Origin of the sequence: Lewinella sp. IMCC34183, assembly GCF_003390915.1 — a bacterium.
Lineage (GTDB): Bacteria > Bacteroidota > Bacteroidia > Chitinophagales > Saprospiraceae > Neolewinella.
This window is the reverse complement of the sequence record NZ_QMEM01000004.1, coordinates 403,362-489,726: the sequence shown is the minus strand read 5'-3', so window position 1 is coordinate 489,726 and position 86,365 is coordinate 403,362. Positions and strand designations below refer to the sequence as shown.

The following is an 86,365-nucleotide window of genomic DNA, read 5'->3' as shown; positions in this document are numbered from 1 at the left end:
AGCATTCTTGGTGTTAATCCGTAAAAGTACCTATCAAATTTACCTTGTCGGTAAGCTTTAAGAATTTTCAGCCAGTTTCTCATGATTAGGTTGCTTTGATGGTTCTGTTAGTTAGTTGCGCAGAACGTTTACGCCGGCGCAGACCGGCTCCACCCACCAGCTCTCCGGACCGCCACCAACTTCATTCCCCAATATAAATCGTCCTCGACACCCACCCCCTCAACCGCCGGTTTGACGCTGGCGTGTTGTTGGGCGATTTATCTTACAATTGTAATCTTCTTCGATTTATCAGTAATTATGTTATAAATGATTATCTGATTATTGTAGCCTTTCCCTTCCTTCAATCGATCATAATCCCATGAACATTGGCGAACGTAAAGAGATCCGTCGGCCGTAAGAAACCCACCGATGGAAAGTCGATTTTCTTGATTTTGGAATTCATATGATTTTACCGTAGTGAGGCCTGCATCAGAAATTATGCTTAGATCCATCCTATCTGGCCATTTTGATCTTAATAAAACATAAACATTATTTTGAATAATTTCACCATCAACTATTTCAACGCCAGTTGTATCGAAGATGAGTTCATTCAATCCACCTGTAGCGATGGCTTGCATAGTACTATCCATGAAAGTCCACGAATCTAGATCAAACCCGAAGTTGTGGCAAATGTCCTTTTCTGGAAGATCATCAATTGACCGTATTTTATATATTGAACTGGATCCCATGCCATGCATCATATAATTTAATATAATATTATAGCCTGGACCGGATAGAACCTTCAACAAACACGTGCTTTCTATTGAATTCACTTGTGTAGTATCAAGTTTATTTATAAAGCTTACCGTACCGCCCCATTCCCCATTACAACAATCTATTACTTTGTAATTTTCGAAGGCTTCTCCAATTTTTTCAATTTTTTCGATAGAATCGATGTTAAATGGCTCGGACACAATTAACAACTTTGGATCAGTTCGCAGTTGATTTACTTTGAACAATTCTGTACGAGATTTTACATAAGTGTCTTTTGAAACAATGAATTCTGCATTCGGCAGGCTATCCAAAAAGATTGCAGCATCTTGTCCATCATTAATATAGTATATATAGTTTCTGTCTACAATAAACAGTATTCTATCATTTCCTGGTGCTAAATCTGTGATTTGATTAAATTTCCTATTCAGGGATATGATAGCTGTTTCACTGCTTTCAACATGCTTGCATCCATTCATAGAGATCCCTAAACAAGCCACACATGCGTAAAATATCCATACGCTTTCCCACCTCATCGACATAATTATAAACCTTTGAGCTCAGGAATAACGTCGCTCAATCTTATACATTGCAATATATAGTTCAATCTGACTTTACTGGATAAAGGAAGTAGTGTTACGGCCTGCCTTTAATGGCAGGCTGTCGCCCAACGGGGGCCTACCCGACGGCCGCCTTCACCAGCAAACTCTACGGGTACCGGCATTCATTACGAGCGCTTCTAAAGCAATGCTAGCACCAAAGAACTTAACCGGCGGCTGTGCGTGGTAGGCGGTGTTCGCCGCATTTAATTATTTGTATAGACTTTCTGCAAAACTATAGTGTTTACTGCATCGCCCTCAATTTGGAAGTTTCGACCTGCGATTATTACCTGTCCATCCAACTTATCTAATAGCGCCTTAAAAGGTTCAATCATATAGTTCAATGTAGATGAATTGATTTCTTCGCTTTCAAATTGCATCGGGAAATCAAGTATAATAATCTTTGGATAGTAAAATTTTTCAAATTGGGATATGTGCAATAATCCAAAGTGATAGGCTAGTAAAAAATACGCCTTAAGAGTTGCACTAAGTGAAAGCCAACTTTTATCGCCAACATAAAAATTGAACCCTTTAGATGATATAGAAAATTGAACTCTTCCCTGATTCCAAACACCAGGAGAGAGCCGATTAATCTGACCCAAATAACTATTCATACCTTCTTCAAGGTCTTGCGCCACATTTGAATAAGCTATGTTGGATAATTTACGTTGAGCTAATTTTTCGATACGTTGAATTTCCTTCTCAACATTACCAATTGAAGTCGACAATTCGTTTTTCTCTAAAACATTTAGTCTTATTCTTCTGAGATTCTCTAGTTTTTCTACGATTTGACCTCTTCTGCTATCAATCACAGAAAGTTGTTCATTTGTAAATATTGACAAGGAATTTTTCAAAGGCGCAATTTCCTGATCTAACTGCCTGATAGATTTTTCAATATTTCTAACTCTTTCACTGCCTTCATTAATAGCCCGTTCTGTGTCTTCCCGCAAATTCTTTAGCTCTTTCTGTTCAATATTTATTTGCTTAATTTCTATTTCAAGACGATCATCATATGAATCAACATGCTCAATATATTGATGGCATAGAAAGCAGTGATCATCGTCTACTGGCTTTAGATGTTTCACTGATTGATCACAAGCTGGACAGTGAGTAATCTTTAAATTTGAAAGTATGCTAGCAAGACCAGTTCGCTTAAGTCTATTTACTTCATTTACAAGTCGTAATTCTAATTCTGAAACTTCACTAAGTTTATTTATAAAAGAGCTTAATTCTTTTTGCGCCTCAACCAGTCTTGCAACGAGTTCCTGCCGCTTATTGGATAAATCAGAAATCAATAGAGTACTATTTCTATTCGAATTTCTATTTAATTGCTCCTTTATTTCATTTTCCCTAGAAACTAACAGATTATTCAATTGGGTTTGATAACGATCAGATAGCGCATCAATCTCCATTAATGTTGCAAAACTTAGTTCTCCCTCATCATCCTCTGATGTCAAATCACGCGTAATCTTGTCCAAAATCAATTCATACTGGTCTCTTTTAGACTCCAGATTTGACATCAGCTTATAACTCTTAGTAATCTCGCTTAACTCTTGTGGAAAGAGTTGTTCAGCGAACCCGAGAAACAATGCGAGACACGCAAATTGATCCGCTTCGGGTTGCTTATCTGCCAGCTCTGTCCAAAATCTCTCTTGCCTATAAATGTGCCGGAAAACTGACCGAAAGCTAAGGCTGTTCCAAGTATTTATATACGGATTACCCTTAGGAATTTTTAGTTGTGGGATACCAAGGGCATCAAGAACAAATTCAGAAAATTCTTCTGTAGACAATCCAGCAGAATTTACAATGGTCTTAGATCTCTGACCCTTCTTTGTCCAATTCCTTTCAAATGTGTACTTCGTTTCGTTTATTAGAACATCAACTTGGACACTAACATATTTTTCTATTAGGATTAAATCGTCACCCAAAGCCTTTTCGATCGAGCCTCCATCGCCAAAACAAAAGTCGATCATTTTCAGCCAAACCGTTTTACCAGTATTAGGTTGACCTATGATTAAGTTTAGACCATTTATAAACTCTAATGATTCAACTTCTCCATCGCTGGTTACTCGGCGGGTAGCGATAATTTCTAGCTTACTCATATCCAATTGTTTCTCGAAGCTTTTTAATGGCCACCTCATCTTTGAACGTCTCGTATATGAGATCTTTGAGTTTCGTACCTGACATTGATCCAAGTACTTTTTTCACTTGCTTAAGGTCATGAACGATGCTTATAAAGCTATTGTCGGCAAAAAGTTGATCAGCGATTTCTGCTCCAAAAGCACTAAGACGAATAGTGTATTGATTGCCTAAGTTTTCGATGTAAAATATTCCTCTAGCCTCCAAATAAGGTAAAATTTGATAATATCGTTCGTCCCATGGGCCATAATGGAATCTAATCATTTTACTCTCTATATCGATGCGTTGCATTTCCGCCTGTTTTTTTAGTTTGTCGCATACGACCTTGAAGAAAGCGGGGTATCGCACGAAAAAATCTAACTTTGCAAGTTTTGTCAAACCATCAATTCTAAAGGTGTTTGAATTACGCTCTTTAACACCGCAGTAACGTACTAACAAAATTAATCTGCTAGCATGGAATTCAATTATTGAATCTGCATAAAGTGCTTTGCCACTTGGGTAATCCTTTATTTGTTGGAGTGATTTCATGCGACGTGGAATTTATGCATACACCTATTTGTGATATCATACATATATCCAACACCTACAAACTTCGCATTTTTTAGCGAAAAAGTTCCAGATATACGTTTCACCCCATCAAGACAGTAATCATAGAATTCCATACCACTTAATTGTAGTTTTCCGGACGAAAGCTTGGTTAAAGCATCATGAAGAAAAAATTCAATTTCATTTTCTAAGTCTGTGTAATTTTCCTGGCTTACATATGTGGTAGTCATTCGGTCATTCTTATATTTTACTCTCATGTAGTTAGCTGACCGAATTATATCGTCCGGAATATTTGCATCCCTCATTTTCTCCGAGAGCTTTGATAACCTCCCTAAGGAGTATAGTAAATCTGCCTCTTCTTTTAACCAATTTTGAAGTCTAATTCTATTAATTTTAAACGCATCTGGACGTTCATTTAGATCCTCTGTTGATGCGTCTCGAACTAGTCCCAAAAAATTATCATACATTTGCTTTCGCTGGTCAATATTACAGCTGTATCCCATAGAATTTAACAAATCTTCAAACCTCAATATGTTTATACTCCTTATTGATTTGACGTCTCCAGGAAACTTTTTCCAGTAGCAATTCTTAACTAAGTATTCCCAACCATTGCCTTTTGGAGAGGTCACTCCAGGCAATCTATCTTCGAGTTGATTGATAAGCTCTTTAAGGTTTTCACCTGCAAACTGCCGCTCTAAAGATTCCCTTTTAAGTGTGAGACATCCTAAATCATCTTTTTTTAAAGAATATGAAGCTGCTATTTGAAATAAGGTATCCTCAGTGCATCTGTCATTCATTAATAATTTTTCGGCAATTGATGTACCTAGCTTATCACTTTCTCGCCGACAAAAATCAGGTAGTGACCATCTAGATCCTTTCTCCGTGTTGTGCTTTACTTGAACAAACTCCACTACTACCTTATTGGATTGTTTTCTAAATAAGGTAATGTCATCTTGTTTCTCCAACCAGATTTCATCAATTTCTTCTTCCACTATCATGTCCAAGCAGTAATGTGCCCCAACATGATCTTGGTAAATAAATCCACCCCGTGCTACTCTACCACCTTGCTCCAATGGTGAAAGTTCGTGAATTGACTTCAAGGCCATTTTAGATGTAAAGTGATAATTCTTTCATAATAGGCTGTTCAGGGGTAATTTATAAATAATATCGAGAGTGTAGTAAGTGTTTTGATGTGATTGCGGCGAACGAAGGCCTACCCGACGGCCGCCTTTACGAGCAAACATGGAGGGTAGCGACCTTTATTCCGGCCAATTTAAAGCAATGCTAGCGCCCAAAAGCTAGACCGGTGGCTGTACGTGGTAGGCGGTGTTGGGCGAATTGATTATTTCAAATCTTTAACAGCTGCTTCAAACCGTGATTTATCAATTGCAATTTCGCTTTCCTTGAATATCCGCACGTACTGCTCTAGGTCCTTCCATCCGGTAAAATCGTATCGTCTTGAGCAAGTTTCTACTGGGTCAACATCCTTTAGGCATTCCCAGATAAAATTGAGCATCTGCTCCCCGCTAATATATTTATAACCTTTCCCTTCCCAATTAGGCTGGGAGGGACAAAAAAATAAAAACTTCACTTTCAACTTTGCATGGTCAAAATTTCTTTCAAGAGTTGCAAAACCTTCCGCCTCAGAAACCCTATGTTGGTTCAAATACTGCTCAAACTCGTCAATTAATGATTTATCTACTTCAGGAAAGCAGCCAAGCCAGCTGATAAGTTTACGTATACTCTCTCGATTAGATCTAAGCCCTCGATTAAATTTAATTTTCGATCTGTCCGTTTTATTTTTAACCTCACCAATTATGAATTCAATTTTTGAACCATCACAATCTAACTCATCTTCTACATCGACTTGTCGATCGGTCTGCTCATGGTAAGGAAATCTTACTGCTAAAATGTCAATCTCAGAATCATGATTTCCAGGCGTCACACTGTGAATGATCAAGTTCGAGACTAGATACCCTTTCAGCCTTAAATATAGCTTAGTCAATAACTCGTAATGTTCATCGATACTCATAGTGTGCATGTAAAATTTTGTTTATACCAATTGTATACGCTCGAGTTTAAATTTGCCAGTCTAATCGTAAATTTACAAACCTTGTTTAACAACGTTAATAAGGTTGTTTAATCCTATAAAGACAGGGTCAGTAACTCCATTTGCCAAAATACTTGTAGTCATAGATTTTAAAATATCTATTGATTGCGCAACTATATTTCTGTCGGGATTGCTCTTTTCACTTTGAATGCTTAGCCTATCTACTTCCAAAGTAACTTCTCGGCTCAATTCAATGTCATTTGTCTTCTGTATTTCGTTGAAAGTATTTATTATTTCATTCAACTGTAACTTTAAATCATGATCAGAGGCGCTAACCTGATTAATCACATTTTTCGTTTGCGCATTGTCAGATGAGTTACTGATGATATTTTCATTTCCAAAAGTCAAACTTATATTTCGTCCGCTAATTGATCCAATGGTCTTACGAAATACGTTATCAATATCATTTGACTTTGCCGATAAATTGACTTCACCATAACCCAATTCCTCGTTTAATTCCAACAAGAAAGTTAAGAGTTGACTTTTAATTTTCGACATTATTCCTACTATTTGCGAAATAGTAAATACTTTATACATTCTTTCAATTGAGTAATTTAATATTATGTTATCAAAAAAGCTGGTAAATTGATATGGTAATGCCATGATAAGATGACCACTACCACTTGAGTGATTTGTATGGGATTCTAATTCTGCTATACTTTCATGTGTGGTATGATGTGTCAGCAAGATTCGCTTTTGATCAGATAAAGATTCAGTAGGTAGCTTTTGGTCTCTTTGTTGTAATACTCTTGTGTAGGATTCCTGAATAAGATCTCCCCGCACTTCACAAACTATTTGTCTATAATTAGGGACTTCAGTTCCAATAGTGTAGCCACTGAGTTCGGCCTCAGCCCATTGCTTAAGATTTTCATTTTTCAGTTGGTATGCCAGAACTTTTGTCGATCTTAAGATATTATCCAAGCTGGAACTCTCATTGATTAAATCTTGGATGATTTGATTTATATTAGTTTCAGATACGTTCATTATTTTGAATTTACTATATGATATAACCGCAGGTCAAGGTAATTAAACTTATTTGAGAACAGGCAATATGTTTGTATATAAATATTTTAAGTCCAGTTTCTGCTAGTGTTGCCGAATAATCATTTAATACGGCATTGCTGACTGCGTCCGCCTAAGCGGGTGTCGCCCAACGATTGCGCCCACGCAGCCGGGGCATTTATTGATTCGAAGGTAGCGACTTTAACCCCACCAAAAGGGGGCGGCGCGGCGACATGGGCCGAAACCGACCAACGGGAGCTTTCGGGCCATTGACGACGCGACGAACCCGCACACCAATAGCATCCATCAAGCTCGACCCTACCCAGCCCCGGTTGACGTTGGGCGCGGTGTTGGGCGATGTTTTTACGTTTTTATTTATCCTAATCGACAATTGGCATTTTTGTATCCGCTCAAATAAGCTAGTATTGGCATCTAATCTAATGGTTTTGCAATCTGTCGTGCAATAGAGTATCCCCTTCCTTACGAATAAACTCCTTGAGATTACTGCAACCATTAATCTTGAACGAATCGTACTTTTTTTCTCGTAGCATGTATATGTTTGGAAAAGACCTAATGGTTTTTAAGTGTAAAGCGAAAAGGACGATAAAAGTAAAACTAGCTATCATACTGTAGTAGTAAACCACTAAGGCCAAAACTATAAGAACTAAAGGAATAAACCACACTATGATGTCAAATCTTCGGCTTATTTGAATTTCGAAATTCATCTTAAATCCGGGTTTCAGCAACTGACAAGTTTGAAATAAATCCCAGTTGTCATCCATGATTGGATCACTAAATGGAGTGTCTAGAGTAACATTCCTGTTCTTATATTTTATTGCCCTAAATAATGCTGCTTCTTTGCAATCACTACCAAATAATCGAATAGCATTGATGTGCTTACGTGGCGATTTTTCACTCAACAACTTGCACAGATCCTTAATTTTCTTGATGTTTCCAGGATTTAGCCGTTGCTTCCATTCCTCCTCTGAAATATTGATTTCGAACCATTCATTATAGACATCTCTTTGATGTTCTACGGGTAGCAAATCGCAAATTTCTAACCAGTCATTAATTGTAATATCACGATTAATTGCATCGTCACCGTTGACTATTGGATCCACCTCTGATCTCAGACGGAAATCAGCCTTTATTATATTTAATATATCGAATTCAGTGTAATTATCCATCACCAATTTTTAAATCTATCGCACTTAGCTATCTCGGCCGCCTAAAGCGGCTGTCGCCCAACACCAACCTATCCGCATTGCATGAAAGTACGCTATGGCGGTGAAATAAATAACGTGATTGCGCACCCCGTAGGCCTGAAATACGCACCCTTTACCATGGCGCCTTACCACAGCCGAGACAGGTTGGTAGTGACGTGATTGCCCAACCCGCCCGTCGGTATCGCGCAATAGGAGGAGCGAAGGCGAAATGGCAGGGTAGGAGTCAGGGCTTGTAGCAGGGTCCAGCCAGGTACGCGTCCCGCGTCGACGACCGGCACGGCAACTTCCAGTATACCTCCCGGCTATGGGCATCCCCCCAGCTGGTCACCCGCGCAAGTTTCCAGTAACCGGTGCACGCACTCTTTCCTAGTCCCCCCGGCACCCGCGCCCCGCCGCCCATTCCTGCCACGCTCGTATTATACGTTTGGATACGGCTTCTACCACCATCGATCTTTCCGACCTGCTCTGGCGGCAGCACGCCCGGGCGACCGCCACGGCCCGCGAACGGAAGGAGTGGGTGAAACGCAACAAGTAATCCCTCACCGGCGAGATCGGCCTGCTTTACAGCCACCTCAAGTACGTGCAACAGCACCCCGGCCGGTGCGTCACCACGGTGGGCTGTACGGCGGCAGGGAGGCAGCCCGGGGGTAGTTCCATGTACACGCTCCGGCGCGGTGGTCTCCGTACCCTAAGGAGAAAAGAACTTGCTGTTCATACCTACCCTAAATCGCGAAACAGGGCGATTCCCGAAACACTGGGGGCGCATACTCAATTGCACGAACAGCAAGACCCCTAAAATCCTACTACTATGGCTAACCAACCTCATCCAGGAGAGCCTGGCTTCCATGAAGGCCGGCGGCGAGATCGCCAAGCAGGCTACCGACGAGATCAACAACGCAGCAACGAACCCGGACCTCAAGGCGGCGCTCGAAGCGGGAAAAAAGACCTCCGAGCAGTGGCGCAAGCGCGTCGATGAAGCCCTCAAGGAATCGGGCGGCCACGCGGAACCCGGCAACCGCATCGTCGAGTCGCTCTACGACGTCAGCAAGTCGGTGATCAAGAAGTACGATAACGACTACTCCCGCGACCTCGCCATCATCGAAACCGGACAGCTGGCCCTCCACTATTGGATCGCCGCTTTCGGTACCATGGACGCCTACGCCAAGCGGGCGGGCCTTACCCAGACCTCCAAGAACATGGAGATGTGCCGGAAGGAAGCCGAAAAAGCCGACGAAAAGCACACCGATATCGCCCTCGCAATCATCGAGTCGCAGAACTAGTGGCTTAGCTCCGATAAGAACGGCCCGCTTTCTAAATGGAAGCGGGCCGTTTGTCTTTCTATTCTATGGTAAAGACTAGCTTGGTTTTGCAAGAAAGCTAGCCCAAGCATGCCCGGGTAAAATAGCTGTGCGTCCGGGGCTTCCACAGCACCGCGCCCCCGCCAAAACCCCGTGCGCCACATCCCCGTTCTCCGTAGTATGGATACGGCCCCACCCACGCAGCACTTCGACGACCTCCTCCAGCGGCAGCGCCGGTACGCGCCCACGCTGGCCCGCACCACGGCCCGGGAGCGGAAGGAACGCCTGGACCGCATCCTCACCTACCTCAGCGACGCCGGCAACCGCGACCGCCTCATCGAAGCGCTGCGGCAGGACCTCGGCAAGCCCGCCGTAGAGACCATCACCAGCGAGATCGGGGTGCTCTACAGCCACGTCGGCTACGTGAAGAAGCACCTGAAGCGGTGGATGGAACCCCGCCGCGTCGCCACGCCCGTCAACATGCTCGGCACGCGCAACTACATCTACTACGAACCGAAGGGCTGCGTGCTGATCCTCTCGCCGTGGAACTACCCCTTCAACCTGGCCATGGTGCCCCTCATCTACGCCATCGCGGCCGGCTGTACCATCGTGCTGAAGCCCTCGGAGGCGAGCCCCGCCACCACGGACTACCTCCAACGGATGATGACCGACCTCTACGACGCCAACGAGGTGACGGTGGTGAAGGGGGAGGCCGATACCGCAGCCGCCCTGACCCGGCTGCCCTTCGACCACATCTTCTTCACCGGCAGCCCCGCCGTGGGCAAGAAAGTGATGGCCGCCGCCGCGGAGAACCTGACCGCCGTGACGCTCGAACTGGGCGGTAAGTCGCCCTGCATCGTGGGGGAGGACGTGGACGTCGGCAAGTCGGCCCGCAACGTAAGCTGGGGGAAGTTTTTCAACGCCGGACAGACCTGCACCGCCCCCGACTACCTCATGGTGCACGAACGCGTCGCCGACCGCTACGTAACGGCGCTGGGGGAGACGATTGCGGAATTCTACGGCGATAACCCCCAGACGTCGGAGAGCTACGCCCGCATCGTCAACCAGAAGCAACACGACCACCTGACCGGCCTGCTCGCCGACGCGGTGGGGCAGGGGGCCACCGTCGCCCACGGCGGACAGCACGACGCCGCCGACCGCTACTTCGCGCCCACCATCCTCACCAACGTGACGCCCGATATGCGCATCATGCAGGAGGAGATCTTCGGACCCATCATCCCGGTACTGACCTACCGGGACCTCGACGAAGTGGTGCGGCAGGTCAACAGCCTGCCCAAGCCGCTGGCCTTTTATATCCAGGCCAACCAACGCCCCATCGTGAAGCGTTTACTACGGGAGACCAGCGCCGGCGGTACCCTGGTGAACGAGTTCTTCCTGGGCAACGCCAACCCGGCCCTGCCCTTCGGCGGCGTCAACAACAGCGGCCTGGGCAAGAGCTTCGGTTACCACGGCTGGGTCGACTTCTGCAACGAGCGCTCGGTGCTGGAACGGCGCTTTTTCGACCTGAGCGTGGCGTACCCGCCCTACACCGAGCAGGTGACGCAGCTGCTGAAGAAGATATACCCCTGGTTCTAAGTTTACCTTACCCTACCTTTATCCCATGTTCGATCTCCTCCTTACCATCGCCCTGATCTGGTTCGCTTACCGCGGTTACCAGTGGTACCACCGTATGCGGACCGAAGTGGGCCCCGGGCGCAAACCACACGATAAGATCGACATCACTCCTGAGGAGGAGCATGATGATTATGTGGATTATGAGGAGGTGAAATAGTCGCTGCGCTACTTGGAGGTTTACCGCTTAGGGTAGGGAGTTGTTGTCGCTGCGCGACTTTGGAGGTTTAACGCAGAGGAACGGAGGACGCTAAGGTTTCGCAGAGGGGGGAGTGATTGTCGCTGCGCGACTTCATGTTCAATACTGAGGTGCCACGGAGTAGGGTAGGGCGCTGCGCGACTTGGGGGATTTACCGCAGAGGAACAGAGGTTTCGCAGAGGGGGGGTGCTCAATCACGCTTTGCGAACCTCTGCGCATACCTCAGCGTCCTCTGCGTTTAGCCTCTTTTACCTTGACCTACTACGGGGTAAGTCCCTTTACCACCCCTACCTTCCCTTCATCTACCTACCTTCGCCCAATGGCAGATCAACCCAAGCGCTTCCCCGGCCGACCCTCCGACTGGGTCCTCTACAAGGACAACCAGCTCATCGCCTTTAATAAGCCGGCGGGACTGGCCGCGGTACCCGACGCCAAGAAAAGTGCCAATCTACTGCAGATCGGGGCCGCCTACGCCCACCATGACCTGTATCCCATCCACCGGCTTGACCGGCCGGTGTCGGGGGTGGTGCTGTTCGGGCAGAAGCCTTCGGCCCAGACGGCACTCACCGAGCAATTCAAGGACCGTACGATCGAGAAGACCTACCTGGCGATAGTGGGGGAGCGGCCCGAAAAGGATGAAGACACCCTCGTGCACTTTATCCGCGAGCGCAAGGGAAATGCCTCGGAGGTCGTCGACAGCTCCGACAAGACCGCCAAGCGGGCCGAACTGAAGTACCGCTACCTCGGCAGCAGCGACCGCTACCACCTGCTGGAAGTGAAGCTCGTCACCGGGCGCAAGCACCAGATCCGCGCGCAGCTCGGCGCCATCGGTTCTCCCCTGCGCGGCGACGAGAAGTACGGCTTCAAGCGCGGTAATCCGAGCAAGACCATCGACCTCCACGCCTTTACGCTCGCCTTCGACCACCCCGTGAGCGGGCAACGGGTGGAACTGCGGGCCCCGGTGCCGGAGGAGGCGGTTTGGGAGGCGTTCGGGGAGGTTATTGGGGGGTTGTAGGCCCGTCTCACCGCGCTGCCGGAAACAGCGTTTTACTGCGCTGTCGGAGACAGCTTCTAACTTCGCTGCCGGAAGCAGCAATTCACTATGATCATTACCGAGTACTTCCCGGACCTGACGGAGCAGCAACGCGAGCGATTCGCGGCGCTGGATGACCTCTACCGCGACTGGAACGCCAAGATCAACGTCATCAGCCGCAAGGACATCGACAACCTCTACGTGCACCACGTGCTGCACTCCCTGGCTATCGCTAAAGTGGTACAGTTTCGGGCGGGAACGCAGGTGCTGGATCTGGGTACGGGCGGCGGCTTTCCTGGCATACCACTGGCCATCATGTTCCCGGAAGCCAATTTTCACCTCATCGACGGTACCGCCAAGAAGATCCGCGTATGCCAGGAAGTGATCTCCGCCCTCGGACTGACCAACTGCCGCGCCGAGCAAAAGCGGGCCGAGGAACTGAAGCGCCCCGCCTACGACTTCGTGGTCACCCGCGCCGTCGCCAAAATCGACCAGCTGGCCGCCTGGAGCCTGCGCCTCATCGCCGATAAGCAGCGCCACGGACTGCCCAACGGAATCCTGGCCCTGAAGGGTAGGGGACTGAAAGACGAACTCGCCACGCTGCCCAAGGGTGCCTACGTGGAAGAGTACCCGATCGATAAGTGGTTCGCGGAGGAGTTCTTCGCGGAGAAGGAGGTGATGTACCTGCAGTACTGAGTTTCACCGCGGATTACGCGGAGGCGTTTCGCGGAGTTGACGCGAAGTGCCTTCACATGTGGTAAGTAAAGCTGAACCGTCTAGATCCTGGTAAAGAGCCATTCCGCGCAGGGGAAATTGCCACCGTGCGCCTTTTCCTGCTCAACCCGGAGTGGTTGTATCATCCTGTCGCAGGCGAATAATTCCGCGCTAACTCCGCGAATACCCTCTGCGTAATCCGCGGCGAATGATTACATATACCCCAAGGCCATCACCAAAAAGGTCAGCATGAACGGCATCGACACCCAGAACCACTGATTCATGAAGATCAGCATCAGGAAGAAGATCACCAGCGAAACGAGAAAGAAGAGCCAGTACCGCTTGGTGGTGGTGTGCGGCTGATCGGTGGCGGAAACGGCTTCGCGTGAGGTCATGGGGGCTAAAATTTGGATGGCAAAGGTAAGGGAAATGTACAAAACAACGCCGGCCGACGGAACGCTGGGTTCCGCCGGCCGGCGTGTAGGGTCGGGTCCGGGTTTAGCTTACTTCTTCACCTGGATCTTGCCACAGGCGACGGGCATGCTGGGCAGGTATTCGCCCATGAAGTTGCCGCCGTGCAGTACGATCTCGCGCTTCTGCAGCTGGCCGAGGTCGCTGGTGTACTCGAAGGTTTTGGTGTAGTCGATGTTACCGTTTGCGTCGGCCACGGGGAATTCCGTGAGGGGCAGCAGGATGGCACCGTAGAAGGGGGCACCCTCCGGTACGGAGATCATGCCGTCACCGTCGGTATCGGCCGAGGGGGGCGGACAGGTAGCGGCGCGGGGGCTGTCGGGGAAGCCGTGGATGTGCTGGACGTGGGCCACGTTGGGCACCATACCGGAAGCCTCGATGTGGACGGTCATCATGCCGTCTTCGAGGGTGATGGTGGCCATGCCGCTGACGCCGGACATGTTGAGCATGTCAAGGTTGGCCACGTAGCGGTCCTTGAGCTTGTGGGCGTCGCCGGTGAGGGTAGCGTCCATGGACTGGACGGATTCTTCGGCGGGCACGGAGTAGCTCTCCTTTTCGCAGGCGGTGAAGGCCAGCAGGAGGGCAATAAGGGGAAAGAATTTCAGTGTTCTGTTCATGTCGTGGTTGGTAATTGTATTCCTACCTACGTAGACACGACGTGAATTGGATTCACTAAATTTAAAATTATCCTAATTTATAACCCCTTGTTTGCTAGTATCCCACGTCGCTCGCCGCGGCATTGTCGAGGAACCAGTGCAGGTTGCCGGACGACGGGCGGATGTGGGCGGCGGGAAATTGCTCGGCCAGTGGCGTATTGTTCAGGATCTGGGAGACCCGGATGGTCTTGGAGCTGCCCGTCACCAGAAAGTCGACCTCGTCGGAGGCATTGATGACGGGGCCGGTGAGGGTCACCCGCAGTTGCCCGCTCTCGGGGTGCTTCGCCACGGCGCAGATGCGGTCGTCGTGCAGCAGGTCCATCTGGTCGGGGAAGATGGAGGCGGTGTGGCCGTCGCCCCCCATGCCCAGCATATTGATGTCGAAGATGGGCATGCCGTCCGAGTTCTGCGGCAGGAGTTCGGCTATGGTGGCCCCGTAAGCCTCGGCGGCCGCTTCCGGCGCTAAGTCCACGGGCACGGGGTGGATCTGTTCCTCGACCACGGGCACGTGATCGAACAGCAGGCTCTTCACCTCGCCGTAGTTGCTCTCGGGGTCGTCGTAGGGTACCAGGCGTTCGTCGCCCCAGAAGAAGTGAAGACGGCTCCAGTCAATCTTTTCCCGGTACTCCTCCGCCAGCAGTTTGAAGAGGAGTTTCGGGGTAGAGCCGCCCGAGAGCGCCCAGAACAGCGGGCCTTCCCCCTGCGCGTCGAGCTTTTCCACCAGGTGGTCGGCGAACGCGCGGGCGACGGCCTCGCCGGTGGCGTGTACGTGGAGTTTGGGGGGAAGGTTCGGGTTATCCATGCTTGATCAGGTCTAGTAGGTCATCGGCGCTGAGGCTGCCGCTCTGTTCGGTTCCGGCGAGCAGGCTGTCGGCCAGGTCGCGCTTTTCGGCGTGTAATTTGACGATTTTTTCCTCAATGGTGTTCTCGGACACGAGCCGGTACACCGTCACGGGGCGCTGCTGCCCGATCCGGTGGGCGCGGTCGCTGGCCTGATCCTCCACGGCGGGGTTCCACCAGGGGTCCAGGTGCAGTACGTAGTCGGCGGCGGTCAGGGTCAGTCCGGTGCCCCCGGCCTTCAGGCTGATGAGGAAGATATCGCCCTCGCCCCGCTGGAAGGCCTGTACGGCCTCGTCGCGCTTCGGACCGGGCGTGCTGCCGTCCAGGTACTGGTAGGGTACGTCGTTTTCGATCGCCCACTGCTCGACAATCTTCAGGTGGCGCACGAACTGACTGAAGATCAGGGCCTTGTGTCCTCCCTCCCGCAATTCCTGTACCGTTTCGGCCAACAACTCCAGTTTGCTGCTGGAGATGTCGACGTCCGGGTTCACGAGTTTAGGGTGGCAGGCGGCCTGCCGCAGCTTCATCAGCTCGGCCAGGATCTGGAAGCGGCGGTTCGGTCCCTCGCTGTCGTCGATACTCTCCAGGGCGTGTTGACGCAGGGCCTCGTAGAAGGCACGCTCCGGGGGCGAGAGCTCCACGGTGAGCGTGATCTCCGTCTTCGGCGGCAGTTCCTCCAGTACTTCTTCTTTCCGGCGCCGCAGGATGAACGGCTGGATCAGCCGCCGCAATTGCTGCCGGCGCTCGTTGTCGCTGTTGCGGGTGATCGGTATGGTATACTTCTCATTGAAGCGCTGGAAGGTGCCCAGAAGGCCCGGATTCAGGAAGGTGAACAGGTTCCAGAGTTCGCCCAGGTGGTTCTCGATCGGGGTACCGGTGGTCGCCACGCGGAAGTCGGCCTTCAGCTGCATCGCGATCTGACTCCGCTTGGTGCCCCGGTTCTTGATGGCCTGCGCCTCATCCAGGACGATGGTCCCGAAGTGCTTCCCGGCCAGCGCTTCCCCCTCGAAGGGCAGCAGGCCGTAGCTCACGATCAGCAGGTCGTAGGGCCCCACGTTGTCGATGATCTCCTGCCGGTCGCTGCCCACGAGCAGGATCGGATTCAGGGTAGGGGCGAAGCGGGCCGCCTCCCGCATCCAGTTGCGGGTTACGGAGGCGGGAGCGATCACGAGGGCCGGTCCGTCCTCGGCACGGGCCTGCAGCATCGCCAGGGCCTGAATGGTCTTACCCAGGCCCATATCGTCGGCCAGACACGCACCTACGCCCCATTCGGCGAGTCGCATCAGCCAGCGGAAACCGTCCAGCTGGTACGGCCGCAGCTCCGCCCGGAAGGTGGAGGGTACCCGCGCCATGGTATGGTTCACGCTTTGGATGCGCTGCAGGCTCTCCCGCCAGGCGATGTCGGCCTCGAAGGCCCCAAGCTGGTCGGCTACGTCGTCCAGGATGCCCGTCGCCAGGGGGTGCAGTTGTAGATTTCCGGATTTCTCGTTCATCAGCCCCTCCATTTCGCGGAGCTTGCGGCGCAGTTGCTCGGTCAGGGCCACGTACTGCCCCTCGCTGAGCTGGATGAAGTTGCTCTGCTCGTTCTGGCTCACCTTCTCGATGAGGTCGCGGAAGCTCAGCACCTGGTTGTCGTCGACGCTCAGGGTGCCCTCCACGTCAAACCAGCCGGCCGCTTCCTTCACGCCCAGACTGAGGTCGCCGAAGTCCACGCTGCCGATCAGCTTGATCTTCTCGCCCCGCGGGTGCTCCAGGATGATGCGGTCCAGGGCACGCAGCGGCTGCAGCTCCAGCAGGATATTGAGGCAGTCCTCCACCTCGTCGACCTGCCACTCGTAGTCGCGGTGCACGATCTTCTGCAGGGTGGGGCAGTCCAGGATCACGCCTTCGGCCCGTTCGATCTCGCGGGCGAGGTCGCGCTCGGCGAGGCGGCGGTAGCCGTCGATGTCGCTGATGACCTTGTTGCGGCCGCGGCCGGGCTTGAAATACTGGTCCTCCTCCGGCAGTGGGCGCACGAAGAACTCCACCTTGAAGGTTTCGCCAACCGGCAGCAGGTGCACGTAGGTGCGCGAGTCGGCCTTCGTTTCGTCGAGGTCGTCGATGACGCCCGTCAGGGTGTTCTGTACCTCGGTGAACTTGCTCAGGTTACGGGCCACCTCCAAGAGGCGGTGGCGGGCGCGTTTGGGAATCTCCAGTCCGTCGCCGATCTGCCGGTGGATCTGGTTGTGGCCGTCGTTCACCTCGATCACCTGGTAGCGGGTGGGGGTCTCCTTCACCACCTGCACGCCGGTACCCGTAAAGTCCTGGGCAAAGCGCAGGTGCAGGCGGTTGTTCGTTTCCTCGATCAGCAGTTGCGGATTGCGGCGCACCAGCTCCACGCCGATGGCCGAGTTCTTGCTCAGGTAGAGGTGGGGGTGCCCCACCAGTGCCAGCAAGGCCTCCTCGTAGTTGATGGTGAAGCTCCCGTTGGGGTGGTAGCGGCTGTAGTCCTCCTCGATGGCCTTGGCTACCGAGACGTCCTGGGGGGTCATCCCCTCTACATCACCCTGTTTTACCCGTTTTAGCGCCACTTTTCGGCCTTTCGACCAGTTTCCACCCTTGCTTAGGGTTTGCTCGCGGGGTTCGAGCTCGCGCTTTTCGAAGTCCACGAACCACACGAAGCGGCCCGTTTTCTTGCTGCGTTTGTCGTTGCTCCGGTCGGGGCTGCCCATGCCCACCAATACTTCCAGGGCGCGTTCCCACGGCTCAATGCGCGGCATGGCGTCGGCCAGGGAGTAGATGCGCAGCTGGTCGCTGAGTTGTTGGGCACGGCTGGCGTAGGCCTCGCGGGCCTCCTGCTCGTGGTGCCGCAGCGAGAGGACGCGGGTGATCTCCATTTCGACCCACTGGTAGCCGGTATCCTGGGCCCGTTCGCGCAGTTCCTCCAATTCCCGGATGTAGGCCGTGGACGGATCCTTGGTGCTGCTGTCGGTCCATAGCCGGAACAGGGCGTGGAAAGTCCGGGCGAAGGCGTTGGCCTCCATATGGTCCAGTCCCTGTTGCGCCACCGCCTGGGCCTCCTCGTCGTTGCGCAGGTAAGCGTGCAGGGCCTTGAAGACGAGGTAGGTCCCCCCCAGCCGGAGGTTCTGCACCGGGTCCAGGTTATCGAGGTGGTGACCGATGATCTCGGCGCTCTTCACGCCGCCGTTGCGCAGCAGGGAGAGCAGGTAGAGGTAGCCGGCCAGGTGGGCGGGATACTTGTTTTCGTACTCCCGGCGGTAGCCCTTGCGGACGTCCTCGATCAGGTCCGCCGCGATGTCGTCCTCGTCGCGCAGTACGTGGTAGATCAGGTGGTTGGCACTGCTGCGCCACTCCGTGGTTTCCAGGTCGGCCCACAGCTGCAGGCGACTCCAGGCCCCCTGTAGTACGAAGGCCTCGGCGAGCAATTCCCGCAACGGCCCGGCGTCGGGCTCGCGGATGTTCTCGTGCTGTTCCAGGAACTCGATGAGGGGGTCCAGGGGGTCCATGCGGACCAGCGCGCGGCGGAAGGCGTTGCGCAGGTTGATCTCCTGCCAGGCGGGCAGGAGGTTCTCCACCCAGCGGGGGTCGAATTCCGCGAAGAGGGGATCGATGAAGACGCCGGTACGCGCCTGGTCGGGGTAGAAATTCTCGGTTTCCCGCTGCAGGCGGTCGAAACCGGCTTCGTTCTGCAGGTAAAAGGCCATGCGGATCTCCCGCATGAGGGCGTGGGGACTGCTGGGCTGCCAGTAGGTCTTGTAGGGGAGTTCCCGGCGGATCTCGTTGATCTGCATCGTGAAGTCCGGCCGCCGGCTGGCCTGCCGCATGATGGCCTCGCTGAAGACGGGGTTGATGCGCCAGCCGTGGTCACTCTGCTTGACGAGGATGTCCTGCTCGTGCAGGCGGTGGACGATGGATTCGGTGTCGGCGTGGGTAAACCGGGACTCCCCGGGCGGGGGTGGCATACCGATCTTGTTTAGCAGGCGGGACAGGTCGAGGACGGAGCGTTCCTCATACACTATACTCATCGCCGTAGCTACGTCGCGGTCGGTGGCACTCAGGTTTTTCCAGGCGGCGCGTAAGGCTCCGTTCATTCGGGTTTCGATCAGGGTTAACTTGTTTTAAAGGCTCAACTGCATTTGTAAGTTGCCCGGTAAGAGGGTTTTTTTGAAATGGTGCGCGAACGCAGGTGCAACGTTGCGCTCCAAAGCCGGAGGACACTGGCTCCCGGGGCTTGACCCCGCACCTGCGCCCCGGCGGCCGGTAAGTTATTCGCGGGTAAGCTCCTCCACCATGTCGCCGATGAGCAGACGCAGTTTGGGCTCTACGGCCTGTACCGTGGCGATGACGTCCTCGACGGTTGTGGGCTGGATTTCGGCGATGGGGAAGCATTTGTTGCTCACCACCGACGCCACAAACACCGGCAGGCCCGCGTGGCGTGCCACGAGTACCTCGGGCACGGTCGACATGCCGATCAGGTCGGCACCCATCAGGTTGGCCATGCGGTACTCCGCGGGCGTTTCCAGGTTGGGGCCGGCAAGGGCCAGGTATACGCCCTCGTGGGCGCGCAGGCCATGCTTTTCCGCCAGCTCTATCGCCCGGGCGTTCAGCTCCCGGTTGTAGGTGTGCAGCATATCGGGGAAGCGGGGGCCCAGGCGGTCGTCGTTGTGTCCGCGCAGCGGGTTGTCGGGCTGCAGGTTGATGTGGTCGCGCAGAAAGACCACGTCCCCCGCCTCGATCTCCGGATTGACGCTGCCACTGGCGTTGGAGATCAGGAGGTGCTCGATACCGAGGGCCTTGAGCACGCGCACGGGGAAGGTCAGCTGCTGCATGCTGTACCCCTCGTAGTAGTGCAGGCGCCCGGCCATGGCCACCACGGGCACGCCACGCAGCTTGCCGAGGACCAGCTTGCCACGGTGGGTCGCCACGGTCGAAACGGAGAAGTAGGGGAGGAGGCCGTAAACGAATTCGCGCTCTACCTCGATCTCGTCGACGAGGCTGCTGAGGCCGGTACCCAGGATGATGCCGACACGCGGCTCGGTCTTGGCACGCTGCTTGATGAAGGCGACGCACTCCTGAATTTGCTGATATAGGGTCATGTATCTATGGTCTAATGGACTTTCTCGGCCCGGCCGTCGGGGTAGTAACTTCCCCAACTCCGGTTGTAGGTGTGAATGCGGTCGGTGGGGCCGTTGCGGTCCACCAGCGGCTTGCCCGCCAGGGACCACGCGTAAATGCTGCCGTACAGGTTGTACACCCGTTCGAATCCACGGCTGCGCAGTTCCTCCGCCATCCGCTCGCTCCGGTAACCTATCGTACAGTACACGACCACCGGGCGGTCCTTCTGTACACCTTCCAGCATCCCGTAGTTCGCGTCGTCGTAGCCAATGTTGCGCGCACCGGGGAGATGGCTGACATTATATTCCTCCGGTTCCCGGGCGTCGAGGAGTAAGGGGTCGTCCAGGCCGGCGACTTCCGCGGGGCTGAGGCTGAGGGAGTCGGCGGTCACCATCCGCGACAGACGATCGTCTAGGGGCGCGTAGCCGGTACGCAGGCGTTCCGGCACGTCCTGGCTACTGAGCCGACAGGCATAAACGAAGAGGAGAAGACAGGCACCGAGGGTAAGATTGAGGTAACGCATCACCCTAGGTAACGCCGGTTAGCCTCCCGTCGTTTCCTGGGGCACTAATTGTTCCGGCCCGTTGCCCACCCGGTCGGCGAGGTGGGCACGGTCTTCGCAGAAGGGGGAAAGGTGATCCCGCACGAACCGCTGAACCTCCGTGGCGATACCATCCGGATACAGCAGGTGTACGTTCGGCCCCGCATCCAGCGTGAAGCAGACCGGATGGCCGGTTTCTTTCCGAAACTGCCGCAGCGTCGTAATAATGTGCAGGGTATTCGGCTCGATGAGGGTGTACGAAGGTTGGCTACTCATCATCAGTGCATGCAACGTAAGTGACTCACTTTCAGTTACTTGCATAAATTTTTCGAGTTCCCCGCGGCGCAGAATGGCGAGCATTTCCCGGGTCCTCCGGTCCGCCTGTTCGTAGCGGGCGGGGGCATAAGGATTCTGCTCCATGAGGCCGTGACCGGCCCGGCTACTGACCGACTTCTCCGTCTTCGATACGAGGAGTATATCGTCGTGGTAAGTCTGGAATACGGGATGTAATTCGTCCGCGAAGGGAACTGCATATTCCGCGCTACTCCCTGCCAGATCCCCGACTTTCCCCCAGACCGCTGCCCCCCCGTAGACGGATCGGCAGGCGCTGCCCGAACCCAGGCGCGACAGGTAGCTGGCCTTGCGGAAAAAGGAGGCACGATCCGGCAGCGGCTTGAACAGTCGCTCCTCCAGGCTTACCAGGCACAGGGCCAACGCGCTCATGCCCGATGCCGAACTGGCGATACCGGCCGAGTGCGGAAACGTATTGTCGGTATCGATGCGAAGGGCGAGTTGCCGTAGAAAGGGGTAGACCGGCAGTAACCTTTCCAGGTACTTCCGGGTGCGATCGGTGAAGGCCGGATTGAGTTCGCCGGCGAAGTAGAGCTCGACGGCCACCCCCGATCCGCTGTCGCGGCGGGCCAGGTAGGATAGGGTAGTATCGGTAGCGGCGCCGTCCAGCGTAAGGCTCACCGAAGCGTTCTGCGGCAGCTGGTCCCCGTGCTTCCCCCAGTACTTGACGAGGGCAATGTTAGAGGGACTGCGCCAGCGCAGGGCACCCGGTGATACCTCATCGCTGATGACGGTCAGAGCGGCGTTGTGGTAGTCGGTACTTGCCACTTAGCGCCGCGAGCCCGTTTCCGACTGCTGCGCCCGCTGGTTGCGCTGCATGGGGTTTTCACCTTCACCCCGACTGCGTGACTGGTACAGATCGAAGCGGTTTACGGCCGACCTGGAGGGGTAGTAGTTATTACTGGTATCGGTATCCGCCGTTTCGAGGAAGGGATCGAGTACGATGGACTCCACCTGCTTCTCGAAGGGGAAGACCTTGGAGATCTCGTCCGTACCCATCCGCCAGATCTCGGCCGGGATACGCAGTACCTCTGTGGTTCCGTCGGTGAAGGTGAATTCCAGGATGATGGGCATTACCAGGCCACCGATGTTCTCGAAGGTGAGCTCGTAATAGTACTTACCGGCCTGCAAGACCTGACGCTCGGCGTCACTGAGTCCTTCCAGGTAGTGGTGGTACTCGTCGCGGTCGATGACGGTGGCCTCCAGCGGGTCGTACTCGGTGTAGAAGTCGCGGAGAGTAGTATCGATCTCGTCGTAGGTATTCACGATCTCCTCTTCGTTGCGGATGCTGCTGATGTTGCGGGGTGCGGCTTCCTCTTGCTGCCGCAGCTTACCGTTTTCCGCTACCGGATCCATACTGTTGATCTGGAACTCCCGTACGTTGGTGAGGGCGATGTCGACGTTGTCGGTAGTGAAGAACCAGCCGCGCCAGAACCAGTCGAGGTCGATGGCGGAAGCATCCTCCATGGTACGGAAAAGGTCGGCCGGGGCGGGATGCTTGAATTTCCAGCGGTTGGCGTAGGTCTTGAAGGCGTAGTCGAACTGCTCGCGCCCCATGATCGTCTCGCGGAGAATGTTCAGGGCGGTCGCCGGCTTACCGTAGGCGTTGTTACCGAATTGCCATATGGATTCCGAGTTGGTCATGATGGGGGAGATGTACTGCTTATCTCCCTTCATGTAGTCCACGATCTTATTGGCGGGGCCGCGGCGGCTGGGGTAGTCGCGCTCCCACTGCTGCTCGGTGAGGTACTGGAGGAAGGTATTGAGCCCCTCGTCCATCCACGTCCACTGCCGCTCGTCGCTGTTGACGATCATGGGGAAGTAGTTGTGGCCTACCTCATGAATGATTACGCCGATCATGCCGTACTTGGTGCGGTCGCTGTAGGTACCGTCGGATTCCGTGCGACCGAAATTGAAGCAGATCATCGGGTACTCCATACCGATATCGGCGGCGTTGATCGACCACGCGACGGGGTAGGGGTAGTTAAAGGTGTAGTGGGTGTACCACTTCAGGGTGTGGGCTACTGCTTTGGTCGAGAAGCGCTCCCAGAGCGGGTTACCTTCTTTGGGGTACATCGACATGGCCATTACGACGCTGCCGTCCTCCTGCTCGACGCCCATAGCGTCCCAGATGAACTTGCGCGAACTGGCGAAGGCGAAGTCCCGGACGTTTTCCGCCGAGAAGTGCCAGGTCTGTTCCTTTTTCACTTTCGTCTTTTCCCGCTCGACCGCTTCGGCCTGGGTAGCGATGATGACGGGCTGCTCACGGGCCGAGCGCGCCTCCTCAAGGCGTTGCCGCTGTTGGCGGGTGAGCACCGAGGATTCATTCTGCAGCGTACCGGTGGCCGCCACCAAGTGATCAGCGGGTACGGTGATCTTCACGTCGTAGTCGCCGAAGGTGAGGGTAAACTCTCCACGGCCCAGAAACTGCTTGTTCTGCCAGCCTACGTTATCGCTGTACAGGGCCATCCGGGGATAGAACTGGGCGATGGTGTACAGGAAGTTGTCGTCCTCTTCAAAGTACTCCGAGCCCGAGCGTCCGCCCCCGTCGGTCATCCGGTTGTTAATATTGTACCAAAATTTGATAGACATCTCGGTACTCTCACCGGGAGCCAGGGTTTCGGGTAGCTCCACCCGCATCATGGTCTTTTGGATGTGGTAGGTCATATCCTTGCCACTGTCGTCACGTACGTAGTCGATCTTGAATCCACCGTCGAAAGAGGGCTCGAGCCGCGAAAGTTGTCCGAGCGACATCTGCTCCCCCATCTGGCTGGTGGAGGTGGAGTAGGTGTCTGAATCCAGAGCCCGCACGTTCTGGTCCAATTGTACCCAGAGGTAATCCAGGGGATCGGGAGAGTTATTGTGGTAGGTGATGGTTTCGGTACCGTAGATGCGTTGGTTCTCGTCATCCAGCCGGATATCCATGTCGTAGTCCGCTTTCTGCTGCCAGTACATTTGGCCGGGGGCACCAGCCGCGTTCCGGTATACATTGGGCGTGGGGAGTTCGTTCTCTAACTGCTTGAACGGGTTCTCTCCGGGTACCTGAGCAGATACTGCCGCGCCGATGAGCACTAATGCGCTCAATAGAAGCTGTTTCATTTGGCTGAGTTTTTGTTTCGCTAAGGTATCAATATACGGCGGCACTACTTGCCCTGACAACTAGAAATACTACGAAGCCAGTTGGCAGCCAGTTAGCTTACATTTATAAGGGGCGGTAGACTGGACATACGATGTTCCACGTGGAACAATTGCCGGTTTCCGTGGATTGAAAGAGGGGGAGTGTTCCACGTGGAACATCAATAAGTATCTAGCGTGGATTTCAGTAAGTACTCCCGAAAAGTAGCGTAGTCAGTGCCCATTTTCGTAGCTACCTTTTCCTTGTCTGCAAGACTAGCGAGGCGTTCGGGAACCGTGATTTCCTCCTCTAATATGCGTTGCATATCGGGCAGAAATTTGCTGGGGTGAGCAGTTTCCAGGATAACACCGCGGGTAGCGGGGTGGGTTTGCTGCCATTCTTTCAGGGCCAGGTAACCGACCGCTCCGTGGGGGTCGATAACGTACCCGAATTTCTCCTTCACTTCCCGAACAGCTACTTCCGTAGATGCATCGTCAAAGGCGTATCCGGCGACCAACTGGCCGAGCCGGCTGTGTACCTCGGGCATCGGATGGTCCTTGCCCATCAGCTGACCGAATAGGTTGGCCATCCGGGCAAAGTTACTGGGAGAACCTACGTCCATGGCGTTGGATAGGGTAGCCACGGAGGGAGCGGTACGGTACTCCCCGTTCTCCAAGAAGCGGGGCACCACGTCGTTTGCATTCGTCGCCGCAATGAAGTGGTGTACTGGCAGACCCAGGCGGTGGGCAATCAGTCCGGCGGTGAGGTTACCAAAATTGCCACTGGGGACGCAGAATACTACCGGATCGCCGGTCGCCTGTAGTTGCTTGTAGGCCTCGAAATAGTAAAAGGTCTGCGGAATGAGGCGGGATATATTGATGCTATTGGCCGAACTCAGGCGGCGTTGCTCGCGCAGGTCGGCATCCAGAAAGGCCTGCTTGACGAGTGCCTGGCAGTCATCAAAGGTGCCATCAACTTCAATAGCATGGATATTCTTGCCCAGGGTGGTCAGTTGCTTTTCCTGCAGGTCGCTGACCTTCCCCTTCGGGTACAGGATGACCACCTGGATGCCCGGCGTATCGTAGAAGCCGGCCGCCACCGCACCGCCAGTATCCCCGGAGGTGGCTACAAGGATGGTGAGCTCCCGTGTATCGTCGTTGTAGTGGTGCATCAGGCGCGCCATAAAGCGTGCACCGAAATCCTTGAAGGCCAAAGAAGGGCCATGAAACAGCTCCAGCACGTAAGTCTGTGCGTCCAACTCGACCACCGGAGCGGGAAAATTGACGGTCTCCCGCACGATCCGACGAAGATCTTCGTCCGGGATCTCGTCTCCAAGCAATTGCCGGCTGATTACAAATCCGATCTCTTCAAAGCTCAAGTTCTGCAACTGATCGATGAAGGCATCGGGTAGGGGGACGATCCGTTCCGGCATATAGAGGCCATTATCCGCGGGAAGTCCCCGGAAGATGGCCTCCTTTACGTCCACGCGGTGATCGGGATCGTTAGTGCTGTAAAATTTCATGGCTATCGTTTGGTTTATGCCGGACCGGCTACTCGGTGACGGAAATCACCTCCACACCCCGCTGGTTGATGGGGGAGACGTAGAGTTGACTGTCGATGCCGTGGCGCTGAAAGGCGGCTTGCATACCCTGCCCGGCAGCCTGGGCCAGGTACCCGCTGTCGCAGACCGCAAACATACTGGGCCCCGCGCCGCTGATGCTGCACCCCAGTGCCCCCCGCTCCAGCGCCGCGGCCTGCACGTCGTCAAAGCCGGTGATGAGTTGTTTACGCTGTGGCTCTACCATGTGGTCGCGCAGCGAACGGCCGAGCAAAGAAATATCGTTGGTGTACAGGGCAGTGATGAAGCTGGCCAGCCCTCCCATTTGCCGGATGGCGGTGGCCAACGGCACCTGATTGCTAAGCACGGCCCGGGCGTCGCGGGTGAGTATCTCGATTTCCGGATGTACGACTGCTATGTGCAGTCCGGCCGGTACGGGTAAGTGATGTACATCGAGCGACTCATTCGACCGGATCAGGGTAATGCCACCTACCAGGCAAGGGGCCACGTTATCGGCGTGAAAGCTTCCATCGGCTACTTCCTCGCCGAGTACCGTGAAGTAGAGCAGGGCTTCGCGGGTAAGGGGAGCGCCCAATAGCTCATTGACCGCCACCGCGGCTCCCGCCGCGGAGGCGGCCGACGAACCGAGACCCGAACCGAAGGGCATCCGCTTGTGGATTTCGAGCTCGATGCCCGTATCCCCACCACGCCCCAGGTGTTCGAGCAGCCGTTGGGCGGCTACCCCGGCCGTGTTCTTTTCCGTTTCCCGGGGTAAGATCTTATCTGCCGTACCGGTAATGTCGGTAATCCGGATCCCGGTGAAGGAGGGATTGAGCCGGGCTACGATCTCGTCACCCGGACGATCGATCGCGAAGCCTAATATGTCAAACCCCACGGCTACGTTGGCCACGGTGGCCGGTGCGAATACGCGAACTTCTTTCATGGCGACTAGCTTAGGGAGGTACCGATCTGGATGATCTCGGCAAAGACGCCCGCCGCGGTCACCTCGGCTCCGGCACCCGGTCCGCGAACGACCAGGGGGCGTACGCTGTACCGGTCGGTGGTGAAGACGATCATGTTATCGCTACCGCTCAGGGTATAGAAGGGATTGTCCCCACCTACGGCCTGCATGCCCACGGTGGCGCGCTCCCCGTCCAGGGTAGCGATCATGCGCAACAGTTTACCATCGTCGGCGGCTGATTGTCGGAGGGACTCGAAGTAGTCCGCATTGGCTTCAAGTACGGTAAAGAACTCCTCCACCGAATGGGCCTCCATGGCACCGTCTGGCAGGAAACCATTTACCTCTACATCCTCCGCGTTCAGCGCGACACCGGTTTCCCGGGCCAGGATGAGGATCTTCCGGGCGACGTCCTTTCCGGACAGGTCGATGCGGGGGTCAGGTTCCGTAAACCCCTTTTGCTTGGCTTCCCGCACGATTTCGTGGAAGGGGCGCGAGCCATCGAGATTATTGAATATATAGCTGAGCGAGCCGCTGAGTACCCCCTCGATCTTGTTGATGCGATCGCCGCTATCGATCAGGTCACGCAGGGTAGAGATAACGGGCAGGCCAGCCCCCACATTGGTTTCGTAGCGGAACTGTACCCCACGCTTATCGGCTACATTCTTCAGGCGCTCGTACTGGGTGTAGTCGGAAGAAGTAGCGATCTTGTTAGGGGTGGAGATACTGATGCTCTCGTCCAGAATGGTTTCGTAAAAGGAGGCAATGCGGCTGTCGGCCGTGTTGTCCACGAAGATGCTGTTGCTCATATTGAGGTCCCGCATGCGGCCTACGAAGACGGCCAGATCGATGGCGTGCTCGGCTTCGGTCAGGGAGCGTTTCCAGTGGGTCAGGTCGATACCATCCGCGTCGAAGACCATCTTCTTAGAATTGGCCAGCCCGACCACCTTCAGTTCCATTCCCCGCCGCTCACGGAGGTACTCATTCTGCTGTTCTATCTGCCGCAGCAAGGTGCCCCCGATCAGGCCCACGCCCACCATGAAGAGGTGCAGGGTTTTGTAATCGGAAAGGAAAAAAGATTCGTGGAGGGCGTTCAGCGCCTTGGTTTCGTCTTCCCGGCTGATTACTACGGAGACGTTCAGCTCGCTGGACCCCTGGGCGATAGCCACGGCGTTGATCCCGTTCTTACCGAGGGCACGGAACAGACGACCGGAAATACCGGGCTGGTAGCGCATGTTTTCGCCGATGATGGCAACTACGCAAAGGTCACGCTCTACTTTCACCTCATTCACCACACCCCGCTCGATCTCGAAGGCAAAGGCGTCCTCCACGGCCTCCCGCGCGCGGTCCGCGGCGGTAGGTTGCACCGCGAAACTGATCGCGTGCTCGCTGGACCCCTGGGTGATCAGGATGACGTTGATGCCCGCCGAGGCAAGGGAGCCAAAGATGCGGGCGGCAATGCCCGGCACTCCGAACATGCCGGTCCCGGATACCGTACACAGCGCCACGTTGTTGATCGAACTGATGCCCCGCACGGCGGCCCCGTTGGGGTCACTTTCCTCGCTCACCCGGGTACCGGGAAAATCGGGTTGAAAGGTGTTCTTGATGAATAGGGGAATACGCCGCTGCAGCGCCGGCATGAGGGTAGGGGGGTAGATCACCTTGGCACCGAAGTGCGACATTTCCATCGCTTCGGCGTAGGTCATCTTGGGAATAGTAAACGCCTTCTTGACCCGCCGGGGATCGGCCGTAAGTACGCCGCTGACATCGGTCCAGATTTCGATCGCGTCCGCGTCGAGTCCGGCAGCCAACAGCGAGGCGGTGTAGTCGGAACCACCCCTGCCAAGGGTGGTAGTGAGGCCGCCCTTTGCCGAAGCTATAAACCCCGTAACTACCTGAACCTTAGGGTGTTCCAGGTAGTATTCCTTAATTTTTGCGTAGGTCTTGTCGAAGGATACTTTGGCATTCCCGAACGTCTTGTCGGTCTTGATCACCCGGCGGGCGTCGAGGAATTCGGCGGGCACACCGGCCTGCTGCAGGGCCTGACTGATGATGTAGGAGGAGGACCGTTCTCCAAAGCTGAGCACGTAGTCCATCGTCCGCGGGGATGCCTCCCGTACCAGGAAGACGCCGTAGAGCAGGTTCTTCAGCACTTCGTGGCTCCGCCGCATCTGATGGGCCGTTTCCTGCTGCAGTTTGCTGTCGGTAAGCAGCTCGCGAATGGCCCGCTGGTGCCGCTCGGCGAAGGCCTGGAACAGTTGCCCGTACCGGTCGTCGCCCCGTGCCGCCAACTCGCTCATCTCGATCAGTCCGTCGGTTACGCCACCGAAGGCGGAGAACACCACCGTGAAATGGTCACCGGACGCGTAGTAATCTTTGAGAATATCGACGATGCCCCGGATCCGTTCGGGTTCGGCAACGGAAGAACCTCCGAATTTGAGCACTTTCATCTGCAGTATGGCTAATTGACCCCCAAAGATGCCTCATTTCGGTGGCTTATTGCCCCCGGCCCCGGTCCTTTGCGTGGCCGTTTTACGATGGACGGGCGGCATCCTCGAGGCCGGGCGGACGCCGGCTCAGTGCCCACTGCTCGAGGGTGCGCATCGCTTCGGTCTCGGTTGCGGACTTGTCCCCCTGCCCGCACAGGTGCAGGATACCGTGAATCATGACACGGTGTAACTCATCCGTATAGGTTTCCCCGAATGCCTCGGCGTTTTCCGCTACGCGCTCCGTAGAGATGTACAGGTCACCGGAAATTTCCGGAAAGTCGGTGTAGGGAAACGTGATGATGTCGGTCAGGGTATCGTGCTGCAGGTACTCCAGGTTGATCTGGTGCAGGTAATCGTCCGAGCAGAAAATATAATTGATGTCCCCGCAGTGGCCCCCGCGGGCGGTAATGATGCCGCTGATCCAGTCGACCAGCATGGCGTGGGAAGCTCCGGGCAGGGAGCCCCCCTCCTCGTGGAATGCAATGGGCGACACGTAATTCAGAGCCGAAACTGCATCTCGACCGTGGAACCGCCGTTGAAGTAGCGCATTTTGTCGCACAGCTGGTGCATCAGGAAGACGCCCCGGCCACCGCATTCGCAGATACGCTCCGGACAGGTGGGATCGGGCAGGCTGTTGTAGTTGAATCCGCCGCCCTGGTCGGATACCCGGATCGCCAGACCGTCGGTGACCTGGTTGAGATCGATGCTGACGGTCTTCGACCGGTCCTGCTTGTTGCCGTGGATGATCGCGTTGGTCACGGCTTCCGTGAGACTGATCAGCAAATTATCGTGCTTCTCCTGGTCCAGTTTAAACCGGTTGGTTATCTGGTCGACCAGGCGTTCGATCTGCGTGATGTTACTGGGATCCGACGCGAGTGTGAGCATATACGTGTTGTTCAAGAGAGGAGGATGGGAATTAGGCAAAGCTTAATAAACACTTAAAATAACATAACATCACAGACACGGGATAAAGTTTATAACGAACTGGTAGACAGCGACCGGAAGTACTCGTCTACCAGTCCCTGGTAGTAGGGCTTCAACTCCGGGGTCACCCGGCGAAACTGCTCTACTTCCGCCCGCCGCTGCCGGATGTACTCCTCCAGACTGGGGGGGAGCTCCCGGCGTTGCTGCTCTGCCGTTTCGGATTTACGTTTTTCGTCCATTTTCTGTTCCCGCTCGGCCCGTTCGTGTTCGAGCATGCGGCTCAGGATATCCTGTTGACGCATGAGTGCCTCGTTGGTCAGCCGCTTGTTGACCATATCTTCTTCCGCGGCGTTCATTTCCTCAATGAGTTGCTCCAGCTGGCCGTCCTTTCCTTCGCCGTTTTGCTGGCGTTCCTGCTGCTTCTCCTCCAGGGCCCGGCGCAGGGCCGCCTGACGGGCCGCCATCTTGGCAAATTCCTCACTGCTGCCGCCCTGTCCCTTTTCGAGTCCTTCCTTGATTTCCCGCATCTGCTCACCGACGGCCTTTTGACCGTCACTTCCGGGGTTTTCGCTGGGCTTACCGCCCTGTTGCCCTTGCTTTCCGTCCTTGGGATTCTGGCACTGCTGCTGGCCCTGCATCTGTCCGGCCATCTGCTGCTGCATCTGCTCCATGCTCTCGCTCAGCATGAGGGCCAGGTCGTTGAGGCCGGTCATGGCCCGCTGCTGGAGGTTGCCGGCCTGGGGAGTACGCCTTTCCTCGAGCTCATCGACCGTGCCACCGAGGTTGTCCCGGATCTCGGTCACTTTTTCCGTGATGAAGGTCTCGATCTGGAAGTTCCGCTTGGCCAGGGCCTGCAGTGAATCACGCACCAGTTCGAAGTCGTTGTTGATCTTGAACTGCTCCTGCACCAGCTCCACGTAGCGGGGCGTGTTGACGGTGGTGGTACTCAGCTGGTCCATGGTTTCCTCCTGGTCGAAACTGAGGTCGACGATGTTTTCCAGCAACTGCCGGATGGCCGCCATGTCCTCCTTGTTACTCTCCATCTGCATACTCTGCATGGACTCCTGCATTTGCTGGGCCATCTTCTGCATCTTCTTGGCAGCGTCTTCCTGCTTTTTGGCGGCGCCCTTTTTCTGCTGCTGTTGCTGTTGTTGCCCAGGTTGCTGTTCCTGCTGCTCGCCAGGTTCCTGCTCGCTTTGCTCCTGCTCGCCTTCCTGGGGTTCGTTTTCCGGTTGCTCGCCTTCCTGGGGTTGCTGTTCGCCTTCCTGCGGCTGTTGTGCTTTCTCCTCCTGGGGGGACTGCTCGCCCGCTTCCTGCTCTTGCTTCAGTTGCTCCTCGGCGTCCTTCATGTCCTCCTTTACGGCCTCCTGGTCTTCCTGCTTCGTGTCGAGGTTCATGGGCTTCTCCAGTGCCTCGTTCTTTTGCTCGGCTTCCTCCAGCTTCTGCTGTAGTTCCTCGAATTTTTGGCGCAGTTCCTCCTGCTCGCGTTGCAGTTCCTCGGGTGACTTCTCGCCGTTCTCGGTCTGTTCCGACAGTTCCTGTTGTTCCTCGGCCAGCTCCTCGAGTTTCTCGATGGCGTCCTGCATTTCCTTTTCTACCTCCAGCTGCTTGAAGAGTTCCAGCATCCGGTCGAGCTCGTCTTCCATCTCCTCGTCCGACAGCTGCATGTCCTCCATCTTTTCGAGGGACTGGTCCTTGTCCAGTTCCTCCATGAGGCGCTGGATGTCCTCCATGAGCTGCTTCATCTCCTCGGAAACGGACTTCTCGAACATCTCCTGGAGTTTTTCCTCCTTTTGGCGGATCTGTTCGTTCTGCTGGGGCTGGTTCTCCAGGTTTTCCTCAAAGGCCTGCCGGGCCTCGTCGATCTGCTTTTGGACCTGTTCCTGCTGCTCGGCCAGTTTCTCGACTTCCTTGCGCAGTTTCCAGTCCACCTCCTTCTCCTGCAGCATCTTCTCGCGCAGGCTCTTGGCCTCCTTCTGTAACTGGCGGGTAGCCTCCAGGGCCTGTTGCAGCTGGTCCTTGACCTTACTGTCGTTGGCTTCGGCCCGCTCGTCCATCTCCTCGCGGCTGGGTACGCGGTAGCTCATTACGGCCGTGCGGGCGCTCTTGCGCCCGTTCACGGCATCGTTATCGAATACCTCGAAGTAGTAGGTAAGCGCGTCACCGGGGGAGAGGTCGACGTCGGAGCGCAGGTCCAGTACGTGGTCGTAACGCATTTGCTTACCGGCAGGACCGCTGACGGCAACCCGTTCCTCCCGGACTTCTCCCTCGGCCGGCTGTATGCGGTATACGAAGTCGAGGCGGGTGAGCCCGTAGTCGTCGGAGGCGTCGCCCACGAAAAAAAGCAACTGTTCATCGGTGCTGTCCTGGAACGGCTCGACGGTGATGCGGGGGTATTGGTCAGGTACTACCGAAAGGCCGTAGGTGATGGAGTCGGCCAGCGGGAGGTATTCGTTGCCCACGTAAAGCGTATACCGATCGCTGCGCAGCGCGCGCTTCTCGAAACTGTACAGGTCGCGGCCGTCGCGGCGGAGGGTGCCGAGCGTATCCTCTCCGGCGAACCGCAGGTCGATGTTTTCGGTGTTTTCGGTATCGAACGACCACTTCAAACGGGTACCGGCCGGTACGGTCAGGTCGCCCATATTAGCGACTTCCTCATCCGCGCGCCCCACGTAGGCCGGGTAGTCCAGCTCGACCGTGAACCCGGCGATGGAGGGCTTGGGCATGACCGACAGCAGGTAGTCGCGGGAAGAGACTTCGCCCGCCGAAATGCGGAAGGGGGTATCCTCCTGTACGTTATTGAAGGCGTACGAAAAGGTGGAGTTGCTCTGTCGGGTAAGGCGGTAGCGGTAGCCGTCCACCTCGATGAAGGCTTCGGCGGGAAGCACGTCGCCCTCGGCGCGTACGGTCAGGGGATAACTGCCGTACTGTACGACCTGTGGGTCGGTATCTTCCAGGACGAACCGAAAGGGCGCCGGCCGCTCGAAGGTCTCCGAGTTCCGGATCAACCGCGAGGTGCTGTCGCGGATCAGGCTGGGCGCGGCCACCAGCAGCACCAGCAGGAGCAGCAGTGGCGGCAGCGCGTACTTCAAGTAGCGCCGGTTCTGCGTCAGGTCGATGGCCGACCGGAAAGGGACGGGACTGATCTCGGATGATTTCTGGTCGATGGAGGCCAGCAGCAGCACATCGTCTCCCGTAGCCGCCTGCCGCCGCAGCTGCAGCACGTTCAGCAGCTTGTCCTTTACATTGCCGAAATGGTCGCCGACGATCTGCGCCGCCCGCTCGTGGCTGATGGTCGACCCGAGGCGAAAGTAGCGCGTCAGGGGCAGCAGCACCCATCCGCCGAGGGCCAACAAACTGAGGCCAAGAAAGCCGTACCAGAGAGTGCGCCGCGTGGTGCCCGAAAAGTAGAACTGGGATTCCAGCAAGCTGATCGCCAGGAAGAGCACCAGGATCAGCCCCGTACTGTACAGCAAACCACGAATCGCGCCGTTCACGTAGTACTTGCGAATAAATTCGTCTAGCTTAGCGATCAGCCGGTCATAATTGTTTTGGGGGACCATAGTACGGGGGCTTTCCGGCGGGCGAATTACAAGGTACGGAACGATGTTCGGCTCGCCCGTTGATACAACGCGGGGAACGAGAAATATATTAAAAGGCACGGCGAAAGGCTTAAATGTGTGAAAACATATACATTTGTGCCTTACCGGTTCTGCCTGAAAATCAAACATGTACCCGCGTCCTCCGTTTTATTTGTTACCGAATTTGGTAACCAGGAGCGGACATATGTCAACTAAAGACGTCAGGCAGACTGTATTGCATTACTTGATCTCCGCCTTATGGAACCTCTCACACCATCGCAGATTGCGGCAATAGCCCACCAGGTAGTGGGTCACGGGGCGGAGGGACTCGTCTGCCACAACCTCACCGGCCGGGTACGCTTCGCCAACAGTCACGCCTGTACCTCGCTCGGATACCCCTTCGAGGACATGGTAACAAAATCCATCGCGGACTACACCCCCGAATGGTCGGAAGAGTGGTGGGGACAGCACTGTAAACGTACCCTCGACAACGGCAACGATTCCCTGTTCACCTACCACTGCAACCAGAAGGGTACCAGTTACCCGGTAGAGATGCGCAGCATCCCCCACATAATTTCCGATACGAATGAGCAGCTGATCTGTACGCTCATCCGCCGTGCGCAGCACACCAAGCGCTACATTTCCATGCTGGAACACGCCGAAACCTCCCACCGGATCGGCAGTTTCGACCTCAACGTACTCGACCAGACCATCATCGTCAGTGCCAATCTGTTCGCTATGATGGGGACGCAGCAGGCCAACGACCTGCGGCCCAGCCGCATCACCGAACGGCTAAGCCAGGAGGATGCCGCCCGGTGGAGTGCCGAGCTGGTACGCTTTCTCGAAGGCTTTCACCGCATGGACGAAACCTTCGTCATGCGCGCCGCGGCCGGTAAAAAGGTACTGATGCAGGTCGTGATGTGGTCGCGCATGGAGGCCGGTCTCGTCACCGGCATCACCGGCCACTACCAGATGGTCGAACAGGCCGGAAAGGAAGGCATGATCAGCCTGGAAGAGAGCCAGCGGCGCCACATCATCCGGGCTCTACGGTACACCAACGGACGCGTCACCGGACCCAACGGCGCCGGCAGGCTCCTCAAGATCAACGGGAAGACCCTCTTCGCACGGATGAAAAAGCTGAAGATCAACCGGGAGGACTATACCAACCGGTAGTCGTCGCGCGACCTCACTTGCCCGGCACCCGCGGAACCGCCCCTACCACAGGCCGACCAGGTACTCCCCCGTCTTGTAAAAGAGAAACAGCAACACCGCCCCCCCGAGCACGTTCTGCCAAACCGAATTGACGTCCTCGCCCAGTAGTTCGCGCCGGTTGGCGAGGACGAGGACCACGAGCGCGATGAAGGGCAGCAGCAGGCCGTTGATCAGCTGCGCCAGCAGGATTACCCCCACAATGTCGAGTTGAAGCAGGGCCACCGCCAGGCCGCAACCGAGTACCGATAACCAGGTGAGCCGAAAGTACCTGCCACCGGTATCCCAGCGGTCGCCGCCGCCGAGCAGTCCACGCCCCGCCATGGCCGCCGCATAGGGGGCCGTGGTGGCTGAGCTGAAACCCGCGGCGAAGAGGCCCACCGCCAGGATCAGACGTCCGTAGGCTCCCAGGGCCTGTTCCAGACCGGCAGCCAGATCGTCGAAGGTGAGAAACGATATAGCCGTAGCCCCCACGGTGACGATGGAGGCGGTGATGACCAGGCCGATGGCGAAGGAAAGCAGGAGGCCGCGGCGCATGGTGATCAGGTCGCCGTCGACGCCGAGGCCCGCGGCCAGGAAAAAATTGTACGGTACGATCGTCGTGCCCAGCAGTCCGAGCAGTACCGTGGCGTCGACCGGCGCGAAGGTGCGCCCGGAAAGATCCCCGCCCGCCAGCACGGAGACGGCCCCCACGACGAACAGCAGCCCCATGAGGGCAACGACCGCGGCCATGACGCGACCGATGAGTCGCGAGTTACCGGCCCACAATAGCGCAACGATGGCCCCGCCGCCGGGCAGCAACCACAAGCGGTCCAGGGCAAACAGCAGCCGCAATCCGCCCAGGGCTCCGAGCAGGTTACCCGCCTGGTAGGCGAGGCACCCGAAGGCTACCGCGGCGAAGGTGAGGCGGGGCAACCACCGGCCCGCGCGGCCGAGTTGCTCGCCCAGCGATTGCCGGCTGACGAGGGTCACCCGCGCGGCCATCTCCATAAAGACGTAGCCGGCTACGGCCGCCAGCAGGACCGGCGCCAGGTAGGCGAGCCCTCCTTCGGTACCGGCACGCGTAGCCGTAGCCACGGTGCCCGGGCCGATAAAGGCGGCGGCGATGAGCGTCCAGACGAGGGTGCGCCCCCAGGTTGATGCGATGCTAGTTGACTTTGGTGAGCCACAGTTTACGGAGTCCGCGGCGAATGGCGCGCTCCTGGCTCAGATCGACGTAGCTGTGCAGGGGGTACTCGCAGTGACCGCAGCGGTGGTAGATCGCGAAGTCGCCCCGCCCGTTGATGTAGATGCGGTACTTGCCGTCGGCGGGTTCTTCGTTGCGGCAGCGGCTGCAGCGCGCCATCTTACGCGCGTAGTGCCAGAGAAAATCGTGGTGCTCGCGGAGGTGAATGGCAAGCTCGCGGTTGGTAATACGGATCTCCGTGGCGGCGGTGAGGGGTTTCGTTGAGTTCATTGGGAGCAGTAAAGGTGAGCCAGCGAAAAAGCAGGCAATTAAAACATTATCCGCTGCCAATAACGCAACTATATTGTTATACATTTCCCCGGTTAACCAAAATTTTATGGGGTCCCGCCAGAAATTAGCAGGAATACGACATCCCGCGCAACCCCTGGCCCCTCCCGTGTTAAGGTAGTATGATCCTCCTGCTGCACGCTTTGATCGAGGGCTTCGTAGCCTTCCTGTTCCTCTTTTACCCCGGGGCCGGTGACCTCGTGCCCGGTTTCGGTACCGCTGAAGGTCCGAGTTTCGTCCTGCTGATGAAGATGTATGGCCTCACCGCCGCCTTCCTTTCCGGACTGAGCCTCTGGGCGTACTACCGCCGCAGGGATACCGGTACCTTCTTGCTGCTGACGCTGAGCCTGAGCGTGTACCATTACCTGATGATCCTGGTACAGACGCTCTACAACCCCGATTCGCGGGCGGCCCTGCTCCACTTTTTGCTCGCTATCTTCCTCACCGGGCAGTACCTCGGTCGCCGCCGGGAGAGCTGGTCGGAGGTGAGTTGAAGAGGTAACCTACAGGGCCAAACTTTTTTTCCTATTGTTTTCCACTAGTTTTTCCACAGGGTGCAGCGGACGCCCCGGCCGGAAGAGATAATTGAGGTATACGATCGCCGCCGCCACCGCGATGGCGGTAAACTGGTGAGCCACACCCAGACCTACCGGGACCTGTCCCACGCTGTTAACTACGGTGAGGATCCCCAGTATGGCCTGGGTTATTAACAGGCTTATCAACAGGGTGTTAGCCCGCCGCAAGTTGCGATTCACGCTCGCCCGCGAGCAGCGGTAAACGAAGTATAACGCAATGATTAACAGGGAGTAAGCCGTCATCCGGTGCAAAAACTGTACCAGGGCCGGCTGAAAGAGGCTGCCTTCGTAGTAGACCAGGTTTTCCACAGTCCAGGCCGAAGCGTCGGTGAGGACCGGCGGTACGGCGCTACCGTTCATGTCGGGCCAGGTAGGGTAGGGCAGGGCCGCGCGCGCGCCACTCATCACTCCTCCGAGCAAAAGCTGCAAAATGAGCACTACGTTGACCGCCCAGAGCAGGTTTTTCACCGGTAAGTGTGGAAATCCACCGATCCGCGGGCGGACTACCTTGAGGGTCACCCACAGGAGGTAGGAGAAGAGCGTCAGGCCCAGCGCCAGGTGCAGCGTGAGCTTGTAGGCATTGACCCAGGGACGGTCCACCAGCCCGCTGGCTACCATGATCCACCCGAAGCTGGCGGCCAGGGCGGCGAGAAGCACTACGATGCCCAGGCGGCGCATGAGGGCACCGTCGAGGTAACCGCGGCGCCAGAACACGAAGAAGCCCACGGCGAACACCAGGCCCATCGCACGGGCCCACTGCCGGTGGAACCACTCCCAGAAGTAGATGAACTTGAAATCGGCCAGCGTCATGTCCCCGAAGATCTGGGCGTACTGCGGCGAGGCCTGGTACTTCACGAACTCCTCCTGCCAGTCGGTCGCGTTCAGCGGCGGTATGGCTCCGCTGACTACTTCCCATTCCGTGATGGAGAGGCCCGACTCGGTCAGGCGGGTGATCCCGCCGATGACGATCTGCCCGACGACCATCACGAGCCCCACGATCAGCCAGAGTTGGACGGAACGGGGGTAGCGGCTCGGCGATTTTCCCATCTCTTAATAGTTATTATCTTTTTTAAAATTTCAAATCCCTTTATCGTTATTAGGGATGTGGAAAGCGGGAGAACATTTGCCCCGCGGGCTTGGTAGTCTCGATCTCCACCCGCCGGCGGGAACTTTCCACAGGGAATCCACATGCTAACGCGCCGCCCCGCAAAGGGATTTCCATTTTCTACACAATCTCCCCAACCGTTCTCCCCGGAAAACTTTTATGACATTCCGGTGGGGATATCGGTCGCCCAACCGGGGAGAAGCCGTGAAAAGGCATTGTGGAAAGCTGTGGAAATGTGGATAACCCCGCCGGTTTTCGGTTTTCCGGCCCCGACCTGTGGATAACCTGCCCGTTTTCCCTGGTTATCCACCGTTTGGTGGGGAAAAGGGCCGCCGCTAATTCCCTGCTTAACAGAGGGTTTGCATATAGTTAATCTTGCCCTGTGGATTACGGCAGGAGGCTACTCGCCCACCAGCTCCATCCATTCCAGCTCCTTATCCTCGATGGCCTCGTTCACTTCCGCGAGTTCGCGACCGAGGTCGGCGATCTTCTCCGGCGTCAGGGCGGCCATGTTGTTGAACTGCTGGTTGATGGATTTTTTGCGCTCCTCCAGTTTGCCGATCTGTCCCTCTACGCGGCGGATGGCCTTGCGCTGCTCCTGCGACAGCTGATTCTCGGAGGGGGCGGGGGCCGCGGGTGCGGCGGCCGGGGTGGGGGGCGCGCTTTCCTGGCTTTCGGTCTTCAGCTGTTCCCGGTATTCGGTGTAGAGCCCGTTCCAGTCGCGGATCTTTCCCTCCCCCTCGAAGATGAAGAGGTGGTGGGCCAGCTTATCCAGGAAGAACCGGTCGTGACTCACGATGAGCACGCAGCCGGGGAAGTCGAGCAGGAAGTCCTCCAGCACGTTCAGCGTAACGATGTCCAAGTCATTGGTCGGTTCGTCCAGGATCAGGAAGTTCGGGTTCTTCATGAGGATGGTGAGCAGGTAGAGCCGCCGCCGCTCCCCGCCGCTGAGCTGGCTCACGTACACCTGCTGCTGCTTGCTGTTGAACATGAAGCGTTCGAGCAAGCCGCGGGCGGTGAGCTTCATTCCCTTTTCGAGAGGGATGAATTCGGCGATCTCGCGCACCACGTCGATCACCCGCATGTCCTGCGCCAGGTTGATGCCTTCCTGGGTGTAGTAGCCGAAATGGGTATTGCTGCCGTGGACCACCTTGCCGGTATCGGGTTCCAGCTCCTTAGTGAGCATGTGCAGGAGGGTGGATTTGCCGGCCCCGTTACGGCCTACGATCCCCACGCGTTCGCCCTTCTGGAACTTGTAACTGAAGCCCCGTACGAGCTCCTTTTCGCCGTAGGATTTGCTGATGTTGTGGGCCTCGAGGATCTTGCTGCCGAGGCGCTGCCCCTTGATCTCCAGTTGCAGCTCCTCCTCCTTGCGGAAGCCTCCCACCTTTTCCTTCAGCTCGCTGAAGGCGCTCAGGCGGCTTTTGGCCTTGGTGCCGCGGCCGCTGGGCATGCGCCGTACCCATTCCAGTTCCTGCTTCATCCGCTTGCGGTCCTTCTCGAGTTCGGCGCTGGACGTTTCCTCGCGGGTGGCCTTCTTGTCCAGGAAGTCGGAGTAGTTCCCGGTGTAGTGGTAGATCTGCCCGCCGTCGAGCTCGATGATGCGGTTGCAAACGCGCTCGAGGAAGTAACGGTCGTGGGTCACCATCAGCAGGGTCAGGTTAGTGGACTGCAGCCACTCCTCCAGCCACTCGATCATGTCAAGGTCCAGGTGGTTGGTCGGTTCGTCCATGATGATCAGATCGGGCTCGTCGATGATCAATTTGGCCAGGGCCACGCGCTTGCGCTGTCCGCCGGAGAGGGTGGCTACCTGCTGGTCCACGTCCTCGATGTTGAGTTTGCTGAGCACCTCCTTGATGCGGGCCTCGATGTCCCAGGCCTGGAGGCGGTCCATGCGGCCGAGGGCGTCCTGGAGGAGCTGGGGCTTATCGGTGCGCGACAGGGCCATTTCGTAGTCGCGCACGGCGCGCACCATTTCGTTATCGCTGTCGAAGACGGCGTCCATCACCGTGGCACCGGCCCCGAACTCGGGTTCCTGGGGGAGGTAGGCCAGGCGGGCGTCCTTGTGCACGTAGGCCCGGGAGCCCACGCCCTCGGGCTGGTCGACGCCGGCGGCTACGCGGAGGAGGGTAGACTTGCCGGTACCATTCTTGGCGACCAGGGCCACCTTGGTATTCTGCGCGACCTGCAGGTCGACTTGGTCGAAAAGTACTTTCTCTCCGTAGATCTTGGAAACGCGTTCCAGTTCGAGGTATACCATTATATATGGTTGGTTAGGGCCGCAAAGATGCGCATTAAAGGGTGTCGTACACCCAGCCGAGGACCCGCTCCATCTCCCGGTAGTAGTCCGCGGTACGCCCGATGACATTGTTGTGCAGGAAACTGAAGCTCAGCCAGCGGCCCGAGCGACAGCGGACGATCCCGCTGACGCAGGTGACGCCGCTGAGGGTGCCCGTCTTAGCCCACACGTAGGTGACCGGCCGGTTACCGAAGCGCCGCTTCAGCGTTCCACTTTCGCCGCCGGCCGGCAGGAGGGTGATGAGCCGGTCCCGGCCGACCTCCCGGTCCAGGGACATAAGGAGTTGGGTCAGCTGCCGGGGTTTGACCAGGTTGTAGCGGCTCAGTCCGCTGCCGTCGGCGTAGCGCAGGTCGCCGAGTTGTAGTTCGCGAAAGAGGGTATCCACGGCGTAGTCGAAGAAGGTTTCCTCGTCGGGCCATCCGTAGCGATCGCTGGCTGCCATGATCAACAGTTGCTCGGCGAGGTAGTTGTCGCTGTCCTGCAGCAGCTTACGGTAGAGGGTATCGGGCAGGCTGGCGCGTACCTCGTCCAGGGTGCCGCGGGCGGGTGCGGCTGCCGTACCCACCGACACGGACAGGTTGGGAAACGCCGCGGCCAGTTGTCGGCCCGCGAGGTCGGGGCTGACGGAGAGGGGCCGTTGCAGCGGGAAGTTGCCGGGGTAGTAGAAATTGCGGCCGATGGTGAATTGGTTGCTTCCTTCGGTCCGGTTGATGGCGCGTTCCTGGCTGACGTCCTGGATGAGGTCCGCCGTCACACCCGGCGGGGAACCGAACAGGCCGGCGTCTTCCAGCACGTCCAGATACAGGCGGTTGCCGTAGACCGGTAGGGACGAGCGCTCGTATACGTATCCGTAGTTGTAGTCGTCCCAGCTCCAGCCGGCCCCGTAGCGGGGCGGTGCCTGTGCGGCCGGTGCCTCGTAGACGAGTGCGCCGGCGCGGGTGGCCAACCAGGGTGCCAGGTCGTCGAAACCGTAGAAAGCGGGGTGGAGGAGAAGGGGATAGCCGGTACCCCACACGGTGGTGGTGTTGCCGGAAGTACGGTAGAAGAGGGCGGGGCCGGAATCGCCCAGCAGGTGCTGGGCGACGTAGAAGGTGAGCAGTTTGACGTTGCTGGCGGGGACGAAATAGCGCTCGGCGTTGTAGCCGTAGACTTGGTTGCCGGTATTCAGGTCGCAGAGCGAAAAGCCGGTTTGTCCTTCGGAGAAGACAGGATTCCAGCGAATCATCTCATCCAGCGACCGGGAGGCGGCACGGCGACCGGTAAGCTGGGCGCTGCCGGAAGCGGGGAGTAACAGGAAGACGAGGAGGTAGAGCAGAAAGCGCATGACATAGCAACAAAGAAAAAAAGCCGAAGCGCGAGGCTTCGGCCGATAAAATTATAATCCCAAAAACTAAATTTTGAAACGACGGAAACACGTCGTCAATTATTCCGGAGGGCGACAGATCGCCCGTCTGTTCGTTCCCTGATTGTTCGGTCCGGGGCAGATGGGTGTAAAACCGGGGATCGTACCCGGCATGTATTTCCCGGACTTGCTTTAACAGCCGTCGTACTGCCGATCAGCTTTCCTGCTCGTCGCGCACGAGTAGCTGGAAGCCGTTGCCGTGAATGTTGACAATCTCGATGGCCGGGTCGGGCTTGAGGTACTTGCGCAGCTTGGTAACGAAGACGTCCATGGAGCGGGCGGTGAAGTAGTTGTCCTCGCCCCATATCTTGGTGAGGGCTTCGCTCCGGCTCAGGATATCGTTTTTATTGATGGCAAACAGGCGGAGCAGCTGGGCTTCCTTGGGACTGAGTTTTTCCTTGCTCTTCTCTCCCTTTTCGCTGGTGAGGGTGAGAATACGCAGGGGGAAGTTGAAGTGAAAGCGGCCGAATTCGAAGTCGGTCTGCTCCTCCTTCGGGTCCAGCGGTACCTGGCTGCGGCGCAGGATCACGTTGATACGGGCCAGCAGCTCCTCGCTGTTGAAGGGTTTGGTGATGTAGTCGTCGGCACCGAGTTCGAAGCCGTTGAGTACATCGTCCTTCATGGCCTTGGCGGTAAGGAAGATGATGGGGGTTTGGGTATCGTCCTCGCGGATCTTCTTGGCGAGTTCGAAGCCGCTTAGGCGGGGCATCATGACGTCGAAGATGCAGAGGTCCCAGTTACTGCCCCGGTAGGCTTCCAGGCCGGCCACGCCGTCGGTAGCGAGCGTGACGTCATAGTCGTGGGCTTCCAGGTAGGAACGGAGGACATCGCCGAAGTTTCGGTCGTCCTCCACCAGGAGCAGTTTGGCGTCAATCGGGTTACTATCGCTCATCGGTCGGGTGTGGTTTTAAAGATAAAAAGCGTGAAGGGTCATTCGGGCTGGCGGTAAGGGAACGTAACGATGAAACTGCTGCCCTTGCCGAGCTCGCTCCTCACCTCGATGGTTCCGCTGTGCACGTCCGTGATCGTTTTAACGTAGGAAAGGCCCAATCCGAAGCCCTTAACGTCGTGTCGATCACCCGTGTGTACCCGGTAGAAACGGTCGAAAATGTTTTTTCGTGCTTCGCGGGTCATTCCTAGGCCATGATCGGTCACCGTGACCTGTACGCCCCGGGGGACGTTGGCAGTGGAAACGATGATGCGCGGTGCCTCCGGTGAGTACTTGTTGGCGTTGTCGAGCAGGTTATTTACCAGGCTGGACAAGTGGGTCAGGTCGCCCTCGACCACGGAGGGGTCGGCGTCGAGGCGGGTGTTCACGGTGCCGCCCCGGGGCTCCACCTGCAGGGAGATGTATTCCACGGCGCTCTGCACCACGTCGTTCAGGTCGACGGCCGTCAGGTTGAGGTTGAGCTTGCTCTTGTCGAGCTTGGCCATCTGCAGCACCTTCTCCACCTGGTCGTTCATCCGCTTGTTTTCCTGCTTGATGATGCGTGCGAAACGCTGCACCTTGTCGGGGTGGCCGCTGATGCGCGGGCTCACGATGCTGTCGGTGGCCAGCGAGATGGTGGCGATGGGCGTCTTGAACTCGTGCGTCATGTTGTTGATGAAGTCGGTCTTCATTTCCGACAACTTCTTCTGCATGAGGATCACGTAGATGGTGTATACGAAGCAGCCCAGGATGATGAGTACGAAGAGCAGCGTGACGGCAAAGTTGCCGTACAGGGAACTGTACACGACGCTGTCCTTGTCGGGGCTGTAAGCCCGGATCTGGCCGGGGATGTTGGCATCCTCGTCGAAGAGGCTGACGACGTAGTCGGGGTGCATCAGGTCCTCGTGGCGGCTGGTATCGGACCCGAGGGGGGACAGCTGGCGGCCGTTGCGGCTAATGAAGCGCTGGCTGCGGCTGTCGTAGATGCCGTATTCCAGGTCGTCGCTGATGCCCGCGTTGCGCAGTTCTTTTTGGAGCTGCTTGTGGATGGCGTCGCGGTCGATACGTTCCTCCAGGTTACGGCTCGCGAACTGGTAGCGCAGGCGGAGACTGCTGGGGCTGATCCGGATGGTACGGGCTCCGAGCAGGCCGGTGGTGGGCGAACCGATCAGAAATTCGCCGTAGAGGCCTTCCGGTACGCCGCCCGCGTAGCCGTTGTTGAGGGTCAGTCGGATCTCGTCCTCTTCGTTGTCCTCCACCTCGTCCGCCACCTTCTTCAGGGCACCTTGGATGGCGCGGTCGTAGCGCTCCTTGTTCACCTCCAGTCCGGTCTGAATCAACCGCAGCTGCAGGATGATGAGGCCGATGATGGCCGTGACGATCAGTCCGATAATCAGGTATATCGATTTCTTGCTCATGGCGTAAAACGGGCTTCAGCGAGCGACCGGTTGGAAAGATAGGTACGCGCGAAAGCGAAAGTTTATGCACAAGGTACTTGCCTTTAAAGGTTTAGTAACTTTGCCGCGCCCCATGCCCGCCGTAACCATCCATACCACGCAGAACGTGCGCATCGACTACGAGACCGCCCGTCTTGGCGTGCGGATCGGCGCCTTCTGTATCGATGCCGTCGTGTTCGTCATCGGGTACCTGCTGCTGGTCTTCCTGCTGGAAAGTGCGGGTGTGGTCCTCAATCCCGCCATCGTCGTTCAGTTTGGGCCCGTTTTCGGGGTACTCGCCTATTTTTTCCTTTCCGAAATGTTCAGCCGCGGGCAGACGCTGGGCAAGCGCCTGCTGCGGCTGCGGGTCATCCGCCTGGACGGGGAAGATCCTACCCCCGCCGATTTTTTGATCCGTTCCATTTTCCTGCTTCCCGACGTGCTCTTTACGGGCGGCATGCTGGCGGTGCTGCTGGTGGCCACCGGCGGACAAAATCAGCGGCTCGGTGACCTCGTGGCACGCACGGTGGTGATCCATACCGACGACCGCGGCGGGGTAAGCCTGGGCGATATCCTGACGATCCGCAACCGGACGCAGCACGTGGCCCGCTATCCGGCCGTAGAGCGACTTACGGACGCGGACATGCTTACCGTGAAGCAGTGCCTGCTGCGCCACCAGCGTTACCGCAACCGGGCGCACCGCGAAGCCCTGCAGTTGCTGGCCCGGCGGCTGGCGGAAGTTTTGGACGTACCCGACACGGAAAGCGGTGCCGATCCGGAAAAATTTCTGGAAACACTCCTGCTTGACTATATCGTGCTTACCCGGTGATGGTCGACTACCTCATCGCGCTGGTGGGTTCCCTGCTGGCGGGGGGCATCAACACCCTCTCCGGTAACGGCTCCGCCATCACCCTGACGATCCTGATGGAAGTACTCGGCCTGCCGGCGACGGTGGCCAACGCCACCAACCGGGTAGGCATCGTGACGCAGAGCCTGGCCGGGACCTGGGCCTTCAAGCAGGCGGGCCGGCTCGACCTGTCGGCCTCCCGTAGCCGGGAAATGTGGACCATCGTGGGGATCACCACCGCCGGCGCCCTGCTGGGCATCTGGCTCAGCCTGGTGGTGGACAACGCCACCTACCGCTCGATCTTCCGCTACTTGCTGGTGGTGATGCTGCTGGTCGTGCTGGTGAACCCGAAGCGGTGGCTGATCGGTACGGCCGACGAGCGGCCACTGTCTTACTGGATCCTGGTTCCGGCCTTCTTCGCGCTGGGTATTTACGGCGGCTTCATTCAGATGGGGATGGGTATCTTTTTCCTGGCCCTGACGGTGCTGGTGGCCCGCTACGAAATCATCCAGGCGAACGTGGTGAAGGGAATCGTCGTCCTGATCTATACCGGTATAGCGGTAGCCATCTACGCCTACCGCGGCCTCATCGACTGGGAGTTGGGGCTTCTCATGGCCGTGGGGCAGACCGCGGGGGGCTACCTGACCGCCAGATACGCCGCGCGCTCGCCCTCCGCCGGAATTTGGGCGTACAGATTACTTATCTTGGTGATCGTAGGTGCCATAGCCAAAGCCTTCTGGCCGTTCTGATTGGCCTCGCACCTGCGTTTCCGCCTGTAACCCCCGAAGGGACCGTCTCGATTCCCCACAACCCAACTGCTCCCCTCCGGTTATCTTTACCGGTTGTGCCAAAGACTAGCAAATGAAAAGCAATACGATCAGAAACGCGCTCAAGGCCCTGCTGGGGGTGGGCATCATCGCCATCGGCTACTTCGGTATGCAGTTTCTGGGTTCCCAGAAGGCGGAGGCGCCACGCCGCCCGCCGGAGAAACGGATACGCACCGTCGAGACCCTGACGGTGAACAACGCCGATCTGGACGCCACCCTGGACGTACAGGGTCGGCTGCAGGCCTACAACAAGATCGAGCTCTACAGCGAGGTCGGCGGGGTAGTGGAGGAAAGCAGCCGCCCCCTGAAGGAGGGCACCTACTTCCCGAAGGGCGACATCATCCTGCGCCTCAACGACGAGGAGGCCCGTCTGAACCTGCAGGCACAGAAGGCGACGCTGATGAACTCCATCGCGCAGCTTATGCCCGACCTGAAGATCGACTACCCGGAAAGCTTCATGACCTGGGAGCTCTACCTCGACGAATTCGACGTGAACGCGCCCCTGCCCGAGCTGCCGGAGGCCGTCAACCAGCGCGAAAAGCTCTTCATCGCCGGGCGCAACCTCTACACCCAGTTCTACAACATCAAGAGCCTGGAGGAACGCCTGAGCAAGTACGTCATCCGGGCACCCTTTTCGGGCGTGCTGACCACCGTATCGGTCGACCAGGGAGCCCTGGTGCGGCCCGGACAGATCATCGGCGAGCTGATGGCTACCGGCTACTACGAAATGGTGGCCACGGTGCCGCTATCGGACCTCAAGTACCTGGAGAACGGTGGCAAGGTGGACCTCTACAGCGAGGACATCGACGGGCAGTGGAGCGGTACGATCCGCCGGATCAGCGACCAGATCGACGAAGGGTCCCAGACGGTGGAGGTATACGTCGGCGTAAGCGGAAAGGATCTCCGCGAGGGAATGTACATGCGCGGCGAGGCCGACGCCCGGACCATTGAGAACGTAGTGGAGATCGACCGCAATCTGCTGATCGACGAAAATGAGGTGTACGTCATCCGCGACGACAGCATCCTGACCCTGCAACCGGTCACCGTACGCAAGTCCAACCGGCAGACCGCCATCGTAAGCGGCCTCGAAAACGGCACCCAATTGCTGACCGGTACCGTGCCGGGTGCCTTCGACGGGATGCTCGTACGCGTAGAGGAGCCCGAGGCTGCCGCCCCCGGCGCGGAGGCTTCCGCCATCCGCGACGCCAGCCCCAACAGCAGTCTACAGTAACCCCCCGCCATGAGAGGATTTATACACTACTTCATCAAGTTTCCGGTCGCGGCCAACCTGCTGATGTTTGCCCTGCTCATCATGGGCACAATCAGCCTGTTCCAGATGAAGTCCACCTTCTTTCCGGAAACGCCGAGCCGGGAGATCTTCATCCAGGTAGCCTATCCGGGGGCCAGCCCCGAGGAAGTAGAGGAGGGTATCGTGAGCAAGATCGAGGAGAACCTGAAGGGCCTCACCGGCGTAGAGCGCTACACCAGCGTCAGCTCGGAGAACAGCGGTAGCATCACCGTGGAAGTGTTCAAGGGGTACGACACGGACATCATCCTGCAGGACGTCAAGAACGAAGTGGACCGCGTCAGCAGCTTCCCTACCGGTATGGAACCGCCGGTGATCTTCAAGCAGGAGCGCCTGGGCCGGGCCATATCCTTCGCCCTGACCGGTGAAGGCGCCAACCTGCAGGCGCTGAAGACCATGGCGCGGCAGGTGGAAAATGACCTACTTGCCATCGACGGAATATCGAAGGTGGAGCTAAGCGGGTTTCCGGACGAGGAGATCGAGATCGCCTTCCGTGAGTCCGACCTGCAGGCTTACGGCCTTACTTTCCAGGAGGCCGCCGACGCGGTGCGCCGCACCAACGTGGACGTGACCGGTGGTACCGTGAAAGGACTCAATGAGGAACTGTTGCTGCGGGCCCGCAACAAAGAATACTACGCCGACGGCCTGAAGGACATCGTCATCAAGTCCACCCCCGCCGGCGGCACCGTGCGCCTGAGCCAGGTCGCTACCGTACGCGACCGCTGGGCCGACCAGCCGAACCGCGGGTGGGTGGACGACCTGCCCAGCGTGCGCATCGACGTGTCGAACACCCTGGAAGAAGACATGCTCACCATCACCGACGATGTAAAGGCCTACCTGGAGGACTTCAATGCCTCCAGCCCAACCATCCAGGGAAAGATCATCAACGACGCCAGCGTCACGTTGCGGCAGCGCATGGACACGCTGAAGACCAACGGCATCCAGGGCTTTCTGATCGTAGCGCTTTTGCTGGCGGTGTTCCTGCACTGGCGCCTCGCTTTCTGGGTCGCGCTGTCGATCCCGATCAGTTTCGCGGGTATGTTCATCGTGGCCAGCGCGCTGGACATTACGCTCAACGTTATTTCGCTGTTCGGCATGATCATCGTCATCGGTATCCTGGTCGACGACGGTATCGTGATCGGGGAAAACATCTACTCTTACCACGAGCGGGGCCTGCCCCGGGTCAAGGCCGCGCTGAACGGCACCGTCGACGTGCTGGGGGCGGTGTTCGCCGCCATCCTCACTACGGTGATCGCCTTTTCCAGTTTCTTCTTCATCGACGGCCGGCTGGGCGATATTTTCCGGGAGATGGCCATCGTGGTAATCTTTTCGCTGATCTTTTCGCTGATCGAGGGGGCAATCATCCTGCCCACCCACATCTCCCACTCCAAGGCACTGGACCCCGACGTGAAGCCGAACTGGATCCAGCGCAAGTTCGACGACCTGATGACCTTCCTGCGCGATACCCTGTACGCGCCCATCCTGGCGTGGACGATGCGCTTCAAGTTCCTGACCCTGTCGATCTGCCTGGCCGTGCTCTTCCTCAGTATCGGCATGGTGAGTGGCGGCTTCGTGCTCACGACCGTCTTTCCGACCATCGAGCGGGACGAGGTGGACATCACCCTGCAGCTGCCGGCCGGTACGCCGGAAACCAAGACCCTGGAGGTGCTGGAGCGAATCCGCGACGGTGCCAAGCGCGTCAACGAACGGATGAGCGAAGAACTCTACGACGACGGCCGCCAGCTGGTAACCCGCATCGAGGTGGCCGTAGGTCCGACGACCTACCAGGGTAGCCTGGAGGTGGCCCTGCTGCCGGGCGAAGAGCGCGGCGACCTGGAAGTGCGTGTGGTACAAAATGCCATCCGGGACGAGGTGGGCCCCGTAGAGGAAGCCGAGATTCTCAGTTACGGCGGCAACTCCTTCTTTGGTAAGCCGGTGAGCGTAAGCCTGGTCGGTAGCGACATCGACGAACTGGAGGCAGCCACCCTGGACGTGAAGGCCGAACTGGAACAGATGTCCGAACTGACCGACGTGACAGATACCAACCAAGAGGGCCTGCGCGAGATCAACATCACGCTGAAGGACAAGGCCCGTTACCTGGGACTGGACCTCCAGGACATTGTCGGTCAGGTCCGCTCCGCCTTCTTCGGGGCGGAAGCCCAGCGCTTGCAGCGCGGCGAGGATGAGGTGCGGGTATGGCTCCGCTACGGCGTCGACAGCCGCCGCAGCCTGGCCGACCTCAACAATATGCGGGTGCGCCTGCCCGACGGAACGCAATACCCCATCTCCGAGATCGTGAACCTGGAACCCCAGCGCGGCGTCATCGCCATTAACCACACCAACGGACAGCGGGAGGTGAAGGTGGAGGCCGACATTGCCACCAACGCCGTCTCGGTGACCGACGTCAACGCAACGGTAGCCGAGCAGATCATTCCCGCCGTTCTGGCCAATTACCCCGGCGTGTCGACCGTGCCCGACGGGCAGGTCCGCGACCAGATGAAGACGTCCGCCTCCCTGTGGATCGTACTGCCGGTAGTGCTGGGGATGATGTTCTTCGTCGTGGCCCTAACCTTCCGCTCCGCAGCTCAGGCCGCGGTGCTGTTCTTACTGTTGCCCTTCGGCCTGATCGGTGTGATCTTCGGCCACTGGCTGATCGACAAGCCGATCTCGCTGTTCTCCGGCCTCGGCGTCATTGCCCTGGTCGGGATCATCGTCAACGACGGACTGGTATTCATAGCCACCTTCAACGATAACATTCGCGGCGGTATGACCATGATGGATGCCCTGAACGAAGCCGGACGGAGCCGTTTCCGGCCTATTCTGCTGACGTCGCTGACCACCTTCGCCGGACTGGCACCGCTGCTGCTGGAAACCAGTCGGCAGGCGCAGTTCCTGATTCCGATGGCGGTTTCGGTGGCGTTCGGATTGCTGGCCTCAACCGCGGTCCTGCTGCTGCTGTTGCCCGCCCTGATGGTGCTCCTGAACCGCTTGCGCGTGGCGATGCGGCGCATGTCTACCGGCGAGACCGTGGCCTACCACGAGGTGGAGCCGGCCTACCAGGAGCTGGACGAATCGGGTTACGATCCCGAAAAACCCATAGGGATAACCAAAGTAGAGCATTGATGCGCATCTGTATTGACATGGACGAGGTGATGGTAGACAATTACCAGCGCTACCACGAAATATACGAGGAGTGGCAGGGGCAGCCGGTGGACCCAGAATCGTACTACGGTAAGAAAATCTATGAGTTACCGGGGATCGAGGCGATGCGCGATGAGCTGCGCAAGCCCGGCTTTTTCCGCGACCTGCCCGTCATGAAGGATGCCCGTGAGGTCGTTGAGGAGCTGTACGGAAAGTACGAGGTCTACATCGTTACGGCCGCCACGGAATTCAAGCACAGCTTCACCGACAAGTGGGAGTGGCTGGAGGAGCATATGCCCTTCGTACACTGGGAGCGCATCGTATTCTGCGGCGACAAGAGTATTGTCCACGGCGACTACATGATCGACGACAAGGTCAGTAACCTGGCCACCTTTAACGGACAGGGACTGCTGTTTACCGCTTCCCACAACGTACACGAAACCGGGTACCCGCGTATGGAAGACTGGCTGGAGGTACGCGATTACTTCCGGGAACTCTCCGCCGGGGCGTGAGGAAGACCGTACACCGGCTCTGGTCGTTTGGCAGGAAGAAGGTACCCTTCGCCCTCACCGGCCTGGTCGCTACGGGCATCAATTATGGCCTGTACCTGCTGCTGGTCGATCGGTATTTACCGCCGGTACCGGCTACGCTGATCGCTTACTCGAGCAGCGTGGTGCTCAACTTCTTCCTGCAGCGCTACTTTGTCTTCGAGCTGCGCCGCTCGCTGCGGTCCGCCTTTGCCCTTAGTATGCTGGTGAGCCTGGGAGGGCTTTTGCTGGATGCGGGCATCGTTTTCGGACTGCACTATCTACCCCTACTGGGGGACCGGGAGTGGCTGATCAAGCTGGTGGCTACCGGGGTGGTGTTCTTTTACAACTACTATGGGAAGCGTAGGGTGTTCGAAGGGCGTTAAACACGGAGGTGACACAGAGTACCGCCAAGAGTTGCCACGGAAGGTGCTTCTTCTCTGTGGCACCTATGTAATTGATTCTCTTACAGTTGCGACCGGAAGAAAGCCACAAACTCCTCCACGGACATAGCTCCCCGGTCGCCTTCGCCCTGTACGCGCACGGCTACCTGTCCGTTCTCGACTTCCTTCTCACCAACGATGAGCATGAAGGGGGTGCGCTTGAGCTCGGTGTCGCGGATCTTGCGGCCGATAGTTTCGTTGCGGTCGTCGACGGAGCCGCGGATATCGTGCTTGGCCAGTTCGACCAGGACCTCACGGCTGTAGTCGTTGAACTTCTCGCTGATGGGCAGGAGGGTGATCTGTTCGGGGGTGAGCCAGAGCGGGAACTTGCCCCCGGTGTGCTCGATCAGGATCGAAGTGAAGCGCTCCAGGGAGCCGAAGGGCGCCCGGTGGATCATTACCGGCCGGTGGGGCTGGTTATCGGTGCCGATGTACTCCAGCTCGAAGCGCTCGGGCAGGTTGTAGTCGACCTGCACGGTGCCAAGTTGCCACTGCCGGCCGAGGGCGTCGCGCACCATGAAGTCGAGTTTGGGACCATAGAAGGCCGCCTCACCGTAGGCGGTGACGGTCTTCATGTCGATTTCCTTACAGGCGTCGATGATGGCCTGCTCGGCGGTTTTCCAGTTCTTTTCCGAGCCGATGTACTTTTCGGGGGTTTCCGGATCGCGGAGGCTGATCTGGGCGGTGACGTCGTCGAAGCCGATCATGCCGAGGACTTCGCGCACGATGTCGACCACGGCCAGGAATTCACCCTTCACCTGGTCAGGCATGCAGAAGATGTGGGCATCGTCCTGGGTGAAGCCGCGTACGCGGCTGAGGCCGTGCAATTCGCCGGTTTGCTCGTAGCGGTACACGGTGCCGAACTCCGCGAAGCGCAGGGGCAGTTCCCGGTAGCTGCGGGGGCGAAACTTGTACATCTCGCAGTGGTGTGGGCAGTTCATGGGCTTGAGCAGGAACTCCTCGCCCTCCTTGGGGGTCTTGATGGGCTGGAAGCTGTCCTCGCCGTACTTGTCCCAGTGGCCGCTGGTCACGTACAGCTCTTTCTTGCCGATATGGGGGGTGGTCACCTGCTGGTAGCCGGCGTTCTCCTGCCGCTCCCTGAGGTAGTTGATGAGGCGTTCGCGCAGTTGGGTGCCCTTCGGTAGCCACATGGGCAGGCCGGCGCCCACCTTTTCGCTGAACATAAAGAGCTCGAGCTCCTGGCCGAGCTTGCGGTGGTCGCGTTTCTTGGCTTCTTCGAGCAGTTCGAGGTGCTCCTTGAGTTCCTTGGCCTTGGGGAAGGAGATGCCGTAGATGCGGGTGAGCTGCTTGCGCTTCTCGTCGCCAAGCCAGTAGGCACCGGCCACCTTCATCAGTTTGATGGCCTTGATGGCACCGGTGTTGGCAATGTGGGGGCCACGGCAGAGGTCGGTGAAATTGCCCTGGGTGTAGAAGGTGATGTTGCCGTCCTGGAGACGGTCGAGGAGCTCTAGCTTGTACGGGTCCTGCTTCTCCTTGAAGTAGGCCACGGCGTCGGCTTTGCTGACGTCCTTGCGGACGTAGTCTACCTTGCGGCGGGCCAGTTCAAGCATCTTCTCTTCGATCTTCGGCAGGTCTTCGCTGCTAATACTGCGGTCGTCGCCGGTATCGATATCGTAGTAAAATCCGTTCTCCACAGCGGGGCCGATACCGAGCTTGACGCCCGGATAGAGCTCCTCCAGTGCCTCGGCCATCAGGTGGGCCGTGCTGTGCCAGAAGGTTTCCTTGCCGCCCTGGTCGTTCCAGGTAAGCAGTTCCAGCTTGGCGTCTTCGTTGATGGGGCGGTCGGCGTCGATCACGGTGCCGTTGACGCGGGCGCTGAGCACGTTGCGGGCCAGGCCGGCGCTGATGCTCTGGGCGACGTCCATGGCGGTACTGCCGGCTTCATACTGACGGACGCTGCCGTCGGGGAGGGTGATGTCGATCATCGGATAGGGCTTTTTGCCTGCATACGAGCGCAGGTTTCGGGGCGCGAAGGTAACGGATTTACGCTTTCCGCCCCCTCTAACCTGTGACCTACGCAGCGGGCGGCTTCGTGTAGTTGCCCATGCGTTAATTTACACCATTGGTCAACGCGCGCCTAGTGCCAGTCGCCGGTAACCGCAAGTCCGGCCACCGGGCGTTCGCAATGGCGTTTCACTTACCACTCATGCATTTTCCCAGCTAGCTGTCTATTGGTGATGTCTTCGGTACCGGTGACTTGGAGTGGAGGGCCAGTGCCACGGGCAGACCGCAGGTCGCCCCCAATCTGCGCAATCCTACGTCAGTCCTGCGGGCCATCGCATTAGCCCTACGGGAATCTGCGGCCATCTGTGCTGAAGCGCAGCGCCTCTGTGTCAGCCGCAGGCGATCTGTGAGAAACCTTCCCCACCGTCTACCCTTCGTTCTTTTCCCTTGATGGAAAAGAACCAAAAGATCAAGCCTGTGCGCGCGCCTGATCGGGTTCCAGCCCCCAACCCGGCTAAAACCTACAAACTCGCGTTGGCGATACCCACTTCGATGGAGTAGGCTTCCGACTGTAGACGATTTGGCACCTCGCTACCCGTACCGGCTCATACAGTGTAGGTTTTTTCACGCCGGTTCGAAGTCCGGCCCCCGGGCGACCGCAAGGGCGGTCCTCCTACCCACTCATGCAGGTGACTGATTTGATGTGCATTGGTATTTCCCGTTATCGATCCCCGGAGCAGCGGGCGCCGGTGCCGTAGGCCACACCGCAGCCCACACCGTATCTTTAATGTCGGCTCTTCGATCACGCAATCCACAACTATGTACCGCCTCATCCTTTGTACCCTACTCGGGTTGCTGGTGGCCTCCTGCCATACCGGCCGGCCGGCTACCGATACCGAGCAAGCGCACCGGGCCACACGCAGCGCCCGCGGCGCCAATACCGTAGAGGTAGAGGCCGCTACCACCGGTGTCGACCTCACTTCCTACCTGCGGCAGGTGGCCGGCGTGATGGTGCGCGGCGAAGGCCCCTCGGCCACCATCCGGGTGCGCGGCGGTACGGCCTACAACGCCGATACTTCGCCGCTCTTCGTCGTAGACGGTACGGTGCTGGGCAACAACTTTTCCTCGGTCTACAACGCCGTCGACATCAACGATATCGCCCGCGTGACGGTGCTCAAGACCACGAGCGAAACGAACCGCTACGGTATGCAGGGGGCCAACGGCGTGATCGAGATCCGGATGAAAAACTGAGCGGACAACTCCCTATTCCAGTTCGGTCGGCGGCGCTTCCCCCTCCACGATCAGCTCGTAGCCGGCGCTGCGGGCCAAGTACCCGATCCCTTCGATTACGGAGTTGCCTTGCACCCGCGCCCGCGCCATCAGTTCGCTCTCGAGGGCGGCGTTGCGGAGGCGCTCCTTGGCGCGCCGGTTGAGGCGGCTGTAGTCATCGGCGTCGAAGGTGTTGAACCAGCTCTCGTTGAGGTCGCGGTAGATCAGTTCGTGGTCGATGGCCAGGATCTCCGGCTCGGGCAGGTTACTGATCGTCATCGTGCGCCGGTCGGGGTCGATGCGGATGTCCAGCTGCTCCAGGTCGTAGCCCACCAGTACCGTGCCGCGCACCTCCACCGTAGCCTGCTTGTCGAAGGAAAAGCGCGAGGGCAGCGGCAGGTAAAAGGTTACGTTACGGGAAGAAGTGGACGAAAAGAGCTCGCTCACGTCGCCCTCCACCGTGACCAGCTTCATCACGTTGCGCACGCGCTCCAGGAGCACGGTAGCTTCCTCGTGTACCTGCTGTTCCTGCCGGTGATTCTGGTATAGGGTAAGGGCGGCCATACCCAGCAGGAACGACAGCACAACGACGACGAGAGTGAGGACAGTACGGTTCATCAGTTGCCGACTTTAGCTTCCATGGGGTACCGCAGCCCGCGGTACGACTTCAGTACCGCCTTGACGCTGCCGACGCTCACGGGGGATTCGATGAGCAGCGGGATACGGTTGCGGTCGTCACTTACGTAGATCTTCATCTCGTCGCCCTCCGTAAAGAGGTCGCCGGTGATCAGCTGCGGGCTGAAACGCAGGGTATTGTAGTTGCCGCTGCCCTTGATCCGCACGTCGGCTTCGGGACCGAGGTAGCGGATCTTGAGGGGGTGCATCTCCTGGTCCATCAGGATCTTGATCGGTATCTCCTGGTTGCGCTGTAGGCCGTCGTAGTTCAGGTTGCGGGCGAAGTAGATGATGGAGATGAGATCGTGCATACAGGGGTCCACGTCCATGTGCTTCGGCTTCAGGTCGTCACGGGTCCGGCCGCGGTAGCTCACGATACGCTCCTCGTCCTGGTAAAAGGTAGTGCGGTCGTAGCGCGAGTATCCGCCCTCCTGGATGTCCTTGATGTGGATCTTTGGCAGCAGGGTCTCCTTGTCGAGGTAGCTCTCGTAGTTGTCGGTGACCTTGTAGAACCACTCGTAGCTCGGGTAGGTCCGTCCCCGTACGGTGATGCGGTACTGGTTTTCGAGCTCGTGGACGCGGAAGGTCACCTCGCCGGCGGCCAGCCACACGAAGTTCCAGTTGTAGTATAGCTTGTAGACGATCTCCTCCCCGGCACGGAAGGCGGTGTTGTCGATGCCGCAAACGTCGGGTGCCACCTGGGCGGGGTGCGCGGGTGCGGGGGCGGTGAGGGGAAAGTCGTCGGGCGTGGCTTCTTCCGGACCGGCCGCACCGGGATCCGGCCCCGGCAGGGCAAGAAACAGCAGCAGCAAGTATTTAAGACCGAAAGAATTCATGCAAGTTTGTTTGTCCGGACGATAAACCAGTATCCGGGGATCGACGGCAGCAGAACGTTAACGCCGAACAGGGCGGTATATGCTGCCAGTACCGCTACGGCGTCTTCTGGGTTGGCGGACCAGAGCAGGAGACCCAACTCCGTCCGCGTGACCAGGTTCAGGCCGGGGGGCAACGGGATGCCGGCCTGCACCAGGTAGATCGCCGCGATACCGGCCAGGCCCTTGCCCAGGGGCAATTCCAGCCCGAAAAACCAGAGCAGCAGGTACAGCTGCATACAGTAAACACCAAATCGCAGGCAGGCGTACAGGCTACTGCGAAAGATTAGTGTAATCGTAACGTTTTGCAGGGCTGTGCGGAGTGCGTCCACGTCCCGACCAAACCGCTTTTTCACCCATTGTAACAACCAGCGGGCGAATGGTTTACCTCCCAGACCGACGCCCAATAGGAGCAGCGGCCCCACCGGTAGCAACAGCCACAGGGGGATGCCGTCCAATACCCCCGGCAGCGCGCCCACCGTAAGTACCAGGGCCGGCCAGGCCAGCAGCAGGAAGGCCACCCACTGGCAGAGGCTGCCGAGCAGGGTAGAGGCGGTGACGGCCTCCCACTCCGCGCGCCGGGCCAGCAGCAGGCGGCCGCCGATCTCCCCGACGCGATTGGGCGTGGCGGCGCTCACGCTCACCCCGGCCAGCGTAGCCCGCAGTACGCGGCGGTAGGGCCAGCGGACAAAGGCGTCCAGCAGCAGTTGCCATTTGCGTGCCTCCAGTAGCCAGTTGAGGGGCATTAGCGCCAGGACAAGCAGGAGCACCCGTCCGTTACCGGGTCGGGCAACGGCCGCAACGAAGGCATCCCGGTCCAGCTGTCGGGACAGGCCGACGAACTGGTAAGCAAAAATCCCCAGCACGACCACCGCCAGCAGGCGGAGCCACCAGCGGATATGTACGGAGCGGGGCATGCCCGAAGGTATCGCCGCGCGATCGATCGAGCCGTGGGGTCGCTCACTCCGCCCCGGGCACCGCAAGGCCGTGTTGCTCGCGCAGGAGCAGGAAAAGGTGGTCCGGGCGCACCACGCGGTATTCCGGCCCCAGCTCGTCGGCCACCCGCCGGAAGGTGGTGGGGGTGGCTCCCTTCCAGGGCTGCGACTGGATAATGAGAAAGCGCGGTTCCTTACCGTCCCATCCTTCCGAAGCCTGGGCAATGTGGCGGCCCATATTCTCTTCGTCCCAGCAATAGTTGCAGGTAAGCGGCTTGACCGGCAGGCTGTCGCGGTAGATGGACAACGGCCCCCCGGTGTTCTGTGCGGTAAGGCCCAGCAGCGAGGGAGCATAACGGGCATACGTCTTGCCCGCGCGCGCGTCGACGCCCCCGGTGATCGTATTCCAGACGGTCGTCACCCGCAGGCCCGTAGAGCGGTTGTAGGCCTCCGTGCGCCGTACGTACTCGGCCAGGCGCTCGCCGTCTGGGTAGAAGTTGGGGTAGATATAGCCGAGCCCCGAGGGGCCCGAGATGAGGTTATCGTTATCGGTAGCGCTGTCGTAGTAGTAATTAAGTGCCCCGGGCATGGCGTCCCGCATGGCCGGCGATACCGTCCAGCCCAGGGGTACGGAGCCCCGTCCGGGGTCGGACCAGATCTTGCGCAGGGCGTGCTCGACGAACTGCAGGTTGTCCCCGTCGCTAAGGATGAAGGCCACGTAGATCTTATTTTCCAGCGCCGGAACCGGGGGGGCGGGCTTTATACGGATGGTGCGGTCGAATCCGCCGTGGACCGTCAGGTTGGAACTGAAATCGCTCGGGATGGTCGGAATTCCGAAGCTTGAGGCCCGCGTGATGCCCGGCGCTTCCTCGGGCCACCAGCCCAAGTAGTGGCCGTCGGGGGCCATGCTGCCGAGAAACTTGTCGAGCAGTTCGCTTTCTTCGGCCACTTCCGGATCGAGCCAGACGGTCGGCAGCGCGAGGGCGACCGCGTATTCCCGGATCGCCGATTTGATGATCGTGGGACTGATGCCCACCAGCAGGCGGCGGTCCTTATCCTGCCAGTGCTGCTCGTACAGCGTCTCGTACACCGCCAATTTGCTACTGAACCGGCCCCGCAGGTCCTCCAGAACGGGAAGGCGGTAGGGCGCCGCGCCGAGCCGTTCGGCCAGCCGGGGAGAGGCGATCACGGCACCGCGCTCACCGGCGAGCATAGTCGCCAGGTTTACCGTGTGCAGCTGTTCGGGATCGTAGACGATCAGCCCGGCGACTTCCCCGTGGTACTTATCCATCAGCGCCCAGGGGTCGCTGTGTTCAACGTAGTCGAGGCCCAGGGACTCCAGCCAGGTATACCGACCCTCACCGCCGTCGTTGCCTTCGTAGGCGAAAATGCGGGGTTGGGTATGGTTGACGATTCCCTTGAGGGAGGAAAAGAGGTACAACTCGTCCCCTTCCAGCCCCGCGCTGCCGCCTAGTACGACCAAATCCTGTACCGGAGCGGGTCGCGGAAAGGAGGGCAGCACCTGCCCCGCGGGCCAGGAGATCTGGGCAGCCCCGATACCCGACAGCAGGAGCAGCAAGGCGGTAAGCAGGAAGGCAGGAGTAGTCATCAACCCAAAGTAAGGATTTAGTCCGGTGACTAAAACGTATTAGTCGTTTGGCAGAACACGTATTCGGGGCACTTCGGCCTATCCTCCAAATAGTTTAATCCCACAGCCGAAAGCAAAAATTTGTTTCTCTTCCTAAATTCCTGCTACCTTAGGCCGACGAGATGTACCCTCGACTACGGTGTCAGCGTTGCAAAAACCGTACTTACTCATTCAAACACCCCAGCCCCCGTGGCTACGAATTCTACTCCCGAACCAGCCGTATACCGCATCCTGGGCATTGACCCCGGCACCGTTGTACTGGGCTTTGCCGTAGTCGAGGTACGTCCCCGCAGCCGACGGGTAATTGAGCTCGGCGTCCTGAAACTGGCCCAGCTCAAGGACCACGCCCGGCGGTTGGAGTTGATCCACCGCCGCCTGACGCAGGTGATCCAGGAACATTCGCCCACGGTCATGTCCATCGAGGCGCCCTTCTTCGGCAAGAACCCCCAGTCGATGCTGAAGCTCGGCCGCGCCCAGGGCGTATGCATGGCCGCGGCCATCGGTCAGGGCCTGGAAGTGACGGAATACGCCCCCCGCAAGATCAAGCAGAGTATCACCGGCAACGGCAACGCCAGCAAGGAGCAGGTAGCCGCCATGCTGGAAAATGAGTTCGACCTGGACAGCAGCCGCTACCTGGCCGACGCCACCGATGCCCTCGGGGCGGCCATGTGCCACTATTATCAGAACCGCAGCGCGGTACCGGGCGGCAAGCGCTTTTCCGGATGGGAAGGCTTCCTCAAGGCGAACGCCGACCGGATCAAATGATCGACCCCTACCAGTTACAGGACTACTTCGAACTCCCACCCGCGGAGCTTGAGCACCTGTCCCGCAAGTTCAGCCCGCTGCAACTGGCAAAGGGGGAGCACTTTCTGCGGCAAGGAAGTTACCGCCCCCGTATGGCCTTCGTTCGGACGGGCTATCTCCGCATCCTCACGGAAATCCACGGAAAGGAGGTCACGCAGTGGATTGCCCTGCCCGGCTACCTGGTCACCGACCTGGCGGCCCTCGTTTACGACCAGCCGGCCCGTTTTACCATCACGGCCCTCACGGACTGCGAGATGTCCGTGATTTCGGCCGCCGATTACGCCGGACTGGCCCGGGAGATTCCCGGCTGGTCGCGGGCCGAGCGCGGCTTCCTTGCGCACTGCTTTGTCACCCTCGAGAACCGCGTGCTGTCCTTTTTGTCCATGACCGCCCGCCAGCGGTACGAGTCCTTCTTTGCCGACCACCCCGAGCTATTTAATGCCGTTCCCCTGCAGTACCTGGCTTCCATGCTGGGTATGACCCCGGAGACCCTGAGCCGCATTCGCGCTGATCTCGCTTCTTGATCTGGATCAACCGGAGGGGGAGTAACGACCCCTAGTTTTGGAGAAAAGCAATCGTGATGCCCCTCCAATTGTCCACCTCCATCCGTATTCAAGTCACGCCTGGCCGCATCTGGTCGATCCTGACCGATTTCCCCCGCTACGCTGAGTGGAACCCGTTCATCACCCCTGCTACCGGTGAGGCCACCGTGGGTAGCAAGCTGAATCTCACGATTGCCGGTACCCGGTTCCGGCCCCGCGTGCTGGTCGCCGACCCCGATCGCGAACTCCGCTGGCTGGGTAGTCTCGGCATTCCGGGCATCTTCGACGGGGAACATTACTTCCTGCTTACCCCGCAGGCGGACGGCTCCACCCTCCTCGAACAGGGTGAGCGGTTCCGCGGCATACTGGTGCCGCTGCTCCGGTCAAAGTTGGAAAAGGACACGAGGGACGGCTTTATCGCCCTGAACGAAGCCCTGCGCGACCGCGCGGAGGGGGCATCAGTTCCGGTCTAGTTCCCGCTGCAGTCTGCGCAGGAAGGGATGGTAGTGTACCTCGATCGTGTGTCGCTTCGAACGCTGGAAGTCCCGGTCGATACGGTCGGAGTCGGCCTCGGCGCGGGCGCGCAGGTCGCGCGGCAGGGTATAGGAGCCTGCCATATAGGCCGCCGCGAGCCGGCTCTGGGCGTCGGAGAGGGGCCAGATCGCCCCCTGCGGCTGGAAGAGGCCGATGAACAGGAGGGTGGGGTACTCCGGATGGAACATGCGCAGGTACAGCGGAATCCGTTCGGCCTCCTCGTAGTCGATCAGGGCCCGGTCGAGAAAGGGAAAGGTGATGCGGTAGCCCGTAGCCGCTACGATAGTGTCGTACTCCTGCTCTTTTCCGTCGGCGAAGGTCACCGTTTTACCGGCCACTCCGGCGATGGCCCGCCGGGGATGCACCCTTCCGTGGCGAATCTTGTAAAGCAACTCCGAATTGAGGGTAGGGTGGGTGGTCGTTACGGGCACGGAGGGGGATTCCAGTCCGTAATCCGCGTAATTACCGACCATGGCCTTGACCGTGAGCCGGCGCAGACCCCGCTGTACGAATTCGGGAAAGTAGCGGAGGGTCCGGTTGAAGGTATCGACGGGTTTGCCCAGGAAGAACTTGGGCAGGATATAGTGCGCCCGCCGGATGCTGATGTCGGTACGCCGGGCCAGCCGACTGATCTCCACCGCGCAGTCGCAACCCGAATTGCCGCCCCCGATGACCAGGACCCGTTCGCCGGTAAAGGAACGGTTGTGTTTGTATTCGTGGCTGTGGAGGTAGCGCCCGGTAAAGGCGGCGCGCACCGCTTCCGGGTGGCGGGGCGCGTGGTGGTGCCCGTTGGCCGTCAGCAGGTAGTCGTAGGTGGCCGTATCTCCCCGTTCCGTGCTCAACTGCCAGCGCCCGTCGGGAAGCAGGCGGGCTTCGGTGATCCGGGTATTGAAGCGAATGTGCGGCCGGAGATTGAAGTGCCGGGCGTAGCTCCGGAAGTAGGCCAGCACCTGGTCGTGACTCGGATAGTCGGGGTAGTGGTCCGGCATCGGAAATTCCAGATAACCACTCAGGGATTTACTGCTGATGAGGTGGGTGGTTTCGCAGACGCTGCTGTGACCGGGCTCTTCGGAGTACAGCCAGTTGCCCCCGAGGTCGGCGTTTGCCTCGTAGCAGACTACCGCCAGGTCCTGATCGAGACAGTGTTTTACGGCGGCGAGGCCCGAGCAGCCCGCCCCGATGACCGCGACGCGTATGTCCTTTTGCATAGTACCAAGATAGGCGCCGCAGGCGCGGGCTGCCGGGCTACATCCAGACGCGCACCGCGAGCAGTATCCCAAACATGCCCAGGGCCAGGGCCCCCGCCCGCTGGGCCCGTTGCATGGTCGCGGGCTTGAGAAGCTCGCGCAACTTACGGGCACCGAGCACCTTGCCCGCGTCGGCTACGATGATGGTGCCCATGATGCCCGCGTAGATGGCCAGCGACTCGTAGCCGACGAGCTCACGGTTGTGGACCTGGGTAACCACGAAGGTCGACCAGAAGAAGGCCGTGAAGGGATTGAGGGTATTGACGGCAAAGCCCTGCGCCCAGCAGCTCAACAGGCCGCGGCGAGAGGGTATGATACGGTTGGCCTTGAGGCTGGGCGGCTTGCGGAACCACATCACCAGGGCGACGGCCAGCAGGAGGAGGGCACCGATGGTGCCGAAGATCTCGTTGAGGTAATCGTTTTCCAGTATACGCTCCAGGCCTTCCAGGCCGTAGTGGGCGATGGAGATGTAGAGGACGTCGCTGGTCCAGATGCCCAGGGCGGCGGCAAAGCTTGCCACCGTACCACGCCGCAGGCTCAGTTGAACCAGCAGGACCACCAGGGGGCCCACCAGCAGGGAGAGCACCAGGCCCGCCCGAATACCTTCCCAGACGTAGCCCAGCATCTAGGCCGTTTCGAGTAACTGGGCGGCGTGCGTCTTGGTCTTAACCTTCGTGATAACGCGCTCGATCGTCCCCTCCGCGTCGATGACGAAGGTGGTGCGGTGCACGCCGTCGTACTCGCGGCCCATGAACTTCTTCGGCCCCCATACGCCGTAAGCGTCCATGACGGCGTGGTCCTCGTCGGCAACCAGCGGCATGGGGAGATCGTGCTTGTCGATGAATTTGCGGTGTTTGGCCGGGTCGTCGGGGCTGACGCCGAGCAGGGCGTAGCCAGCCTCCCGCAGTTCGGCGTAGTGATCGCGGAGGCTGCAGGCCGCGGCGGTACAGCCGGGCGTATCGTCCTTGGGGTAGAAGAACAAGACCAGCTTCTTGCCCCGGTAGTCACCCAGGGAAACCTCGGATCCGTCCTGGAGGGTAGCGGTGAAGGGGGGAGCGGCGTCGCCGGCGTTCAGTGTCGTCATGCCCATTGAAACAAGGACCCCCCCACGGGGTTCAGAAAGGCAAACCCCCGCCCGTGCCTACCTCAACGCTGATTTTTGCCCTGGTTGTCATCGTCGTCGCCGTGCTGATCTACCGGCCGATCCTGCGCATCGCGCGGGCGGACATGGCCGAGCGCACGCAGGCGGGGCAGAGCAACGCCGTGGTTTACGCCCTGTTGCTGTTCCCGGTTTTCGGCCCGCTGCTCTACCTGCTGGTGCGCCGTGGGTTCCGGCCGGACGCGTAAAGGAAGGGACGAACCGGGGGGATGCCAGAAAAACGATACTTTGCGGCAAAGCAACGGCATGAAGTTTGGCATTGACCTGGGCGGTACCAAGATCGAAGGCGTCGTCCTGGACGGACAGGGCAAGGTGGTCGAGCGCCGGCGTATCCCCACGGAACGCGAAAAGGGCTACGACCATATTCTTTCGGGCATTGCCCGGGTCGTCCGGGAAATGGAGGAGGTCACCGGCCTTACCGCCGAGCGGGTAGGCATTGGCACGCCGGGTACGATCGACCCGCCTACGGGGCTGATGAAGAACAGCAATACCGTGGTCCTGAATGGTAAGCCGCTGGGGCATGACCTCGAACGGCTCATCGGCAAGCCTCTCGTCTTCGCCAACGACGCCAACTGCTTCGCGGTGGCCGAAACCCTCATGGGCTGCGTACCGGAAGAGGCGCCCGACGCCAAGGTGGTATTCGGCGTGATCCTCGGTACGGGCACCGGCGGCGGCGTCATCGTCGACGGCAAGATCATCGGGGGTGCCCAGGGCATCGGCGGGGAGTGGGGCCACACCTTTCTCGACGTCTCGGGCGGCCACTGCTACTGCGGTCGGGTAGGCTGTACGGAGCAGATCATCGCCGGGCCGGCCCTCGAGCGCTACTACCTGCGCATGAGTGGCAACTCCCTCACCATGCGCGAGATCGTGCCCCGCTTCCGGGCGGGCACCGACGCCGCGGCTACGCAGACGCTGGAGCGGTTTTTCCACTTCTTCGCCAAGGGGATCGCCAACATCATCAATGTCCTCGACCCCGACGTAGTGGTCCTCGGCGGCGGCCTGGGCAACATCGAAGAGCTATATACCCAGGGGGTACCGCAGGTGGTGGACCACCTCTTCAATCCGCGCATGGGCACCAAATTCCTGAAGCCCAAGCTGGGGGACTCGGCGGGGGTGTTCGGAGCCGCGCTGCTGTAACACGCTGCCTCCGGCAGCACAAGTACAATGCTGCCTCCGGCAGCACAAGTACAATGCTGCCTCCGGCAGCGGAAGCAAGAAGCGGTCTCCGACCGCGCGGGGTAGGGTTGCCCGCGGGCAAATCCCCGGTAAAACAAAGCCCCGAATCCTCCGGTTGCACCCAAAAAACCCAACCATGGCCGACCCCCAAAAACCCAGGATCCCCTACTGGCACGTCTACACCGACCAAAACGGCACCAGCAGGCAGAAGAAAGAATACCTCACCGGTTTCGAGCTGGAAAGCATGGGCGGCGATTCCGGCAGCCAGTGGAACAACAAACTGATGAAGGGGGCCACCCAAATCATCTTTAGCGAGCTGCCCGCCGACTTCGACGGCGACTGGCACGAAAACCCCGCCCCCCAGTGGATCATCCCGATCAGCGGCGGCTGGTGGGTGGAAACCATGGACGGGCAGCGGGTGGAGATGCGCACCGGCGAACTCAGCTTCGGCGCCGACCAGGGCACGACCGGTGAGAAGGGCCACAAGTCCGGTACCCTGGACGGCAAACCCTGCCGCATGATGATCGTACAGCTGAAGGACAAGAAAGAACTAGAGGGCGGCAAGGTGGCGCCGCACGCGCTGTAGGCCTATGCTAGAAATCGCGGCTGACGGCGACCAGGGCGTAGCCCGGGAAGGTGAGCCGGATGGACTCCTGGTAGAACAACTCCGTCTGGGAGGCCGTCAGCACCTCGCGGCCGGTCAGCGGTACGTTGCCGCGCAGTTCGAAGGACCAGGGGGAATGCGCCTGATGGTACCGCACTTCTCCCCCGGCGCGCACCACGGACAGCGGATCGGTAGCTACCTGGTATACGTCGGCGTCCAGCATAGGATAGAACCCCCAGTCGCCGGCCATGATCTTGCCGCTGATGCCGCCTCCGAGCGTGTGCAGGCTACTGCTGGCCACTCCCCGGCGGAAGGACGCCCGGTTGAGGTTCGTTTGGAAGGTTACGTCCGATGTTTCCCCGACAAAGTGCTTGTAGCTGGCACGCAGCAGGACGGTGCGTTGCCGGCTTCCGACCGGTTGGTCCCGATCGAGCAGGGTGTAGTTACGGGATTGGAAGGCAATGAGCATAAGGCGCAGGTCGCCCTTGTCCAGCTCCTTACTGAAGTGGCCGTTCACCGAGGAGGAACGCGTGGACACCCGGGGCTGCCCGTAGAAGAATTGCCGCTCGTTGCCCGTCAGCCGGAGCGCACTGACGATGCTGCTGGCTTCCGTAAAGGTGTGGGAAACGGCCACGCCCCAACTGGAAAAGCTGAACGGGTCAGTGCGCTGAAACTCGAGGAATGCACGGGAAGACGCCACGGGTTCCAGAGAAGAGTTGCCGATCCGGGACGCGGTGAAGGAGGTGACGTACGCCACGGGGTAGAACCAGCTCCGCTCGGCGTTGCTCACCGACCGCTCGTAACCGCCGGTCAGCTCACCAAGGTTGGGCAGGCTGCGCTCGATCCGCAGGCCCGGAAGTACGCTGATCCTTGCATCCTGCGCGCCGCCGCCCCACCGCCAGTGCTGCCGGAACAGGTTCAGGGAGGGGGAGAGTTTCCAGCCGCCCGGCAGGGTAGTGAGCGTTAGGGTGGCCGACTGCTCGCCGCGGTCCAGCCGGGTCGCCGCGTCCGTAAGCGTGATTTCGCGCCGGAGATCGATATCATCCCGGCTACCCATGGCGCGGGCCTCCGCGGTCAGGTAGAGTTTGGGGTGGAAGCGGTGGACGTAGCGGTCGTGTACCGACCAGCGCCGGGCGGGGAGGGCGGTACGCTGCACCAGCCGGTACGGACCCTCGACCGCCGACCAGGGTACCAGGCTCTCCAGGAAAGGGACGTTGCTGCGGAGGACCAGGTCTTCGGCGGCATCTTCCAAGCGGAAGGACAGGGACAGGTGGTGGGTGTGGCCCCCCGGCAGGCGGCGGACGTATTCGGTCAGGAGATCCGCCCCCAGGGAGTTGCGCTCGTCGGAGCTGCCGGAGGTGCGGTCGGTACCCGTGGAGGCGCGGTAGTCCTGCTGGGCCCGCCGGTCGCTGGCCAGTCCGCGCAGGCGAAGGTTGAGGGTGATGAATTGCTGCTTGGGAAGGGACGTTTTTGCGTCGAGGCGCAGGATGCCGGCGGTATGGTGGGTGGTACCCGATTCATTTTCCCGCTCCAGGAGCCCGGACCCGGCGGCGGGGTCGTAGACGGTGGTGGAGAAGTTGCGAAAATCGTTGCGCTGGTCGGAAACGATGCCGTAGAGGTGGAGGGTGGTGGAGGCTACCGGCGAAAAGTCTGCTCCCAGGGCGGCGAGGTGGGCGCTGCTCTCCGTGGTATAGGGGCGGGGCATCAGGGTGGACATCTCGGAATAGCGGTCGAAGTGATTGTCGCGGCGCAGGCTCATGGGCCCGCCGAGCAGTTGGACGCGTTGCCGGAAGGAGAGGAGCTCCGAATTGGTATTGTTGCTGCCCCCGATAAGGTACAGGTTGCGGTTCGGCGTGTAGTTGAACACGTCGGCCCGGCCCGTGTAGTGGCGCGGCGGTCCGGCACCGGCCGTGGCCTCACCGAAGACGATATTTTTCCGGTCGGGGCGCAGCTTGACGTTCAGGGCGATCTTGGCCGCGGCACCGGGGTCGAGGGAGAAGCCCAGCGGCTGGTAGTTTTCGAGTACCTCGATGCGGTCGGCGGCGTCGGCGGGCAGCCCGGTGACGGCCAGTTCGGCATTGCCGCCGAAGAAGGGTTTGCCTTCGACCAGTACGTCGTCTACCGGCTTACCCTGGTAGGTGATCCGGTTTTCGTCGTCTACCTCCAGGCCCGGCAGGTTATCGATGAGCTCGTTGAGCTTGCGTTCGCGGCCGGTGTAGAAGTGCTTGGCGTTGTAGGTGACGGTGTCGCCGCTGCGGCTGATGGGGGGTAGCGTGTCGCGGACCGTCACCTCGCTCAGTTCGTTGGTCGTGGGGGCCAGCCGGAAGATGACCGTGGTATCGGCGGTGACCGGACCCACGGCGCGCACGAGGTCACCGTAGCCCAGGTAGAAGGCTTCGGCCCGGTACCGCGTGTCGGCAGCCAGTGTAAGGGTGAAGCTTCCTTCCTCACCCGTTTGGGCGAAGGCGGTGCGGCCGCCACGGTTTTCCGGCGTGAAGATGACGGTCGCGTACGCGAGCGGGGTGCCGGTCACACTGTCGCTGACCGTACCGGTCAGGGTAACCGGTTCCTGCGCCAGTGCCGACCCGGCGATCAGGCACAGCAGGAGCAGTAGGTAGCAGGTATGCCGGTAGCCGGCCACCTCAGTTTCTTCTGATCCGTTCCATCCGCTTCTTGGCGGTGGCGTTGAGTTCGTCTTCGGTCAGGACGGCGCGTGGCTTTCCTAACTCCGGAAGGGCGCGTTCTATACCGGGTTGAATATCGATGGCCACCGCCCGGAAGCCTCGGACACGGTTGCCTCCTGTGGTGAGTTCCAGGATGAGGCCGGGCAGTCCGTCGTAGCCATTGGGACCGTACGGGAACGGCAACCGGGGCGCGAACCAGGCCGTGACGGGAATCGTCACCGTACCCCCCTTGTAGCTCTCGAAGGAGTAGCTGGACGTCGCCTCGCGGCAGATGTAGTTACCGATCTGCTTCGTTTTTCCCGTAATGGTCCAGTCCCATTTCGCGAAGGGTTCCGGAACGTGGACCAGGCTGCTGGAGCCCCCCAGGGTCTTTTCGGTGAGGCGCGTGCTGTCGGTCGTATTGAGGTAGTGGCGTTGCTCCCCCACAGTACCCATAGCCATACCAATGGCACCGTTGTAAGTAAATTCATCCTTGCCGCCGGTGGGTATAGCCTCCCTCACCAACTGAAAGATGGACACACTGCGGTCGAAGTACAGTTCAAACGTCAGGGTCCGCGATAGCTCGAACTGGTCGGTGATATCCTGGCCGACCATGGCGTGCTGCTCGGGTTTTTCCCGCCGCATGGAGTCTATGAAGGCGTAAAAGGCGGCCGAGGCGGCCGAATCGGAGACTACGGCGTAGGTGATTTTGCCGTATACCGGCGGGGCAGTAGACTGGGCAGAAAGCAGCGGACCGAGGAGGGAAAAGCAAACAAGTAAGACGTATACCATGAGCAAACCGGTTAGGTGGGGCGGCGGGGCGCGGGTGCAGTGTCACCCAAATGCAGCAGGGCGTGTTGCGTAAGATACGGTGCGGAAGGGCTTGATTCTGAATGCCGACCGGTAATTACCGATCCGGGGTCCTCGGCTCAATCCGTTCGTACGCCTCCCGCGCCAGTCGGGCCTCGGTAGTGATGCGGTCGGGGGTGTCCAGGGCGGGGAGCGACTGCCGGGTATCCGGTCCGATGTGGATCGAGGTAGCGCGGTAGGTTTGCGATCGTTTCCACCACGTCGTCAGTTCGAGGATGAGGCCCGGCAGCCCGTCGTAGCCCGCCGGGCCGTAGGGGTAGGGGAGGTCGGGGGCGTACCAGGCGGTGACGTGTACGGTCTTGTCGATGCCGTCCAGGTCGGTGTAGGTGTAGTCGTAAGTCGCCTGCCGGCACGGGTAGCCGGCTACGGTTTTGGTAGCTGACGTCTGCGTCCACTGGTACTTGTCGAAGGTATCGGTGAGGTGGTACAACGTGTCGCTGTCCAGCGCGGGCCGCTCGTGGAGCCGCGTTTGGGTGGAGGTGTTCAGGTAGTAGCGCCGGTCGCCGTCGGTTTCCAGAATGGCCAGGTTGTGGAGGAAACGGTTTTCGGTATCCAGGCGAAGTTGCGGCTGCAGCTGGAACAGCGACTCCTTTCCAACGAAGAAAAGATCGAAAACCAGGGTGCGGGTGACGTAGTACTGGTCGCGCAGCCAGTTGCCGCTACGGAGATCGGACGGGCCACCCGATCGTTTCAGGTCCTCCACCTCCGCGAAGATGGACGCTGAATCCGGGTAAAAACCGTAGGTGACCTGGCCCACCGGAGGATGGTTGTTCCGCTGGGCGGCTACCGGAGTAGCGGTGGAACAGGCCAGAAACAGCAGGAGAAGCGCGGAAGTAGTGTGGCGTGGCATAGTGCTGGGAAGGGTACGGGTAGGGAACGTGGGTGGGAGCGGTGAAATTTTTCTGGGGTGGCGGGGGGTGCCGGCTACTCGTGGTTGGGATAGCTGGAGCCCGAGGCGGTTTCGCGGCCGGAGGCCGCATTGTGCTTCCGCGGTCGGAGACCGCTTTGTACGAAGAGGCCCCGCCCTCCGGGAAGAAGACGGGGCCAGGTTGACCGTTCCGGTAAGCCGGGTTCTGTCGGCCCCGCCGAGGCGGGGCGCTCCACCATTTATCTAGGCCGCCGGTTGCCCGACGGCTCGATCTACCTACCCGCAGCGCTGGGGTTCGACCGGGCCGGCCGCATCCCCCGAAGGGGAACGCACTGCTGTTTGGTATTTCAACCCACGGGGTTTACCTCCATCCGACATTACTGCCGGAAGGCGTGGGCTCTTACCCCACGGTTTCACCCTTACCCCGCCGGAGCGGGGCGGTTTGCTTTCTGTTGCACTTTCCGTGCCTTCCCGGAGGAAGACCCCGGCCGTTAGCCGGCGTGGTGCCCTATGTTGCCCGGACTTTCCTCTTGCCCGCGAGGGGCAAGCGGTGGAGTGGACGGTCAGGGGATATAAACCCTTTACCGGCCGCGGGGTTGTTCCCCGTATGAAAACCGCCGTCATCGGGGCCGGCATCGCCGGACTGGCCGCCGCCGTTCGCCTCGCCGTCGCCGGCCATGAGGTGGAGGTCTTCGAGTCCGCCGACGGGCCCGGCGGCAAGCTTCACCAGTTCTCGCTCGGGGGCGGCTACCGCTTTGATTTCGGCCCCTCCCTGTTCACCATGCCGCAGTACGTCGACGAACTCTTCGCGCTGGCCGGTGAGGACCCCCGCGACCACTTCAGCTACGTCCGCCTGCCCGAGGTCTGCCGCTACTGGTGGCCCGACGGCACCCGCTTCAACGCCCCGGCCGCTACGGAAGACCTGGTGCGCGAGGCCGCCGATACCTTCGACGTCGACGAAGCGCAAATGAAGGCCTTCATGGACAAGGCCGCCGAGAAGTACGAACTCACCGGCCGCACCTTCCTGGAAAAAAGCCTGCATAAAGCAAGTACCTGGCTCGACCCGCAGGTCGCCTGGGCCATGCTGAAGATCCCGGGACTGGACCTCTTCCGCAGCATGCACGCCGTCCACGCGGCCGCCTTCGACGACCCGCGGCTGGTGCAGCTCTTCGACCGCTTCGCCACCTACAACGGCAGCAACCCCTATAAGGCCCCCGGCCTGCTGTCGATGATCCCCCACTTCGAGCACCATTTCGGGGCCTACCTGCCCACCGGCGGTATGTACGACATCGCGGAGAGCATCTACGAGCTGGGCAAGCGGCTGGGCGTGACCTACCACTTCGGGCAGCGAGTCGAGCGAATCTGTACGGCGGGGACGCAGGTGCAAGGGATCCTGGTAAACGGCGAGGAACTCGACTTTGACACCGTCGTCTGCAACATGGACGTATGGCTCGCGTACGACCGCCTGCTGGCGGGCAGCAAGCGGCCGGAGCGGACCCTGAAGCAGCAGAAGAGCAGCAGCGCCGTCATTTTCTACTGGGGCATCGACCGGGCCTTTCCGGAGCTGGGGCTGCACAACATCTTTTTCAGCCACGACTACGCCTCCGAGTTCGGCCGGCTGGAGGAAGGAAAGCTGAGCGACGATGTCACCGTCTACGTAAATATAAGCAGCAAGCTGGTCCCCGGAGACGCCCCCGAAGGGCACGAGAACTGGTTCGTGATGGTCAACGCTCCCGCCCACGCCGGACAGGACTGGGACACCATGACCACCGACTTACGAGCCCGGGTGCTGGCCATTCTGGAGAAAAACCTGGCACCCGCGGTCGCGCCCAATGAGTTGGAAAAACACATCAGGGCCGAGCGCATCGTCCGCCCCCCCGACATCGAGGCGCTCACCGGCAGCCACCAGGGTGCGCTGTACGGCAGCAGCAGCAACAACCCCATGGCGGCCTTCCTGCGCCACCCCAATTTCAGCCGCGAGATCGACGGGCTCTACTTCCTCGGCGGCAGCGTGCACCCCGGCGGTGGACTGCCCCTGTGCCTGCTCTCGGCCCGCATCGTGGGCGATTTAGTAACGGGCCGTTAACAGAGCGAAAACAAACATGGCCCCCGCGCGCCGGGTTTTAGTAGGTGCATTCAACCTAACTAAAGCATTATGAAGACTATTATCAGAACGTTCACCCTTTTTGTGCTGGCCTTTGCGCTGGTATTCGCTACCGGCTGCAACACCAGTAAGGCCGTCAAGGGCGGTGCCGCAGGCGGTGCCATCGGTGGCGTCGTAGGTGGCATTATCGGTAAGAATAACGGCAGCGGCACCAAGGGTGCCATTATCGGCTCCGTCGTAGGCGGTGCCGCGGGTGCCGTGATCGGTGACTACATGGACAAGCAGGCCAAGGAGATCGAGCAGGTCGAAGGAGCCGAAGTGGAGCGGGTAGGCGAAGGCATCATGGTGACCTTCGACAGCGGTATCCTCTTCCCCACCGCCAAGTACCAGCTCACCGAGGCTTCGAAGATCGAACTGCGCCGCATGGCCGACGTCTTCCAGAAGTACCCCGACACCGACCTGACCGTCGACGGACACACCGACAACGTCGGCAGCGAATCCTCCAACCAGAAACTTAGCGAGCAGCGTGCCGCCAGTGTAGCCGACTACCTGGTCGAGCTCGGCGTGGACCGCAGCCGTATGACCGTCGTCGGACACGGCGAAATGCAGCCCGTCGCCACTAACGATACCGAGGAAGGTCGCCAGGCCAACCGCCGGGTAGAGGTAGCCATCACCGCCAACGAGAACCTGCAGCAGCAGGCCCAGGACGGTACGATGACCATCCCCGAATAATCACCAACTATTGCTTGTGTTACAGGCTGGCGGCGTACCCACCCGGGTGCGCCGCTATTTTTTTAGGGCCTGTGCAAAGGCGAGTAATTCCTCCTCGTTCCACAGGTCGGCCATCAACTGGTAGCCCACGGGCAGGTGACCGCCGGATGCCTCTCCGGCCGGGATGGCGATGGCGGGCAGGCCGGCGAGGTTGGCGAGAACGGTGTAGATGTCGGCTAGGTAGTTGGCCACGGGGTCGTCGATCTGGTCGCCCACCGGCCAGGGCTGGCTCGGGGACACGGGCATCAGGATGAAGTCGTAGTCCGCCAGAATACCCCGCAACTGCTCTTGGATGACCCGCCGGGCCCGCTGCGCCTTGCCGTAGAAGGCGTCGTAGTAGCCGCTGCTCAGGACGAAGGTGCCCAGCAGAATGCGCCGCTGCACTTCGGTACCGAAGCCCTCGGAGCGGCTTCTTTTGTAGGTTTTTTCCAGCGTCCCTTCCTCTTCGGTCCGGTAGCCGTACCGCATGCCGTCGAAGCGGCTGAGGTTGCTGCTGGCCTCCGCGGTGGTGAGCACATAGTAGGTAGGCACCACGTAGTCGAAGTAGTCGAAGGTGACTGGCTCGACGGTGTGCCCCGCGTCCCGCAGGCGATCCAGGGCCTCACTGGTGGTCTGCCGGATAGCCGCGTCGACGCCCTCGTTTTCCAGCAGGTCGGCGAAGTACGCCACGCGGCGCGGGCCCTCACTGGTTGCGGCAGTGTAGGCGGGCACCGACCGGTTGGGGGCGGTGGCGTCGAAGCCGTCGGCCCCGGCCATCAGTTCCAGGCCCAGGGCGATATCGGCCGGATCGCGCGCGAGCAGGCCGATCTGGTCGAAGCTGCTGCCGTAGGCGATGAGGCCGTGGCGGCTGATGCGCCCGTAGGTCGGCTTGAATCCGTAGAGCCCGCAGAAGGAAGCCGGCTGCCGTACCGATCCTCCGGTACTGGAACCCACGGCCAGCAGGCAGGTGTTGGCCTGTACGGAAACGGCGGCGCCCCCGCTGCTGCCCCCGGGTACGCGGGCCGGGTCGGCGGCGTTTCGGGTAGGGCCGTAGTGACTGTTCTCGTTGCCGCTGCCCATGGCAAACTCATCGCAATTGGTGCGGCCGATGACGATGGCGTCCTCGTCCAGGAGCCGCTGCAGGGCCGTGGCCGTATAGGTGGCTACGAACTCCTCCAGCATGGCCGAGCCGGCACTCACGATGTGGTCCTTATAGCAGATCACGTCCTTGATGCTGACGACCACGCCGGCCAGTTGCCCGAGAGACGCTCCGGCGGCACGCTTCTCGTCCTGCGCGCGGGCTTGCTCCAGGGCCTCGTCGGCAAACACCTCCACGTAGATATTCAGGTACCGCTGATCGCCGATGCTGGCCAGGTAGCGCTCCACGAGTTTCAGGGTCGTGGTTTCTCCGGCGGCTAGTGCTTGCTGGGTGTCGGCTATGGAGGTGTAGAACATGGGCGTAAGTTAGTATGGTAGTCGGGTAGTTCTGTAGTCGGGTAGTCCTGGAGCGAGTAGCTTGTAGTTGGGTAGTGCTATAGTCGGGTCGTCTGGTAAATTGTAGTCTGATGGTACTGGGGTGGTGCGAGCCTACGGTACTACCGTACTACAAGACTACCGTACTAACCCCAGTTTCCACCAGAGCCCCTGCAAGCCCGCTCGCAGCACCATGAACAGCAGCAGGCTGCCCCAGAGTCCCCAGTTGTCAAAGTACTGGCCGATGAGGTAGTAGGCAACGAGGTATCCGGCCAGGGCTACGAGCATCGTCTGCCGCATGGTGGCGGCGGCGGTGAGGCCGACGAGGACGCCGTCCGCGAGGTAGCAGGGAGTGGCCAGCAGGCAGAAGGCGACCAGGATCGGCAGATATTGCAGGGTCACGGCCAGCGTATCGGCGGCACTGGCGGCGGGGGCGAAGAGGGACAGCAGCGCGCTACCGCCAAACCAGTAGACAAGCGCGTAGAGGACGGCCAGGCCCATGCCCCAGGCGAATACGTAGCGCACGGCCCGCTTCAGTTGTCCCGGGCGGTCCGCGCCGGCGTACTTGCCCACCAGGCTCTCGGCGGCGAAGGCGAAGCCATCTACCCCGTAGCTCAGCCAGTTGACCAGCTGCAGCAAGATGACGTTGGCGGCCACGGTGGCGGTACCGACGTCGAGGGCGTTGGCGCGGTTGTAGAAGAAGGCAAAGCTCAGCGTGAGGCAGACCGTGCGGATAAATATGTCGCGGTTGATCCGGAAGAAGGCCCTCAGGCTCGCTTCGCCGGCGGAGCGCGGGTGCGGTGCGGATGCGAAGAGGGGCCAGTCCGGGCTCCGGTACCGGCCGTACACCAGCAGCCCCAGCCCGATGAGGAGCCCGCCGTACTGCGCGGCCACCGTCCCCCAGGCCACCCCGGCAATGCCCCAGCCGGCCCGGGTGACGAGGTAGTAGCTCAGTCCCAGGTTGGCGAGGTTGACCGCTACGGTGAGCACGAGGGGCCACACCGCGTTCTGCCGCCCGAAGAACCAGCCCAGGAGCACCATCTGCAGCAGGGCGGCGGGGGCGGCGACGATGCGGATGTAAAAATACTCCTCCACCAGGGGCAGCTGTTCGGGGCGGATATTGAGCAGCCAGGCGGTCAGCCGCAGGGCGGGGGTCTGCAGCAGCACCAGTGCCAGACCGATGCCGGCGGCCAGGAGGGCGCCGCGGTAGAGGGCCTGCGCCTGTCCGGGCAGGCTCCCGCGCCCGAAGGCCTGGGCGGTCAATCCGGTTGTGCCCATACGCAGGAAGCCGAAGTTCCAGTACACGAAGTTGAAGGCCATGCTGCCGAGGCCCACCGCGGCGATGTGGCCGCCCCCGAGGCCGCCCATCAGGGCCGTATCGAAGCTGGAGATCAGCGGCACAGACAGGTTGCTCAGGATATTGGGTACGGCCAGCCGGAGGATCTCGCGGTTCATGGCGGCGAAGGTAGCGCGGCCGGCCGGCGCACATCGGATGTCGGGGACATCCGATGTGCGCCAGCAGACTTTAGTATATCCTTAAGCAGCCCCGGGGCCCGTTGAAACGTCTTATATACGATCTTGCTTCCTAATGCCCCCGCCCATGAAATCTTCCCTGGTCTTCCTGTTACTCCTCGCCGCACCGCTGCTTCTCTGGACGAGCTGTGAAAAGGACGACCCCGCCGTCGCCACGACCCTCAACTACGACGGGGACCCCGTCTCCGCGCCCCAGCTGCCGCCCGGGAAGAACATGTTTGCCGCCTACTTCCCTCCCTCCGTTACCCAGCAGTATACGGGCCGCACGCTCGAGCGTATCCGGTTCTACCTGAACACCATACCGGACTCCACGGCCGTTGTAGTCTACGGAGAGGGACCCGACGACCGCACGCCCGGCGCGGAACTTTACCGGCAGCCCATGACCAACCGCATCACGACCAACCGCTGGATCGAGGACCGCGTCATCCCGGGCCTCGAGATCGACGGCCAGGGCCTGTGGCTGGCGGTCGAAGTGGTGCTGCCCGACGGAGAGCCATTCTCGGTGGGGTGCGACGCCGGGCGCACCTACAACTCCAACGGCGACCTGCTCCGGCTGGCCACCAACCCCAACCAGTGGGCAAGCTTCCGGGACATCACCGGCGAGCAAGTGAACTGGAACATCCGGGGCATCCTGGGAGGAGAATAATTTTCCTCAGGGCATCTGTCCACGCCCTTTTTTCGTAAATTACAGTACCAATTAGCGAACATAACCCCTTGAACCAATCCCGCTTCATCCTGAGTCTGCTCCTCTGCGCGCTACTGTCGGCGTGTGGCAAGGAGGAGGTGAGTGAGCGGTACGCGGTGTCCGGCCTGGACGTCAGCCGCTACCAGGGGGTGGTCAACTGGGACAGCGTGGCCAACGCCGGCCACCACTTCGTATTCATCAAGGCTTCCGAGGGTTGGACGCACCGTGATATCGCCTTCCGCGCCAACTGGGCCGAGGCCGGCCGCGCCGGGATTCGCCGTGGTGCCTACCACTTTTTCCTGCCCCATACCAGCGTGGAGCGGCAGCTGAGCAACTTCATCGACCTGGTAAAATTGCAGCCCGGTGATCTGCCCCCCGTCCTCGACGTGGAAAACCGCGGTGATCTTTCCGGCCCGGACTTTGTCGCCCACGTACGCCAGTGGCTTCGCCTGGCCGAAGATCACTACGGCGTCAAGCCCATCCTGTATACCGGCCTTAATTTCTATAACCGTCACCTGGCCGGTCAATTTAACGAGTACCCGCTCTGGCTGGCGCGCTACAATGACCACGAGCCCGTGACCGTCTGCGGCCGGCCCTTCCAGTTCTGGCAATACACCGACCGGGCGGCGTCGCCCGGCATCGTCGGTGCCGTGGACCGCAACGTCTTTTCGGGTACCCTGGCCCAGCTGGATTCGCTCTGCGTACCCTATCCGGCTACCGTGCACGATCCCCTGGCCATCAACTAGCAACCCGCAACCCGTGCGCTCCGGGCATCGGATGAGGCCTTGCTGCGCGCGTCTCGCATCCGATGACCTCTGCTGGCCTTCCAGGGTACGATCGGCGCAACCGGTAACCCGCAACCAGCTCGCTCCGGTCATCGGATGAGGCCTTGCTGCGCGCGTCTCGCATCCGATGACCTCTGCTGGCCTTCCAGGGAGACGATCGGCGCAACCCGCAACCCGCAACCAGCTCGCTCCGGTCATCGGATGAGGCCTTGCTGCGCGCGTCTCGCATCCGATGACCTCTGCTGGCCTTCCAGGGTACGATCGGCGCAACAGGTAACCCGCAACCAGCTCGCTCCGGTCATCGGATGAGGCCTTGCTGCGCGCGTCTCGCATCCGATGACCTCCGCTGGCCTTCCAGGGAGACGATCGGCGCAACCCGCAACCAGCTCGCTCCGGTCATCGGATGAGGCCTTGCTGCGCGCGTCTCGCATCCGATGACCTCCGCTGGCCTTCCAGGGAGACGATCGGCGCAACCCGCAACCCGCAACCCGCAACCAGCACCCAGCACCCAGCAACCCTAAACCTCCTCCGACCCCGGTACCGCGAACTTCCGTCCCGTGAGGGCATCGGTAAAGGCCCGCTTGGTCGTAGCGTCGATCCGCAGCTGATCTCCCAGGAAATCGCTCAGGAACTCCCCGATCTTTACCGCCTCCGTCAGAAAGCCGTCGTGACCGTAGTCGGAGTGCATCACTTCCAGGCGGCTGTTAGGAATGTGCCGGCTGATCACGGCCTGCTCCTCGATCGGGAAGAGGATGTCGGTGTCGATACTGATGACCAGGGTAGGGGCCTTGATCCGGCCCAGCGCGGAGGCTACGCCCCCGCGGCCCCGACCCACGTCGTGGCTATCCATGCCCCGGGATAGGGCGTAGTAGCATACGGGGTCGAACCGCTTCCACAACTTGTAGCCCTGGTACCGTTGGTAGCTGCTGGCGCGGTAGTCGTCGTACTTGTCGGCTTCCTCCTCCGATTGGGTACCCACGTAGGTCCGGTAGTGGCGGTAGGAGAGCATGGCGACGGCGCGGGCGGCTTCCAGGCCGGCCTTGCCGGCGTCGGGCGCGTCCGTACCGAGGGTCGGATCGGCCCGCATGGCCATCCGCTGGCTCTCGTTGAAAGCGATTCCCCAGGCCGAGTGGCGGGCGTTGGTGGCCAGTACGCACAGCAGGTCGAAGCGGTCGGGCTCCAGGCTGGCCCACTCCAGGGCATGCTGCCCGCCCATGCTGCCGCCCATAAGTAAGCGCACGCGGCCGATACCCAGGTAGTTGGCGACCAGCGAGAAGAAGCGGGCGTTGTCCTTGGTGGTCACCAGCGGAAACTCGAGCCCGTAGGCCCGGCCCGTGGCGGGGTTTTGGCTGCGCGGGCTGCTGCTGCCGTAGGTACTGCCCAGCATATTGACGCACACGATGAAGTAGCGTTCCGGGTCAATGGTGCAGCCCGGCCCCACCAGTCCCGGCCACCAGTCTTCGCAGTCGCTGTTGGCGGTCAGGGCGTGGCAGATCCAGATGACGTTATCGCGGGCCGCGTTCAGCGTACCGAAGGTGTCGTAGGCCGCGGTGAGGTTGGGCAGTACCGAGCCAGACTCCAGCTGGAAGGGGTGTTCGATGTACAGGTAGCGCGTCAAGGGAAGCGGTTCTGGGATTATTGGTTTCGACCGAAGCGCAACACACTGGCGATCAGGTTGATCTGTCCCAGGTGGTATACGTCGTGCTGTATGGCCCCGTCGATCACGTGACGGTAGTGGTAGTAGTGGTCGGGGTGTACCTTCTCTTCCAGGCTACCGTAGTCAAACGCATCGAGGGCCTGCAGCATCTCCTCCTTGGTCTCGGCCAGTTCATCCAGCATCTCCGCCTTGGTTTTCCCGGAGTAGTCCGGCCAGTCCACGGGTGAGCCCAGTTCGATCTGTGGGCGGGGCTTTTTCTGCAGTCGCAGGGCAGTGTTGCGACGCCAGGCCACTATGTGCGCCACGAGCTGTGCGATGGTACGGTGCCCTACCGGCCGGTGAAAATCCTCTTCCGGGATAGGCTCCAGGCTCTCCTGCACACCCTTGCCGTACATCGGCATCTGGCCGTGCAGCACCTCGTACTGGTCCTTGTATAGATCGGGGGTCATGATTCGTCAATTATGGATGATCAGATCAGGTCGAGCGCCTGCTGCAGGTCGGCCTTGATGTCGTCGATGTGCTCGATGCCCACGCTGATGCGCAGCGCGTTGGGTTCTACACCTGCGGCCCGCTGTTCGTGCTCGTTGAGCTGCTGGTGGGTGGTGGCGGCGGGGTGGATGATGAGGGTCTTGGCGTCGCCTACGTTGGCGAGGTGGCTGATCAGCTTCAGGTTATCGACCACCTTGGTGGCGTCTTCCTTGCCGCCCTTCACGTTGAAGTTGAGGACACCGCCGAAACCGTGGCGCAGGTACTTCTTCGCGTTGGCGTGGCCGGGGTGGTCGGACAGCCCGGCGTAGCTCACGCTCTCCACCTTGTCGTGGTCGCGCAGCCACTCGGCGAGGGCCATGGCGTTCTCGCAGTGGCGCTCGACGCGCAGGCTCAGGGTTTCCAGTCCCTGTACGAACATCCAGGCGTTGAAGGGCGAAGCGGCGGGGCCGAAGTCGCGCAGCCCCTCCACCCGGGCGCGGATGGCGAAGGCGATGTTGCCGAAGGGACCGTCCTTCCCGAAGACGTCGTTGAAGACCATGCCGTGGTAGCTCGGGCTCGGGTCGGTGAACTGGGGGTACTTGCCGTTGCCGAAGTCGAACTTACCACTGTCCACGATCACCCCGCCGATGCTGGTGCCGTGGCCGCCGATCCACTTGGTGGCCGACTGCACCACGATGTGGGCCCCGTGCTCGATGGGGCGGCAGAGGTAGCCGGCGGCGCCAAAGGTATTGTCGACCACCAGCGGCAGGTCCGTTTTTTCGGCCAGGGCGCTGAGGCCTTCAAAGTCGGGCACCAGGAAGCTGGGGTTGGGCAGCGTCTCGGTGTAGATGGCCTTGGTCTTCTCGTCGATCAGTTTCTCGAAGTCGGCCGGGTTGGTGCTGTCGGCGAAGCGCACCTCGATGCCGATCCGTTTGAAGGCGACCTTGAACTGGTTGTAGGTACCTCCATAGAGGTAGGGGCTACTCACGATGTTGTCGCCGGCCGAGGCCAGGTTGTTGATGGCCAGGAACTGGGCGCTCTGCCCGGATGCGGTGGCCAGGGCCATGGCTCCCCCCTCCAGGGCCGCGACGCGCTTTTCGAAGACGTCGGTGGTGGGGTTCATGATCCGGGTATAGATGTTCCCGAATTCCTGGAGACCGAAGAGCTTGGCCCCGTGCTCGCTGTCGCGGAAGGTGAAGCTGCTGGTCTGGTATAGGGGCAGGGCACGGCTGCGGGTCTGCTCGTCGACCTCCTGGCCGGCGTGTAGTTGGAGTGTTTCGTAGTGCATAGTGGTAGCTAGTATTAGTGAAGAGGTGAAGTAGGAGGGGTGCGGCGGGGCGCGGGTGCCGGGGGACGTACCTGTCCCAATACATTGCGGAGTTCCGCACGGAGCCAGTGTACGTCCCGCGGTTCGGTGCGCCAGTTGACGAAAGCGGCGCGCATACCCGGTCTCCCGTTGAGGGTTGTCGGGGTGAGGAAGTAGCGGCCGTTGTCGTTGAGTTGTTGCAGGAAGCGGGTCACGGTCGCCGGGTCCGCGTCGGTCAGGGTGAAGGATACCACATTAAGGCGTACGGGGGCCAGCAGTTCGAAGCCGTCTTCCTCCTGTACGAAGTCGCCGAGCTCCCGGGCCGCGGCCACGCAGCGGGTGACGATGTCGCGGTAGCCGGCCTTGCCGTAGGCCCGCAGCGTGGACCAGACGGGCAGGGCGCGCAGCCGACGGCTGTTCTCCGGACCGAGATTGAGGTAGTTGAACTCGCTGTTGTCTCCGAGGTAGGGAGCGTCGCCGTTGCGGAAGGTGGCCACCTGCAGCGCTTCGTGTTTCTTCCGGACAAACCAGGTACCGCTGTCGTAGGGTACGTTCAGCCACTTGTGGTTGTCTACGGTGATGCTGTCGGCGTATTGCCAGTGGTCGAGGTAGTCGGCTGCCTTGGGAAGCAGGGCGGCGAAGCCGCCGAAGGCACCGTCGATGTGCAGCCAGAAGTCGAAGCGGTCGCGCAGCGCGTGCAGGGCGCGGAAGTCGTCAAAATCCGCGGTATTCACCGTGCCCGCGCTGCCGACCACGATGGCGGGGGTACCGGGCTCGGCGGCCAACTGTTGCTCCAGGTCGGCAACGTCCATAGCCTCCCGGTCGGGCAGGGTCTTCACCAGGCGGAGGGCGGCGCTGCCGAAGCCCAGCATCCTCAGGGCCTTCACCGTCGAAGAGTGGGGCGTGGCGGCGTACACCCTCAGTTCCGCGTTGCCGAAGCCGTTGGAGGCCACGTCGCGACCAAGGCGGTCGCCGAGCCACTGCCGGGCGGTGGCCAGGCAGGTGAAGTTGCTCATGGTGGCGCCGGTCACGAAGCCGCCGTTGAAGTCGGCGGGCAGACCGAGGGTGTCGCGCAGCAGCCCGATGGTTTCGTACTCGATGCGCCCCGACGCGTCGCCAAACCACCGCAGCCCCTGCGGATTCTGATCGTAGACGCTGGCCAGCCAGTCGCCGGCCAGGGCGGCGGGCGTCACGCCGCCGACCACGTAGCCGAGGTAGCGTGGACCGGAGGAGGCCACTATCAGATCGTCAAAGCGGCGTACGCAGTGCCGCAGGGTCGCCAGGGCACCGCGGCCCTCCCCGAATTCGGTATCGTTGGGATGCACGACCCCGCGCACGAATCCGGGGCGGTAGTGCCCCGGCGGCAGCACCTCGTCAAAGGGCTGTTTGGCCCCCGCGCGGCGCCGGGGTAGGGTGGCAAGAAAGTGTGAGGATTCCTCGACGACGGCGGCCAGGAGTTCCGGCAGGGTATCGCGGTCGTGAAGCAGGGGTGGGGCCGGAGCGGCCGCCGGTTGCGGAGTGGGCATGGCAGTATGATTTTATAGTTTCCCGCCAAGCGGGACAGGCGTTGGCACCTTTTTTCCCAAGCCATCGGGAAAGTGGTTGCCAGGGTTTCGCAGAGCCTGATCTCTCCACCCTTCGTTATAAAAAAAGCCCGCACGGCTGCGGGATGGGGCACAAATATAGGGGCTTTAGAGAAATACCGGAGCAGCCACTTTCGCCCGGGGGCAGGCGCCTGCCCGCCACACCTTACCTTACCGGAGACCTCACTGCTATCCGCCCCGCTTACCTGTCTACGCTGTTAGTTGCCCTGTTCTACTGCACCTGCGTACCCGCACAAACCCTTTTTACGCACACGCGGCCCTGGACGGGCGCCCGGCCGCAACTCGCGGAGGCCGACCTGCGGCCCTTCTACCACGGCGTAGCCTCCGGGGATCCGCTGGCCGACCGGGTGATCTTCTGGACGCGGGTCACGCCGGACACCGTCGACGGGCGGAGCATCAGGGGGGAATGGTGCGTGGCCACCGATCCCGGACTGGAAGACCTGGTACAGGAGGGCACCTTCACGATCGAAGGCGAAACCGACTACACCGTCAAGGTAGACGTGGACGGGCTGGCTCCCGCCACTACCTACTACTACAGCTTTTCGGCCCTCGGCCGCGATTCCCTGACCGGACGCACGAAAACGACACCGACCGGCGCAACGGCCGACCACCTGCGCTTCGGCGTGGTGAGTTGCAGCAACTTTCAGGCCGGTTACTTCAACGCCTACGGCCGCCTGGCCGAGCGTAACGACCTGGAGGCGGTGATCCACCTGGGCGACTACATCTACGAATACGCCAACCGGGAATACGGAAACACCGAAGTCTGGGACGACCGGATCGTAGCGCCGGACCGGGAAATCGTGAGCCTGGAAGACTACCGCAACCGCTACTCCACCTACCGCCTGGACAGTGACCTCCGGCACCTGCACCAGCAACACCCCATCATCTCCGTGTGGGACGATCACGAGTCGGCCAACGACAGCTACGAAACGGGCGCGAGCAATCACCAGCCCGGCGACGAAGGCAGCTGGACCGACCGCAAGGAATGGTCGCGGCGGGCCTACTTCGAACGGTTGCCGATCCGCGAAACGGGAAACCGCAGCATTTACCGCACGATCTCCTACGGGGACCTGGCGGACCTCATCATGCTGGATAACCCGCCTGGAGGGTCGCGAGGCGCAGATCTAGGACGTTAGTGATCCCGCCCTGCAGGCGGCGGACCGTACCCTGCTTGGCGAGGAGCAGCGCGCCTGGTTTCTGGATCAACTGGCCTCCTCCACCGCCCGGTACAAGCTGATCGGTCACCAGGTGATCTTTTCCGAATTCAACATGGACTGGGCGGGCCTCCAGTTGCAGTGGCCATACGAAAGTGTGGAAAGCGACTTCCTCGACATCTGGGATGGCTACCCCGCCGCGCGGCAGCGAATAGTCGACCGGATCGACTCGCTGGGCATCCATGACGTGGTCATCCTGACCGGCGACTTCCATACGGCTCTCGCTTTCGAGGTGGCGGTACCGGCCAACGAACTCTCCTTCCGGACGGAGGGCACCCTGGGCCGGGTACCGATATACACGCCAACCGCCTACGATCCGGAAACGGGCGCGGGCACGGTGGCGCTGGAATTCGCTATCCCGAGTATCTCGGCCGCCAACTTCGACGAAGCCACGGGGCGCGAAGTCGCGCAGCAATTGGCCGAACAGCTCATCACCGAGCTAAGTCCGAAGCCTGGCCTCAACCTGGGCGTCCCCAACCCCCACATGAAATACGCCAACCTCTCCGACCACGGCTACTATGTGCTCGACGTGCGGCCGGATAGTATCACGGTCGATTACTTCTCTTCGCCGATCCTGGAACGGTCGACCACGGAAACCTTCGCCGCCGGTTTCCGCAAGGCCGCCGTAAGCAACCACCTGCAGACTGCGGACGCCCCGGCGGCGGGCAAGGCCCGCACCGATACGCCCGCCCCGGCCGGTCCCCCGGGCCTGGGAACCGCGACCTCTACCGTATCCGGGCCGACGGTACTGCCGGTAGCGCCTAACCCTTACCGGCAACGCCAGCCGCGTGAGGTACTCACTGCCGGTGGGAGGCACGATGACCATCGATCTGCTAGATGCGACCGGCCGGCAGCTCCGCGTCTTCCGTACGGGGCGGCAGGTGGCCGGACTGTACACCCTGTCGGCCGGGCTGGATAATGTACCGGCCGGTACCTACTATCTTCGTCTGGCCAGCCCGCAGGGGACCACCCTGCAGCCCCTGGTCAAGCGTTAACGCCGCCGCGCGCACCCACACCAATCTCCCCGCATATGTCCCTTACTCGTGCTTTCCTGTGTTCCCTGCTCCTCGCCGGCCTGACTTCCGGGGTCGGTGCCCAAATCACGCTCGGCCGTGCCTACTTCCCGGTCGTCGGGGACAGCCTGCTCACGAATCAGGCTACGGACGCGTACCGGGAGGGTATCGTCTTTCAGCCCCCCGGGGAGGCACTTACCTGGGACTTTGGTTTTCCGGACCTGCGGACCGAATACACCGAGGTCCTGGAGGCGGTGGTGGCCGACACCCTCTTCCCCACGGCGGAGATGCGGCTCACTTCGGCGGCCTTCGATTACGAATACTACCGGAGTACGGACACGACCTTTGAGCTCGTGGGGCTGGTGGGCTCCCTGCCGTTCTTCCGCGATGAGGTGTTCGCCGCCGCGCTGGTACCGCCGCGTGCCGTACGGCGCGCCGGGATCTCCTACGGCGACAGCTTTTCCTCAACGTCGGTGCGGGAGATACGCATCAGCGTAGACAGCCTGCCGGCGGATATACGCACGAGCGACATCGGCAGCGCCCTGCGCAGCTACGATTCCGTCCGCGTCACCAGTACCAGCATAATCAGCGACGTAGTGGACGCCTATGGCAGCCTCACCCTGGAGGGCGATACCTACACCGTGCTGCGGGAGAAACGGGTGGAAATAATGGATACCCGTGTATACGTGAAGGCGGGGCAGTCCGCCTACCTCGACGTTACCGGCATCGTACGGGCGGCCGACCCCTCCACCGAGGCCTACCTGGGCCGGCAGCCGGAGGAGGGTACCTACTATTTCTGGGCGGAGGGCGAGAAAGAACCGGTGGTCGAGATCGAATTCGACGCGGAGGAGCGGCCCACGACCTTTCTATACAAGCGGGGGGGCAAAACTACGGCCGTCCACCGGCCCGACCCCAGCGTGGCGAACGTGGAATTGTACCCTAATCCCGCGACCGAGGAGGCAACCCTGACCTACCGGATGCTACGCCCGGGGCGGATAGCGGTGGAGCTGCGCGACGCCGCGGGCCGACGGGTCGGCAGTTGGCCGGCGGCCGAGCGGGGGGCGGGAACGCACCGGATCACGGCTCCCCTGGTGGACTTACCAAACGGAATGTACTACTTCGAACTTGCCACGGAAGCGGGGAAAACACTGCGAAAGCTGATAAAGCAATAATTACTATTTTGTCTGCGCAATCTCGATCATCGAACTTTTGAAGCGCGATTTTTTCGCGGCCATCTAGATCGCTTGTCATCGAAGACGGATCTCACCTCTTTCTTCAAAACAAGTTAATCTCCCTAAAATTTATGGTTTCAACTATACTCTTGGCAATACCCGTCCTGGGTATCCTGGCCCTTATTTTCATGGCGATCCGCTACAGCTGGGTCGGTAAGCAAGACCCCGGTAACGAGCGTATGGTCCGCATCGGGGAAAACATCGCCGACGGCGCGATGGCCTTCCTGCGGGCGGAGTACAAGGTGCTCGCCATCTTCGTCGGCGTAGTGGCGGCCCTGCTTATGGTCACCGCCGATGCCGCCACCTCCAGCTGGATGATCGGCGTGAGCTTCATCCTCGGCGCCATCTGTTCGGCCCTGGCCGGCTTCATCGGTATGCGCGTGGCGACCAAAGCGAACGTACGTACTACCCACGCCGCCCGGGAAAGCCTAGGCAAGGCCCTCGGCGTCGCTTTCGCGGGCGGCTCGGTCATGGGGCTGGGCGTGGTCGGCCTCGGACTGCTGGGCCTGGGCGCGCTTTTTCTGGTGTTCCAGGGCATGTTCGTCCCGGATACCGTAGTCAACGGGACCGTGGAAGCGCAGCAGGCCATCGTGCGGGTGGTCACCGTCATTACCGGATTCAGCTTTGGCGCCTCCTCCATTGCGCTCTTCGCCCGCGTGGGCGGCGGCATCTACACCAAGGCCGCCGACGTCGGTGCCGACCTCGTGGGTAAGGTGGAAGCCGGCATCCCCGAAGATCACCCCCTTAACCCCGCCACCATCGCCGATAACGTAGGCGACAACGTGGGCGACGTAGCCGGTATGGGTGCCGACCTTTTCGAATCGTACGTCGGGTCCATCATCGGTACCATGGTGATCGGGGCGGCCTTCATCGTGTTGCCGGAATTCGCGCAGAGCGAAATCGGCGGCCTCAACGCCGTACTGTTGCCCCTCGTGGTAGCCGGTATAGGTATCGTAGCCTCCATTGTCGGCACCTTCTTCGTCCGCGTGGGCGAGGGTGGCGATCCGCAGAAGGCACTGAACACCGGGGAGCTGATCGCCGCGGCGATCATGCTGGTGCTGACCTTCTTTGCCGTGACCACCCTGCTCCCCGACAGCTGGACCATCAACTACGACGGACTGGGCAAGCCGCTGACCGATCCACAGGGCGATCCCGTCAGCTTCGCCTATACCAATATGGGCGTCTTCTACGCCATCATTATGGGCCTCGTAGCCGGCCTGGGTATCGGCTACATCACCGAACACTACACCGGTACCGGCACCAAGCCTGTACAGGGCATCGTGGACCAGTCGCTGACCGGCTCCG

General features: G+C 59.6%; 73 protein-coding genes, 1 other RNA gene and 1 riboswitch (1 of these 75 running past the window's edge). Of the genes, 28 read left to right on the top strand and 46 right to left on the bottom strand.

Annotation, left to right across the window (positions count from 1 at the left end; translation table 11 throughout):
- Positions 1 to 257: 257 nt before the first annotated feature.
- From DQG19_RS20900 to DQG19_RS11730, 7 genes are all read right to left on the bottom strand, one after another.
- The gene (locus DQG19_RS20900) at positions 258 to 1,286 is read right to left on the bottom strand and encodes a hypothetical protein (RefSeq protein ID WP_157974473.1); all 1,029 of its coding nucleotides are present in this window, start codon (positions 1,284 to 1,286) and stop codon (positions 258 to 260) included.
- Between the two features lie 269 nt (positions 1,287 to 1,555).
- Positions 1,556 to 3,451 carry a hypothetical protein gene (locus tag DQG19_RS20895; protein WP_157974472.1) on the bottom strand — a complete coding sequence of 632 codons (1,896 nt, stop codon included), beginning with the start codon at positions 3,449 to 3,451 and terminating at the stop codon, positions 1,556 to 1,558.
- Positions 3,444 to 4,016, bottom strand: a complete 573-nt coding sequence (locus DQG19_RS11745; RefSeq protein ID WP_157974471.1) for a hypothetical protein — start codon at positions 4,014 to 4,016, stop codon at positions 3,444 to 3,446. The genes DQG19_RS20895 and DQG19_RS11745 overlap by 8 nt, the downstream gene beginning before the upstream one ends.
- A complete protein-coding gene (locus DQG19_RS11740) occupies positions 4,013 to 5,140 on the bottom strand; it encodes a dsDNA nuclease domain-containing protein (protein WP_116126440.1) in 1,128 nt (375 codons plus the stop codon). Before DQG19_RS11740 ends, DQG19_RS11745 begins: the two co-directional genes overlap by 4 nt.
- 236 nt (positions 5,141 to 5,376) lie before the next feature.
- Positions 5,377 to 6,066, bottom strand: coding sequence for a hypothetical protein (locus DQG19_RS11735; protein WP_157974470.1), 690 nt, complete (start codon positions 6,064 to 6,066; stop codon positions 5,377 to 5,379).
- Between the two features lie 72 nt (positions 6,067 to 6,138).
- Positions 6,139 to 7,128 carry a hypothetical protein gene (locus DQG19_RS20890; protein ID WP_157974469.1) on the bottom strand — a complete coding sequence of 330 codons (990 nt, stop codon included), beginning with the start codon at positions 7,126 to 7,128 and terminating at the stop codon, positions 6,139 to 6,141.
- A 455-nt stretch (positions 7,129 to 7,583) separates the two neighbouring features.
- Positions 7,584 to 8,333 (bottom strand): hypothetical protein, encoded by a 750-nt coding sequence (locus DQG19_RS11730; RefSeq protein ID WP_116126438.1) that lies wholly within the window; start codon positions 8,331 to 8,333, stop codon positions 7,584 to 7,586.
- 884 nt (positions 8,334 to 9,217) lie between these two features.
- Here DQG19_RS11730 and DQG19_RS11725 point away from each other — a divergent pair.
- From DQG19_RS11725 to rsmG, 5 genes are all read left to right on the top strand, one after another.
- Positions 9,218 to 9,652, top strand: a complete 435-nt coding sequence (locus DQG19_RS11725) for a DUF892 family protein (protein ID WP_116126437.1) — start codon at positions 9,218 to 9,220, stop codon at positions 9,650 to 9,652.
- Positions 9,653 to 9,850: 198 nt separating this feature from the next.
- On the top strand, positions 9,851 to 11,266 hold the full coding sequence (locus tag DQG19_RS11720) for an aldehyde dehydrogenase family protein (protein WP_116126436.1): 1,416 nt from the start codon (positions 9,851 to 9,853) through the stop codon (positions 11,264 to 11,266).
- Between the two features lie 25 nt (positions 11,267 to 11,291).
- Entirely contained in the window at positions 11,292 to 11,462 is a 171-nt protein-coding gene (locus tag DQG19_RS20885) for a hypothetical protein (RefSeq protein WP_157974468.1), read from the top strand.
- Between the two features lie 358 nt (positions 11,463 to 11,820).
- A complete protein-coding gene (locus tag DQG19_RS11715; protein ID WP_116126435.1) occupies positions 11,821 to 12,516 on the top strand; it encodes an RluA family pseudouridine synthase in 696 nt (231 codons plus the stop codon).
- An 87-nt stretch (positions 12,517 to 12,603) separates the two neighbouring features.
- The gene (gene rsmG / locus DQG19_RS11710; protein ID WP_116126434.1) at positions 12,604 to 13,230 is read left to right on the top strand and encodes a 16S rRNA (guanine(527)-N(7))-methyltransferase RsmG; all 627 of its coding nucleotides are present in this window, start codon (positions 12,604 to 12,606) and stop codon (positions 13,228 to 13,230) included.
- Between the two features lie 230 nt (positions 13,231 to 13,460).
- On the opposite strand, the gene DQG19_RS11705 is transcribed toward rsmG, so the two are convergent.
- The 14 genes from DQG19_RS11705 to DQG19_RS11640 all read right to left on the bottom strand — a co-directional run bounded on the left by DQG19_RS11705 (position 13,461) and on the right by DQG19_RS11640 (position 33,829).
- On the bottom strand, positions 13,461 to 13,643 hold the full coding sequence (locus DQG19_RS11705; protein ID WP_116126433.1) for a hypothetical protein: 183 nt from the start codon (positions 13,641 to 13,643) through the stop codon (positions 13,461 to 13,463).
- A 108-nt stretch (positions 13,644 to 13,751) separates the two neighbouring features.
- Positions 13,752 to 14,336: a hypothetical protein gene (locus tag DQG19_RS11700; RefSeq protein WP_116126432.1), complete on the bottom strand. Its 585-nt coding sequence runs from the start codon at positions 14,334 to 14,336 to the stop codon at positions 13,752 to 13,754.
- A 94-nt stretch (positions 14,337 to 14,430) separates the two neighbouring features.
- Positions 14,431 to 15,177 carry a 6-phosphogluconolactonase gene (gene pgl / locus DQG19_RS11695; RefSeq protein ID WP_116126431.1) on the bottom strand — a complete coding sequence of 249 codons (747 nt, stop codon included), beginning with the start codon at positions 15,175 to 15,177 and terminating at the stop codon, positions 14,431 to 14,433.
- Positions 15,170 to 19,306 carry a DEAD/DEAH box helicase gene (locus DQG19_RS11690; protein WP_116126430.1) on the bottom strand — a complete coding sequence of 1,379 codons (4,137 nt, stop codon included), beginning with the start codon at positions 19,304 to 19,306 and terminating at the stop codon, positions 15,170 to 15,172. The genes pgl and DQG19_RS11690 overlap by 8 nt, the downstream gene beginning before the upstream one ends.
- A gap of 174 nt (positions 19,307 to 19,480) precedes the next feature.
- Complete coding sequence (locus tag DQG19_RS11685; RefSeq protein ID WP_116126429.1) at positions 19,481 to 20,311, bottom strand: purine-nucleoside phosphorylase; 831 nt, start codon at positions 20,309 to 20,311, stop codon at positions 19,481 to 19,483.
- Positions 20,312 to 20,322: 11 nt separating this feature from the next.
- Positions 20,323 to 20,853 (bottom strand): rhodanese-like domain-containing protein, encoded by a 531-nt coding sequence (locus tag DQG19_RS11680; RefSeq protein ID WP_116126428.1) that lies wholly within the window; start codon positions 20,851 to 20,853, stop codon positions 20,323 to 20,325.
- 18 nt (positions 20,854 to 20,871) lie between these two features.
- Complete coding sequence (locus DQG19_RS11675; RefSeq protein ID WP_157974467.1) at positions 20,872 to 21,990, bottom strand: diphosphomevalonate/mevalonate 3,5-bisphosphate decarboxylase family protein; 1,119 nt, start codon at positions 21,988 to 21,990, stop codon at positions 20,872 to 20,874.
- The gene (locus tag DQG19_RS11670; protein ID WP_116126427.1) at positions 21,991 to 24,321 is read right to left on the bottom strand and encodes a M1 family metallopeptidase; all 2,331 of its coding nucleotides are present in this window, start codon (positions 24,319 to 24,321) and stop codon (positions 21,991 to 21,993) included.
- Between the two features lie 197 nt (positions 24,322 to 24,518).
- The gene (thrC, locus tag DQG19_RS11665) at positions 24,519 to 25,859 is read right to left on the bottom strand and encodes a threonine synthase (RefSeq protein ID WP_116126426.1); all 1,341 of its coding nucleotides are present in this window, start codon (positions 25,857 to 25,859) and stop codon (positions 24,519 to 24,521) included.
- A 28-nt stretch (positions 25,860 to 25,887) separates the two neighbouring features.
- The gene (locus tag DQG19_RS11660; RefSeq protein ID WP_116126425.1) at positions 25,888 to 26,838 is read right to left on the bottom strand and encodes a homoserine kinase; all 951 of its coding nucleotides are present in this window, start codon (positions 26,836 to 26,838) and stop codon (positions 25,888 to 25,890) included.
- A gap of 5 nt (positions 26,839 to 26,843) precedes the next feature.
- Positions 26,844 to 29,303 carry a bifunctional aspartate kinase/homoserine dehydrogenase I gene (gene thrA, locus DQG19_RS11655; protein WP_116126424.1) on the bottom strand — a complete coding sequence of 820 codons (2,460 nt, stop codon included), beginning with the start codon at positions 29,301 to 29,303 and terminating at the stop codon, positions 26,844 to 26,846.
- Between the two features lie 82 nt (positions 29,304 to 29,385).
- A complete protein-coding gene (gene ybeY / locus DQG19_RS11650; protein WP_116126423.1) occupies positions 29,386 to 29,778 on the bottom strand; it encodes an rRNA maturation RNase YbeY in 393 nt (130 codons plus the stop codon).
- 62 nt (positions 29,779 to 29,840) lie between these two features.
- A complete protein-coding gene (locus tag DQG19_RS11645) occupies positions 29,841 to 30,227 on the bottom strand; it encodes an ATP-binding protein (RefSeq protein ID WP_116126464.1) in 387 nt (128 codons plus the stop codon).
- 89 nt (positions 30,228 to 30,316) lie between these two features.
- Positions 30,317 to 33,829, bottom strand: a complete 3,513-nt coding sequence (locus DQG19_RS11640) for a DUF4175 family protein (RefSeq protein WP_116126422.1) — start codon at positions 33,827 to 33,829, stop codon at positions 30,317 to 30,319.
- A gap of 276 nt (positions 33,830 to 34,105) precedes the next feature.
- Between DQG19_RS11640 and DQG19_RS11635 the strand changes: the two genes are divergently transcribed.
- Positions 34,106 to 35,020 carry a PAS domain-containing protein gene (locus DQG19_RS11635; RefSeq protein WP_116126421.1) on the top strand — a complete coding sequence of 305 codons (915 nt, stop codon included), beginning with the start codon at positions 34,106 to 34,108 and terminating at the stop codon, positions 35,018 to 35,020.
- A gap of 42 nt (positions 35,021 to 35,062) precedes the next feature.
- Here the strand turns inward: DQG19_RS11635 and DQG19_RS11630 are convergent, their stop codons facing one another.
- On the bottom strand, positions 35,063 to 36,133 hold the full coding sequence (locus DQG19_RS11630; RefSeq protein WP_157974466.1) for an NRAMP family divalent metal transporter: 1,071 nt from the start codon (positions 36,131 to 36,133) through the stop codon (positions 35,063 to 35,065).
- A gap of 70 nt (positions 36,134 to 36,203) precedes the next feature.
- Entirely contained in the window at positions 36,204 to 36,512 is a 309-nt protein-coding gene (locus DQG19_RS11625) for a hypothetical protein (RefSeq protein WP_116126419.1), read from the bottom strand.
- 179 nt (positions 36,513 to 36,691) lie between these two features.
- On the opposite strand from DQG19_RS11625, the gene DQG19_RS11620 reads away from it, so the two are divergent.
- Positions 36,692 to 37,063, top strand: coding sequence for a hypothetical protein (locus DQG19_RS11620; protein ID WP_116126418.1), 372 nt, complete (start codon positions 36,692 to 36,694; stop codon positions 37,061 to 37,063).
- Between the two features lie 9 nt (positions 37,064 to 37,072).
- On the opposite strand, the gene DQG19_RS11615 is transcribed toward DQG19_RS11620, so the two are convergent.
- From DQG19_RS11615 to DQG19_RS11595, 5 genes are all read right to left on the bottom strand, one after another.
- Positions 37,073 to 38,191 (bottom strand): COX15/CtaA family protein, encoded by a 1,119-nt coding sequence (locus DQG19_RS11615; protein WP_116126417.1) that lies wholly within the window; start codon positions 38,189 to 38,191, stop codon positions 37,073 to 37,075.
- Positions 38,192 to 38,649: 458 nt separating this feature from the next.
- Positions 38,650 to 40,509, bottom strand: coding sequence for an ABC-F family ATP-binding cassette domain-containing protein (locus tag DQG19_RS11610; protein ID WP_116126416.1), 1,860 nt, complete (start codon positions 40,507 to 40,509; stop codon positions 38,650 to 38,652).
- A gap of 34 nt (positions 40,510 to 40,543) precedes the next feature.
- Positions 40,544 to 41,872 (bottom strand): D-alanyl-D-alanine carboxypeptidase/D-alanyl-D-alanine-endopeptidase, encoded by a 1,329-nt coding sequence (locus tag DQG19_RS11605; protein WP_116126415.1) that lies wholly within the window; start codon positions 41,870 to 41,872, stop codon positions 40,544 to 40,546.
- 232 nt (positions 41,873 to 42,104) lie between these two features.
- Positions 42,105 to 42,842: a response regulator transcription factor gene (locus tag DQG19_RS11600; protein WP_116126414.1), complete on the bottom strand. Its 738-nt coding sequence runs from the start codon at positions 42,840 to 42,842 to the stop codon at positions 42,105 to 42,107.
- Positions 42,843 to 42,880: 38 nt separating this feature from the next.
- On the bottom strand, positions 42,881 to 44,296 hold the full coding sequence (locus DQG19_RS11595) for a sensor histidine kinase (RefSeq protein WP_116126413.1): 1,416 nt from the start codon (positions 44,294 to 44,296) through the stop codon (positions 42,881 to 42,883).
- A 112-nt stretch (positions 44,297 to 44,408) separates the two neighbouring features.
- On the opposite strand from DQG19_RS11595, the gene DQG19_RS11590 reads away from it, so the two are divergent.
- The 6 genes from DQG19_RS11590 to DQG19_RS11565 all read left to right on the top strand — a co-directional run bounded on the left by DQG19_RS11590 (position 44,409) and on the right by DQG19_RS11565 (position 51,348).
- Positions 44,409 to 45,143, top strand: coding sequence for an RDD family protein (locus DQG19_RS11590; RefSeq protein WP_157974465.1), 735 nt, complete (start codon positions 44,409 to 44,411; stop codon positions 45,141 to 45,143).
- Positions 45,143 to 45,910: a sulfite exporter TauE/SafE family protein gene (locus DQG19_RS11585; protein ID WP_116126411.1), complete on the top strand. Its 768-nt coding sequence runs from the start codon at positions 45,143 to 45,145 to the stop codon at positions 45,908 to 45,910. Before DQG19_RS11590 ends, DQG19_RS11585 begins: the two co-directional genes overlap by 1 nt.
- A gap of 112 nt (positions 45,911 to 46,022) precedes the next feature.
- Positions 46,023 to 47,219, top strand: coding sequence for an efflux RND transporter periplasmic adaptor subunit (locus DQG19_RS11580; protein ID WP_116126410.1), 1,197 nt, complete (start codon positions 46,023 to 46,025; stop codon positions 47,217 to 47,219).
- 9 nt (positions 47,220 to 47,228) lie between these two features.
- Complete coding sequence (locus DQG19_RS11575; RefSeq protein ID WP_116126409.1) at positions 47,229 to 50,417, top strand: efflux RND transporter permease subunit; 3,189 nt, start codon at positions 47,229 to 47,231, stop codon at positions 50,415 to 50,417.
- Positions 50,417 to 50,947: a 5' nucleotidase, NT5C type gene (locus DQG19_RS11570; protein ID WP_116126408.1), complete on the top strand. Its 531-nt coding sequence runs from the start codon at positions 50,417 to 50,419 to the stop codon at positions 50,945 to 50,947. The genes DQG19_RS11575 and DQG19_RS11570 overlap by 1 nt, the downstream gene beginning before the upstream one ends.
- On the top strand, positions 50,944 to 51,348 hold the full coding sequence (locus DQG19_RS11565; protein ID WP_157974464.1) for a GtrA family protein: 405 nt from the start codon (positions 50,944 to 50,946) through the stop codon (positions 51,346 to 51,348). Before DQG19_RS11570 ends, DQG19_RS11565 begins: the two co-directional genes overlap by 4 nt.
- Positions 51,349 to 51,428: 80 nt before the next feature.
- Here DQG19_RS11565 and thrS read toward each other — a convergent pair whose 3' ends face one another.
- The gene (thrS, locus tag DQG19_RS11560; RefSeq protein WP_116126406.1) at positions 51,429 to 53,351 is read right to left on the bottom strand and encodes a threonine--tRNA ligase; all 1,923 of its coding nucleotides are present in this window, start codon (positions 53,349 to 53,351) and stop codon (positions 51,429 to 51,431) included.
- A gap of 838 nt (positions 53,352 to 54,189) precedes the next feature.
- Between thrS and DQG19_RS11555 the strand changes: the two genes are divergently transcribed.
- The gene (locus DQG19_RS11555) at positions 54,190 to 54,621 is read left to right on the top strand and encodes a TonB-dependent receptor plug domain-containing protein (RefSeq protein WP_116126405.1); all 432 of its coding nucleotides are present in this window, start codon (positions 54,190 to 54,192) and stop codon (positions 54,619 to 54,621) included.
- Positions 54,622 to 54,633: 12 nt separating this feature from the next.
- Here DQG19_RS11555 and DQG19_RS11550 read toward each other — a convergent pair whose 3' ends face one another.
- The 4 genes from DQG19_RS11550 to DQG19_RS11535 are packed head-to-tail and all read right to left on the bottom strand — an operon-like array spanning position 54,634 to position 58,730.
- On the bottom strand, positions 54,634 to 55,257 hold the full coding sequence (locus DQG19_RS11550; protein ID WP_116126404.1) for a DUF4230 domain-containing protein: 624 nt from the start codon (positions 55,255 to 55,257) through the stop codon (positions 54,634 to 54,636).
- Positions 55,257 to 56,150, bottom strand: a complete 894-nt coding sequence (locus tag DQG19_RS11545; RefSeq protein WP_116126403.1) for a DUF3108 domain-containing protein — start codon at positions 56,148 to 56,150, stop codon at positions 55,257 to 55,259. The genes DQG19_RS11550 and DQG19_RS11545 overlap by 1 nt, the downstream gene beginning before the upstream one ends.
- Positions 56,147 to 57,103 carry a lysylphosphatidylglycerol synthase domain-containing protein gene (locus DQG19_RS11540; protein ID WP_116126402.1) on the bottom strand — a complete coding sequence of 319 codons (957 nt, stop codon included), beginning with the start codon at positions 57,101 to 57,103 and terminating at the stop codon, positions 56,147 to 56,149. The genes DQG19_RS11545 and DQG19_RS11540 overlap by 4 nt, the downstream gene beginning before the upstream one ends.
- 43 nt (positions 57,104 to 57,146) lie before the next feature.
- Positions 57,147 to 58,730 carry a GxGYxYP domain-containing protein gene (locus DQG19_RS11535; RefSeq protein WP_116126401.1) on the bottom strand — a complete coding sequence of 528 codons (1,584 nt, stop codon included), beginning with the start codon at positions 58,728 to 58,730 and terminating at the stop codon, positions 57,147 to 57,149.
- A 228-nt stretch (positions 58,731 to 58,958) separates the two neighbouring features.
- Here DQG19_RS11535 and ruvC point away from each other — a divergent pair, with 228 nt between their 5' ends.
- From ruvC to DQG19_RS11520, 3 genes are read left to right on the top strand one after another with little or no spacing between them, the layout of a single operon-like run.
- Complete coding sequence (gene ruvC / locus DQG19_RS11530; RefSeq protein ID WP_116126400.1) at positions 58,959 to 59,534, top strand: crossover junction endodeoxyribonuclease RuvC; 576 nt, start codon at positions 58,959 to 58,961, stop codon at positions 59,532 to 59,534.
- On the top strand, positions 59,531 to 60,097 hold the full coding sequence (locus tag DQG19_RS11525) for a Crp/Fnr family transcriptional regulator (RefSeq protein ID WP_116126399.1): 567 nt from the start codon (positions 59,531 to 59,533) through the stop codon (positions 60,095 to 60,097). The genes ruvC and DQG19_RS11525 overlap by 4 nt, the downstream gene beginning before the upstream one ends.
- A gap of 56 nt (positions 60,098 to 60,153) precedes the next feature.
- Positions 60,154 to 60,588 carry an SRPBCC domain-containing protein gene (locus DQG19_RS11520; protein ID WP_116126398.1) on the top strand — a complete coding sequence of 145 codons (435 nt, stop codon included), beginning with the start codon at positions 60,154 to 60,156 and terminating at the stop codon, positions 60,586 to 60,588.
- Here the strand turns inward: DQG19_RS11520 and DQG19_RS11515 are convergent.
- The 3 genes from DQG19_RS11515 to bcp are packed head-to-tail and all read right to left on the bottom strand — an operon-like array spanning position 60,574 to position 62,980.
- On the bottom strand, positions 60,574 to 61,857 hold the full coding sequence (locus DQG19_RS11515) for a flavin-containing monooxygenase (protein WP_116126397.1): 1,284 nt from the start codon (positions 61,855 to 61,857) through the stop codon (positions 60,574 to 60,576). The genes DQG19_RS11520 and DQG19_RS11515 overlap by 15 nt on opposite strands.
- Before the next feature lie 37 nt (positions 61,858 to 61,894).
- On the bottom strand, positions 61,895 to 62,521 hold the full coding sequence (locus tag DQG19_RS11510) for a LysE family transporter (RefSeq protein ID WP_116126396.1): 627 nt from the start codon (positions 62,519 to 62,521) through the stop codon (positions 61,895 to 61,897).
- Positions 62,522 to 62,980, bottom strand: coding sequence for a thioredoxin-dependent thiol peroxidase (gene bcp, locus DQG19_RS11505; RefSeq protein WP_116126463.1), 459 nt, complete (start codon positions 62,978 to 62,980; stop codon positions 62,522 to 62,524).
- Between the two features lie 53 nt (positions 62,981 to 63,033).
- On the opposite strand from bcp, the gene DQG19_RS11500 reads away from it, so the two are divergent.
- The 3 genes from DQG19_RS11500 to DQG19_RS11490 all read left to right on the top strand — a co-directional run bounded on the left by DQG19_RS11500 (position 63,034) and on the right by DQG19_RS11490 (position 64,817).
- Positions 63,034 to 63,243: a hypothetical protein gene (locus DQG19_RS11500; protein WP_116126395.1), complete on the top strand. Its 210-nt coding sequence runs from the start codon at positions 63,034 to 63,036 to the stop codon at positions 63,241 to 63,243.
- A gap of 58 nt (positions 63,244 to 63,301) precedes the next feature.
- A complete protein-coding gene (locus DQG19_RS11495; protein WP_116126394.1) occupies positions 63,302 to 64,192 on the top strand; it encodes an ROK family protein in 891 nt (296 codons plus the stop codon).
- Between the two features lie 175 nt (positions 64,193 to 64,367).
- Positions 64,368 to 64,817, top strand: a complete 450-nt coding sequence (locus DQG19_RS11490) for a cupin domain-containing protein (RefSeq protein WP_116126393.1) — start codon at positions 64,368 to 64,370, stop codon at positions 64,815 to 64,817.
- 7 nt (positions 64,818 to 64,824) lie between these two features.
- Here DQG19_RS11490 and DQG19_RS11485 read toward each other — a convergent pair whose 3' ends face one another.
- From DQG19_RS11485 to rnpB, 4 genes are all read right to left on the bottom strand, one after another.
- Complete coding sequence (locus DQG19_RS11485) at positions 64,825 to 67,476, bottom strand: carboxypeptidase regulatory-like domain-containing protein (protein ID WP_116126392.1); 2,652 nt, start codon at positions 67,474 to 67,476, stop codon at positions 64,825 to 64,827.
- 1 nt (position 67,477) lies between these two features.
- Positions 67,478 to 68,290, bottom strand: a complete 813-nt coding sequence (locus DQG19_RS11480; RefSeq protein WP_157974463.1) for a GLPGLI family protein — start codon at positions 68,288 to 68,290, stop codon at positions 67,478 to 67,480.
- Positions 68,291 to 68,405: 115 nt separating this feature from the next.
- Entirely contained in the window at positions 68,406 to 69,218 is an 813-nt protein-coding gene (locus DQG19_RS11475; protein ID WP_116126390.1) for a GLPGLI family protein, read from the bottom strand.
- A gap of 196 nt (positions 69,219 to 69,414) precedes the next feature.
- An RNA gene (gene rnpB, locus DQG19_RS11470) (RNase P RNA component class A) lies at positions 69,415 to 69,802 on the bottom strand.
- Between the two features lie 41 nt (positions 69,803 to 69,843).
- On the opposite strand from rnpB, the gene crtD reads away from it, so the two are divergent.
- Both crtD and DQG19_RS11460 read left to right on the top strand, forming a co-directional pair.
- Positions 69,844 to 71,322, top strand: coding sequence for a 1-hydroxycarotenoid 3,4-desaturase CrtD (gene crtD, locus DQG19_RS11465; protein WP_116126389.1), 1,479 nt, complete (start codon positions 69,844 to 69,846; stop codon positions 71,320 to 71,322).
- Positions 71,323 to 71,391: 69 nt separating this feature from the next.
- Positions 71,392 to 72,072: an OmpA family protein gene (locus tag DQG19_RS11460; RefSeq protein ID WP_116126388.1), complete on the top strand. Its 681-nt coding sequence runs from the start codon at positions 71,392 to 71,394 to the stop codon at positions 72,070 to 72,072.
- A 54-nt stretch (positions 72,073 to 72,126) separates the two neighbouring features.
- Here the strand turns inward: DQG19_RS11460 and gatA are convergent, their stop codons facing one another.
- Together gatA and DQG19_RS11450 are read right to left on the bottom strand one after the other, a co-directional pair.
- Positions 72,127 to 73,545, bottom strand: a complete 1,419-nt coding sequence (gatA, locus tag DQG19_RS11455; protein WP_116126387.1) for an Asp-tRNA(Asn)/Glu-tRNA(Gln) amidotransferase subunit GatA — start codon at positions 73,543 to 73,545, stop codon at positions 72,127 to 72,129.
- Between the two features lie 156 nt (positions 73,546 to 73,701).
- On the bottom strand, positions 73,702 to 75,018 hold the full coding sequence (locus tag DQG19_RS11450; protein ID WP_116126386.1) for an MATE family efflux transporter: 1,317 nt from the start codon (positions 75,016 to 75,018) through the stop codon (positions 73,702 to 73,704).
- A gap of 145 nt (positions 75,019 to 75,163) precedes the next feature.
- On the opposite strand from DQG19_RS11450, the gene DQG19_RS11445 reads away from it, so the two are divergent.
- Complete coding sequence (locus tag DQG19_RS11445; RefSeq protein WP_116126385.1) at positions 75,164 to 75,742, top strand: hypothetical protein; 579 nt, start codon at positions 75,164 to 75,166, stop codon at positions 75,740 to 75,742.
- A 68-nt stretch (positions 75,743 to 75,810) separates the two neighbouring features.
- Positions 75,811 to 76,527, top strand: a complete 717-nt coding sequence (locus tag DQG19_RS11440; protein ID WP_116126384.1) for a glycoside hydrolase family 25 protein — start codon at positions 75,811 to 75,813, stop codon at positions 76,525 to 76,527.
- A 556-nt stretch (positions 76,528 to 77,083) separates the two neighbouring features.
- On the opposite strand, the gene metX is transcribed toward DQG19_RS11440, so the two are convergent.
- From metX to DQG19_RS11420, 4 genes are read right to left on the bottom strand one after another with little or no spacing between them, the layout of a single operon-like run.
- Positions 77,084 to 78,184 carry a homoserine O-acetyltransferase family protein gene (gene metX / locus DQG19_RS11435; RefSeq protein WP_116126383.1) on the bottom strand — a complete coding sequence of 367 codons (1,101 nt, stop codon included), beginning with the start codon at positions 78,182 to 78,184 and terminating at the stop codon, positions 77,084 to 77,086.
- A 17-nt stretch (positions 78,185 to 78,201) separates the two neighbouring features.
- Complete coding sequence (locus tag DQG19_RS11430; RefSeq protein WP_116126382.1) at positions 78,202 to 78,672, bottom strand: DinB family protein; 471 nt, start codon at positions 78,670 to 78,672, stop codon at positions 78,202 to 78,204.
- Positions 78,673 to 78,692: 20 nt separating this feature from the next.
- A complete protein-coding gene (locus tag DQG19_RS11425; RefSeq protein ID WP_116126381.1) occupies positions 78,693 to 79,979 on the bottom strand; it encodes an O-acetylhomoserine aminocarboxypropyltransferase/cysteine synthase family protein in 1,287 nt (428 codons plus the stop codon).
- Positions 79,980 to 79,993: 14 nt separating this feature from the next.
- On the bottom strand, positions 79,994 to 81,523 hold the full coding sequence (locus DQG19_RS11420) for a pyridoxal phosphate-dependent decarboxylase family protein (RefSeq protein WP_116126380.1): 1,530 nt from the start codon (positions 81,521 to 81,523) through the stop codon (positions 79,994 to 79,996).
- Positions 81,524 to 81,532: 9 nt separating this feature from the next.
- A riboswitch (SAM riboswitch) is annotated at positions 81,533 to 81,647 on the bottom strand.
- A 19-nt stretch (positions 81,648 to 81,666) separates the two neighbouring features.
- Here DQG19_RS11420 and DQG19_RS21490 point away from each other — a divergent pair.
- The 4 genes from DQG19_RS21490 to DQG19_RS11400 form a co-directional block, all read left to right on the top strand.
- Positions 81,667 to 82,737 (top strand): alkaline phosphatase D family protein, encoded by a 1,071-nt coding sequence (locus DQG19_RS21490; protein ID WP_116126379.1) that lies wholly within the window; start codon positions 81,667 to 81,669, stop codon positions 82,735 to 82,737.
- 10 nt (positions 82,738 to 82,747) lie between these two features.
- Positions 82,748 to 83,734 carry an alkaline phosphatase D family protein gene (locus tag DQG19_RS21485; protein ID WP_116126378.1) on the top strand — a complete coding sequence of 329 codons (987 nt, stop codon included), beginning with the start codon at positions 82,748 to 82,750 and terminating at the stop codon, positions 83,732 to 83,734.
- Positions 83,735 to 83,845: 111 nt separating this feature from the next.
- Entirely contained in the window at positions 83,846 to 85,000 is a 1,155-nt protein-coding gene (locus DQG19_RS11405) for a T9SS type A sorting domain-containing protein (protein WP_116126377.1), read from the top strand.
- A gap of 131 nt (positions 85,001 to 85,131) precedes the next feature.
- Positions 85,132 to 86,365 carry the 5' portion of a sodium-translocating pyrophosphatase gene (locus DQG19_RS11400; protein ID WP_116126376.1) on the top strand. Its footprint extends 1,028 nt past the window's final position, so only the first 1,234 of its 2,262 coding nucleotides appear in the window; it begins with the start codon at positions 85,132 to 85,134; its stop codon lies beyond the right edge, outside the window.

Bases quoted from the DNA above. Each gene is read 5' to 3' on its own strand.
- DQG19_RS11725 (WP_116126437.1), top strand. From the start codon at position 9,218: ATGAAGGCCGGCGGCGAGATCGCCAAGCAGGCTACCGACGAGATCAAC.
- DQG19_RS11450 (WP_116126386.1), bottom strand. From the start codon at position 75,018: ATGAACCGCGAGATCCTCCGGCTGGCCGTACCCAATATCCTGAGCAAC.
- rsmG (WP_116126434.1), top strand. From the start codon at position 12,604: ATGATCATTACCGAGTACTTCCCGGACCTGACGGAGCAGCAACGCGAG.
- DQG19_RS20895 (WP_157974472.1), bottom strand. From the start codon at position 3,451: ATGAGTAAGCTAGAAATTATCGCTACCCGCCGAGTAACCAGCGATGGA.
- DQG19_RS11585 (WP_116126411.1), top strand. From the start codon at position 45,143: ATGGTCGACTACCTCATCGCGCTGGTGGGTTCCCTGCTGGCGGGGGGC.
- DQG19_RS11715 (WP_116126435.1), top strand. From the start codon at position 11,821: ATGGCAGATCAACCCAAGCGCTTCCCCGGCCGACCCTCCGACTGGGTC.
- DQG19_RS11690 (WP_116126430.1), bottom strand. From the start codon at position 19,306: ATGAACGGAGCCTTACGCGCCGCCTGGAAAAACCTGAGTGCCACCGAC.
- DQG19_RS11540 (WP_116126402.1), bottom strand. From the start codon at position 57,103: ATGCCCCGCTCCGTACATATCCGCTGGTGGCTCCGCCTGCTGGCGGTG.
- bcp (WP_116126463.1), bottom strand. From the start codon at position 62,980: ATGACGACACTGAACGCCGGCGACGCCGCTCCCCCCTTCACCGCTACC.
- DQG19_RS11660 (WP_116126425.1), bottom strand. From the start codon at position 26,838: ATGAAAGAAGTTCGCGTATTCGCACCGGCCACCGTGGCCAACGTAGCC.
- DQG19_RS11600 (WP_116126414.1), bottom strand. From the start codon at position 42,842: ATGAGCGATAGTAACCCGATTGACGCCAAACTGCTCCTGGTGGAGGAC.
- DQG19_RS11720 (WP_116126436.1), top strand. From the start codon at position 9,851: ATGGATACGGCCCCACCCACGCAGCACTTCGACGACCTCCTCCAGCGG.
- DQG19_RS11610 (WP_116126416.1), bottom strand. From the start codon at position 40,509: ATGGTATACCTCGAACTGGAACGCGTTTCCAAGATCTACGGAGAGAAA.
- DQG19_RS11535 (WP_116126401.1), bottom strand. From the start codon at position 58,730: ATGACTACTCCTGCCTTCCTGCTTACCGCCTTGCTGCTCCTGCTGTCG.
- DQG19_RS11510 (WP_116126396.1), bottom strand. From the start codon at position 62,521: ATGCTGGGCTACGTCTGGGAAGGTATTCGGGCGGGCCTGGTGCTCTCC.
- DQG19_RS11620 (WP_116126418.1), top strand. From the start codon at position 36,692: ATGATCCTCCTGCTGCACGCTTTGATCGAGGGCTTCGTAGCCTTCCTG.
- thrC (WP_116126426.1), bottom strand. From the start codon at position 25,859: ATGAAATTTTACAGCACTAACGATCCCGATCACCGCGTGGACGTAAAG.
- DQG19_RS11645 (WP_116126464.1), bottom strand. From the start codon at position 30,227: ATGCTCACACTCGCGTCGGATCCCAGTAACATCACGCAGATCGAACGC.
- DQG19_RS11570 (WP_116126408.1), top strand. From the start codon at position 50,417: ATGCGCATCTGTATTGACATGGACGAGGTGATGGTAGACAATTACCAG.
- pgl (WP_116126431.1), bottom strand. From the start codon at position 15,177: ATGGATAACCCGAACCTTCCCCCCAAACTCCACGTACACGCCACCGGC.
- DQG19_RS11670 (WP_116126427.1), bottom strand. From the start codon at position 24,321: ATGAAACAGCTTCTATTGAGCGCATTAGTGCTCATCGGCGCGGCAGTA.
- gatA (WP_116126387.1), bottom strand. From the start codon at position 73,545: ATGTTCTACACCTCCATAGCCGACACCCAGCAAGCACTAGCCGCCGGA.
- DQG19_RS11545 (WP_116126403.1), bottom strand. From the start codon at position 56,150: ATGAATTCTTTCGGTCTTAAATACTTGCTGCTGCTGTTTCTTGCCCTG.
- DQG19_RS11525 (WP_116126399.1), top strand. From the start codon at position 59,531: ATGATCGACCCCTACCAGTTACAGGACTACTTCGAACTCCCACCCGCG.
- DQG19_RS11555 (WP_116126405.1), top strand. From the start codon at position 54,190: ATGTACCGCCTCATCCTTTGTACCCTACTCGGGTTGCTGGTGGCCTCC.
- DQG19_RS11705 (WP_116126433.1), bottom strand. From the start codon at position 13,643: ATGACCTCACGCGAAGCCGTTTCCGCCACCGATCAGCCGCACACCACC.
- DQG19_RS11515 (WP_116126397.1), bottom strand. From the start codon at position 61,857: ATGCAAAAGGACATACGCGTCGCGGTCATCGGGGCGGGCTGCTCGGGC.
- DQG19_RS11460 (WP_116126388.1), top strand. From the start codon at position 71,392: ATGAAGACTATTATCAGAACGTTCACCCTTTTTGTGCTGGCCTTTGCG.
- DQG19_RS11745 (WP_157974471.1), bottom strand. From the start codon at position 4,016: ATGAAATCACTCCAACAAATAAAGGATTACCCAAGTGGCAAAGCACTT.
- DQG19_RS11405 (WP_116126377.1), top strand. From the start codon at position 83,846: ATGTCCCTTACTCGTGCTTTCCTGTGTTCCCTGCTCCTCGCCGGCCTG.
- DQG19_RS11700 (WP_116126432.1), bottom strand. From the start codon at position 14,336: ATGAACAGAACACTGAAATTCTTTCCCCTTATTGCCCTCCTGCTGGCC.
- DQG19_RS11635 (WP_116126421.1), top strand. From the start codon at position 34,106: ATGGAACCTCTCACACCATCGCAGATTGCGGCAATAGCCCACCAGGTA.
- DQG19_RS11735 (WP_157974470.1), bottom strand. From the start codon at position 6,066: ATGAGTATCGATGAACATTACGAGTTATTGACTAAGCTATATTTAAGG.
- DQG19_RS11615 (WP_116126417.1), bottom strand. From the start codon at position 38,191: ATGGGAAAATCGCCGAGCCGCTACCCCCGTTCCGTCCAACTCTGGCTG.
- DQG19_RS11495 (WP_116126394.1), top strand. From the start codon at position 63,302: ATGAAGTTTGGCATTGACCTGGGCGGTACCAAGATCGAAGGCGTCGTC.
- thrA (WP_116126424.1), bottom strand. From the start codon at position 29,303: ATGAAAGTGCTCAAATTCGGAGGTTCTTCCGTTGCCGAACCCGAACGG.
- DQG19_RS21490 (WP_116126379.1), top strand. From the start codon at position 81,667: ATGGGGCACAAATATAGGGGCTTTAGAGAAATACCGGAGCAGCCACTT.
- ybeY (WP_116126423.1), bottom strand. From the start codon at position 29,778: ATGCTGGTCGACTGGATCAGCGGCATCATTACCGCCCGCGGGGGCCAC.
- DQG19_RS11520 (WP_116126398.1), top strand. From the start codon at position 60,154: ATGCCCCTCCAATTGTCCACCTCCATCCGTATTCAAGTCACGCCTGGC.
- DQG19_RS11590 (WP_157974465.1), top strand. From the start codon at position 44,409: ATGCCCGCCGTAACCATCCATACCACGCAGAACGTGCGCATCGACTAC.
- DQG19_RS11640 (WP_116126422.1), bottom strand. From the start codon at position 33,829: ATGGTCCCCCAAAACAATTATGACCGGCTGATCGCTAAGCTAGACGAA.
- DQG19_RS11605 (WP_116126415.1), bottom strand. From the start codon at position 41,872: ATGCGCTTTCTGCTCTACCTCCTCGTCTTCCTGTTACTCCCCGCTTCC.
- DQG19_RS11575 (WP_116126409.1), top strand. From the start codon at position 47,229: ATGAGAGGATTTATACACTACTTCATCAAGTTTCCGGTCGCGGCCAAC.
- DQG19_RS11625 (WP_116126419.1), bottom strand. From the start codon at position 36,512: ATGAACTCAACGAAACCCCTCACCGCCGCCACGGAGATCCGTATTACC.
- DQG19_RS11680 (WP_116126428.1), bottom strand. From the start codon at position 20,853: ATGCGTTACCTCAATCTTACCCTCGGTGCCTGTCTTCTCCTCTTCGTT.
- DQG19_RS11730 (WP_116126438.1), bottom strand. From the start codon at position 8,333: ATGGATAATTACACTGAATTCGATATATTAAATATAATAAAGGCTGAT.
- DQG19_RS11550 (WP_116126404.1), bottom strand. From the start codon at position 55,257: ATGAACCGTACTGTCCTCACTCTCGTCGTCGTTGTGCTGTCGTTCCTG.
- DQG19_RS11580 (WP_116126410.1), top strand. From the start codon at position 46,023: ATGAAAAGCAATACGATCAGAAACGCGCTCAAGGCCCTGCTGGGGGTG.
- DQG19_RS11425 (WP_116126381.1), bottom strand. From the start codon at position 79,979: ATGCACTACGAAACACTCCAACTACACGCCGGCCAGGAGGTCGACGAG.
- DQG19_RS11490 (WP_116126393.1), top strand. From the start codon at position 64,368: ATGGCCGACCCCCAAAAACCCAGGATCCCCTACTGGCACGTCTACACC.
- DQG19_RS20885 (WP_157974468.1), top strand. From the start codon at position 11,292: ATGTTCGATCTCCTCCTTACCATCGCCCTGATCTGGTTCGCTTACCGC.
- DQG19_RS11685 (WP_116126429.1), bottom strand. From the start codon at position 20,311: ATGACCCTATATCAGCAAATTCAGGAGTGCGTCGCCTTCATCAAGCAG.
- crtD (WP_116126389.1), top strand. From the start codon at position 69,844: ATGAAAACCGCCGTCATCGGGGCCGGCATCGCCGGACTGGCCGCCGCC.
- DQG19_RS11420 (WP_116126380.1), bottom strand. From the start codon at position 81,523: ATGCCCACTCCGCAACCGGCGGCCGCTCCGGCCCCACCCCTGCTTCAC.
- DQG19_RS11475 (WP_116126390.1), bottom strand. From the start codon at position 69,218: ATGCCACGCCACACTACTTCCGCGCTTCTCCTGCTGTTTCTGGCCTGT.
- thrS (WP_116126406.1), bottom strand. From the start codon at position 53,351: ATGATCGACATCACCCTCCCCGACGGCAGCGTCCGTCAGTATGAAGCC.
- DQG19_RS11480 (WP_157974463.1), bottom strand. From the start codon at position 68,290: ATGGTATACGTCTTACTTGTTTGCTTTTCCCTCCTCGGTCCGCTGCTT.
- DQG19_RS20900 (WP_157974473.1), bottom strand. From the start codon at position 1,286: ATGAGGTGGGAAAGCGTATGGATATTTTACGCATGTGTGGCTTGTTTA.
- DQG19_RS11595 (WP_116126413.1), bottom strand. From the start codon at position 44,296: ATGAGCAAGAAATCGATATACCTGATTATCGGACTGATCGTCACGGCC.
- DQG19_RS11445 (WP_116126385.1), top strand. From the start codon at position 75,164: ATGAAATCTTCCCTGGTCTTCCTGTTACTCCTCGCCGCACCGCTGCTT.
- DQG19_RS11740 (WP_116126440.1), bottom strand. From the start codon at position 5,140: ATGGCCTTGAAGTCAATTCACGAACTTTCACCATTGGAGCAAGGTGGT.
- DQG19_RS20890 (WP_157974469.1), bottom strand. From the start codon at position 7,128: ATGAACGTATCTGAAACTAATATAAATCAAATCATCCAAGATTTAATC.
- DQG19_RS11430 (WP_116126382.1), bottom strand. From the start codon at position 78,672: ATGACCCCCGATCTATACAAGGACCAGTACGAGGTGCTGCACGGCCAG.